At 69.5% G+C, this 114,441-nt stretch carries 99 protein-coding genes, 2 tRNA genes and 2 pseudogenes (2 of these 103 cut by a window edge); 60 read left to right on the forward strand and 43 right to left on the reverse strand.

Translation table 11 applies throughout. The features are described from left to right. On the forward strand, nt 1-607 hold the end of the coding sequence (locus ACIBVQ_RS25660; protein WP_399180481.1) for a chaplin family protein. The gene continues 1,211 nt to the left of window position 1, outside the view; 607 of the gene's 1,818 nt are visible here — the last part of the coding sequence; its start codon lies off the left edge, out of view; the stop codon is at nt 605-607. 199 nt (nt 608-806) lie between these two features. Here ACIBVQ_RS25660 and ACIBVQ_RS25665 read toward each other — a convergent pair whose 3' ends face one another. Beyond that, nucleotides 807-992 (reverse strand): DUF5703 family protein, encoded by a 186-nt coding sequence (locus ACIBVQ_RS25665; protein WP_312863762.1) that lies wholly within the window; start codon nt 990-992, stop codon nt 807-809. A 155-nt stretch (nt 993-1,147) separates the two neighbouring features. On the opposite strand from ACIBVQ_RS25665, the gene topA reads away from it, so the two are divergent. From topA to ACIBVQ_RS25730, 13 genes are all read left to right on the forward strand, one after another. Then, complete coding sequence (gene topA, locus ACIBVQ_RS25670) at nt 1,148-3,805, forward strand: type I DNA topoisomerase (protein ID WP_352012745.1); 2,658 nt, start codon at nt 1,148-1,150, stop codon at nt 3,803-3,805. Between the two features lie 144 nt (nt 3,806-3,949). Then, nucleotides 3,950-5,197 carry a metallophosphoesterase gene (locus ACIBVQ_RS25675; protein ID WP_399180713.1) on the forward strand — a complete coding sequence of 416 codons (1,248 nt, stop codon included), beginning with the start codon at nt 3,950-3,952 and terminating at the stop codon, nt 5,195-5,197. 133 nt (nt 5,198-5,330) lie between these two features. Further along, nucleotides 5,331-7,394 carry a dTMP kinase gene (gene tmk, locus ACIBVQ_RS25680; RefSeq protein ID WP_386191400.1) on the forward strand — a complete coding sequence of 688 codons (2,064 nt, stop codon included), beginning with the start codon at nt 5,331-5,333 and terminating at the stop codon, nt 7,392-7,394. A 21-nt stretch (nt 7,395-7,415) separates the two neighbouring features. Then, complete coding sequence (locus ACIBVQ_RS25685) at nt 7,416-8,597, forward strand: DNA polymerase III subunit delta' (RefSeq protein WP_399180484.1); 1,182 nt, start codon at nt 7,416-7,418, stop codon at nt 8,595-8,597. Nucleotides 8,598-9,013: 416 nt separating this feature from the next. Beyond that, nucleotides 9,014-9,715: a hypothetical protein gene (locus ACIBVQ_RS25690; RefSeq protein ID WP_399180486.1), complete on the forward strand. Its 702-nt coding sequence runs from the start codon at nt 9,014-9,016 to the stop codon at nt 9,713-9,715. Further along, the gene (locus tag ACIBVQ_RS25695; RefSeq protein ID WP_399180488.1) at nt 9,712-10,866 is read left to right on the forward strand and encodes a glycosyltransferase family 4 protein; all 1,155 of its coding nucleotides are present in this window, start codon (nt 9,712-9,714) and stop codon (nt 10,864-10,866) included. The genes ACIBVQ_RS25690 and ACIBVQ_RS25695 overlap by 4 nt, the downstream gene beginning before the upstream one ends. A gap of 72 nt (nt 10,867-10,938) precedes the next feature. Further along, the gene (locus ACIBVQ_RS25700; RefSeq protein WP_399180490.1) at nt 10,939-11,577 is read left to right on the forward strand and encodes a sigma-70 family RNA polymerase sigma factor; all 639 of its coding nucleotides are present in this window, start codon (nt 10,939-10,941) and stop codon (nt 11,575-11,577) included. Further along, the gene (locus tag ACIBVQ_RS25705; RefSeq protein WP_399180492.1) at nt 11,574-12,248 is read left to right on the forward strand and encodes a permease-like cell division protein FtsX; all 675 of its coding nucleotides are present in this window, start codon (nt 11,574-11,576) and stop codon (nt 12,246-12,248) included. The genes ACIBVQ_RS25700 and ACIBVQ_RS25705 overlap by 4 nt, the downstream gene beginning before the upstream one ends. Before the next feature lie 94 nt (nt 12,249-12,342). Continuing rightward, entirely contained in the window at nt 12,343-13,167 is an 825-nt protein-coding gene (locus ACIBVQ_RS25710) for a stage 0 sporulation family protein (protein ID WP_386191631.1), read from the forward strand. 55 nt (nt 13,168-13,222) lie between these two features. Then, on the forward strand, nt 13,223-14,746 hold the full coding sequence (locus tag ACIBVQ_RS25715; RefSeq protein ID WP_399180494.1) for an alpha/beta hydrolase: 1,524 nt from the start codon (nt 13,223-13,225) through the stop codon (nt 14,744-14,746). Between the two features lie 68 nt (nt 14,747-14,814). Next, a tRNA-Thr gene (locus tag ACIBVQ_RS25720) sits at nt 14,815-14,891 on the forward strand. A 220-nt stretch (nt 14,892-15,111) separates the two neighbouring features. Next, a complete protein-coding gene (locus tag ACIBVQ_RS25725; RefSeq protein WP_399180496.1) occupies nt 15,112-16,560 on the forward strand; it encodes an alpha/beta hydrolase in 1,449 nt (482 codons plus the stop codon). A gap of 296 nt (nt 16,561-16,856) precedes the next feature. After that, nucleotides 16,857-17,540: a hypothetical protein gene (locus tag ACIBVQ_RS25730; RefSeq protein ID WP_399180498.1), complete on the forward strand. Its 684-nt coding sequence runs from the start codon at nt 16,857-16,859 to the stop codon at nt 17,538-17,540. A 320-nt stretch (nt 17,541-17,860) separates the two neighbouring features. Here ACIBVQ_RS25730 and ACIBVQ_RS25735 read toward each other — a convergent pair whose 3' ends face one another. The 4 genes and pseudogenes from ACIBVQ_RS25735 to ACIBVQ_RS25750 form a co-directional block, all read right to left on the reverse strand. After that, a complete protein-coding gene (locus tag ACIBVQ_RS25735; protein ID WP_352012788.1) occupies nt 17,861-18,076 on the reverse strand; it encodes a hypothetical protein in 216 nt (71 codons plus the stop codon). A 230-nt stretch (nt 18,077-18,306) separates the two neighbouring features. Further along, a complete protein-coding gene (gene fmdA / locus ACIBVQ_RS25740) occupies nt 18,307-19,563 on the reverse strand; it encodes a formamidase (protein ID WP_362915374.1) in 1,257 nt (418 codons plus the stop codon). Nucleotides 19,564-19,593: 30 nt separating this feature from the next. Next, a complete protein-coding gene (locus ACIBVQ_RS25745; protein WP_352012974.1) occupies nt 19,594-19,746 on the reverse strand; it encodes a hypothetical protein in 153 nt (50 codons plus the stop codon). Nucleotides 19,747-19,758: 12 nt separating this feature from the next. After that, nucleotides 19,759-19,875 (reverse strand): annotated as a pseudogene (locus tag ACIBVQ_RS25750) (FmdB family zinc ribbon protein); the annotation flags it as partial. A 1,007-nt stretch (nt 19,876-20,882) separates the two neighbouring features. On the opposite strand from ACIBVQ_RS25750, the gene ACIBVQ_RS25755 reads away from it, so the two are divergent. Beyond that, nucleotides 20,883-21,239 (forward strand): helix-turn-helix domain-containing protein, encoded by a 357-nt coding sequence (locus ACIBVQ_RS25755; protein WP_399180500.1) that lies wholly within the window; start codon nt 20,883-20,885, stop codon nt 21,237-21,239. A gap of 8 nt (nt 21,240-21,247) precedes the next feature. On the opposite strand, the gene ACIBVQ_RS25760 is transcribed toward ACIBVQ_RS25755, so the two are convergent. The 3 genes from ACIBVQ_RS25760 to ACIBVQ_RS25770 form a co-directional block, all read right to left on the reverse strand. Beyond that, complete coding sequence (locus tag ACIBVQ_RS25760) at nt 21,248-21,850, reverse strand: ATP-dependent Clp protease proteolytic subunit (RefSeq protein WP_352012793.1); 603 nt, start codon at nt 21,848-21,850, stop codon at nt 21,248-21,250. Then, nucleotides 21,847-22,473, reverse strand: coding sequence for an ATP-dependent Clp protease proteolytic subunit (locus tag ACIBVQ_RS25765; RefSeq protein ID WP_362782274.1), 627 nt, complete (start codon nt 22,471-22,473; stop codon nt 21,847-21,849). Before ACIBVQ_RS25765 ends, ACIBVQ_RS25760 begins: the two co-directional genes overlap by 4 nt. A gap of 302 nt (nt 22,474-22,775) precedes the next feature. Then, nucleotides 22,776-23,393: a TetR/AcrR family transcriptional regulator gene (locus ACIBVQ_RS25770; RefSeq protein WP_399180503.1), complete on the reverse strand. Its 618-nt coding sequence runs from the start codon at nt 23,391-23,393 to the stop codon at nt 22,776-22,778. A gap of 73 nt (nt 23,394-23,466) precedes the next feature. Between ACIBVQ_RS25770 and ACIBVQ_RS25775 the strand changes: the two genes are divergently transcribed. Then, entirely contained in the window at nt 23,467-24,276 is an 810-nt protein-coding gene (locus ACIBVQ_RS25775; protein ID WP_399180505.1) for an alpha/beta fold hydrolase, read from the forward strand. A gap of 193 nt (nt 24,277-24,469) precedes the next feature. Next, nucleotides 24,470-24,823, forward strand: coding sequence for a hypothetical protein (locus tag ACIBVQ_RS25780; protein WP_399180507.1), 354 nt, complete (start codon nt 24,470-24,472; stop codon nt 24,821-24,823). Between the two features lie 138 nt (nt 24,824-24,961). Here the strand turns inward: ACIBVQ_RS25780 and ACIBVQ_RS25785 are convergent, their stop codons facing one another. Beyond that, nucleotides 24,962-25,450, reverse strand: a complete 489-nt coding sequence (locus ACIBVQ_RS25785) for a hypothetical protein (RefSeq protein ID WP_352012798.1) — start codon at nt 25,448-25,450, stop codon at nt 24,962-24,964. Nucleotides 25,451-25,989: 539 nt separating this feature from the next. Between ACIBVQ_RS25785 and ACIBVQ_RS25790 the strand changes: the two genes are divergently transcribed. After that, nucleotides 25,990-26,640, forward strand: coding sequence for an ester cyclase (locus ACIBVQ_RS25790; RefSeq protein ID WP_399180509.1), 651 nt, complete (start codon nt 25,990-25,992; stop codon nt 26,638-26,640). A gap of 204 nt (nt 26,641-26,844) precedes the next feature. Here the strand turns inward: ACIBVQ_RS25790 and ACIBVQ_RS25795 are convergent, their stop codons facing one another. Then, nucleotides 26,845-27,978 (reverse strand): FAD-dependent oxidoreductase, encoded by a 1,134-nt coding sequence (locus tag ACIBVQ_RS25795; protein WP_399180511.1) that lies wholly within the window; start codon nt 27,976-27,978, stop codon nt 26,845-26,847. Nucleotides 27,979-28,085: 107 nt separating this feature from the next. Between ACIBVQ_RS25795 and ACIBVQ_RS25800 the strand changes: the two genes are divergently transcribed. Beyond that, the gene (locus ACIBVQ_RS25800) at nt 28,086-28,631 is read left to right on the forward strand and encodes a TetR family transcriptional regulator (RefSeq protein WP_352012801.1); all 546 of its coding nucleotides are present in this window, start codon (nt 28,086-28,088) and stop codon (nt 28,629-28,631) included. A 164-nt stretch (nt 28,632-28,795) separates the two neighbouring features. On the opposite strand, the gene ACIBVQ_RS25805 is transcribed toward ACIBVQ_RS25800, so the two are convergent. Further along, entirely contained in the window at nt 28,796-29,068 is a 273-nt protein-coding gene (locus tag ACIBVQ_RS25805; protein WP_362915359.1) for a WGxxGxxG family protein, read from the reverse strand. Nucleotides 29,069-29,536: 468 nt separating this feature from the next. On the opposite strand from ACIBVQ_RS25805, the gene ACIBVQ_RS25810 reads away from it, so the two are divergent. The 6 genes from ACIBVQ_RS25810 to ACIBVQ_RS25835 all read left to right on the forward strand — a co-directional run bounded on the left by ACIBVQ_RS25810 (nt 29,537) and on the right by ACIBVQ_RS25835 (nt 41,366). Further along, nucleotides 29,537-30,772, forward strand: a complete 1,236-nt coding sequence (locus tag ACIBVQ_RS25810) for an MFS transporter (RefSeq protein WP_399180514.1) — start codon at nt 29,537-29,539, stop codon at nt 30,770-30,772. A gap of 92 nt (nt 30,773-30,864) precedes the next feature. Next, nucleotides 30,865-34,557 carry a nitrate reductase subunit alpha gene (locus ACIBVQ_RS25815; protein WP_399180516.1) on the forward strand — a complete coding sequence of 1,231 codons (3,693 nt, stop codon included), beginning with the start codon at nt 30,865-30,867 and terminating at the stop codon, nt 34,555-34,557. Continuing rightward, entirely contained in the window at nt 34,557-36,299 is a 1,743-nt protein-coding gene (gene narH, locus ACIBVQ_RS25820; protein WP_399180518.1) for a nitrate reductase subunit beta, read from the forward strand. The genes ACIBVQ_RS25815 and narH overlap by 1 nt, the downstream gene beginning before the upstream one ends. Then, nucleotides 36,296-37,282 (forward strand): nitrate reductase molybdenum cofactor assembly chaperone, encoded by a 987-nt coding sequence (narJ, locus tag ACIBVQ_RS25825; protein WP_399180520.1) that lies wholly within the window; start codon nt 36,296-36,298, stop codon nt 37,280-37,282. Before narH ends, narJ begins: the two co-directional genes overlap by 4 nt. Next, nucleotides 37,279-38,010 carry a respiratory nitrate reductase subunit gamma gene (gene narI / locus ACIBVQ_RS25830; RefSeq protein WP_399180522.1) on the forward strand — a complete coding sequence of 244 codons (732 nt, stop codon included), beginning with the start codon at nt 37,279-37,281 and terminating at the stop codon, nt 38,008-38,010. The genes narJ and narI overlap by 4 nt, the downstream gene beginning before the upstream one ends. 149 nt (nt 38,011-38,159) lie before the next feature. Next, nucleotides 38,160-41,366: a BTAD domain-containing putative transcriptional regulator gene (locus ACIBVQ_RS25835; RefSeq protein ID WP_399180524.1), complete on the forward strand. Its 3,207-nt coding sequence runs from the start codon at nt 38,160-38,162 to the stop codon at nt 41,364-41,366. Here ACIBVQ_RS25835 and ACIBVQ_RS25840 read toward each other — a convergent pair. Both ACIBVQ_RS25840 and ACIBVQ_RS25845 read right to left on the reverse strand, forming a co-directional pair. Further along, nucleotides 41,295-42,134, reverse strand: coding sequence for an ABC transporter permease (locus tag ACIBVQ_RS25840; RefSeq protein WP_399180526.1), 840 nt, complete (start codon nt 42,132-42,134; stop codon nt 41,295-41,297). The two genes, ACIBVQ_RS25835 and ACIBVQ_RS25840, sit on opposite strands and share 72 nt — an antisense overlap. Then, a complete protein-coding gene (locus ACIBVQ_RS25845) occupies nt 42,131-43,147 on the reverse strand; it encodes an ATP-binding cassette domain-containing protein (RefSeq protein ID WP_399180528.1) in 1,017 nt (338 codons plus the stop codon). The genes ACIBVQ_RS25840 and ACIBVQ_RS25845 overlap by 4 nt, the downstream gene beginning before the upstream one ends. Nucleotides 43,148-43,830: 683 nt before the next feature. Here ACIBVQ_RS25845 and ACIBVQ_RS25850 point away from each other — a divergent pair. Beyond that, nucleotides 43,831-46,365, forward strand: coding sequence for a GDSL-type esterase/lipase family protein (locus ACIBVQ_RS25850; protein WP_399180530.1), 2,535 nt, complete (start codon nt 43,831-43,833; stop codon nt 46,363-46,365). Nucleotides 46,366-46,577: 212 nt separating this feature from the next. On the opposite strand, the gene ACIBVQ_RS25855 is transcribed toward ACIBVQ_RS25850, so the two are convergent. Then, entirely contained in the window at nt 46,578-46,928 is a 351-nt protein-coding gene (locus ACIBVQ_RS25855) for a hypothetical protein (protein WP_399180532.1), read from the reverse strand. A gap of 256 nt (nt 46,929-47,184) precedes the next feature. Here ACIBVQ_RS25855 and ACIBVQ_RS25860 point away from each other — a divergent pair, with 256 nt between their 5' ends. Continuing rightward, nucleotides 47,185-50,271 carry a BTAD domain-containing putative transcriptional regulator gene (locus tag ACIBVQ_RS25860; RefSeq protein ID WP_399180533.1) on the forward strand — a complete coding sequence of 1,029 codons (3,087 nt, stop codon included), beginning with the start codon at nt 47,185-47,187 and terminating at the stop codon, nt 50,269-50,271. A gap of 20 nt (nt 50,272-50,291) precedes the next feature. On the opposite strand, the gene ACIBVQ_RS25865 is transcribed toward ACIBVQ_RS25860, so the two are convergent. The 4 genes from ACIBVQ_RS25865 to ACIBVQ_RS25880 all read right to left on the reverse strand — a co-directional run bounded on the left by ACIBVQ_RS25865 (nt 50,292) and on the right by ACIBVQ_RS25880 (nt 53,806). Then, nucleotides 50,292-50,894, reverse strand: a complete 603-nt coding sequence (locus ACIBVQ_RS25865) for a DUF6461 domain-containing protein (RefSeq protein ID WP_399180535.1) — start codon at nt 50,892-50,894, stop codon at nt 50,292-50,294. Between the two features lie 59 nt (nt 50,895-50,953). Next, nucleotides 50,954-52,807, reverse strand: a complete 1,854-nt coding sequence (locus ACIBVQ_RS25870) for an asparagine synthase-related protein (protein ID WP_399180537.1) — start codon at nt 52,805-52,807, stop codon at nt 50,954-50,956. Between the two features lie 73 nt (nt 52,808-52,880). After that, a complete protein-coding gene (locus ACIBVQ_RS25875; protein WP_399180539.1) occupies nt 52,881-53,513 on the reverse strand; it encodes a hypothetical protein in 633 nt (210 codons plus the stop codon). After that, complete coding sequence (locus ACIBVQ_RS25880; RefSeq protein ID WP_399180541.1) at nt 53,510-53,806, reverse strand: PadR family transcriptional regulator; 297 nt, start codon at nt 53,804-53,806, stop codon at nt 53,510-53,512. Before ACIBVQ_RS25880 ends, ACIBVQ_RS25875 begins: the two co-directional genes overlap by 4 nt. A 205-nt stretch (nt 53,807-54,011) precedes the next feature. On the opposite strand from ACIBVQ_RS25880, the gene ACIBVQ_RS25885 reads away from it, so the two are divergent. From ACIBVQ_RS25885 to ACIBVQ_RS25895, 3 genes are all read left to right on the forward strand, one after another. Continuing rightward, nucleotides 54,012-54,203, forward strand: a complete 192-nt coding sequence (locus ACIBVQ_RS25885; protein WP_386191317.1) for a hypothetical protein — start codon at nt 54,012-54,014, stop codon at nt 54,201-54,203. Nucleotides 54,204-54,841: 638 nt separating this feature from the next. Continuing rightward, nucleotides 54,842-55,147 (forward strand): hypothetical protein, encoded by a 306-nt coding sequence (locus tag ACIBVQ_RS25890; protein ID WP_399180543.1) that lies wholly within the window; start codon nt 54,842-54,844, stop codon nt 55,145-55,147. A 65-nt stretch (nt 55,148-55,212) separates the two neighbouring features. Next, on the forward strand, nt 55,213-56,724 hold the full coding sequence (locus ACIBVQ_RS25895) for a DUF2079 domain-containing protein (RefSeq protein ID WP_399180545.1): 1,512 nt from the start codon (nt 55,213-55,215) through the stop codon (nt 56,722-56,724). Between the two features lie 245 nt (nt 56,725-56,969). Here ACIBVQ_RS25895 and ACIBVQ_RS25900 read toward each other — a convergent pair whose 3' ends face one another. From ACIBVQ_RS25900 to ACIBVQ_RS25910, 3 genes are all read right to left on the reverse strand, one after another. Then, nucleotides 56,970-57,875: a phosphotransferase family protein gene (locus ACIBVQ_RS25900; protein ID WP_399180547.1), complete on the reverse strand. Its 906-nt coding sequence runs from the start codon at nt 57,873-57,875 to the stop codon at nt 56,970-56,972. 378 nt (nt 57,876-58,253) lie between these two features. After that, a complete protein-coding gene (locus ACIBVQ_RS25905; RefSeq protein ID WP_399180549.1) occupies nt 58,254-59,690 on the reverse strand; it encodes an MFS transporter in 1,437 nt (478 codons plus the stop codon). Nucleotides 59,691-60,100: 410 nt separating this feature from the next. Continuing rightward, a complete protein-coding gene (locus tag ACIBVQ_RS25910; RefSeq protein ID WP_362915303.1) occupies nt 60,101-60,727 on the reverse strand; it encodes a TetR family transcriptional regulator in 627 nt (208 codons plus the stop codon). A gap of 136 nt (nt 60,728-60,863) precedes the next feature. Between ACIBVQ_RS25910 and ACIBVQ_RS25915 the strand changes: the two genes are divergently transcribed. The 4 genes from ACIBVQ_RS25915 (at nt 60,864) to ACIBVQ_RS25930 (ending at nt 63,567) form a co-directional block, all read left to right on the forward strand. Beyond that, nucleotides 60,864-61,613, forward strand: coding sequence for an HXXEE domain-containing protein (locus ACIBVQ_RS25915; protein ID WP_399180551.1), 750 nt, complete (start codon nt 60,864-60,866; stop codon nt 61,611-61,613). Nucleotides 61,614-61,759: 146 nt separating this feature from the next. Beyond that, nucleotides 61,760-61,909 (forward strand): hypothetical protein, encoded by a 150-nt coding sequence (locus ACIBVQ_RS25920; RefSeq protein ID WP_352012827.1) that lies wholly within the window; start codon nt 61,760-61,762, stop codon nt 61,907-61,909. 247 nt (nt 61,910-62,156) lie between these two features. Next, nucleotides 62,157-62,474 carry a hypothetical protein gene (locus tag ACIBVQ_RS25925; RefSeq protein WP_352012828.1) on the forward strand — a complete coding sequence of 106 codons (318 nt, stop codon included), beginning with the start codon at nt 62,157-62,159 and terminating at the stop codon, nt 62,472-62,474. A 112-nt stretch (nt 62,475-62,586) separates the two neighbouring features. Beyond that, a complete protein-coding gene (locus tag ACIBVQ_RS25930) occupies nt 62,587-63,567 on the forward strand; it encodes a hypothetical protein (RefSeq protein WP_399180553.1) in 981 nt (326 codons plus the stop codon). Here the strand turns inward: ACIBVQ_RS25930 and ACIBVQ_RS25935 are convergent. Beyond that, nucleotides 63,552-63,947 (reverse strand): winged helix-turn-helix transcriptional regulator, encoded by a 396-nt coding sequence (locus ACIBVQ_RS25935; protein ID WP_399180555.1) that lies wholly within the window; start codon nt 63,945-63,947, stop codon nt 63,552-63,554. The two genes, ACIBVQ_RS25930 and ACIBVQ_RS25935, sit on opposite strands and share 16 nt — an antisense overlap. Nucleotides 63,948-64,119: 172 nt before the next feature. Then, nucleotides 64,120-64,407, reverse strand: coding sequence for a hypothetical protein (locus ACIBVQ_RS25940; protein ID WP_399180557.1), 288 nt, complete (start codon nt 64,405-64,407; stop codon nt 64,120-64,122). Between the two features lie 252 nt (nt 64,408-64,659). On the opposite strand from ACIBVQ_RS25940, the gene ACIBVQ_RS25945 reads away from it, so the two are divergent. The 4 genes from ACIBVQ_RS25945 to ACIBVQ_RS25960 all read left to right on the forward strand — a co-directional run bounded on the left by ACIBVQ_RS25945 (nt 64,660) and on the right by ACIBVQ_RS25960 (nt 67,102). Next, nucleotides 64,660-65,484 (forward strand): NAD(P)H-binding protein, encoded by an 825-nt coding sequence (locus tag ACIBVQ_RS25945; protein WP_399180559.1) that lies wholly within the window; start codon nt 64,660-64,662, stop codon nt 65,482-65,484. 99 nt (nt 65,485-65,583) lie between these two features. Continuing rightward, nucleotides 65,584-66,183, forward strand: coding sequence for a TetR/AcrR family transcriptional regulator (locus tag ACIBVQ_RS25950; RefSeq protein ID WP_399180561.1), 600 nt, complete (start codon nt 65,584-65,586; stop codon nt 66,181-66,183). Further along, nucleotides 66,174-66,683: a cupin domain-containing protein gene (locus ACIBVQ_RS25955; protein ID WP_362915287.1), complete on the forward strand. Its 510-nt coding sequence runs from the start codon at nt 66,174-66,176 to the stop codon at nt 66,681-66,683. The genes ACIBVQ_RS25950 and ACIBVQ_RS25955 overlap by 10 nt, the downstream gene beginning before the upstream one ends. Continuing rightward, a complete protein-coding gene (locus tag ACIBVQ_RS25960; protein WP_362915285.1) occupies nt 66,683-67,102 on the forward strand; it encodes a DUF4267 domain-containing protein in 420 nt (139 codons plus the stop codon). The genes ACIBVQ_RS25955 and ACIBVQ_RS25960 overlap by 1 nt, the downstream gene beginning before the upstream one ends. A 49-nt stretch (nt 67,103-67,151) precedes the next feature. On the opposite strand, the gene ACIBVQ_RS25965 is transcribed toward ACIBVQ_RS25960, so the two are convergent. After that, on the reverse strand, nt 67,152-67,595 hold the full coding sequence (locus tag ACIBVQ_RS25965; protein ID WP_386191285.1) for a GNAT family N-acetyltransferase: 444 nt from the start codon (nt 67,593-67,595) through the stop codon (nt 67,152-67,154). A gap of 357 nt (nt 67,596-67,952) precedes the next feature. Then, entirely contained in the window at nt 67,953-68,360 is a 408-nt protein-coding gene (locus ACIBVQ_RS25970; RefSeq protein WP_399180564.1) for a hypothetical protein, read from the reverse strand. Between the two features lie 453 nt (nt 68,361-68,813). Here ACIBVQ_RS25970 and ACIBVQ_RS25975 point away from each other — a divergent pair, with 453 nt between their 5' ends. Then, nucleotides 68,814-70,349 (forward strand): DUF2079 domain-containing protein, encoded by a 1,536-nt coding sequence (locus ACIBVQ_RS25975; protein WP_399180715.1) that lies wholly within the window; start codon nt 68,814-68,816, stop codon nt 70,347-70,349. Between the two features lie 3 nt (nt 70,350-70,352). On the opposite strand, the gene helR is transcribed toward ACIBVQ_RS25975, so the two are convergent. The 9 genes from helR to ACIBVQ_RS26020 form a co-directional block, all read right to left on the reverse strand. Next, nucleotides 70,353-72,536 (reverse strand): RNA polymerase recycling motor ATPase HelR, encoded by a 2,184-nt coding sequence (helR, locus tag ACIBVQ_RS25980; RefSeq protein WP_399180566.1) that lies wholly within the window; start codon nt 72,534-72,536, stop codon nt 70,353-70,355. Further along, the gene (locus ACIBVQ_RS25985) at nt 72,533-73,753 is read right to left on the reverse strand and encodes a glycosyltransferase (protein WP_399180568.1); all 1,221 of its coding nucleotides are present in this window, start codon (nt 73,751-73,753) and stop codon (nt 72,533-72,535) included. Before ACIBVQ_RS25985 ends, helR begins: the two co-directional genes overlap by 4 nt. 163 nt (nt 73,754-73,916) lie before the next feature. Continuing rightward, nucleotides 73,917-74,873 (reverse strand): inositol-3-phosphate synthase, encoded by a 957-nt coding sequence (locus ACIBVQ_RS25990; RefSeq protein WP_362915273.1) that lies wholly within the window; start codon nt 74,871-74,873, stop codon nt 73,917-73,919. A 4-nt stretch (nt 74,874-74,877) separates the two neighbouring features. Next, nucleotides 74,878-75,621, reverse strand: coding sequence for a hypothetical protein (locus ACIBVQ_RS25995; RefSeq protein WP_399180569.1), 744 nt, complete (start codon nt 75,619-75,621; stop codon nt 74,878-74,880). A gap of 69 nt (nt 75,622-75,690) precedes the next feature. Then, nucleotides 75,691-76,335, reverse strand: a complete 645-nt coding sequence (locus ACIBVQ_RS26000) for a response regulator transcription factor (protein WP_352012844.1) — start codon at nt 76,333-76,335, stop codon at nt 75,691-75,693. Then, the gene (locus ACIBVQ_RS26005; RefSeq protein ID WP_399180571.1) at nt 76,320-77,519 is read right to left on the reverse strand and encodes a histidine kinase; all 1,200 of its coding nucleotides are present in this window, start codon (nt 77,517-77,519) and stop codon (nt 76,320-76,322) included. The genes ACIBVQ_RS26000 and ACIBVQ_RS26005 overlap by 16 nt, the downstream gene beginning before the upstream one ends. 251 nt (nt 77,520-77,770) lie before the next feature. Further along, complete coding sequence (locus ACIBVQ_RS26010) at nt 77,771-78,886, reverse strand: CU044_5270 family protein (protein WP_399180573.1); 1,116 nt, start codon at nt 78,884-78,886, stop codon at nt 77,771-77,773. Further along, nucleotides 78,879-79,469 carry an RNA polymerase sigma factor gene (locus ACIBVQ_RS26015; RefSeq protein ID WP_352012847.1) on the reverse strand — a complete coding sequence of 197 codons (591 nt, stop codon included), beginning with the start codon at nt 79,467-79,469 and terminating at the stop codon, nt 78,879-78,881. Before ACIBVQ_RS26015 ends, ACIBVQ_RS26010 begins: the two co-directional genes overlap by 8 nt. Before the next feature lie 98 nt (nt 79,470-79,567). Continuing rightward, entirely contained in the window at nt 79,568-79,801 is a 234-nt protein-coding gene (locus ACIBVQ_RS26020) for a DUF2283 domain-containing protein (protein ID WP_352012973.1), read from the reverse strand. 130 nt (nt 79,802-79,931) lie between these two features. Here ACIBVQ_RS26020 and ACIBVQ_RS26025 point away from each other — a divergent pair, with 130 nt between their 5' ends. The 6 genes from ACIBVQ_RS26025 (at nt 79,932) to ACIBVQ_RS26050 (ending at nt 84,853) form a co-directional block, all read left to right on the forward strand. Further along, entirely contained in the window at nt 79,932-80,360 is a 429-nt protein-coding gene (locus ACIBVQ_RS26025; protein WP_352012848.1) for a hypothetical protein, read from the forward strand. Continuing rightward, a complete protein-coding gene (locus ACIBVQ_RS26030) occupies nt 80,357-80,578 on the forward strand; it encodes a helix-turn-helix transcriptional regulator (protein ID WP_399180718.1) in 222 nt (73 codons plus the stop codon). Before ACIBVQ_RS26025 ends, ACIBVQ_RS26030 begins: the two co-directional genes overlap by 4 nt. A 41-nt stretch (nt 80,579-80,619) precedes the next feature. Next, nucleotides 80,620-81,588 (forward strand): NAD(P)-dependent alcohol dehydrogenase, encoded by a 969-nt coding sequence (locus ACIBVQ_RS26035; RefSeq protein WP_352012850.1) that lies wholly within the window; start codon nt 80,620-80,622, stop codon nt 81,586-81,588. Nucleotides 81,589-81,768: 180 nt separating this feature from the next. Continuing rightward, complete coding sequence (locus ACIBVQ_RS26040; RefSeq protein WP_386191249.1) at nt 81,769-82,254, forward strand: hypothetical protein; 486 nt, start codon at nt 81,769-81,771, stop codon at nt 82,252-82,254. A gap of 3 nt (nt 82,255-82,257) precedes the next feature. Beyond that, nucleotides 82,258-84,177 (forward strand): M48 family metalloprotease, encoded by a 1,920-nt coding sequence (locus ACIBVQ_RS26045; protein ID WP_399180576.1) that lies wholly within the window; start codon nt 82,258-82,260, stop codon nt 84,175-84,177. Between the two features lie 4 nt (nt 84,178-84,181). Then, entirely contained in the window at nt 84,182-84,853 is a 672-nt protein-coding gene (locus ACIBVQ_RS26050; protein WP_399180578.1) for a hypothetical protein, read from the forward strand. Nucleotides 84,854-84,952: 99 nt separating this feature from the next. On the opposite strand, the gene ACIBVQ_RS26055 is transcribed toward ACIBVQ_RS26050, so the two are convergent. Beyond that, nucleotides 84,953-86,509 (reverse strand): alpha/beta hydrolase, encoded by a 1,557-nt coding sequence (locus ACIBVQ_RS26055; protein ID WP_399180580.1) that lies wholly within the window; start codon nt 86,507-86,509, stop codon nt 84,953-84,955. 139 nt (nt 86,510-86,648) lie between these two features. Here ACIBVQ_RS26055 and ACIBVQ_RS26060 point away from each other — a divergent pair, with 139 nt between their 5' ends. Continuing rightward, nucleotides 86,649-87,278: a histidine phosphatase family protein gene (locus ACIBVQ_RS26060; RefSeq protein ID WP_399180582.1), complete on the forward strand. Its 630-nt coding sequence runs from the start codon at nt 86,649-86,651 to the stop codon at nt 87,276-87,278. 149 nt (nt 87,279-87,427) lie between these two features. Further along, nucleotides 87,428-87,850: a YjdF family protein gene (locus ACIBVQ_RS26065; protein WP_399180584.1), complete on the forward strand. Its 423-nt coding sequence runs from the start codon at nt 87,428-87,430 to the stop codon at nt 87,848-87,850. 193 nt (nt 87,851-88,043) lie between these two features. Here ACIBVQ_RS26065 and ACIBVQ_RS26070 read toward each other — a convergent pair whose 3' ends face one another. After that, entirely contained in the window at nt 88,044-88,793 is a 750-nt protein-coding gene (locus ACIBVQ_RS26070) for an SDR family oxidoreductase (protein ID WP_352012857.1), read from the reverse strand. A 297-nt stretch (nt 88,794-89,090) separates the two neighbouring features. Between ACIBVQ_RS26070 and ACIBVQ_RS26075 the strand changes: the two genes are divergently transcribed. The 6 genes from ACIBVQ_RS26075 (at nt 89,091) to ACIBVQ_RS26100 (ending at nt 99,143) form a co-directional block, all read left to right on the forward strand. Continuing rightward, nucleotides 89,091-89,957, forward strand: coding sequence for an SseB family protein (locus ACIBVQ_RS26075; RefSeq protein ID WP_399180586.1), 867 nt, complete (start codon nt 89,091-89,093; stop codon nt 89,955-89,957). Beyond that, nucleotides 89,954-90,346, forward strand: a complete 393-nt coding sequence (locus ACIBVQ_RS26080; protein ID WP_362917318.1) for a hypothetical protein — start codon at nt 89,954-89,956, stop codon at nt 90,344-90,346. Before ACIBVQ_RS26075 ends, ACIBVQ_RS26080 begins: the two co-directional genes overlap by 4 nt. 99 nt (nt 90,347-90,445) lie before the next feature. Continuing rightward, a complete protein-coding gene (locus tag ACIBVQ_RS26085; protein ID WP_399180588.1) occupies nt 90,446-90,889 on the forward strand; it encodes a YbaB/EbfC family nucleoid-associated protein in 444 nt (147 codons plus the stop codon). Continuing rightward, nucleotides 90,876-91,238, forward strand: coding sequence for a hypothetical protein (locus ACIBVQ_RS26090; RefSeq protein WP_352012861.1), 363 nt, complete (start codon nt 90,876-90,878; stop codon nt 91,236-91,238). The genes ACIBVQ_RS26085 and ACIBVQ_RS26090 overlap by 14 nt, the downstream gene beginning before the upstream one ends. Nucleotide 91,239: 1 nt before the next feature. Then, entirely contained in the window at nt 91,240-98,865 is a 7,626-nt protein-coding gene (locus tag ACIBVQ_RS26095; RefSeq protein WP_399180590.1) for a nucleotidyl transferase AbiEii/AbiGii toxin family protein, read from the forward strand. Next, nucleotides 98,862-99,143 carry a hypothetical protein gene (locus tag ACIBVQ_RS26100; protein WP_399180592.1) on the forward strand — a complete coding sequence of 94 codons (282 nt, stop codon included), beginning with the start codon at nt 98,862-98,864 and terminating at the stop codon, nt 99,141-99,143. Before ACIBVQ_RS26095 ends, ACIBVQ_RS26100 begins: the two co-directional genes overlap by 4 nt. Here the strand turns inward: ACIBVQ_RS26100 and ACIBVQ_RS26105 are convergent. Further along, the gene (locus ACIBVQ_RS26105; RefSeq protein WP_399180594.1) at nt 99,124-99,933 is read right to left on the reverse strand and encodes a type IV toxin-antitoxin system AbiEi family antitoxin domain-containing protein; all 810 of its coding nucleotides are present in this window, start codon (nt 99,931-99,933) and stop codon (nt 99,124-99,126) included. The genes ACIBVQ_RS26100 and ACIBVQ_RS26105 overlap by 20 nt on opposite strands. 162 nt (nt 99,934-100,095) lie before the next feature. After that, nucleotides 100,096-101,274, reverse strand: a complete 1,179-nt coding sequence (locus ACIBVQ_RS26110; protein WP_352012865.1) for an esterase-like activity of phytase family protein — start codon at nt 101,272-101,274, stop codon at nt 100,096-100,098. A 106-nt stretch (nt 101,275-101,380) separates the two neighbouring features. Between ACIBVQ_RS26110 and ACIBVQ_RS26115 the strand changes: the two genes are divergently transcribed. After that, nucleotides 101,381-101,854 carry a SigE family RNA polymerase sigma factor gene (locus ACIBVQ_RS26115; RefSeq protein ID WP_352012866.1) on the forward strand — a complete coding sequence of 158 codons (474 nt, stop codon included), beginning with the start codon at nt 101,381-101,383 and terminating at the stop codon, nt 101,852-101,854. Then, the gene (locus ACIBVQ_RS26120) at nt 101,851-103,155 is read left to right on the forward strand and encodes a hypothetical protein (RefSeq protein ID WP_399180597.1); all 1,305 of its coding nucleotides are present in this window, start codon (nt 101,851-101,853) and stop codon (nt 103,153-103,155) included. Before ACIBVQ_RS26115 ends, ACIBVQ_RS26120 begins: the two co-directional genes overlap by 4 nt. 592 nt (nt 103,156-103,747) lie before the next feature. On the opposite strand, the gene ACIBVQ_RS26125 is transcribed toward ACIBVQ_RS26120, so the two are convergent. After that, the gene (locus ACIBVQ_RS26125) at nt 103,748-104,389 is read right to left on the reverse strand and encodes a response regulator transcription factor (protein ID WP_352012868.1); all 642 of its coding nucleotides are present in this window, start codon (nt 104,387-104,389) and stop codon (nt 103,748-103,750) included. A gap of 559 nt (nt 104,390-104,948) precedes the next feature. Beyond that, a complete protein-coding gene (locus tag ACIBVQ_RS26130) occupies nt 104,949-106,175 on the reverse strand; it encodes a histidine kinase (RefSeq protein ID WP_352012869.1) in 1,227 nt (408 codons plus the stop codon). Nucleotides 106,176-106,316: 141 nt separating this feature from the next. Here ACIBVQ_RS26130 and ACIBVQ_RS26135 point away from each other — a divergent pair, with 141 nt between their 5' ends. Beyond that, on the forward strand, nt 106,317-106,889 hold the full coding sequence (locus ACIBVQ_RS26135; RefSeq protein ID WP_352012870.1) for a hypothetical protein: 573 nt from the start codon (nt 106,317-106,319) through the stop codon (nt 106,887-106,889). On the opposite strand, the gene ACIBVQ_RS26140 is transcribed toward ACIBVQ_RS26135, so the two are convergent. Next, on the reverse strand, nt 106,816-107,313 hold the full coding sequence (locus ACIBVQ_RS26140; RefSeq protein ID WP_399180600.1) for a transposase: 498 nt from the start codon (nt 107,311-107,313) through the stop codon (nt 106,816-106,818). The two genes, ACIBVQ_RS26135 and ACIBVQ_RS26140, sit on opposite strands and share 74 nt — an antisense overlap. 74 nt (nt 107,314-107,387) lie before the next feature. Here ACIBVQ_RS26140 and ACIBVQ_RS26145 point away from each other — a divergent pair, with 74 nt between their 5' ends. The 3 genes and pseudogenes from ACIBVQ_RS26145 to ACIBVQ_RS26155 all read left to right on the forward strand — a co-directional run. After that, on the forward strand, nt 107,388-107,690 hold the full coding sequence (locus tag ACIBVQ_RS26145) for a metalloregulator ArsR/SmtB family transcription factor (RefSeq protein WP_352012871.1): 303 nt from the start codon (nt 107,388-107,390) through the stop codon (nt 107,688-107,690). Nucleotides 107,691-107,798: 108 nt separating this feature from the next. Further along, nucleotides 107,799-107,871: transfer RNA gene (locus ACIBVQ_RS26150), tRNA-Arg, on the forward strand. A 296-nt stretch (nt 107,872-108,167) separates the two neighbouring features. Beyond that, nucleotides 108,168-108,428: pseudogene (locus ACIBVQ_RS26155) on the forward strand (hypothetical protein); the annotation flags it as partial. A 254-nt stretch (nt 108,429-108,682) separates the two neighbouring features. Here ACIBVQ_RS26155 and ACIBVQ_RS26160 read toward each other — a convergent pair. After that, nucleotides 108,683-109,510, reverse strand: a complete 828-nt coding sequence (locus ACIBVQ_RS26160) for a hypothetical protein (protein ID WP_399180602.1) — start codon at nt 109,508-109,510, stop codon at nt 108,683-108,685. Nucleotides 109,511-111,184: 1,674 nt separating this feature from the next. Then, on the reverse strand, nt 111,185-111,556 hold the full coding sequence (locus tag ACIBVQ_RS26165) for a YciI family protein (RefSeq protein ID WP_386191147.1): 372 nt from the start codon (nt 111,554-111,556) through the stop codon (nt 111,185-111,187). Between the two features lie 1,603 nt (nt 111,557-113,159). On the opposite strand from ACIBVQ_RS26165, the gene ACIBVQ_RS26170 reads away from it, so the two are divergent. After that, nucleotides 113,160-114,441: the 5' portion of an ABC transporter substrate-binding protein gene (locus ACIBVQ_RS26170; protein ID WP_399180604.1), read on the forward strand. It continues 413 nt past the right edge of the window; the window shows 1,282 of its 1,695 coding nt (coding positions 1-1,282); its start codon is at nt 113,160-113,162; the stop codon falls past the right edge of the window.

The raw sequence follows: 114,441 nt of genomic DNA on the forward strand, positions 1-114,441 counted from the left end.
GGTCGCCGCCCTCGGTGACGCCGCCGCGGGCTGCCTCGGCGGCTCCCGGGTGGGGAACCCGGTCGGTTCCGTCGCCGGGGTGCCCGTCGGGGCGCGTCAGGTGTGGCAGGCCTACGGCAAGGTGAACCCCCCGGCTCCCGCCGCGCCCCCGGCTGTGGCCCCCAGGGTCGTCGGAGGGCTGCTGTCCGTGCTTCCCGCCCCGGTCAAGGGGCTGATCGGCCGCGTCAAGGGAGTCCTGCCCACGCTGCCCCAGACGCCGGTCGGCTCGCGCCCGCGTCCGGCCTCCGCCGGTCTCGTGGACGGCCTCCTCGGCAGGGGCGGGATCGTGGGGGTGACCCGTACCTCCCAGTCGGCGCCCCAGGCGGTGCCTCAGTCAGCGCCCCAGTCGGCGCCCCGGCCCGCGCAGGGGAAGGGCGGCGCGCTGCTCGGCGGCAAGGACCTGCCCGTCGACGCCGGGCTGCCGGTCGGCCTGATGAGCGCCGCCCAGCCGATCGGGGTGACCGGGATGAACTCGGGCTCGCTCTTCGCGCTGCTGCTCGGAGCCATGGCCGCCGCCTCCGCCGCTCTCTTCGTGACCGCGCGCCGTATCCGCTTCGCCAAGAAGTAAGGCGTTAGTAACCCTCTAGACATGTCTCCTCCGATCATCTGTGGGAGACGCCGGACGCTTCGCGGATGACGGGGGAGATCGACGATCTTCGTTCATCAAGCGGGGCACGAGAGCTTTGCCCGCTCCGGGGGCGCGGCCCGGGGCGGGCAAAGCCATGTCGAAAGCCGTCGAGGGGCATGGCCGAAAGCCATGACAGAGGTCACATTGTCCTGGTCACACGTATGATCTTGCGACGCAGGCGGATGTCACGGCGGCCGTCGGGATACAGTCGCAGACGGTCGAGTTCCCAGTCGCCGTATTCTGCATGTTCGGTCAGTATCCTCCGGGCCACGTCCCGGGAGGTGCCACGCGGAAGATGGAGAACCAAGTAGGAGTAGTCGAGCACAGCGATTAGTCTCCGAGGGTGTGCAGGGGACGTCGGCTCCCATAGGGCTTTATTGTGCGTCCTTGCGGCTTTACTTGGAGTGTGCCCGATGCGGATCGGGTAACCCGAGTGGAAGTGAACGGGGAACGAATGGGAACAGCGAGGTAGGAAGCAGCGTGCCAGCCAAGAACGGCAACGTCGGCGGAACCCGCCTGGTGATCGTCGAGTCGCCCTCCAAGGCGAAGACCATCGCTGGGTACCTCGGCCGTGGCTACGTCGTGGAGTCCAGCATCGGACACATTCGCGACCTCCCCGAGAAGGCCGACGACATCCCGGAGAAGTACAAGGGCGAGCCGTGGGCCCGTCTGGGCGTCAACGTGAACCACGAGTTCGAGCCGCTCTACGTCGTCAACCCCGACAAGAAGTCACAGGTGAGCAAGCTCAAGCAGCTGCTCAAGGACGCCGACGAGCTCTACCTCGCCACCGACGAGGACCGCGAGGGCGAGGCGATCGCCTGGCATCTGCGCGAGGTGCTCAACCCCAAGGTCCCGGTTCACCGCATGGTCTTCCACGAGATCACCCCGAGGGCGATCCAGGAGGCCGTCGCCAACCCGCGTGCCCTGAACCTGCGTCTGGTCGACGCCCAGGAGACCCGGCGCATCCTCGACCGTCTCTACGGCTACGAGGTCAGCCCGGTTCTGTGGAAGAAGGTCAAGCCCCGCCTGTCCGCCGGGCGCGTGCAGTCCGTGGCGACCCGGCTGGTCGTCGAGCGGGAGCGTGAGCGCCTGGCGTTCACCAGCGCGAGCTACTGGGACCTGCAGGCGCTGTTCGACACCGGCCGCGACGAGGTTCCCCACGAGTTCACCGCCGCGCTGACCGGCGTCGAGGGCAGGCGCGTCGCCCAGGGACGCGACTTCGCCAGCAACGGCACCCTCAAGACCGCGGGCGTCCTCCACCTGGACGAGGAGGCCGCGCGGGCACTGGCGGGCAGGCTGGCCGGTACGGCCTACACGGTCGCCTCCGTGGAGCGCAAGCCGTACACCCGCAAGCCGTACGCGCCGTTCAGGACGACGACGCTGCAGCAGGAGGCGAGCAGGAAGCTGGGCTTCTCCGCGAAGTCCACCATGCAGGTCGCCCAGCGCCTCTACGAGAACGGCTTCATCACCTACATGCGAACCGACAGCATCACGCTGTCGGAGACCGCCGTCGCCGCCGCCCGCAGCCAGGCCATCAAGCTGTACGGCTCCGCCTACGTGCCGGACAAGCCCAGGGTCTACACCAGCAAGGTGAAGAACGCCCAGGAGGCGCACGAGGCGATCCGCCCCTCGGGGGAGGAGTTCCGCACCCCCGGCGAGACCGGGCTGACCGGCGACATGTTCCGGCTGTACGAGCTGATCTGGCAGCGGACCGTCTCCTCCCAGATGAAGGACGCGGTCGGCGAGTCGATCAACGTCAAGGTGACGGGGACGTCCAGCTCGGGGGAGCAGGTCGAGTTCTCCGCCACCGGCCGGACGATCACCTTCCACGGCTTCCTGAAGGCCTACGTCGAGGGGGCCGACGACCCGGCGACCGACCGCGACGACTCCGAGAAGCGGCTGCCGACCCTGACCGAGGGCGACCGTCTCACCGCGGCCGAGCTCAACGTGCTGGCGCACGCGACCAAGCCGCCCGCGCGTTACACCGAGGCCTCGCTCGTCAAGGAGCTTGAGGACCGGGAGATCGGCCGTCCGTCGACCTACGCCTCGATCATCGGAACGATCCTGGACCGTGGCTACGTCTTCAAGAAGGGCACGGCGCTGGTGCCGTCCTTCCTGGCGTTCGCGGTGGTCAACCTGCTCGAACAGCACTTCGGGCACCTCGTCGACTACGACTTCACCGCCGACATGGAGAAGGTCCTCGACGACATCGCCAACGACCGGGCCGAGCGGGTCCCCGAGCTACGGCGCTTCTACTACGGCGCCGAGGGCGACGAGGGCCTGAAGGTCCTGGTCACCGAGCTGGGAGAGATCGACGCCAAGGAGATCAGCTCCTTCCCGATCCGGGGCACCGACATCATGATCCGGGTCGGCCGCTACGGTCCGTATCTCGACCGTGACGGCGCCAGGGTGAACGTCCCGGAGGACCTCGCCCCCGACGAGCTGACCGCGCAGATGGCCGAGGAGCTGTTCGCCCGGCCGTCCGGGGTCAGGGAACTGGGCAAGGACCCGGTCACCGGCAACGTGATCGTGGCCAAGGACGGCCGCTACGGCCCCTACGTGACCGAGATCCTCCCCGAGGTGGAGGAGCCTCCCGCCGAGGGGAAGAAGCGCACCAAGAAGGCCGACGCGCCCAAGCCGCGCATCGAGTCGCTGCTGAAGAGCATGACCCTGGACACCGTCACCCTGGACGACGCCCTGCGCCTGCTCTCGCTGCCCAGGAGCCTGGGTGAGCTCGACGGCCAGGTGGTCACGGTGCAGAACGGCAGGTTCGGGCCCTATGTGAAGAAGGGCACCGACTCCCGATCGCTGGCGTCCGAGGAGGAGATGTTCACGGTCACCCTGGAGCAGGCCGAGGCGCTGTTCGCCCAGCCCAAGGCCCGTGGCAGGGGCAGGGCCGCCGCGGCTCCCCCGCTGCGCGAGCTGGGTGAGGACCCGGTCTCCAAGAAGCCGATCGTGGTCAAGGAGGGGCGTTTCGGCCCGTACGTGACCGACGGTGAGACCAACGCCTCCCTCCGCAAGGGTGACGAGGTCGAGCAGATCACCACCGAGCGCGCCGCCGAACTGCTCGCCGACCGCCGCGCCCGTGGCCCGGCGCCGAAGAAGCGCACCACCTCCAGGGCGAAGGCCAAGGCCTGACGTTCGTTCCCGCCCGGGGCCCCGATTTCCGGGGTCCCGGGCGTTTTTTCGTGGTTTTCACGGAACGCATCCGGGGTTGTGGACGTTCTTGGAAACGAGCCGGGTACGGCGAGCGGACGCGAAAGAAAGCGAGTCGTGGCGGCGATGGGCTTCGTGGTGCTGATCGTCCTGATGACCACCCTCGTCCACTACTACCTGTGGCGCAGGCTCGTCCGGGCGACCACCGCCCCGGGGCCGCTCCGCAGGGCGCTCACCTGGGCGACGGTCGCGCTGGGAGCGCTCATCCCCGTCACGCTCGTCGGCTCCCACAGCGACTGGGGGCGTTTCCTGGCGTGGCCGGGGTTCCTGTGGCTGGCGGTGATGTACTACCTGGCCGTGTTCCTCGTGGTTCTTGAGGTGCCCAGGGCGGTCGCGCTGGCCGTACTGCGGCGGCGGGCGCCCGCGAGAACCGCCCCCGTGCTCGTCGGGGCTCCCGAACCTCCTGGCGAAGAGCCCTCCGGCGAGGAGCCCTCCGGCGAGGAGCCGAAGGGGATGGCGATGAACCGCAGGGACTTCGTCGCCCGTACGGCCGCCGCCGTCGCCGGGGCCGGGGCGCTCGTCACGGTCGGGACGGGGGTGCGCACCGCCCTCGGCGACCCGCTGATCGAGCGGGTGAGCGTGGCGCTGCCCGGCCTCGACCCGCGTCTGGGCGGGCTGCGCCTGGCCGTGGTCAGCGACATCCACCTCGGCCCGCTCACCGGCCTCGGGCACACGGAGCGCATCGTCCGCATGATCAACGGGCTCCAGGCCGACGTGGTGGCCGTCGTGGGAGACCTGGTCGACGGCACGGTCGCCGAGCTCGGCCCGCTGGCCAGGCCGCTGCGGAGCCTGGAGTCGCGCTACGGCGCCTACTTCGTCACCGGAAACCACGAGTACTACACCGCCAACGGCCCGGACGAGTGGGTCGAGGAGCTCCGTGATCTGGGGGTCCGCCCGCTGCGGAACGAGCGGGTCGAGATCGCCCACGCGGGAGCCGTACTCGACCTGGCGGGGGTCGACGACGTCACGGGGGCCTCGGGCGGGGGAGGGCCCGACTTCGAGCGGGCCTTCGGCGGGCGGGACCCGGGACGCTCGACCGTCCTGCTGGCCCACCAGCCGGTGCAGGCCGTACAGGCGGCGAAGTACGGCGTGGACCTGCAGCTTTCCGGGCACACCCACGGCGGGCAGATGGTGCCCTTCAACCTGATCGTCCCGTTCCAGCAGCCCATGGTCTCCGGCCTCGGCGAGGTCGACGGCACCCAGGTCTACGTCACCAGGGGAGCGGGTTTCTGGGGGCCGCCGGTCAGGGTCGGGGCCCCGCCGGAGATCACCCTGCTCGAACTCCGCCCGGGAGACCGGCGGAAGGCGGGGTGAACCCACCGGTTTTCCTACCGCCTCCGCTGCGCGGGCCGGGCCGTACGTACTAACCTCAGGCGACGAACGGCCTGGCACATCGCCTGGTCCCGTGTCTTCCCCCGCCCGGCGAACACCTGGATACGCTGACATCATGACCACCCCTGGCCGGAACACCGCGCGTCGCAAGCCTCCCCACGTGCTGGCCAACGCGCCGTTCCGCAAGCTGTGGACGGCCATGTCGGTGTGCAGCCTCGGCGACTGGCTCAACCTCATCGCGCTGACCGCCCTGGCGGGCAACCTCACGGCCGGGTCCGGCTACCGGATCCAGAGCTTCGCGATCGGCGGCGTCTTCGTGGCGAAGATGCTCCCGGCGATCCTGCTCGGCCCGCTCGCCGGCGCGTTCGCCGACCGGTTCGACCGCAGGCTGACGATGGTCGCGGCCGACGTGGCGCGCTTCGCGCTGGTGTTGTCGATCCCGCTGGTCGGCAACTACCAGTGGATCATCGTCGCCACGTTCCTGGTCGAGTGCGTCAACCTGTTCTGGGTCCCGGCCAAGGACGCCACGGTGCCGAACCTGGTGCCCAAGGAGCGCCTGGAGGCCGCAAACCAGCTCAACCTGCTCGTCACGTACGGCACGGCCCCGATCGCCGCGCTGCTGTTCGCGGTGCTGTCCTTCACCACCGACCTGCTGGGCGCCCTGGTGCCCTCTCTCGCGGACACCTCGCTGGCGTTGTTCGTCAACTCCCTGGCCTACCTGGCCTCGGCCGTCATCATCTTCACCCTCAGGGAGATCCCGAAGACGACCTCTCCGACCGTCAAGGTCGCCACGCCCTCGGTGCTGCGGCAGATCGTGGACGGCTGGCGCTTCGTCGGCCGGGACAGGCTGGTCCGCGGACTGATCACCGGCATGATCGGCGCGTTCGCCGCCGGGGGCGCGGTGGTCGGGGTGGCCAAGCTCTACGTGCGGGCGCTCGGCGGCGGCGACCCGGCCTACGGCGTGATGTTCGGCGCGGTCTTCCTCGGCATGGCGGCGGGCATGTTCTTCGGCCCCCGGATGCTGCGGGAGCTGTCCCGGCGCAGGCTGTTCGGACTGTCGATCATCGGGGCCGGGGCGGTGCTGGCCGCGGTCGCGCTGGTGCACAACCTGGCGATCGTCGTCATGCTCACCACATTGCTGGGGGCGTGCGCGGGAACGGCCTGGATCATCGGCTACACCATGATCGGCCTGGAGGTCGAGGACGGGCTGCGGGGCCGTACGTTCTCCTTCCTGCAGTCGCTGGCCAGGGTCACGCTGCTGCTGGTCGTCGCGGTGGTGCCGACGCTGGCCGGCCTGTTCGGCAGCCATGACTTCGTCTTCCGCCGGGAGACGGTCTACGTGTTCGACGGCTCCAACCTGGTGCTGCTGATCGGGGCGCTGCTCGCGGTGACCGTCGGCTTCCTCGCGCTGCGGCAGATGGACGACCGTCCCGGCATGTCGGTCCTGGCCGACCTGGTCGCGGCGCTGCGGGGGCACGGCAGCCCGGTGCCGGGCGGTGCCGGGCACCGCAGGGGGGTGTTCGTCGCCTTCGAGGGCGGCGAGGGGTCGGGCAAGACCACCCAGTCGCGGCTGCTGGCGATCTGGCTGCGGGACCAGGGCTTCGACGTCGTGCAGACCAGGGAGCCCGGCTCGACCAAGGTGGGGATGCGTCTGCGCGCGATCCTGCTCGACGCCGTGCACCAGGGGCTCTCGGCCAGGTCGGAGGCGCTGCTGTACGCCGCGGACCGGGCCGAGCACGTGGAGAAGGTCATCCGTCCCGCCCTCGACAGGGGCGCCCTGGTGATCTCCGACCGCTACGTCGACTCCTCGCTGGCCTACCAGGGCGCGGGGCGGGCGCTCGACCAGGCGGAGGTCGAGCGGCTCAACAGGTGGGCGACGGGCGGGCTCGTCCCCGACCTGACCGTGCTCATCGACACCCCGCCCTCGGTCGGGCTGGCCCGGCTCGGCGGGGCCGCCGACCGGATCGAGTCGGAGCCGATGGAGTTCCACGAGCGGGTGCGGCGTGAGTTCCGCGCGCTGGCCGCGGCCGAACCCGAGCGCTATCTGGTCCTCGACGGGACGCTTCCCCAGGAGCGGATCTCCCAGCTCATCCACGACCGGATGCGCGAGATGCTGCCCGACCCGGTGCCGCAGGAGGCGGAGGACGCCACGGGGACCATCCCCGTCATCCGCGACTGATCCCGGCGGTAGGTTGATGGCGTGGGTGTCTTCGATGACCTTGTGGGGCAGGAGCAGGCGGCCCTGACGCTGCGCCGCGCCGCCGTGGCGGGGGCCGAGCTCCTGGCGGGCGGGCGCGGAGCGGGGATGACCCACGCGTGGCTGTTCACCGGCCCGCCGGGGTCGGGCAGGGAGGAGGCGGCCAGGGCCTTCGCCGCCGCGCTCTTCTGCAAGGACCAGGGGTGCGGCCACTGCGACATGTGCCACCAGGTGGCCGTCGGCTCCCACCCGGACCTGGAGACGGTACGGCCTCAGGGGCTGTCGTACGGCATCAAGGACACCCGTCAGCTCATCCTGCGCGCGGCCGGGGCGCCGACCCTGGGCCGCTGGCGCGTCGTGCTGTTCGAGGACGCCGACCGTGCCACGGAGGGCGCCTCGAACGCGCTGCTCAAGGCGATCGAGGAGCCGCCGCCGAGGACCGTCTGGCTGCTGTGCGCGCCCGCTCCCGACGACATGATGATCACCATCAGGTCGCGCTGCCGTCAGGTGACGCTCGTCACCCCGCCGACCGCCGCGGTCGCACACGTGCTGGCCACCCGGGAGAACGTGCCGCCCGCCACGGCGGAGTTCGCCGCCAGGGCCGCCCAGGGGCACATCGACCGGGCCCGCAGGCTGGCGCTGGACGAGGAGGCGCGTAAGCGCCGGGACGCGGTGCTGTCCATCCCCAGGTCGCTGACCGGCGTCGCCGAGTGCGTCACGGCCGCAGAACGGCTGGTGAAGACCGCCGAGGAGGAGGCCGCCGCGGTCACCGCGACCCTGAACGAGTCCGAGGTCGCCGAGCTGCGGAAGATCTACGGTGAGGGCTCCTCGGGCAAGGGGCTCAACAAGGGGCTCATCCGGGGTGGGGCCGGCGCGCTCAAGGACCTGGAGGAGCGGCAGAAGTCCCGGGCGACCAGGACCAAGCGCGACGTCATCGACACGGCCCTGCTCGACCTGGTGGCGTTCTACCGGGACGTGCTGGCCGTACAGTTCGGGGCGCATGTCGAGCTGGCCACCGAGGACCGCAGGGACGACCTTGAGGGGCTGGCCCGCTCCTCGACGCCGGAGGACACCCTGCGCAGGATCGACGCGATCATGCGGTGCCGGGAGCGGCTGGCCGCCAACGTCAACCCGCAGATGGCCGTGGAGGCGATGACGCTCTCCCTACGGCGTCCAGTCGCCTGATTTTTCGGACTTTTCACCACCTGTAAGCAACCTTACGGGTGGGTTTCGGCGTCTCTTGGGCATGCAGGTCGGGATGAAACCCCGCCCGGGACGGCTCCGCCTCCCTGTGGCCTCGCTCACGCTCGCCGGGCGTGAGCCTGCCAAGGACGTGCGAGAACGCCCGGCGCGCGGGGAGCGGGTGCCGCCTGGTGAGGAACGGTTCTTAGATCGGATGGAACCATTCCCGGCTAATCCCCCTCAAAGTTGGGGTGTGCATCGTTAGAATTCCCAGCAAATTTCGATGCATTCGTTATAAAACTACCGAACATGTCCTGTTCGACGGGGATGGACAGGGAAGGACCGGGGGACTCTTGGTCAGCATGGGATCGCGGGGGGACGTGACGGTGCCAGGGGGCCGGCGGGCCGTCACCAGCCGCGTGAGAGACGACGACACACTGCGGATCGAGTGGCCGGGGCAGACCGCCCCGGCCGACGACGCGGAGATCGTTCTGCGGCACGCGGAGACAGGGGAGGAACGTTCCGGGACGGACCTGACAGGCCTGCGGACCGGGATATGGCTGGCCTCCCACCGGGGGGAGCCGCTGGCCACCGACGACCCTGGCTTCTCCCTCGACGACCTGGTCGCCTACGCCGGGACTCCCCGTGACCGGGAGGTCAGGGCCTTCCGTACGTCGGCGGGAATCCTCGCCCTGACCGTCCGCGAGGTCGAGCCGTACGTCGAGGTCACCGGGGTCGTCGCCGACGGCGGGGTGATCGAGGTCGAGGGCCTGGTCGCCTACGGAGAGCCGTACGAGGGGGCGGCCAGGCTCGTGGCCGTGCCGCGCAAGGGGACCGAACCGGTGAGCGGGCCCGCCTCCTTCGGCGGGCGGCGCTTCGGCGGCAGCGTCCTGATCGAACCGATGGCCGACGGCCAGGCGCGTAAGCGCGTCTTCTGGGACCTGCACGCCGAGATCGCGGGAGTACGGCTGCCGCTGGCCGCCCGGCTCGACGACGTCGCCGACAAGAAGACCAAAGTGCGCTTCCCCGCCCAGCACGTGGGCCGGATCAGGGTCAGGCCGTACTACACCGACAGCGACAGCCTGGCCGTCGCCTTCAGCGTCGAGGAGGAGGCCGCGTGAAGGTCTCCTACCTGATCCTCAACGCGTACGGCATGGGCGGCACGATCCGTGCCACCTTCGACCTGGCGACCGAGATATCCGAACGGCACGACGTCGAGGTGATCAGCGTCTTCCAGCACGCCGACCGGCCCTTCCTGCCGCTGGGGGAGAAGGTCAGGCTGCGTTCGCTGGTCGACCTGCGGCCGGGGGCACGGGTCCGCTGGCCGTACACGAAGCGGGCCGAGCGGCTGAGCGCGATGGAGAGCACGCTCGTCCACCCCGAGGAACGTGCCTACCCCTCCTTCACCGCCTGGAGCGACGAGGTGCTCAGGCGGGAACTGCGGAGGCTGCGCACCGACGTGCTCGTCACCACCAGGGCCGGGCTGAACATCATGGCCGCCAGGTTCGCCCGCAGGGGGGTCGTGAGGATCGCCCAGGAGCACCTGCACTTCGAGGCGCACAAGCCCGGGATCTTCGAGGAGATCCGGCAGTGGTACCCCAGGCTGGACGCGGTCGTCACCCTCACCGAGGCCGACGAGCGCGACTACCGCGCCATGCTCGGCCAGGCGGGGACCCGGGTCTACACCATCGGCAACGGCCTGGCCGGAGGGGCGCGCCCGCGCTCGAAGCAGGACAACCGCATCGTGCTGGCCGCGGGAAGGCTGGTGCCGGTCAAGGGCTACGACCGGCTGCTGAAGGCCTTCGCCCAGGTGATCACGAAGCGCCCCGACTGGAAGCTGCGCATCTACGGCGAGGGCCGGATCGCCGACAAGCTGATGAAGACGTCCGTCAAGCTCCGCCTGCACAACAACGTCATGTTCATGGGGCCGACGGACGACATCGAGGGAGAGCTCGCCAAGGCCTCGATCCACGCGGTCAGCTCCCGCTTCGAGGGCTTCGGCATGACGATCATCGAGGCGTTCGCCTGTGGCGTCCCGGTGGTCAGCTTCGACTGCCCCCGGGGCCCCCGGGAGATCATCACCTCCGGCCACGACGGGCTGCTGGTCCCGCCCGACGACGTGGACGCCCTCGCCGAGGGGCTGCTGGAGATGATCGACGACGAGGAGGGCAGGCTCAGGATGGCCGCCAACGCCCTGCGGACGGCGGAGAAGTACGACATCTCCACGATCTCCGCCCGCTGGGAGAGGGCCTTCGCCGACCTCACCCGCTGACGGCCACGGCCCGGGGTTTCGAGCGGCCGGTTTCGGGTGGGTCCGGGTTCGGCGGGCAGAGGTTTTCGCTGGATGAAAGCAGCAGATCCCGATCGGCGGCGTCTCTGTGATGTGAAGGCCGAACTGCTCTCCCATGGAGAGCCAACGATCAGGGACGGCACCGACGTCGCGGCGCTGTTCGCCGACCACCACCTCGGGCTGGTACGGCTCGCGTTGCTCATGGTCGGCGACCAGCCCACGGCCGAGGACGTCGTGCAGGAGGCGTTCGCCCGCACCCACGCGGGCAGACGCCGCCTGCGCGACCCCGGGCGCGCACTGGCCTACGTCCGCTCCGCGGTGCTCAACGGCTGCCGTTCCGTGCTGCGGCGCAGGGCCGTGACATGGCGGCGGGCCGTGCCGTACGAACCGCCCGTCTGGTCGGCGGAGCACGCGGCGCTGCTCGGAGAGGAACGCCGTGAGGTGCTTCTTGCCCTGCTCCGGCTGCCCAGGCGGCAGCGGGAGGCGCTCACGCTGCGCTACTACTTCGACCTGTCGGACCCCGAGATCGCCGAGACCATGGGCGTGGGCGCCAGCACGGCCAGGTCCACCATCACGCGCGGACTGGCCGCCCTCGCCAGAGCCCTCGGTGACCCCGGAGCGCCTGGAGCGTCCGGAACCCCGGCAAGTCCTGGAGGCCCTGGAGACCTTAGAGACCTTGGAGAGCAGCCATGACCGAGACGGAGAACCGTCTGCGCGACGCCCTGTCCGCCGCCGCCTCGACCGCCGTGAACGTCCGCCCGCTGACCGTGTCTTCGCGCCGTCGCAGGCGGTGGGTGATCCCGGTCGCGGTTGTCGTCGCCGCCGCGTCCGTCGCCGTGTTCCTGACGGTACGGGTCGCCGCTGTTCTGTCCTCTCCCGACCGGAGCGAGGTCGTCGCCATGTCCGTGGGGGCTACGGACGAGTCCGATACATCGAGCGTCAACGTCTTCCTGTGCCTCAGCGGTGATGCGACCGTGCACCCCGGATGTGCGGGAGGGAAGGCGACCGAGACGGAGAAGGCCGACATCCAGCGGGCGCTTCAGGGGCGGCCCGAGGTGGGGAGCGTCTCCTTCAGGGACCAACGGACGGCCTACGAGGGCTTCCAGCGGCAGTACGAGGACAAAAACCCTGCTCTTCTGAAGACCGTGAAGATCACGGATATGCCGGAAACCTTCATCGTCCAGGTCAGGCCGGGCGCGGACCGGGCGGCGCTGCTCGAAGCCGCGAGCGAACTACCCGGGGTGGCCGTCGCCGTGGACGCCGTGTGCCTCCGCGAACGCGCCTCCCTGCGGTCGGTCATCATCGACACGGTCTTCGGGGACGAGGACCGACCGTCGTGCTCGGTGAAGGGCAGGGGCAGGTAACCCGAGCTTGGGAGTCCCCAGGGACGGCCGTGACGCGTAGGGTGGCTGGCGTGGGCGCTTAGCCGTACCCCCAGCCGCTTGGAGCCATATGAGCATGATCATGGCCGTGAGCTTCACCCGATACGGCCGTCTGTACTACCTCGATCCGGGCGGCCACAGCCCCAAGATCGGCGACAAGGTGCTCGTGCCGACCGACGCCGGTCCCGAGGTCGCCGAGTGCGTCTGGGCGCCGCAGTGGACGAGTGAGGAGATCGACGGCCTGCCGGTGTGCGAGGGCCTCGCCGGGGAGGAGCACCTGACCCGCGACGAGACCAACAGACGCCGGCGGGCCGAGGCCAGGAGCGTCGCCAAACGGCTCATCAGACGGCACGAACTGCCCATGAAGGTCGTCGGGGTCGACTACCTCGACACGGACAACGTCTACACCGTCTACTTCTCGGCCCCCCACCGGGTGGACTTCCGTCTCCTCGTCCGCGACCTGGCCAGGAACCTGCGGGCCCGCGTCGAGCTGCGCCAGATCGGCCCCCGCGACGAGGCCCGGCTGCAGGGCGGAATCGGTCCCTGCGGCCGTGACCTGTGCTGCGCGACCTTCCTGAAGGACTTCGAACCGGTCTCGGTGCGGATGGCCAAGGACCAGGAGCTGCCGGTCAACCCGATGCGCATCGCCGGGGCGTGCGGGCGGCTGATGTGCTGCCTGAAATACGAACACCCCCTCTACACCGAGGCGCAGAGCAGAATGCCCAAGGTCGGGGCGAAGGTGGACACCGCGCAGGGCCCGGGAACCGTGGTCGGGCGCAACGTCCCCTCCGACTCGGTGGTCGTCCGCCTCGACGACGGCGGCCGTCGCTGCGCCTGCCCGTCCGCCTCCGTCTGCTCCCCGAGAAAACAACACGACGCCGCCTACGGCGACTCGCAGTAGGATCCGAACGTCTCGCGCGTGACCTCGCACGCCCTGACCCAGAAGGATGAGGCGAGTGGTCACACCGCACAGGTACCGCCGTACGGCCGCCGCGTTCGCGGCGCTGACGTTGTTCGCGACGGCTTGTTCGGGGGTGGACGCCCGCGACGGCCGTGACGCCGGTGCCGCTCGTGACGGTGGTGCCGCTCGTGACGGCGGGGCGGCCACCTCGCTCGCGTGGACCTCCTGTGGCGGTGGCTACGAGTGCGCCAAGCTGGGGGTTCCCCTCGACTACGCCAAGCCGGACGGCGAGAAGATCGAGATCAGCGTCATCCGGCTGCCCGCGAAGGGCAAGCGTGTCGGCTCCATCCTGATCAATCCCGGTGGTCCCGGCGCCTCGGGCGTCGAGTACGCGCGCAACGCCCAGTCGGTGCTGAGCGACGCCGTACGGGAGAGGTTCGACGTGGTGGGCTTCGACCCACGCGGGGTCGGCGGCTCCGCACCCGTGCGCTGCCTGTCGTCGAAGGAACTGGACGACTACACCGGTCTGGACGGCTCCCCCGACTCCCCGGAGGAGATCGCGGCCCTGGAGAAGGGCGCGCGTGCCTACGTCGCCGGATGCCAGGCCCGCTCGGGCAAGCTCCTGCCGTACGTCGGCACCACCAACGCGGCCAAGGACATGGACCTGCTGCGCGCCGCCCTCGGCGACGAACGCCTCACCTACCTCGGCAAGTCGTACGGCACGCAACTCGGCGCGGTCTACGCCGACCTGTTCCCCAAGCGGGTGCGCGCCCTCGTGCTGGACGGCGCCGTCGATCCCTCGCTCACCCCGGTGGAGATGAACGTCACCCAGGCCCGCGGCTTCGAGGTGGCCCTCGACGCCTTCCTGGAGAACTGCCTCACCGCGCCCGACTGCCCCTTCCAGGGCACGGTGGCCTCCGCGCGGAAGCAGATCGCCGAACTGCTGAGCCGCGCGGACCGGCAGCCGCTCACCAACAGGACCGACAGCCGCGCGATCGGCGAGTCGTGGACCGTCCTCGGCCTGGTCACCCCGCTCTACGAACGGCAGGCGTGGCCGATCCTGCGCCGTGCGCTCACCGACGCCCAACGCGGCGACGGGACCACCCTGCTGCGCCTGGCCGACCTGCTGGTCAACCGTGACCGGAACGGCGAGTACGCCAACCAGACCGAGGCGAACACCGCCATCAACTGCGTCGACTCCGCCTTCCCCCGGGGTTCGGCCGAGTTCGCCGCCGCGGCGCGCGAGTCGCTCAAGGACGCTCCCCTGTTCGGGCCGTACATCATGTGGGGAACGCTGGCCTGTGCCTACTGGCCGATCGAGTCGGCCCCCAAGGAGAAGATCGACGCCCCGGGGGCCGCGCCCATCCTGGTCGTGGGGACCGAGCGTGACCCGGCGACGCCGTACGAGTGGGCCAAGGCCCTGGCGAGCGAGCTCTCCTCGGGAGTCCTGGTCGACTTCGACGGCGACGGTCACACGGCCTACCGCAGCGGTTCGTCCTGTGTGGACCGTTTGGTTGACGACTATCTGATCAACCTGACCGTTCCCGAGGACGGTGTCCGCTGCCCGAAGATCGACTGACACGGTGGAGCGCAAACCCCCGCGAAGCCTGTAGACTGCCGTAGGTCGCGTTCACGCGGACGCGACATGCCGCCTTAGCTCAGTCGGCCAGAGCACTTCACTCGTAATGAAGGGGTCTCGGGTTCGAATCCCGAAGGCGGCTCCAGGTCAGAGGCCCTCTCTCCCTACGCCGGAGAGAGGGCCTCTGTCATTTTGGGAGAGCTTTGGGAGAACAGCGGGATCACGGCTCTTCGGTCGAAGCCCTGCAGAGCCTCATCAAGGACGCCCACCGCCGACCGAGGCGAGATCTCGAATCTCCTTTGGAGAGCGAACTATCGTCCGTTCGGCCGATGGCGGAGGCCGGTGGGCTGGGGACGATCTAGATCATGAAATGGACCCCCCTCATCACGGGCTTGGCGCTGATCGCGGTAGCGCTCCCCGCGGCACCTGCCGCCGCGACCGGCCAAGTGACCCAAGCGGTAAGTGCGACCGGTACGGACACGATCGACTGGCGAGCCTGCGGGGAGGAACCCGGGGCCGAGTGCGGCGCCCTCGCGGTGCCGGTGGACTGGGCTAAGCCGGACGGGCCTCGGATCTCGCTGAACATGACGCGTCGCAAGGCCACCGGACAACGGGTCGGGACGCTGTTCTACAACCCGGGAGGACCAGGGGCGGGTGCGGCCTATCTGGTGCGGAATTGGTCGCAGTACTACTTCTCCGAGGAGTTACGCGAGCGGTTCGACATCGTTGGGATCGATCCGCGCGGGGTCGCCGGCAGTGGGCAGATCCAGTGCGGGAAGGCGGTGCATGATCCGGCTGTCACGCAGTTCCCTGAGACGCGGTGGGAGTATGACCGCCTTGTCGCGCACAACCGGGCCGTGGGCGTGAGTTGCGGGCCGTTGATCGGTCACGTGGACACCGGGAGTGTGGCGCGAGACTTCGACGCGGTGCGGGCCGCGCTGGGCGAGGAGCAGATCAGCTACCTGGGACGCTCCTACGGGAGCATGCTGGGGACCGAGTACGCGCGACGGTTCCCCGACCGGGTACGGGCGATGGCCCTGGATGGGATCGTCGATCACGGGATGAGCTCGCGCCAGATGGTGCGGGATGCCGCGGAGGCGGTGGAGGACGGGTTCGACAGGTTCGGCGAATGGTGCGAGCGGACGGAGGAATGCGAGCTGCACGGTCGGTCCGTACCACAGGTGTGGGACGCGCTGATGCGCAAGGCGGAGAAGACGCCGATTCCGGTGACCGGCGGGCGTCCGCTGACGGCGGAAGAACTGCGCTACGCCGCGTATGTGATGCTCACGCTGGCCCCCGAGTTCAACGGCGATCTGGCCCGGGGCATCGTTCAGGCGGAGCAGGGCGATGCGGAGATCCTCGGGCAGATGCGGACTGAGGCGCTGGACAACTCCGCGATGACCTCGGCCTACCGGGCGGTCCTCTGTCAGGACATCGACCCTGGAACCAACGGATTCTCGCAGCTCAGGGCCTGGGCTCGGGACGCCGTACGGAGGGCCCCGCACATGCGCGGGACATCGGAGTTCTGGGACATGACGACCGGATGTCTGGGATGGCCCGTCCAGCCGTCCAATCCGCAGCGGCCGGTGCGCATCACCCAGGTGCCGCCCGTTCTGCTGGTCGGGAACACGCATGATCCCGCAACGCCGCTCGTCTGGGCCAAGAGCCTGGCCAGGGGTATCAAGGGGTCACAGGTGCTGACCTATGACGGCGACGGGCACACCGCGTACCTGCGTAACGCCTGCGCGACCGGGAGTGTCGACCGTTACCTGATCTCCGGGACGCTCCCTGTGCCCGGTATGGTCTGCCGCTGAATCCGGCGTGGGCACCGGTATTCAGTCGCGGCGTCCAACCTGCGGGTAGCCGGTTCGCTCCAGCTTCCCCAGGGTGTCCGGTGCCGCGTTGCTGATCGAGGGTGTGGATGCCGGCTGGGCCGGGGGAACGATGGTTCAGATCATCATGCCGAACCACTGTTCGCGCGCCTGAGGCTGGACACCGACGAGGGTCGAACGCGGATGATCATCGCCTTGGCGCGCTCGGCCCCGCCCGGGCACCCGGTTCGCGACGAGGCAGGCGCCCTGGTGGCGGCCGATGAGAGCGGCCCGCCGCGGTGGATGCCGAACAGCTTGACCGCCGTCGCCCGTGTGGCGGGCATCGGCATCCACCGCTCTCAGGCGCGCCGGATCCTGGTCACCGCATCGGATCCGGTTGCTTCAGCGGACCGCCGCGGCCAACCGGCGCGGATCGGTCATCGTCGTCACTGACGATCTGTCCGGCCGTTTCAGCTGATGGGCACGCCAACTACGGCCAGGGCGGGGCCGTCTACATGGGCATGTCAGGCCATGCCTGGCGATTGATTGTCGTTCTGTGCGAGATTGATCTCGTGAATTCCGCAGATCGGCCTTCGTCGTGGTTCAACGCGCTGTCCAAGCCGCAAAAGGTGACCGCGATCACAATGTCGCTGATCGGCTCCATAGGAGGAGCGGCCTACCTCTGGTTGGGGCCGCCAACGGATCTCGCTCCGGGCTTCCTGATCTTCGCTTACGTGATTCTCAGCCTGATGATCCTCAACGGCATTCCCCGTGTCCACCTGTGGTTCGACGGGCGAGGATTCGTGCTCTATCTGGGTGTCTTCTTCGTCCTCAAAGGGGCGTCAAGAGACCTTGAGACCCCCGCTGTCCGCGTGGGTGTCCTCGTCGTGGGGGTACTGCTGCTGACCTACCTGATCGTCCGCGCCGTACGCGTCGAACGGAGGAAACGGCAGACAGACCGTGCCGATTCGCAAATTCTCTGATGGTCCTACGGCGACGTCTCACACCGGTGTGGAGGCCTTTGCCGTACAGACGCTGTGCGTGATCAAGGCCGTCCATCCGCACCGCTGGGCCGTACCGGCCGGCATCTGGCACGCCTTCTCCGAAGCCGCCCAGACCGAGATGTCTGAAAACCGACATCTCGCTGTCGTTCCTGGAACGCTTCCCCAGCTCGCGGTCGACCGCCAAGCAGAGCGCCGTCACGATGACGGCTTTCCGCTACACCGGCGGCAGGTCCGGTGCCGAGCTTGTCGAACGACCGCGTCAGACACCCCAGCCAGTGTGAGGTGGCTGAACCCTGTGGTCAGTCGTGGGAGCGACGGCGGACGATCGCATCGCTGATCTGCTGTGCCGCGTACAGCTCGGGCGCCACCCACTGCAGGGTCGCGTCGACTGGGTTTCCGGGCTCGGCGATCACCTGCGGCAACGGGTCCTCATCCCGGCCCGGCACCCAGGTCGCAGGGTCCGGCCGCTCAGGCAGACGCTGGAACCGGCCGGTTGGCTTCTCATCGCTCGTCATGATCAGTTAACGCCGTCCACCTTCGCAGGGTTCCTCGGTCGGTGTGGGATGTGTCGTTTCAGACACCTCAATCTGGAGGCCTCATACGCAGCCGCACACCGAATCTCGGGCTTGTCTTTCACGTGGCCCGCAACCGGGCCTCGCGCTCCACGTGTTCCGGCTCACTTCGGCCACCGTCTTCGTTACCCGACCAGAGTGATCGGCCCGCCTGAAAGCGGGAGGTCGGCGGTTCAGTCGAAACTGGCGTGCGGGGCGCTGGTGCCCTGCGGTACGCGGAACGGGCCGGAGGAGCCGGGACGGACGTCGAAGTCGAAGATCGCGGTTGGCAGATAGACGGTGGCGCAGGAGTTGGGAATGTCCACCACCCCCGACAACCGGCCCTCGATCGGCGCGGCGCCGAGCAACAGATACGCCTGCTCGGGGCTGTAGCCGAACGCCGTCAGGTAGTCGATCGCGTGCAGACAGGCCCGCTGGTAGGCCAGCTGCGAGTCGAGATAGCGCTGCTCGCCGTCCAGGGTGACGGACACCCCGGAGAAGGCCAGCCACTCGCTGTACTGAGGATCCGTACGGCCCGGCATGAAGATGGCGTTCTCGCCGACGCGGTAGGTCTGCATGCCGTCCTTGATGACGTCGACCCGCAGGTCGATGAAGCCGCCCATCTCGATGGCGCCGCAGAAGGTGATCTCACCGTCGCCCTGTGAGAAGTGCAGGTCGCCGACCGACAGGTTCGCACCGGATACGTACACCGGGTAGAAGATTCGGGAGCCCCGGGTGAGGTTCTTGATGTCCTGGTTGCCGCCGTTCTCTCGCGGCGGCGCGGTACGGGCGGCCTCGGCCGCGATCCGGTCGAACTCGGACGGGGAGACGCCGCCGAGGATGGCCTCCCGGGGCTCGGGAGACAGGGCCAGCGGTGGCACCCTCTGCGGGTCTGTGGCTATCAGCGCCGACTCCCGCGCGTTCCACTTCGACAGCAGCGCCGCCGACGGCGCGGTGCCCATGAGCCCGGGGTGGGCGATGCCGGTGAACGACACCGCTGGGATATGGCGTGATGTGGCGACCTGGCCGGAGAAGTCCCAGATCGCCTTGTAGGCGTCGGGGAACTGTTCGGTGAGGAACCCCCCGCCGTTCTTGGTGGGGAAGATCCCGGTGTAACCCCAGCCCTGACCGGCCAGTGGGCCGCTGTCCTCCTGGGGAATGGGCCCCAGGTCGAGGATGTCCACGACCAGCAGGTCGCCCGGCTCGGCTCCCTCGACCGCGAACGGGCCGCTGAGCGCGTGCACCTTCATCAACGGGGCGTCACGGACATCCTCGGCGGAGTCGTCGTTGTGGATCGCGCCGTCGAACCACTCCCGGCAGTGGACCCGGAAGCTGTCGCCGGGCTTGACCCGTGCCACAGGCGGGATCGCGGGGTGCCAACGGTTGTGACCGATCTTGGCCTGGTCGGTGAACTTCTTCGTCGAGTCGAGCGGGAAAATCAACTCTGGCACGGCTGGATTCCTTTCGGCACTGCGGGACGGTCACGGCCTCGGTAGGCGGGCGGTGGCGGGATGGACGGCCACCGCGCCTCCGGTACGGCGCCGTGGCAGGGACGTGACGACTTCGGGCTCGGAGGCGCTGCGCTCCGCGCGCTGCAACTGCGCGGACACGGCGGTCGGAATGCGCGCCAGCATCGGCGCTGAGAATGTCCGAACGGAGACCGCGCCGCAGTCTGGGCACGGCACCGTAGCGGGTGCGGTGCCGATCGGAAAAACGGCCTCAATTTCGGAGCAATGCGGACATCGGTATGCATATGCCGCCATAGCATGCGCCCTTCGAGCGAATTCAATCCGGTCCACCCCGGTCGTGATCCCTCTCTACCGATGTGACCTCGGGAAACAGTCTCAGAGTCGGATGTATCCGCAATTTAATGTGTGAATTGGATGTAATCCATCTCGCTTCCGTCAACTTGCTCACGCAGTAAGGTAGATCGCTTGGTTCATGAGCGGAAATGCGGTGATATGTTCTTTCGTGCTGAATAAGTGAATTATCTCCTGTTTGCCGATCCGGCCGGGATCCGAGGGCGTTGGGGGAAAGAAGGAGCGTCGTCTCCCCCTGGTGTCGGCGCGCGTCGCAACACTCCAGGTAGGTCCGCCAGGTCGAACCGCTCGTCGAGGACGTCGAGGTCCGGGATTCGCGAGACTCGGCAGGTACGGATCCGTTCGGCGTCGCCGGCCACGAGATACCGTCCCGGTGGTCTCGCGGAGACGGTGGAAACACCTGGTTACTCTGAGGGCCGATACCTGTGCTTCAGGAGGGTGTGTGTCGCGTCGTGACCGGCGAGGTCTCCGTCGGCTGCCCGACTGGGTGGGCAGGGAGCTGTCCGAGAGGGAAGCCGCTGACCTGATCGCCTCTGGCGAGATGGTGGAGGTGCGCCATGACCCTGACTGGCTGGCTCAGGGAACGGCCGTCTTGCGAGAGCGACGGGAGAGGCGTGCCGCCGAGTGGGAGAGCGGTCAAATGGTGGACTATCAGGCAGTCGCCGCCAGGCGTGACCGTCTCAGGCCTGTCAAGACCGAGTATCGCCGTCGCCGGGGAAGCGACTGACCACCCGGCTAGAGCTTGATGACCGAGCCCTGTCCTGCCGATGAAGGACTTGGCGCTGAGACGGATGGCCAGGAGCTTCCGGGTTGACCTCCATGGCGTGGGCCCCTCGATCCAGCCATGGAGGTGTTCGTCCACGGTGATCGACGGACCAGGGAAGACGGGAACGGTTCTGCTCTGCGCGGATTGGGCTGAACTTGGGGGTGGCGTCTCCTTAAGGTGAGGTATGGCCTCTTCCGTTCCGCCGCTGCGTCCGGCGATCGTTCGGACCGACTCCAAGCCGTCTCCGGTTCGCGAGCCGTTGTGGCGGCACGCGCTCGGTGAGTGCCTCAGAGGTCTTCGTCACGGGCGGGGCGAGAAGCTGAGCGAGACGGCACGTCGTGCCGGGGTCTCGCCGCAGTATCTCTCCGAGATGGAACGGGGCGTCAAGGAGCCGTCGAGCGAGATGATCGCCGCGGTCGCCGGAGCGCTGGATGTGACCCTGATCGACCTGACCCTCGCGGTCTCCGAGAGCCTGCGGTCCGCGCAGAGCGGCGTGTCGAGAGGCGCCACCTGCTCGGCGGCGTACGCCCTGGCCGCGTAGCCGCCGGATCACCTGCGGGCGGGCGAACGCTCCTCGATGATCTGGTCGATGAGCCCGTACTCCAGGGCCGAGGCCGCGGTGAACACGCGGTCGTGGTCGGTGTCGGCGCGGAGGGTCTCGACCGTCTGACCGGTGTGCCGTGACAGGATGCGCTCGATGTCCGCTCGGACACGGACGACCTCGTCGGCCTGCAGGATGAGGTCGGGGATCGTTCCGCGCCCCTGGGCGGCGGGCTGGTGCAGGATCACCCGTGCGTGCGGCAGGGCGGCGCGCTTTCCCTCGGTGCCCGCGGCGAGAAGGACGGCGCCGACCGCCACGGCCTGTCCGACGCAGGTCGTCGAAACCCGCGGGCGGATGTAGCGCATGGTGTCGTATATCGCGAGCATCGCGCTCGGGTCCCCGCCCTCACAGTTGATGTAGAACTGTATTTCGGCCTCGGGGTTGTCCGACTCCAGGAAAATCAGCTGCGCGATGAGGGCGTTCGCGACGCCGGCGTCGATCGCGGTGCCCAGATAGACGATTCGCTCGGTGAGCAGGTGCGAGTAGACATCCATGATGCGCTCGCCACGAGGGTTCTGGGCGATGACGTTCGGGATCGTGTATGTGCTCACTGGCCGACTCCTCCGGTGATGCCGAAACCGGTTCGGGGGCGATTGTGTGGTGCGATCTCGTGGAAGTCCTGAACGATCGCGTCTATGAAGCCGTATTCCAGTGCCTCCTGCGCCGTGTACCAACGGTCGTGCAGAGAGTCCTCGAATATGCGCTCGACGGACTGCCCCGTGTCCGCGGCGATGAGACCGAGCACCGTGTCGCGAGTGTGCCGCAGGTCACCGGCCTGCAGTTCGATGTCGACCGCGGTGCCACCGATTCCCGCCGAGCCCTGGTGCATCAGGACGCGTGAATGAGGCAGGGCGCGGCGCTTTCCCCTGGCTCCCGACGAGAGCAGGAACTGTCCGGCGCTGTAGGCGATGCCCAGGACGAGGGTCGACACATCACAGGGAATGAGTCGAATGACGTCGCGAATGGCGAGCATCGAGGGAACGGAACCGCCCGGGGAGTGAATCCAGAGCGCGATGTCCGTTGACGCGTCCTGCGTGGCGAGTGCTATCAGCTGCGTGGCCAGCAGGGTCCCGTTGTCGTCATCGAGAGGGCCGTCGAGAACGAGGACACGCTGTTCGTAGAGTTCGCGCCTCACCCGCGTGTCGAAAAGCGGAGGATTCGATTTTTCGCTCATGCGTCCATCCTGTGAGGCGACCAGGACCGGCGTCGACACGATCCGCCTGGGGCAGATCTGCTCTGAGCAGCGTGGGTTCGGTTTCCGGCCCGGTGAACCACCGTCATCCCGCGGCGCCGGTGGCCTGTTCGACGAGGCGGCGGGAGCGGATGAGGGCTGCGGCGACAGCGATGAAGGAGGAGAAGCGGTCTGCCCGGCGTTCGCAGCGGCGCGGGGACGGCGGCATGCCGGCTCGACAGCCCGGAGCCGGTTGGACGCGGTGCCTCGGCGACCGGCGGTGGGTCGTCGTGGCATCCGAAGGGTCAGGGCTTCTCCGCGACCGGTTGCCCGGCATCGAAGCCGGGGGCCGGGGCGTGGAGTATCGCGGGCAGGAGGACGGAGTCGACGATCTCGGTGATCGCGTCCTCGCCCGGTGGCCGGCCGTACAGCACGATCTCGTTGCGGATCAGGTCGAGCGGGAGTGTGGTCACGCGTGAGGGCAGGAGGACGGGGAGGATCTCGTTCCGCTCGACGGCTCGCCGGACTATGGTCGCGACCTGTTGTCCTCGGGTCGTGACGGTCAGCCGGGCGCGCAGGGCGTGGGCGGCCTCCGGGTCACGGGCTGTCTCGGCCGTCATCCCGGCGAGGACCTCGCCGTGCACGGAGCCGAATCGGTGGGTGATCTGCCGCATCATGGCGAGCAGGTCGGTTCGCAGTCCGCCGGTGTCCGGTGGCTCGGCGTCGGGGGGAGCCGTGTGGTCGAGGGCCGCGAGTGCTAGTCGCGCGCGGGTGGGCCAGCGGCGGTGGATCACCGGCCGGCTGGTGCCCGCTCTGGCGGCCACGGCCTCCATGGTCAGTTTGGCGTAGCCCACTTGGGTCAGTAGGTCCCAGGTGGCGTTGAGGATGGCCTGCTCCAACCGTTCTCCGCGCCGTCGGCCCATCGCACACCCCTTGGGAACGGTTTATGTTAGATGCAGTCTGCATCTTATCCGCCGTGCGCGAAGGTGAGGCGTGATGGCTGTGCGTGAGAACCATGTCCTGGATGTGGCCGGAGCCCGCATCCACTACGAGGTTCGCGGTTCGGGGCCGGTGCTTCTGCTGATCCCCGGGAGCAATGGCGACGCCGGTTTCTTCGACGCCATGGCCGATCGGCTGGCCGATCGTCATACGGTCGTCGGCTATGACCGGCGAGGCTTCTCCCGGAGTTTCACCCAGGAGGAGCCCGCGGGGTGGATCGAGACGCACGTCGAAGACGCGCGCCGCCTGATCGGTGCCGTCTCCGGGGAACCGGTCCGCATCTTCGCCACAAGCGCGGGAGCCGTCATCGGGCTCGACCTCATCGGCCGGCATCCTCGGCTGGTCAGCAGGCTCGTGGCCCACGAACCGCCCATCTTCGAGGTTCTGCCGGACGCCCCGCGTTGGCGAGCCTTCTTCGAGGAGGTCGGCGCGACCCATCGGAGCGAGGGGCAGGAGGCGGCGATGCGGCGATTCCTGGCGGGCATCGGGGTCGCCGAGGCTCGGCGACCGGCCGATCCCGATCCGGAACTGCTCGCCCGCATGTCCGGGAACACGCTCACCATCCTGACCCAGGAGGTGCCCAACGCTCCCGGCTACCATCCGGACTTCGCCGCGCTTGACGCGTGGCGTGATCGCGTCGTCCTGGCGGGTGGCCGGGACTCCCGTGCCCACTTTCCCTACCGGCCGGCCGTCGTGCTCGCGGCCCGGTGGAATCGGCGGATCGTCGACCTTCCGGGGGACCACCTGGGTTACTGGTCTCGCCCCGATGAGTTCGCCGCCGCTCTGGAGGGTTGCATGACCGCGTGACCCGGGATTTTCGATGGCTTTTGGCGGAAACCCCGTTATGGCTTCAGGGGTGTTCGGCTCAGGATCGGAGTGCTTGGGGGTCGCCGATCTCGGTTGGAACCAAAGGTAAAGGTCCTGAGGGTCGCCGCTCGGCGATAGGTTTGTGTGGGTTCTCATTTTTGAGAAGTGAAGGCTGTGGTCAAACGGTTGGTGGATGCGCCTGCCGTACGTCTGTCCCCGTAAGTTCTCTCGATCCTCGGAGGTCAACGTGCCTGAAGTACGACGTCTCATCCTCGTGGCGGCGGTCGGTGCCGGTGCGGTCGCCATGGCTCTGACCTCGACGTCCATTGTCAGCGCGACCGGCCCGTCACCTGCGGACACCGCGACGGTCACGCCTCAGGAGAAGAAGCTTCTGCAGTCGGACAAACCGGTGACGATAACCGTGGACCCCGCCACCGGCCAGGTGCTGGGAGTTTCGGAGGGGAAGCCGTCGAATCTCGGCGGGAGGACGGTGAACGTGGATCCGCGTACCGGTCAGGTGCTGTCGCCGTCCACGAACGGGAAATAATTCCGGTGAATCCCGTCTCCGGTTTCGACGGTCCGTGAGTCGACGTTCTCCATACGCAGAGCGGGAAGGCTCGGCCTCCCCGCTCTCGATCGCTCAATGTGAGCGATGGCATCGCTCGGTCATGTGCTCACCGGTGGCTCAGTAGAGAGTGACGCTGGTGCCGGTGACGAGCGAACCGTTGAAGTTGACGTAGCTGTTGGGACCCCACGGGCCGCTGCAGGGCGACGATCCCTGATAGGTCCAGCAGGCCCGGCCCTTGTAGTTGCCGGTGTTGAAGTAGGACCGGTAGGGCCAGCTTCCGGTCTTCGTGCCCGCGCTGCCGTAGAACCCCTGGTGCGCGTACGGGACCTGGCCGGACGCGTAGCAGAAGTCACCCGAGTTGCAGATGTTGTGCTGGCTGATCGCGGGGGTGGAGATGGCTCCCTCGGTCACCGACAGCACCTTGCCGGTTCGCGGGTCCACCGAGAGCGTGTGCGGGGTGTCGGACTTGAGGAGTTCGAGCTGCTGCGGACTGAGGGCCGAGACGTCGGCGGACGCCGGAATCGGAGTGGAGTCCGCGGCCATGGCGGTGTGAGGTGAGAGCAGTGCCGTCGCGGCGGCAGCGGCGCCGACAATGGAAGCCAGCATAATTCGGCGTGACTTTAACACGTGCAACCTCCGGTGGTAGGCGATAAAGGCGGGCTGGAATTAAAAACTCGCCTTCGCACTCCTCGAACATATCTCTCCCTCCGTCGAACGCGGTGTGACGTGGATCACAATTCATATTGTGTTCCGCTCGTCGCCGCAGGTGGCAGGGGTGTTCCGTTCGGGCACCGTCGGTGAGAATTGCAGCTCATCGCAGCCGTTCTCGCGGATTTACAGCCTTCGACTGGCGGTGATTATCACGGAGGGTGTGAGTGTTAATTCCATTTCGTGATTTCCCTGGTTTCTGGCCGGTGGTTCCCGGGCGGCTCGAAAAGGCATTTCGGTCCGGCCGCGGCCGATGGCGCCTTCTGGTGTGAACCGGGGCTTTCCGCGACCGATCTCATCGCCAGGCTGGGTGACGGACTTTGGAAGCCGAAGTCGACGCCGCTCCCGTGAGGGGCGCTTGACGGGGCGGAAGACGTCCGTGAGGATCTGTGGGCTTCGGCTCTTTCGTGGTAGTCGTCCTAAATGGGGTGATTGTCTTGGCTGAAACTCCGCTGTGGCTTCAGGGGCGTTCGGCCGTGGTCGCGGCCGCGGATCCGAGTGAGTGGCGGGACGGCCTGCCCGACTACGACCTCTCGCACGAAGTCATGCCGCGGCAGCGGACGCACCACTTCGAGCCCGGTTCGCTGGAGGCCGTGGTCGAGGGGATCGTGCAGGTCTTCGAGATGGAGGTCTCGCACAAGAAGGATCCGGCGACCTGGGTGTCGATGGTCGCCGACCGTTTCCGGACCAACGTCAACGGAGGTCCGTGGGCCACCGCGGCGGACATCGCGGAGATCGGCAGCTACAACGTCCTGATCGGCGACAGCGTCTTCTACCCGACCGGGCAGGAGACCTTCGACTCCTCGCACCGGATGTTCCACAGGGCGTTTCCCGGCGGATTCTTCTGGGAGGTGCTCGAAGTTCTCACCCCGCCGCCGACCGTCACCGTCAAATGGCGCCACTGGGGCGTCTTCGAGGGTGAGTACCACGGTTTCCAGCCCACCGGGCAGACGATCGAGATGTACGGCGTCAGCATCGCCAAGCTGTCCGACGACCTCAGGCTGGTGGAGGTCGAGCACTACTACGACCCCAACGACTTCCTCGGCAGACTGACCGGTGGCTGTCCGGTGGCGCACAGGGAGTCGTGACCGGCCCGCCGCCCCGGCGGCGGCGGTGCTTTGCCCGATGAAGCCGGTCTGAGCGCGTCGGGCGCGTGCCTCCGGTGCGGCCGGTCGGGTCGCGGGGAAGCCGCCCCGGTGCGGCCGGTCGGGCCGCGGTGGGATATGCCCCGGAGTCGGTCCGGTCGCGGGGAGCCCGCTCGCGCCGCTCACGGTGCGGCCGGTCCGGTCGGGTCAGCGGCCGGCCACGGTGAAGTTCGGCAGCGCCTCCAGGCTCCGGGCGACCGCCGCGAAGCCGTAGTCGAGCATTTCGCGTTCGTAGCGTTCGACGGCGGGCAGCAGGTCGCTCTCGCCCCGGTGGACCTCGGTGAGCCGGCGGCAGAGCAGGGCCGCGTCACGGAAGGCGGTGTTCGCGCCCTGGCCGCCGCTCGGCGGCATGACGTGGACGGCGTCGCCCAGCAGGGTCACCCGGCGGGTTCCCCAGTGCGGCACCGGCCGCGCGTAGCCGACCTTCAGCGGCGAGCTGTTCACCACGTCGGACCGCTCGACCAGCTCGACCAGGTCCGGGTGCCAGCCGTCGATCAGGGGCAGCAGCAGGTCGCGGGCCGCGGCCCAGCCGTCGGGCAGCCGCTCGACGCGCTCGGGCAGGAACGCGGCCCAGCGCAGGTAGCCCTCGGTGGCGGGCAGTTCGACGTCGGGGGCGAGTTCGGCGGCGGCCAGGTGCGGCGGGCGGCGGAACTCCATCTTGCCGAGCAGCATGCTCATGTCCGGGCCGCGCACCACGGTGCCGAACCCCGGCACCAGACCGGCGAGGCGCTCGGTGAGCGGGGTGCGCCCGAGCAGGCCGTTGCCGCCCAGCGTGACGACCGAGGCGTCGGGCAGCAACCGGCGGCGGACCGCAGAGCCGACTCCGTCGGCGCCGACCAGGAGGTCACCGGTGGCCGTGCCGCCGTCGGCGAAGACCGCCCGCACGGTGTCGTCGGGCAGCTCGACGTACTCGACCAGCCGCCTGCCGTACTCGATCCGGTCGGAGAGGCCGGCCAGCAGCAGGTGCCGCAGCACGTGCCGGTCGGTGGCCATGCCGTCGTCGATCGGACCGAGTTGGCCGATCACGTTGAGGTGCTGGTCGACGACCGGCCGTTCCCCGGACAGCTCTCCTGTGGTGGCCTCCAGCAGGCCGTGCAGCCGCCGCGGCAGGCATTCGCGTAGCGCGGCGAGGCCCGCGCCGCCGATGCCGATCCGGAAACCCTGGTAGCGGCTGTGGGCGCCCGCCTCCCGCTCGTGGATCCGCACGTCGATCCCGGCCTGGACCAGCCCCTGTGCCAGGCACAGTCCGCCGATGCCCGCCCCGATCACCAGAACCCGCATGGTGGCTCCCTTGACTTGAACAGTGCTCAATTGAGCGGCGTTCAAGTTACTTGGTCGGTGTTCAAGTGGCAAGCTCTCCGTGTAGGACGAGGAGAAGGGGGAAGCGGATGCCGCTCCGGCAGGCCGATGTGCTCCGAGGCGCGATGGAGCTGCTCGACGAGGTGGGTCTCGACGAGCTGACCACCCGCAGGCTGGCGGACCGGCTCGGCGTCCGGGTGGGCGCCCTGTACTGGCACTACCCGAGCAAGACCGCTCTGCTGGACGCCCTGGTCGAGCGGATCGTCGACGAGATGCTCGCCGAGCCCATCGCGGAGCAGGACTGGGCGGGCCGGCTGCGGGAGCTGGCCGTACGGGCTCGCTCGACCATGCTGGCGCACCGGGACGGCGCCCGGCTGGTGGCCTCCTTCAGCGTGCTGCCGGCCTCGGCCGTGACCTACTTCCAGGCGCTGGTCGACTCGCTGCGTACGGCGGGCGTCCCGGAGCGGGACGCGGAGCTCGGCGCGGACCTGCTGACGAGCTTCACGAACGGTTTCACGCTTGAGGAACAGGCCCGGCAGGCCAAGATATGGCCCCGTGACCGGCGCGACGAGACCTTTCTCAGTGAGCTGGACATTCTCATCAACGGCATCCGGGTGAGCCTTCTGGAGAAATGACGGGCCCGCGGCCGGTGCCGGTCAGGTGGCCTGATCCGCGTACGGCGGCTCGGCTCGGCCGCTGTCGTACTGCGGTGGACAAAACAGGCAGATGGGCAAACGTGCGCATCGCAGAGCGCCGGAGGCCCCGGCCATGGAGCCGTGGGCCTCCCGCCTCTCGACGGCTATGGACGCGTCGGCCGATCGCCGACGTGCGCGCCGGATCCTGTTCCGGTGTACTCGCGATGCTTGCGCAGGCCGCCGAGGCCCAGGAGGCCGATCAGCCCCGCCAGGCCCCAGAGGCCGGTTTTGTCGCCGCTGTCCCTGCTGTTGTTCTGTGGCGCGGGAGTGGGCTGGCTTTGGGTGACCGGTGCGGCCAGTGAGTCGGTCGCCGCTGCGGCGGCGGGCCCAAGCGTCAGGAAGAAGGCTAGGCCCAGTCCGGTAAGCGTTTTACGCATGGAGTTCTCCCGTCTTGCTTCTGGTGAGAGTCCGGAAGTCGCCCGTCGGTCTCCTTCGTAGGAGATTCTGGCGACGCGATGTCCGTTTTCCCTCGTCAGAGGCGCCCATACCGCCCATATCAGGTGTCAAACATCCCGGCTCTCATATACCGCCTTATAGACATTTAGTGGATTTATTATCCAAGCATTGGTTTTTTGCTTATTTATCGTGAAATGGTGAGCGGGCTGGGCGTGTCATCGTAAACGGATCTTCTAGGGAGGCCGCCCCTGGACATCCACACCGAGCGGGAGGCGGAGGGGAACCCGGGTGGCCGACGCGGCAGGTGACGCGCGATCCGTACGGAGGCAGGGGACACAGGGCCCGGGGGGAGAGGTCCAAGGTCCCTGTCCCGGGGATGTACCGGCCGGAAACGCTGTGTGTCGACCACCGTGCCCTGGGCGGCACGGCGACACACAGTGGAGGAAACCATGAGTGCGGGAGGCGCGCCGGACAGGCGTCCGGCGCTGATGCTGACCCTGGCCACGGCCGGTTTCGCGATCAACTTCTGGGCGTGGGCGCTGCTCAGCCCGCTGGCGCCGAGGTTCAAGGAGGCCCTGCACCTGAGCCCCTTCCAGCAGGCGCTGGTGGTGGCGGTGCCGGTGGTCGTCGGCTCGCTCGGCCGCGTACCGGTCGGCGCGCTGACCGACCGGTACGGCGGTCGCGTCATGTTCCCGCTGGTGTCGTTGGCGACCGTCGTCCCGGTGCTCTACCTGGGGCTGGCCGGGCAGACGTCCCTGGCAGGACTGCTGGTCGGGGGCTTCTTCCTCGGCGTCGGCGGCACGACCTTCGCGATCGGTGTGCCGTTCGTCAACGCCTGGTTCCCGCCCGCGCGGCGCGGCCTGGCCGTCGGCGTGTTCGGCGCGGGCATGGGCGGCACCGCGATCAGCGCGCTGACCACGGTCAAGCTGGTCGACGTCGGCGGAAGCGCGACCCCGTTCACGGTCACCGCCGTCGTGCTCTGCGGGTACGCGGCGGTCGCGGCGCTGCTGCTGCGGGACGCGCCGGGCCGTACGGTGCCGGTCGAGTCGATGGCGCGGCGGCTGGGGGCCACGCTCCGGCTGCGGGTGACCTGGCAGGCCTCGGCGCTCTACGCGGTGGCCTTCGGAGGGTATGTGGCGTTCTCGGTCTATCTGCCGGCCTACCTCAAGACCGCCTACGCGCTGGACCAGGCCGACGCCGCCAACCGGATGGCCGGGTTCGTGCTGCTCGCGGTGCTGATGCGCCCGGTCGGCGGGTGGCTGTCGGACCGGTTCGCGCCGACCAGGGTGCTCGCCTGGACACTGGTCGTCGTCGTGTCCGGTGCCACGGTCCAGGCGTTCACCCCCGGCCTGGCACCCCTCGGGACGGTCGCGTTCCTGTCCATGGCCGCGGCGCTCGGCGCGGGCAGCGGCGCGACGTTCGCCCTGGTGGCGCTGCTCGCCCCGGCGAACAAGGTCGGCTCGGTCACCGGGATCGTGGGCGCCGCGGGCGGCCTGGGCGGGTTCGTGCCGCCGCTGCTGATGGGCGTCATCTACGGCTGGTACGGCAGCTACGCCCTCGGCCTGGGGCTGCTGGCCCTGGTCGCGCTGGCCGCCCTGCTGCTGGACACCACCGCCGTCGCCAGGACGGCCCGCCGCGCCATGCGTCCGCGCCTGGTCGAAGGGTCGGAGGCGTCCGGGACTTAGGACCCGGCTGATCGGGACCCTCGGCACCTGACGTGCGACCCGGTGCCACGGAAGCCTGAGTACGCGTCCCGCGATCGAAGGAGTGCAGCACCGTGTCACCACACCCCCAGACCCCCGCGACGGACTCGGTGCCCGGCGTGGCGCCGCTGCTGGCCGCACGTCGCTTCCTGACGAAGGAGACGGTCGGAGACGGGGGACGGACCCTGCACCAGATCGACCGCGGCTCCTGGGAGACGTTCTACCGGGACCGGTGGCGCTACGACCGGGTGGTCCGTTCGACGCACGGCGTCAACTGCACCGGCTCGTGCTCGTGGAACGTGTTCGTGAAGGACGACCTCATCACCTGGGAGCACCAGGCGACGGACTATCCGACGACGGGCCCCGACGCGCCGGACTACGAACCCCGTGGCTGCCCGCGCGGGGCGTCCTTCTCCTGGTACGAGTACTCGCCGTCCCGGGTACGGCACCCGTACGTGCGCGGGGCGCTGGCCGAGATGTTCCGCGAGTCGCTGGAGCGCCTCGGCGACCCGGTGCTCGCCTGGGCCGACATCGTCGAGAACCCCATGAAGGCGCAGGCCTACAAGAGCCGGCGGGGCCGGGGCGGCTTCGTGCGGGCCTCGTGGGAGGAGGCGATCACCATGATGGCCGCCGCCCACGTCCACACCACGAAGAAGTACGGCCCGGACCGCGTCGTGGGCTTCTCGCCGATCCCGGCGATGTCGATGGCGTCCTTCGCCGCGGGAACCCGGTACCACGCGCTGCTCGGCGGCACGCTGCTGAGCTTCTACGACTGGTACGCCGACCTGCCCGTCGCCTCCCCGCAGATCTGGGGCGACCAGACCGACGTGCCCGAGGCCGGAGACTGGTGGAACTCCACCTACCTGATGATGTGGGGCTCCAACATCCCGGTGACCAGGACCCCGGACGCGCACTTCCTGGCCGAGGCCCGCTACCGGGGCACCAAGGTCGTGGCCGTGAGCCCCGACTACGCCGACAACGTCAAGTTCGCCGACGACTGGCTCGCACCGCACCCCGGAACCGACGGCGCCCTGGCGATGGCCATGGGCCACGTCGTCCTCACCGAGTTCTTCCGCGACCGCCAGGTGCCGTACTTCACCGACTACGTCCGCCGCTACACCGACCTGCCCTTCCTCGTCACGCTCAGGAGAAGGGACAACGGCGCCTGGACCTCCGACCGTTTCCTGACCGCGAAGGACCTCGGCGACGAGGACCAGGGCGCGGCGCACCGGACGGTGTTCCTCGACGAGCGCACGGGCGAGCCGGTCGTGCCGAACGGCTCACTCGGGTTCCGGTACGGCGAGCGGGACGCGGGCCGGTGGAACCTCGACCTCGGCGAGGCCGTACCGGCGCTGGGACTGCTCGGCACGACCGAAGAGGCCGTCGAGGTCGAGCTGGCCAGGTTCGACGTCGGGGACACCGAGGGCGGCGCCGTGATGCGCAGGGGAGTGCCGGTCACCCGGATCGGCGGCCACCTCGTGACGACCGTGTTCGACCTGCTCATGGCCCAGTACGGCGTGCGCCGCGGTGACCTGCCGGGGAGCTGGCCGAGCGGCTACGACGACGCCGAGGAGCCCAACACCCCGGCCTGGCAGGAACGCGTCACCGGGGTTCCCGCGGCCCTCGCCGCCCGGATCGCCCGGGAGTTCGCACGCAACGCCGAACGCAGCAGGGGCCGTTCCCTGATCGTCCTGGGCGCCGGGGCCAACCAGTGGTTCCACTCCGACATGACCTACCGGGCGTTCATCTCGCTCGTCCTGCTGACCGGCTGCCAGGGCGTCAACGGCGGCGGCTGGGCGCACTACGTCGGCCAGGAGAAGGCCAGGCCGCTGACCGGCCAGCAGCACATGTCCTTCGCCTTCGACTGGCAGCGCCCGATGCGGCACCAGGCCGCCACGCCGTACTGGTATCTGCACACCGACCAGTGGCGCTACGAGCGGGTGCCCGCCGACGAGCTGGCCTCGCCGCTGGGCACCGGCAGGTTCGCCGGGATGACGTTCGCGGACACCGTCGCCGCGGCCCAGCGGATGGGGTGGAGCCCCGGCCACCCGGCCTTCGACCGCAACCCCCTCGACCTCACCGACGAGGCCGCGGCGGCGGGCCGTACGGTCCAGGAGCACATCGTGGAAGAGCTGAAGGCCGGGCGGCTCGGGGCGGTCGCCGACGACCCGGACGACCCGGCGAACTTCCCCCGCTGCCTCACCCTGTGGCGGGCCAACCTGCTCGGCTCCTCGGGCAAGGGCAACGAGTACTTCATGCGGCACCTGCTCGGCGTCGACTCCCTCGCCCGGGCGGGGGAGTGCGAACCCGGCGAACGGCCCCGCGACGTGGCCTGGCGCGAGGAGGCGCCGACCGGGAAGCTGGACCTGCTCACCGCGATCGACTTCCGGATGACCAACACCGGGCTGCACGCCGACCTGGTCCTGCCCGCCGCCACCTGGTACGAGAAGCACGACATCTCGACCACGGACATGCACCCGTTCGTGCACGCGTTCAGCCCGGCCGTCGAACCGCCCTCGGACGCGCACACCGACTACGACACCTTCCTCGCCCTCGCCGACCGGGTCAGTGAACTCGCCGCCGTCCACCTCGGCGTACGGCGCGACGTCCTGGCGGTGCCGTTGCAGCACGACACCCCTGACGAACTCGCCACCCCCGGCGGCCGGGCCAGGGACTGGAAGGCCGGGGAGTGCGAGCCCGTCCCCGGCGTGACCATGCCGAAGCTCGTGGAGATCGAACGCGACTACACGCTGATCGGCGCCAAGATGCGGGCGGTCGGCCCGCTGCTCGACACCCTCGGCACGACCACCAAGGCCATCACCGTGGACGTCACGCCGGAGATCGCCTACCTCGCCGAGCGCAACGGCGTCGTCGCCGACGGCCCGTTCGCCGGACGCCCGTCTCTGGCGACCGCCGACCGGATGTGCGAGGCGATCCTGGCGCTGTCGGGCACCACCAACGGGCGGGTGGCCGCCGCCGGGTTCGCCGCCCTGGAGGCGCGTACCGGGCAGCCGTTCGCCGACCTGATCGAAGGCCACGAGGACGACCACATCACCTACCCGGACACCCAGGCCGCGCCGCAGCCGGTGTTCACCAGCCCGGAGTGGTCCGGCTCGGAGAAGGGCGGCCGCCGTTACTCGCCGTTCACCCTCAACGTCGAACGGTCCAAGCCGTGGCACACCCTCACCGGCAGGCAGCACTTCTTCGTCGAGCACGACTGGGTCGCCGAACTGGGCGAACAACTGCCCGCCTTCCGGCCGCCGCTGAACATGGCGCGTCACTTCGGCAGACCCGGCGAGGTCGTCGACGGCGGCGTGACGGTACGGTTCCTCACCCCGCACGCCAAATGGTCGATCCACTCGATGTACCACGACAACGAGCTGATGCTCGCGCTGTCCCGGGGCGGGCCGGTCATCTGGATGAGCGTCGAGGACGCCGCGAAGATCGGCGTCAGGGACAACGAGTGGATCGAGGCGCACAACCGCAACGGCGTCGTCGTCGCCCGCGCCGTGGTCAGCCACCGGATGCCCGAGGGCACGGTCTTCCAGTACCACTCGCCGGAGCGGACGGTGAACGTGCCCAAGGCCGAGAGGAACGGCCGCCGCGGCGGCTACCACAACTCGATGACCCGGCTGCTGGTCAAGCCGACCCACCTCGCGGGCGGACACGCCCAGCTCACCTACGCCTTCAACTACTACGGCCCGATCGGCAGCCAGCGCGACGAGATCACGGTGATCCGCCGTCGTTCGCAGGAGGTGGAGTACTGATGAGAATCCGCGCGCAGGTCGCGATGGTGATGAACCTCGACAAGTGCATCGGCTGTCACACCTGCTCGGTGACGTGCAAGCAGACCTGGACCAACCGCGAGGGCACCGAGTACGTCTGGTTCAACAACGTCGAGACCAAGCCCGGCATCGGCTACCCCAAGCACTACGAGGACCAGGACCGCTGGCACGGCGGGTGGCGGCTCGACCGCAAGGGCAGGCTGACCCTGCGCTCCGGCGGCCGGATGAAGCGGCTGAGCCGCATCTTCGCCACCCCGGACCTGCCGTCGATCGACGACTACTACGAGCCCGCGACGTTCGACAAGGACATCCTGGTCGGCGCGCCCGCCGGCCTGAAGGACACCCCGGTCAAGAGGCCGTACTCCGCGCTGACGGGTGAGCCGATGGCCGTGGAGTGGGGGGCGAACTGGGAGGACGGCCTCGGCGGGGCGCACGAACGGGCCGACCGGGACCCGAACATCACCCGGATGCCCGCCGAGGCCGCGGCGAAGGTCAGGTTCGAGTTCGAGAAGACCTTCATGTTCCACCTGCCCCGGATCTGCGAGCACTGCCTCAACCCGGCCTGCGTTTCGGCCTGCCCGTCGGGCGCGATGTACAAGCGGGAGGAGGACGGCATCGTCCTCGTCGACCAGGACAGGTGCCGGGGCTGGCGGATGTGCGTCTCGGCGTGCCCGTACAAGAAGGTGTACGTCAACCACGCCACCGGCAAGGCCGAGAAGTGCACCTTCTGCTTCCCGAGGATCGAGGCGGGCCAGCCGACCATCTGCTCGGAGACGTGCGTGGGACGGCTCCGCTACCTCGGCATCGTCCTCTACGACGAGGACGCCGTCCTCGCCGCCGCGTCGGTGCCGGACGAGCACGACCTGCTCGACGCCCAGCGCGAGGTCTTCCTCGACCCCCACGACCCGGCGGTACAGCAGGCGGCCCGCGACGCGGGAATGCCCGAGGAGTGGGTCGAGGCCGCGAGGCTGTCGCCGGTGTGGCGGCTGATCAGCGAGTACCGGATCGCGTTGCCGTTGCACCCGGAGTACCGGACGCTGCCGATGGTCTGGTACGTCCCGCCGCTCTCCCCGGTGCTCGACGCGACCGGCGCGGCGGGCCGTGACGACACCGACGCCGACGACGTCTTCCACACCATCAGGGACCTGCGCATCCCGGTCGAGTATCTCGCCGAGCTGTTCACCGCGGGCGACGCCGACGCCGCCGCCGGGGTCCTGATGAAGCTGGCCGCGATGCGTTCGTACATGCGGGCCAGGACCCTGGACGGCACGGTCGCCGAGGAACTGCTCGACGGCATCGGGATGACGGCCGAACAGGTCGAGTCGATGTACCGGCTGCTCGCCATCGCCAAGTACGACGAGCGGTACGTCATCCCGACGGCCTACAGCAAGGACGCCGCCGCCCTTGAGGCCCAGGCCGCCGCGTCAGGCGGTTGTTCCCTGGACTGCGAGGGCGGCCCGGGCATGGGCGGTTCCGGCGCGGCCGGGTTCGGTGCGGGTGGTTCCGGGGCGGGCGGTCCTGGCGCGGGTGGTTCCGGAACGGACGGCTCTGGCGCGGGCGGTCCTGGGGCGGGTGACGTCGAGCGGGTCAGGGCCGTGACCGAGCGCTTCCACCTCGTCGAGGGCGGTGCCGACGACGTGCACGTCGGAAGACAGGGACTCACGACACGACGCCCCGACGGCCGGACGGGCCTGACCATCGACCCCCTGCGGGACCGGTCATGACCACACCCCCGACCAACACGACCTTCACGGCGACCCCTGTGACCCAGATGACCGCGACCACCAGGATCCCGGTGCCCGTGATCGACGTGACTTTGACGGCCGTCACCGATGCGGCCCCGGCCGCCATGGGCACGGCCTCGACGGCGGCGACCGATGGAGTCCCGGCCACCACGGATATGACCTCGGGGACGGTGATCGATGGGACCTCCGTGATCGACGGGGCCTCCGTGGCCGCGGCCGACCGGATACGGCTGTTCCAACTCGCCTCGGTGTTGCTCACCTATCCGGACGCGGAACTGCTCGGCGCCGCCGACGAGCTGCGCGGTGCCGCCGCCGGAATCGGGCACCCGTGGCTGCGCGGGCAGGTCGAGAGGTTCCTCACCTGGCTGACCGGCACGGCGCCGATCGACGCGCAGCGGCACTACGTGCGGACCTTCGACCTGCGCCGTAAGTCCGGCCTCTACCTGACGTACTACCTGCACGGTGACACCCGTAGGCGGGGCATGGCGCTGCTCGTCCTCAAGCGGCGTTACCATGCCCACGGTCTGCGGCTGGCCGCCGGTGAGCTGCCCGACCTGCTGCCGGTCGTCCTTGAGTTCGCCGCCGTGGTCGGTCCCGGCGAGGGGGAGGCGCCGCTGCGCCAGCACCGGCGCGGCGTCGAACTGCTCCGCGTCGCCTTGGCCGACCTCGGCACGCCGTACGGCCTGCTGCTCGACGCGATCACCGCCGTCCTGCCCGAACTGACCGACGCCGACCGGGCGGCCATCGCGGAGCTGGCCCTGGACGGCCCACCCGTCGAGTCCGTCGGCCTGGACACCCCCGGCCCGAACCCCTGCGGACCGGGTTCCCCCGGCCTGGGCTCTCTGGGGCCGGACCTCCTCAGCCCGGGCTTCCCGGGCCGGGACCTCGACCTCCACGGTGACGAGCTCGGCGGTATCGGCCTGGCACCGTACCCCACCCCCTCCTCGGAGGACCTGCGATGAACGCCGTCATCTGGATCGCCCTGCCGTACCTCTGCCTCGCGGTGTTCGTCGGCGGCCACATATGGCGGTGGCGCCACGACCAGTTCGGCTGGACCACGCACACCAGCCAGCTTCTGGAGAATCGGATCCTGCGCCTGGGGTCGCCGCTGTTCCACCTGGGCGCGTTCGGGGCCATCGGCGGGCACGCGATGGGGCTGCTGGTCCCGGCCTCGGTGACCGAGTGGCTGGGTGTCCCCGAGCACCTCTACCACCTGGTCGCGGTCTGGGCCGGTACGGTGACCGGCGTCATGCTCGTCGCCGGGTTCGTCCTGCTCGTCGCCCGTCGCGTGGTCAACCGCCGGGTCAGGCGGAAGACGACCCCCATGGACAGGGTGCTCTACGCGGCCCTGGCGGTCATGATCGGGCTCGGGATGGCCGCCACGGTCGTCGTGAACCTGTTCGGCCCGGGATACGACTACCGGGAGACGGTCGCGGTCTGGTTCCGCGGAGTGTTCCTGTTCTCCCCGCGCAGTGACCTGATGACCGGCGCCCCGCTGGTCTACCAGCTGCACGCCGTCGGCGGCTTCCTGCTCCTGGCGCTGTGGCCCTTCACCCGGCTCGTCCACGTCTGGTCGGCTCCCCTGGCCTACCTGTGGCGCCCCTACGTCGTCTACCGCACCCGCCAGGGCCCCGTCCCACCTGCCCAACCCAGCCCGGCCACCGTACGCGAACGGGGAATCTCCGCGTGATCGATGTTTTGAGATCATGAGCGGGCCCTGCCGTGCCGTACGCGGCGGGGCCGGCGGTCGAATGTCGTAAATATCGCAGGTCAGTGGCCTTTTGAGGGGGAAATATATGCATTGCTACTGGAAGGCCGATACGCCGTAAGCTGGGGTGCGTGGCTCCGGTGCTGACCCTGCTCGACGGTGTCCGCTGGGAGGGTAGGCCACTGGCGGGCGATCGCGCGCATGCCCTGCTGGCCGTGCTCGTGCTGCACGGAAAGGCCGGGGTCAGCGACGATCGCCTGGTCCGGGAGCTGTGGTGGGAGGACCCGCCCGCCAACCCCGTCAAGGCGCTACAGGTCGTGGTCTCCCGTACCCGGTCCGCGACCGGCCCCGACGTCGTGGTGCGTACGGCGCGCGGCTACCGGCTGGGCCTGTCGGCGGACCAGGTCGACGCCCACCTGCTCGCCGACCTCGTGGGGCGGGCGGTCAAGGCGCTGGGCGAGGGGGACACGGCCCTGGCCCGCCGGTGTGCCGAGCAGGCGATCAGCCTGGCGGGGAGCGGTCGTGAGCCGTCGACCGGAGCGCTGGCCGACCTGCGCGCCGTCGCCGCCGGACACCTGGCCGAGGCCTGCCGGGTGCTGGCCCTCGCACGGGGCAGGGACGGCGACCACGCGGGCGCGCTTCCCCTGCTTGAGGAGCGCGTGGCCGCCCTTCCGCACGACGAGGAACTGCTGGCCTGCCTGCTGCGCAGTGAGGCGGCGGTGCGCGGTGTCGCCGCGGCGCTGGAACGCTACGAACGCTACCGGGCCGACCTCGCCGACCGGCTCGGCACCGATCCCGGGCCTGAGCTGACGCGGGTGCACGCCGGGCTGCTGGCCGCCGACCGGCCGGTGCGCGAGGGGCTTCGCTACGACGGTTCCTCGCTGCTCGGCCGTGAGGACGACATCCGTACGGTCCACGCCCTGCTGCAGAGCGGCAGGGTCGTCTCCATCGTCGGCCCCGGCGGCCTGGGCAAGACGCGGCTGGCCCACGTGGCGGGCAGGAACGCCGTGCAGCCGGTGGCGCACTTCGTCGAACTGGTCGCCGTGTCCTCTCCCGAGGGCGTGGTGGACGAGGTGGGGTCCGCGCTCGGGGTGCGTGACTCGGTCGTCGGACGGCGGGCGCTGACCCCGCAGCAGCGCGCCGACGTGCGGACCCGCATCGCCGCCCACCTGGACCAGGTGCCCTCCCTGCTCATCCTGGACAACTGCGAGCACGTCGTCGAGGCCGTGGCCGACCTGGTGGCCTTCCTCATCGCCACCACTCGTGACCTGCGGATTCTCACCACCTCACGCGCCCCGCTGGCGATCCCCGCCGAACGGGTCCACCAGCTCGGCGAGCTGGCCACGGGTGACGCGGTCGAGCTGTTCGGCCAACGGGCCACGGCGGCCCGTCCCGGTGTGCGGCTCGACGAGGAGGTCGTGCGCGAGATCGTCACCCGGCTCGACGGTCTACCGCTGGCCATCGAGCTGGCCGCGGCCAAGACGCGGATGATGTCGGCCGAGGAGATCAGACGGCGGCTGAACGACCGGTTCGCCCTGCTGCGTGGCGGTAACCGCAGCGCCCCCGACCGGCACCAGACGTTGCTCGCGGTCATCGACTGGTCCTGGAACCTGCTGGGCGAGCGGGAGCGGCGCGCACTGAGCCGGCTGTCGCTGTTCGGTGACGGCTTCACGTTGGAGACGGCCGAGTACATGCTCGGCTCGGACGCGCTGCACGCCGTGGACGCGCTGGTCGAGCAGTCCCTGCTGAGCGTCAGGGAGACCGCGTACGGCCTGCGCTACCGCATGCTGGAGACGGTCAGGGAGTTCGGCCTGATGCGCCTGGCCGAGGCCGGTGAGGAGGAGCGGGCGCGGGCGGCGCAACGGTCCTGGGCCGTCGAGTACGGCATACGCCATATCGACTATCTGTTCAGTGTCCGCCAGTTCGAGGCCGTGGACGCGCTGCGCGCCGAGGAGGGCAACCTGGCCGACCAGCTGCGCCGGGCGCTGGGCGAGGGCGACTCCGGCACGGTGATGCAGCTGATGTCCGCCGTGGGCGCGCTGTGGTCGATCCGTGGCGACCACCCCAGGATCGTCGTGCTGCGCGAGGCGCTGGTCCAGGCGCTCGACGGCTGGGTCCCGCCCCCGGAGCTTGAGGAGGCGACCAGGGCGGCCCTGCTCATCATGCTCATGAACATGATGGGGATGACCGACCGCACGCTGCGCGACCTGCTCACCCACCTGCCCGAACGCGAAAGCCCCGTCCCCCGCCTGGCCGCGATGACGCGGGTGGTGCTGGCCAGTGACTCCCCCAACGGGAACCAGGTCATCCAGCGACTGACCGAGCTGAGCCTGAGTTCCGACCACGACCTCGCCCTGATGGCGGGGCAGGCGCTGGCCCACGCGCTGGAGAACATCGGAGCGGCGGAGGCCGCGTGCGCGGCGGCGGAGCGGGCGCTGGCCGTGGTGCGGGAGGACGACGGGCCGTGGCAGAAGGCCGTCCTGCGGGCCACACTCGCCCAGCTGACCCTGCAACAGGGAGACCACGAGCAGGCGGTCCGCCACGCCCGTGCCGCCCTTCCCGCCATGATCAGGATCGGCGCCACCGACGACGAGGTGCAACTGCGCGCCGTCATCATCCACAACGCCATCCAGACGGGTGATCTGGAGACGGCCGAGGCCGAGTTCGCCGAACTGACGCGGATCAGCGAGAGCGAGGCGGTGCAGGGCGAGATGGTGTTCATCCCGATGTGCGCGGCCGAACTGTCCCTCGCCCGCGGTGACACGGCGCACGCCCTGGCCCAGTACCGCCTGGCCGTACAGCGGGCCCGTGACATGCGGCTGACCGCAGGTCTTCCGAGCGGCAGCGAACCGTGGGTGATCGTCATCACCGCCTTCGCGCTGACGGCCCACGCCTACCACGCCGGCCCGGCCGACCTGCGTCACGGCGAGGAACTGTTCGCCGACCGGTCCTTCCTGCTGAACGGGGAGATGCTGAGCGCGCGCAGCCTCTACATCGACTACCCGGTGGTCGGGACGATGCTGTTCGCGCTCGGAGCGTGGGGCCTGCTGTGGGAGGCGCTGCCCGCGCACGAGGCGATCAGGCTGCTGGTGCTCGCCGAGCGCTTCTCCTACAGCCAGATGATGTCCAGCATGGCCTTCGACCGGATCGAACCGCACGCGGAGAGGGCCGCGCCCGGTCTGATCTCCGCGATACGGGCGGAGTACGGCGACCGGCGCGGCCCCGAGTTGCTCGACGAGGCCAGGAAGGCGCTGCGCGGCCACGGCTCAGATGTGCCGCTTGTAGGAACGCACCGCCAGCGGCGCGAAGATCAGGATGCAGATCAGGCAGGCCAGTAGCGTCCAGGCCACCTCCCCGCTCACGACACCGTTGTTGGCCAGGTCGCGGGCCGCCGTGACCAGGTGCGAGACCGGGTTGACCCGGACGAAGGCGGCCAGCCAGCCCGGCAGCGTGTCCACCGGCACGAACGCGTTGGACAGGAACGTCAGCGGGAACATGATCATCATCGAGATTCCCTGCACCGCCTGGGCGCTGCGTGCGATGGTGCCGACCCAGGTGAAGGCCCACGCCAGCGACCAGCCCGTGACGATCGACAGCGCGATCGCGCCGAGCGTCCCGAACACGCCGCCGCCCGGCCGGTAGCCCATGAGGACGCCCATGCCGAAGGTCAGCCCCGAGGCGATCGTGTAACGCACCAGGTCGGCGACCATCGGCCCGGCCAGCGGCGCGATGCGGGCGATCGGCAGCGACTTGAACCGGTCGAAGACCCCCTTCTCCATGTCCTCACGGAGCTGGATGCCGGTCGCCATACAGGTGGTCAGCACGGTCTGGGCGAGGATGCCGGGAATCATGAGTGGCAGGTAGTTGCCCACGTTCCCGGCGATGGCGCCGCCGAAGATGTAGGCGAACATCGCCGTGAACAGGATGGGCTGCATCGTCACGTCGATGAACTGCTCGGGGTTGCGGAACATCTTCTTCACCGCCCGCCAGGCCATCATCATGGTCTGGCTGAGCGTCTCGCCGACCGAGACGCGCCGCCGCGCGGACGCCACCCGGTCGGCGGCCCGTACGGGCTGGTGGGCGGCCGGTGCGGTCAGGGTGCTCATCGGTTCTCTCCGTCGTTGTCGTTCTTCTCGTCGGCCTCGTGACCGGTGAGGGCCAGGAACACCTCGTCCAGGCTGGGCTTGTCCACGCTCACCGACGCTACGGACACCCCCGCGGTGCGTAGCGCGATCAGCACGTCGGCGGCCAGGTCCGCCTGGCCGAGCGGGGCGGTGAGCCGTCCCTGCTCCGGGCTGAGCACGGGCTCGACGCCGACCACACGGCGCACGATGTCCGAGGCCTGCCGCATCTCACCGGGTACGGCGAGCACGACCTGCAGGGCGGAGTCGCCGACCGTGGTCTTCAGCTCGTCCGGGGTGCCCTCGGCCACCTTCCTGCCGTGGTCGATGACGGCGATCCGGTCGGCGAGCTGGTCGGCCTCGTCGAGGTACTGGGTGGTCAGCAGGACGGTGCAGCCGTCGGCGACCAGGTCGCGGATGGTGTCCCACATCTGTCCACGCGTACGGGGGTCGAGTCCGGTGGTCGGCTCGTCCAGGAAGATCAACGGCGGCCTGGTGATCAGGCTGGCGGCCAGGTCGAGCCGCCGCCGCATGCCCCCGGAGAACTGCGCGATCGGCTTGTTGGCGGCCTCCTCAAGCCCGAACCGCCCCAGCAGGTCGGTGGAGATCCGCTTCGCCTCCGCGGAGCCGATGCCCTGCAGCCGCCCGAACAGCCACAGGTTCTCCCGGGCGGTCAGGTTCTCGTCGACCGACGCGTACTGGCCGGTGACCCCGACCAGCTGCCTGATCACGTGCGGGTTGTCGGCCACGTCGACGCCGAAGATCTCGGCGCGTCCGGCGTCGATCTTCAGCAGCGTCGCCAGCATCCGCATCGTCGTGGTCTTGCCCGCGCCGTTGGGGCCGAGGACCCCGAAGACCTCGCCGGGCCGTACGTCCAGGTCGATCCCGTCGACGGCGCGGTACGTGCCGAACGTCTTGACCAGTCCTTCGGCCCGAACGGCGCTCACCGCCGTCTCGGCACCGGACCTCGTCTGTCTTGCCTCTTGGGTGATGCTCATGGACACAGGTTCGACGACCCGGGTTTCACCACACCTTCGCCCCGGTTTCGCGGCGCCTCCTGGGTGAAACCCGAGGAGTTCAGGCGTTTGCAGAAACCGTCAACACATTCTGCGGAAACCGTCAACGACATTCCGCCGGAGAATCAACAGACTGGCTTCAGCCTTTCGTTCGGAAAGGAGAGAAGCAGAGTCCGTGCCAGGGGTCGCCGTTTCTCCGGCGAACGTCCCCCTTCGATCCGTACCGCGTGCCCGCGCGCAGCCGAGGCACGTCCGGACCTGCGGGAACAGGGGACCGCGGTAGCGCGAGCCGTACCTCACATGGGCAGCAGGCGGGATCGATCCGGGTACGGCTGTCGCGACATGCTTGCCGGTGCGGTGTCCGATTCCGTCCAGGAGTGCCTCCCGCCGGGAGGCAGCCGTGCCGCACCCAAGCCCGTACAGGTCCGCTGGTCTGGCCGGGAGAGCCGACGCGCCCGCGTTCGCGACCGTGACCGCTCTGTCATGACACGCCGGTTCGCCGAGTCGGGCGCGACCGGAACGCCTTTTAGGAGAGCTTCTTGAGAAAGTCGTTATATACCGCGCCGGTCGCACGGCTGCGTTTGCCGGGTCCACCGTCGGCCTCGAATGTGGGAGCCGGCCGCCCCCGAGGCTGGTGGAGCCGGATCGCCGCGGTTGTGGTCTCCGTGACGCTGGTCCTGGCCGGCGCCGTCACGCCCGCGCAAGCGGGTGCACCGCTCCGGCCGTCCTCGTGCGAGGGCGCCGACCGCGCCGCCGCCCGGCTGGGGGGCATCGGGCCCGCCGGCGTCGGCCAGGCCTCGGCGATACGCCTGATGTGCGCGGGTGAGGCCCCTGCGCGCCTCGCCGCGTTGGCGGAGGACGCCGACGACGTGGTGATGAGCTTCGAGGTCTCGCAGGTCGACCGTGGTCCCCTCCAGGCCGAGGTGGACAAGATCCACAGAGCACAGGCGACGGGTCAGTCGCTGAGCGATCACATGATCACGCTCCTGAAGTCGTACGAGGTGGGCGTTTACCCGGACGCATGGGAAGGCGTCGGGTTCGAAGGCTCCATCCAGGTGATCGACACCGGGGTGGCCATCGTGATACCGGCCGACCAGGTCGGCCCGAACGCGAACTGGTGGCAGAAGTTCCTCTCCGCCACTGTGGGGACGGGCGCGATGATCCTGACCTCGGCGTTGTGCCTGGGAGCCTTCAATGTCGGCGCCCCGGCGGCCGCGCCGTTCTGCGGAGCCCTCGGTGGATTCGTGGGGGGCATGATCGGGGAGTTGTTGAACGCCTATTTCGACAACAGGCCGTTCACCGACCCGGCGGTCTGGACGGAGGCGTTGGCGGTGGGCATCCACGGAGCCATCACCGGCGCCGTGCTGGGCAAGGCGCTCGCGGTGATGGAGACGGGGGCCAACCCCCTGCTCCAGAAGATCGCGCAGGGCGTGAAGAACCTGGCGGCGAAGTTCACCGCGTTCCGGAGCCCGCTTGAGTTCGTGGCCCAATATCTTGAGGGCCTCGCTCCAGCCCTTCTCGCGAATCTCCACAGGCTCCGCAACGGCATCGGATCCGCGAGCCTGCGTCCGATGGCACTCGGGTCGTCCAGCACTTACGGGGAAGGCAGTTCGGACGGGAACGGTTACCGCGACACCGCCGATCAGGGGTTCAACGATCTCGCGGAGCGCAGGGCACAGCCCGCCGGTACCGAGGTCAGTGACGACGTCACCCCCTGGGTGGACTGGGTGGGCTCGGTCCGGGTGGGGACGATGGAGGACCGGGAGGTCGAGGGCTGGCGTGGATACACGATCGACCTGATCGCCGGGAAGGCCCAGTGCGCGGTCAAGGTGTTCAAGCCCAACGTCATCACGCTCATCGCCGGCGGCAACGATGTCCTCTACGACATCCAGATGGACGGTGCGATCGGGCGGCTCCAAAGACTGGTCGAGCAGATCGCCGGTGACTCTCCGAGGGCCGTCGTCCTGGTGGCGGGGATGCAGCCCTTGAACTCCCCGAAATTTCCCGGCGCCAACGCGCGGGGTGAGGCGTTCACCGCCCAGATCCCCGCCATGGTCGATCTGCTGGTGAAACGCGGCCTGCGTGTGGTGTACACCGACACCACCGGATTGGAGCTCTCCGACATCGGCACCGATGGCATTCACCCCACTGACCAGGGCTACGAGAAGATCGGCACGGCGTTCGTGAAGGCGGCCGGTCAGGCGAGTGACAGAGGTTGGCTCCGGCCGCCGGCCGAGCAGGATCCCGGCCAGGTGTCCGACGCCTGTGGCGGCCCGAGGGACGACGGTACCGGCACCGGTGACAACAGCTCCAAGCTCGGCCCGAACTGGGAGGACCGCGGCGTCATCCAGGACCAGCAGTACCCCAACACCAGCCGGTTCTGGATGGTCGACGTCAACAAGGACCGCAAGGCCGAGTTCGTCGCGGTCGACGAGAAGCAGAACTTCCGGTTCTGGTGGAACAGCGGGCCCTCCGGCAAGAACTGGATGCCCTTCGTCGAAGGCCAGAACTCCTACAAACCCGCGGCCGGGGCGGTGGGCAACATGCTGCGGTTCGGTGACGTGGACGGCGACGGGTTCCCCGACTGCATGGTGGTGTGGCTGACCGGCAAGGTCGAGGTCTCCACCTGGAAGGGCGACAACCCCTCCGGCCAACGCATGTGCATGAACAAATACGGCGGCATGGCCAGTGTCTTCGACGAGGGGTCGCAGGGTGAGATCCTGAACATCGACCCGGCCACGAAGATCCGGTTCGCCGACGTCACCGGGGGCGGCCGGGACGACTACCTGCTGATCAAACCGGACGGCACGACGACCGCCGCGTACAACAGGGACTTCCAGAACAAGGACGGCCGCAAGTGGCTGGACTGGACCGCTCCCCAGCAGATCAGTGGCGCCCTGGCCAACCCCCGGGAGATCCGCTACGCCGACATCAACGGTGACAAGCGGGCCGACCGCATCCTGATCACCCTCAAGGGCGGCGCCCGCGCCTGGATCAACGAGGGAGCCAAGGGCGCGGGCGGCACCTACCGCGACATCGGCAGGATCGCCGGGGACGGTGACCTGCCGCCCAAGGACATCCAGTTCGCCGACATCGACGGGGACGGCAAGGCCGACTTCCTGCGCATCGGCTGGACCGGTGTCACCCACGCCTGGCTCAACAAAATCCCCGCCGACTACTTCGACACCTTCCACCCCTGAATGAAGACTCCGGGGTGCCCGATGCGCCGGTCACACCATCGGGCACCCCAGACCCGCGGTCACCGCTGTGGAACGGGCCCGGAACAGGAGTGCGAGAAACCGTACGGTGGGCCTGGGAATGGCCGATCAAAGATTCCTCGGAGGAGGTCAGCCGGAACGCCCCCGTCCAGCCGGCCGTTCTCTTCAGCTCTTGTGAGTGGCGTATATCGCGTTCAGCACCTGCTGGAAGAACTCGCGTAGTAGACGCTCCGGCCGGTCGGCTCGGGCCAGGTGGCGTAGGAGACGGTCTTCGTCGACCGTCCGGGGACGGCGTGCGGCCCGGAGTCCTGGTTCCAGACCTTGTCGATGCAGACGTAGCGCGTGGAGGAGCACTCGTTGGAGAGGTCCACCCTCCTGGCGTACCCGACGTCGTAGAAGTGGTGCTGAACCTGGCAGGCGGCCTTGTTCACAGAGGACGTCGGCAGGCCGGCACCGGCGGAGCTGGCGTTGGAAGGGGTGGCGAAGACGGACAGGGCGAGCGTGCCGACCGCCACGGCGAACGCGAACTTTGTCGTGGTGTTCATTTTCTCGGCTTTCTCTGTAGGGAGTTCAGGTTCGCGGTCGACCGTTTCGCACAGCCCACCGTTTCGGCCTGAGATTCGTTCCGACCCTACGAACGCCCGCTTTTGTTTCGCTATCGACCCGATATGACGGCGACGCCGGTCGTGACCTCCGGAGAACGATCCCTTTTCGTGCTGGGTAACGGCCCTCGCCCCCGCGTGAAACGACCACGGTTTCTCTCCGGACGGACGGGGCGCCCGCCCTCGCTATCGTGATCACATGGGGGCTGACGTACGGTTCAACATCCTGGGGCGGCTCGAAGCGACGGTCGACGGCAGGCCGGTGCGGCTGGGCGGTCCGCGGGCCCGGGCCGTACTGGCCATGCTGGTCGTCGGCCACGGCCAGGTGCTCAGCATCGACCGGTTGGCCACCGCCTGGGGGCGGCACCCGCCGGCGACCGTACGCAACCAGGTCATGATCGCGGTGGCGGCCCTGCGCAGGGAACTACGCGGGATGGGCGCCGGACCGGAGATCATCAGGACGGAGGGGTCCGGCTACCGGCTGGCCGGTGGCCTGGTGGACACGCACCAGGCGGAGCGGTGCATCGATCGGGGCAGGCAGGCGGCTCGGGCCGGACGACAGGCCGAGGCCGCCGACCTGCTGGGGCAGGCCCTGACACTGTGGCGCGGCCCGGTGCTCGCCGACCTGGAACTGGAGGAGCTGGCGGCCTTCGCCGGACGGTGGGAGGAGCTGCGCCTGAGCGTCCTTGAGGAGCGGGCCGAACTGGGCCTGGCCCTCGGCCGGCATCGCGACCTGGTCGGTGAGCTGTCCGAACTGCTCGCCGAGCATCCGCTGAGGGAACATCTGCGGGCACTGCTCATGACGGCGCTGCACGGCTCCGGGCGGCGGTCCGACGCGCTGGAGGTGTACCGCGAGGGGCGAACCCTGCTCGCGGACGAACTCGGCCTCGACCCCGGGCCCGAGCTGCGCCGGTTGGAGGCGACCATCCTCGCCGACGCCCCCGACCCCGAGCCGTTCCACGGACGCGAGGAGGCGGGGCAGGTGCCCGCCGAGTTACCCGCCGACGTGACCGGCTTCGTGGGGCGTGAACGCGACCTGGCTCTGCTGCGCCGGAATGCCCTCGCCGTGGGTGCTCCCTCCATCGCGACCGTCACCGGCGCGGCCGGCGCAGGCAAGACCGCCCTGGCCGTACGGTTCGGCCATCTCGTGGCCGAGGAGTTCCCCGACGGCCGGCTCTACGTGAACCTGCGCGGGCACGCGGCCCGCCCGCCCATGCCGCCGCTGGAGGCCCTCGTGCGGATGCTCGGTTCGCTCGGGATACCCCCGGAGCGGATCCCCGAGCAGGAGGAGGCCGCGGCCGGTCTGTACCGCTCGCGCCTGTCGGGCCGCCGGATGCTGGTGCTGCTCGACGACGCGCGGACGGCCGAACAGGTACGGCCCCTGTTACCCGGCGATCCCGGTTGCCTGGTCGTCGTCACCAGCCGCAACGCGCTCGCCGGGCTGACCGTCTCCCACGGCGCCTGGAACCTGTCACTCGGCGTGCTCGACCGGGACAACAGCGCCCGGCTGCTGGCCTCCATGGTCGGGGAACAACGGTTGTCGGCGGAGCCGGAGGCGGCCGAGCGGATCGTACGGCTGTGCGGAGGACTCCCGCTGGCCCTGCGTGTGGCCGCCGCGACGCTGGCGACGCGTCCGCGAAGGTCGCTGGGCGAGTACGCCGCCGCGTTGTCCGCGCGAGGGCTGGACCTGCTGCGGATCGACGGCGACGTGGCGGTCCGGGCGGCGTTCGAACTGTCGTACACGGGCCTGCCGGAGGCGGAGCGGCGCCTGTTCAGGCTGCTGGGGCTGGTCCAGGGGCCCGACGTCACCGCGTCGGCCGTCGCCTCCCTGGCCGACATCGAGATCGCCGAGGCCGAACAGCTCCTGGACCGCCTCGCCGCCGCCCACCTGATCGAGGAGTACCGGCCGTACCGGTACACCTGTCACGACCTGCTCCGGCAGTACGCGGGAGAGCTCACACTCCGCGACGACGATCCCGCGACCGGCGTCCGGGCCCTCGAACGCCTCGGCGACCGGTACCTGGCCGAGGCCGTCGCGGCGGCGGAGAGCGCCTATCCCTCGATCACCCGCCTGCCGCTCCCCGTCCCGTCCGGGCTCGGGCCCCGCGCCGAGGCGATGGCCTGGTTCAGCGCCGAGCAGGCCAACCTCGTCGCCTTCGCCCTGCACGCCGCCGGCGCCGTCGACCCCTCCTCCGCCGCCCGCAGGCCTCCGGTCACCGGCCCCAGACGACACGCCTGGCTGATCGCCGACGCCCTGCGTGGTCACCTCGTCCACCACACCGCCACCAGCCTGGCCGACATCGTGGCGATCGCCGACGCCGCGACACACGCGGCCACCGTCGAGGACGACCCGCTCGGCCTGGCGGCGGCGCACCTCTGCGCGGGCACGGCCGCTCTGTGCCGCGCCGACTACTCCGCCGCCCACGCCGCCTGTGAGCTGGCCATTCGGTACAGCGAGCACGCGGGCTGGTCCGCGGGCGCCGCCGCCGCGCACAACAACGCCGCCACCGCCTGTCATGACCTGGGCAGGCTCCGCCAGGCCATCGACCACCTCGTCAGGTCCGTCGAGCTCAACCGCGAGATCGGCGACACCTACGGCGAGGCCCGCGCCATGGGCAACCTGGGTACCGTGCACCTGGAATGCGGCGACCTGGAGGCGGCGGAACGGCACCTGCGCGACGCCCTCGTCCTCCACCGTCACCTGCGCGGCAGCGAGCTGAGCCACTCCCTCAACGAGCTCGCGACCGTCCGGCGTCTCAGCGGCGACCTGGACGAGGCACTGGCCCTCGCCACCGAGGCGCTCGGCCACGACCGCGAGAGCGGCCTGCACGTGCCCGAGGCCAAGATCCTGACCACGCTGGCGGAGATCCACCGTGACCGCGGCCGTCTCGACCTCGCCCTTGAGGCCGCGGTCTCGGCCGGTGAGCGCGCGGAAGGCGCGCGCCACGTTTACGCCATGTGCCGCGCCACGCACGTCCTCGGCACCGTCCAGGCGATGACCGGACAGCACGGCGAGGCTCTCGACGCCCACCAGCGAGCACTCACGTACGCCGTCACGGCGGGCATGGTGCACCTGCAGGTCAGGCCGCTGCTCGGCCTCGCCCGCGCGCACGCCGACCTGGGCACGCACGACCGCGCGATCCGGTACGCCCGTCAAGCTCTGGACCAGGCGTCCTCGACGGGCTACCTCCTGCTGGAGGACCTGGCGCTGTCACTCCTGGCCGACCTCGAAGGGAGGCCACGGCCGGCACGCCGTGAGGAGGACGGGCACCGTACCCGGCGGTGACGCGGCGCGAGGGCCTACGGTCACCGCTGTGAGGCGGGCCTGAAACAGGAATGCGGGGCGTCGAACCAGTCGGCGGCGATGTCCGTTCCCGTCAGCCGTCCGATGAGCGTCAGCGTCGAGCTGATGCTCTCGTCCTCTTCCACGAGGTCCTCGGGGCCTCCCGGGGTCGCGGGGTCGTACGGGTCGTTGAGCTGGAAACGCAACCCCTCCATCAGATGGTCGAGCGCGTGCGGGTCGTCACCGGACCTCTCGTCGGGCGACAGGGGGTCGAAGGAGACGACCATGCGCCCGTCGCGGGCGTACGCGAACCGCTCGGTGTGGTTGACGTCCATGGTGAGGCCGACGGCCTGCCCGCCGTTGGCACTGAGAGGCGGCAAAGACCGGTCGTCGTACGTTCCGGGCACGACGCAGAGCCAGTCTCCGACCTCGGCGACCCAGACGGAACCGTCGTCGATGTTGCGGTCGAGGATCTCGCTCAGACGGCAGGGTGTGCGGGTGCTCGGGTCCAGGGAGAACTTCGCCGTGATGGCCGCGGCGTCCATTCCCTGAACCCATGTGGCACCGAATCCCAGCGCCCACAGGTCCATGTCGTGGTCGAGTCCCTCGGTGAACACGGTCGACACGAGGAGCCGATAGAGACGTGTTTCCTGCCGAAGACGCATGGGGGAAGTCAACCATTCGATCAACGCGGAATGGGGATGCGCAGGGAAGGCAGGTCAGGGGGATCGGGGGTGGCGAAGGCGTCGGTGAGCATCGTGGAGACGGTGTAGAGGTGCCACAGGACGTCCATCCGGGAGTCCGGCAGCCGTGCCACCTGGGCCGCGTCCACGACGTGTGCCAGCCCGTCCGCCCGCAGTTCCCCGCGGTCGTCGATCACGGCCGCGCGCAGCAGGCCGGTCAGCTCGGCCGAGGGCTCGGTCCGCCAGTTCCAGGGCTTCCCCGCGGAAGCCGCGGAGGCTTTCAGGAAACCGGCAGGAGAACCGGCGGAAGGCCCGGAACGCAGGGGCAGGCCACGTGAGCGGAGCCGGTCCCACAGGCTCGGGCGGCTCTCCTCGGTGAACCGCCACGGACGCCCCTCGACGGGCACGTCCCGCAGCGAGGGCGCGAAGGCGTTGATCACCCCGTGGATGAGCGCCTCCGAGCGTCGCCACAGCGGGTCGATCCCGAGCGCGGTCCTGACGACCAGGTTGTCGAGGAACGGCGGGACCGGGTTCTGGCCGCGCAGCAACGACGCCCGCGAGGCGGCGTGCCAGCGGCCCACACGGTGCGCCAGATACAGCCGGTCCAGGGCGCCGGGGCCGTCCAGGTCCCGCCAGGGGGAGGCCAGGGCCTGGGCGTGCTGTCTGCCCTGGTCGGTCAGCAGGTCGGCGTTCCTGCTGAAGAGGCCGTCGATCCGCCGCCTGACGGCCTTGGCGTCCAGACCGGTCTGGTTGTGCAGGAACCCGCCCCGCAGGACCTCCCCGCCGTGCCCGGACATCCGTGGCGTGGGGTCGAACCGTACGCCGGCCGGGATGTTCTCGTAGACCGAGATCATGCCCTCGCAGGCGAACAGGACGTTGTGGCCGCGAACGTGGGGATGGGGGACGACCAGCTCCGTGCCGTCGTCGGACCGTTTCGGCCGGGCGACGCTGTGCCGTACGCCGAGGGCCCGCGCGACACGTTCGGCGAGCACCACGTCGGGGCTGTCGTCATGCCCGGAGGTGGCCGTCACGAACGGGATGCCGGCCCTGTGCAGCAGCGCGGCGAGGAGACGGCTGTCACGGCCACCGGTGAGCGACAGCCGTACCGGCTCGGTGGTGTGGCGCAGCGGTCGTACGGCGGTGAGTAGCGCGTCGGCGAGTTCGTCGACCTGGGCGCGTGCCGCGCGTCGGGAGGCGGGGGCCTCGCGGGCCTCGGGGAACGGGGTCTCGGTGACGGTACGGCGCCCGCCCTCGACCCTGATCTCGGCGGCCGGGGGCAGCGCGCCGACCCCGTGGAACGGCGTCTCGTCGGACAGGAAGTAGCCCGCCCGCACCATCGACTCAAGGGCGGCCAGGTCCCAGACGATCGCGGGGCGGCTCGACGACGTCTCGGCGGCCCTGGCGACGAGGTGCACGAGCAGCGCGCGGCTGCCGATGACGTGGACGTCCGGGGTCTCGGCGTGGAAGACGGGACAGGCCCGGGTGAGCCCGGTGGCGGCGCTCACCTCCGTCCCGGCGACCCGGAAGATCGAGAAGACACCACCGGTGCGGGTGACGGCCTCGCCGAGCCGGGGTACGGCGAGCAGCCGGTCCACCTCGGACGGTTCGGCCAGGTGCCCGGTGAGGGCCGCGACCCGGCCGCCACCGGAGCACATGATCGGCGACCCGTGCCCCTCGGGTTCGTTCGACCAGGACAGCAGCGCCGTGTCACCGGTGGCCGAGTGCCACTCGTCCGAGGCCAGGGTCGAGGCGGGCACCGGGAAGGCACGGGCGATCCCCTGGCGTGCCGCGTCGAGGACCACGGGCGGCAGCGGGACGCCCGTACGTCTGGCGACGATCATCAGATGGACACGCAAGGCGACCTCCCGGACATCGGTGATCCACATCCCTGTTCCGCCGATGCCCGGGTTCACCTTCACGAAGGACGGGTCAGTCGCGCTTCCTGGGGATGTTCCAGCGGCGGCGAAGGTGCTCGACGCCCAGGTGGAAGGCGACGATGGTGGGCAGCGTGTAGAAGGCCGAACCCCAGCCCTGGGCGAGGTGGACGTTGACCGCGGCGAAGGCCAGCACCGAACCCAGGGGCCACCAGGTGCGGTGGTTGGAGGCGAGCACCCAGCACGCGGCCCTCAGCAGCAGGGTGCCGAGGTCGTACAGCCTCATCAACAGGGCGGCGCGGACTAGGCCGAGGCCGTACCGGACGGGGTTCGGGGAGGCCTCGACGGCGGCCTGCCAGTCTTCGGCCTGCCACCGCCGGGCGCGGCCGCCGACGCGCAGGGCGAGGCGTAGCGCGAGGAGGCCGTGTGTCCTGTTCCGGAAGGCCGGACTGTCGAGGACGTTGACCGAGACGATGGAGCCACCGACGAACAGGGCCATCCCGGCGAAGGACAGGCTGCCCGACAGGTCGCCGCTGTCCAGCCAGACGTAGACGCTGAAGGCGAGGAGAAGAAGGGTGGCGGCGACGGCGATGCCGATGATCATGAGACGTTCGTGGTCGCTGATCTCGGCGGACGCCGAGTCGTCGGAGTCGAACCAGCCCGCCGTGCCGACCGGGTCGTCGATCACCGTCCGGTCCTCCTCGGACTCCAGGACCACAGCGAGGTACGGCCCCGCCGGAGGGCGGCGTACTCCTGGCGGCCGGTGCCGGACAGGGTGTAGAGACGGCGCCGGGGCCGGCCCTCGGGGACACCCGCCTCCCAGGAGCCGGTGATCCACCCGGCCTTCTCCAGCCGTTCGAGAAAGGGATAGACCGTGCCGGGACCGAGCCCGGTCTCCTCGGTGACGCGGTATCCCCACAGCGGGTCGTCGGGATCGGTGGCCAGGAACAGATCAAGGACAAGTCGTGTGGTGGTGGTCAATCGAATCTTCGGCGGCGGATCGATCATCGGGCACCCCCATATTGATGAAGATACGTCCGCTGTGTCCCGGACGTGGAGAACGTCCGGGGCCGGGAACGGGCCGCGAAGGATTTGTCAGCGAGAGATCGGCAGAAGACCGTTCCCGTCACCTCACGTCGTCCCCGGACGTAGTTGGACTGGGGGACACGCACTCGGTGCGGTAGCCGTGGAGCCACGCGTCCGCCTGCGGGCTGGGATGTTCGACGCGGTAGGGGAAGGCGTACCGGCCGTCTCCGCCGCTGCGGTGCTACCAGGCGGTTCCACCCGTTCCGGCGCGTTCACCGCCGACGACGAACCGGTGACGCTCTCCACAAGCTGGGAACCCTTCGCCCTGGTCAAGGGGACGCCCATCGGCTGACATCGTGATCCCCGCGGGCCGGTACCAGGTGAGCTACGGCGCAGCGATCGACGAAACACCGCAGACCTGAGACATCCCACGGCGCGTTCACCGGTGCCCTCTTGTCCAAGGGCTTCCTGGGCTCCTGCGGCCCTGCCGTACGTCCACATTCACCTGTTCGCCTGTGGACAACGTGTCGGTCGAGCGACACAGGAGCGATCGGCGGTACGGCTCCGGGGTCGCCGCTCTGGCCGGTTCGTGGGGCGCCCGGCGATCCGGGGCGCAGGCCGCCGCCGTCGGGAACGGAGGCCGAATGACGGCCCATCTGAATGGCCGCCCTGACGTCCCGGCACAACGGTAATCGCATGCGGCACGTTGTCGGCAAATAGGTGAATTAGCGGTGAAAGCCGGTTCGGAGTTTCTCGACCGTAATCTGAAATAGTTGCGGACCGTATGTTATGGCCACACATGTTTTCGATATGTCGGGTTCCGATTTGTAATTGTGCACTTGGGTCGCCCTGAAGTGAAACAAAGTGGAAACAAAGACCTTGACCAAGATTCAAGTGCATAGCAGGATTGCCGTGGGCGGGAGGCCTAGGAACCACACCCGCCCACGGGACATCCGTAGATGTATTAGAGAGGTTACTATGCGGACACGTATGCGCGCAGCTCTCCTGGGCGGGATCGCCTCGGTGGCTTTTGGCGCCGCCCTGCTCGCCGCCCCCGCCGCCAACGCTGATTACAACGGCAGCTGCACCATTGCCCACTATCAGGGCTCCGGTACCGGCTATGCTACCGGCTGGTGTGACGGCACCGGGCCGCAGAAATACCAGATCGGCGTCAAGTGCGGGAACAACGTCTGGTACTGGAGCGCCGGAGCGAAGGCCTTCGGTGACCGGACCGGTCTGAGTGCCTACTGCCCGAGTGGGTACGCCTCCCTCAACCACGGCTGGCGCCGGTACTGACATTCACTTGTCGCGGTTGGTCGATACGTCGGCCAACCGCGGCGTTTTCGTTCAGTATGGAGCGCATGCGATCAAGAGCCGAAGATGAAAGCGTGCGGACAGAGCCGTCCTTGGGCCTCTCCGGCGGTTCCCCGTTTTTTCGCCACCGGGTTTTCGTGGGTTTGATGGTGGTCGTGGGGGCCGTCGTGTACGGTACGCTGGGGCTTGTCAAGTTCTACACGTTCCGCGTGGGCGTCTACGATCTGGTGATATTCGATCAGGGTGTCCGTGGCTATGCGAATTTTTCGGAACCTCTGTCGTACGTCAAGGGAAACTGGGAAACCCCGGGTGTTCCGTTCTCCCTGCTGGGGGATCATTTATCTCCGATACTGGTGCTGCTGGCGCCCTTGTACTGGATATATGACGGTCCGGAGACACTGATCGTCGCGCAGGCGATACTTTTCTCCCTGGCCGTGGTGCCCCTCTGGACGTTCGTGCGCCGGACTCTGGGAGTGCCCGCCGCCTATTTCGTGTCCGTCGCCTACCTGCTCTCGTGGCCCATCGCGGAGGCGGTTTCGTTCCACTTCCACGAGTACGCTTTCGTCCCTCTCCTGACCGCCCTGGTTTTCGAGAGGATAAGCGCCGGAAAGCTCGCTCAGACGATCCCGTTCCTGGCCCTTGTCCTTGCGGTCAAAGAGGACATGGGAATTTTCGTGGCCGGACTTGGTGTCGGGCTGGGATTGACGCGTGGAAGGCGTTTGTTCGGGGCCACGCTGTTCGTCTGTGGTGCCCTCTACATGTACCTCGCCACGCATGTGGTGATTCCGTTTTTCGGTGGCCAGGCCGATCGCTACTGGTACTACTCGTTCTGGGGGGCCGATCAGTCGGATGCGATCGTCGGTGTCATCACCCGGCCGCACGATGTGGTGACCACTCTTTTCAGCCCCGGCGTCAAGGCGTGGACCGTGCTGCTCCTCCTGGGGCCGTTGTTCTTTCTGTGCCTGGCCTCGCCGTACATGCTCGCTCCGGGAGCGGTGTTGCTGGCCAGGATGCTGGCCACCGACCCTGGCGCGTCCGGCTGGTGGAGTACCCACTACCACTACAACTCCGCCGTCGTCATGGCACTCGTCTGTGCGGCGGTCGACGGCCTGGCACGTGTTCGGCGTCGTGCGCGTAAGGAGGTGTCGCGCCCTGCCACGCTGTACCTCCCGGCGGGAATGGCGCTCATGATGGTCGGGACAGTGCCGTTCTTCGCGTTGGGGAATCTGTTCTCACCAGCGTGGTACCGAACGCCCGACCGCGTACCCGCCGCCGTCGCGGCGCTGGCCACTGTCCCGGACGGGGTACTGGTCGAGACCGCGAACAGCCTGGGACCACAGATCTCCGCGAGAACACACGTCGTGGCCTGGGCCGCGAAAACCGCCGAACGGCCCCAGAGAGCGCCGTGGGTCGTCGCCGATCTCGACGAGAGGCAACCCCATTTCGCCTCGGTCGCCGACCAGGCTTCGGATGTGGCGGCTCTGCAGAAGCGTGGTTACCGCAAGGTCTTCTCCGAAAAGGGATATGTGGTCCTGTGCGCTCCGGCGGCGTGCCGCTGACGCCACGGGTGCCGATCGCCTGCGCCACCGGGCCGGGCGTCAGCCCGAGGATGGGCGCGGCCTGGGGGAGCAGTGTCTTCAGGTCGGTGAACGAGATGCGGGTGGAGCCGACGAGGGCGAGAGCCGTACTGGGCGGCCCAGAACCGGTCCGGGGCCGCCGCCGAAGAGCGGGAAAGGGCGGTCGGCGCCCACGGTGACGGACGGCAGAAGGCCATCCGGATCGTCGGGGAGGTCCGGGCGAGGCATCAGGACAGATCGGCCCAAGGGGCCGGCGGAGCTGAGGCGAAGAAGCGGAGGAGGCCGAGAAGCCGGCTGGCCGGAGGGGCGGTCCAGTGGCGTTCGTCCGGGCGCGGGACGGGATCTTTCAGGCGTCCAAGTGCCCAGGTGAGGTGGAGCCACAGCACGCGGGCTTCCCAGGTCGGCGCGCTCGTTGGGGTTTCCTGGCCGGTTTGCTGTCGGTAGCCGTCGAGCATGGCCGGGACGCCGGCGAGGGGCATCTTGGCGAAGTCGACAGCGGGGTCTGCCCATGCGGCATCGCCCCAATCCACGATGCCGTTGAGCTGGGTCGTCTTCGGGGAGACGAGCAGGTTCTGCGGAGCGATGTCGCCGTGAACCAGGACCATGGGCGGGCTGGTGGGGAGATGGGGCGAGAGCCGGTCGAACCATCCGGTGAGCCAGCGGGCGGTCCCGGCGTCGATCCAGCCGTCCTTGAGGAGGCGGTCGGTGAGCGCCCAGGGGTCTGTGACGTCGTTGTCCACGGGAACGCCGGTAAGGGCCGGCGCGGTGGCCGGGGAGAGCCGGTGCAGTTTGCCCAGCTCTCGCCCCACGTTCCGGAAGAGATGTTCCGTGTCGGCGGCGGGTGGTTCGAGGCGTGCGAGATCTACTCCCCGCGTTCGGGTGAGCACCATGTAGGGCACGTCCACCACCGAACAGGTGTCATCGAAGGCGACGACTTCCGGAGTGCGCACGCCGACGTGCAGGGCGAGGGGAATGACCGCGGACTCCTTGACCAGGTCCGGGAGGAACCGCTCGGCCCGTGGGACGCGCAGGACCAGGTCGTCTCCGAGAAGGAAGACATGGTTGGCCACCCCCTGCGGCAGGGGCCGCACCTGCTCGGCGCTGATCCCGTGCAGGCCGGCGATGGCGGCCAAGGTCTCGTTGCTCGTCTCGTGTTCCACCATGATGGAGCATGCTGGCACAGACGGCTGGGCGCCGTTTCCCCCTTTTCGACCGCTGACGGCGGCGGGGTCTCATACAAGGTCGGGGTGATCGAAACGCCCGGAACCCTGGACCTCCTGGTCTGATCGATGCCCTGCGATGCGCCCGTTGCGCCCGCTGAGGTCACCGATCCCAAGGCGACGCGACAGCGGTGGACCAGGACGAACCTGCTGCCCGACAGGCTTTCAGGCCGCCGGCCGGCAGGTTCGCTCGACGACCCTAGATGACGGTCGACCTCGCTCCTGACGTGATCAACATGCCTGACAACCCTTGGATACCGGTCAGGCGTGTTCCCCGAACCCTCACATGCCCTACATGTCTGACCGCCGAGAGTCACTCAAGACAACGGTGCCCCCGGCACGCGAGCCGGGGAGCCTGAGGGCGGCCAGGACGGCTGTCAGCATGACGGCGCCCAGGACGTGGACGGCGACGCGCATTCCCTCGGCGGAGGTGGCGGCCAGGGCCTGCCCTTCGATGTCACGGTTGGCGACGGCCACGAGCACCGCCAGGCCCACGGCGGTTCCCACCTGCAGCGCGGTTGAGGCGACCCCGGAGGCCAGGCCCTGTTCGTCCGCCGAGACGCCGGTGCCCGCGGCGATCCACATGGCCTCGTAGGTGACGCCCATGCCCAGACCGATGACGACGACCCCGGCCAGGACGGTGAGGAAGGATCCGCCCACGTGCATGCCGGGGGCCAGGAGCACGGCGCCCACGGCGTTGAGGACGATGCCGACGACCAGCGTGTTCCGGGTGCCGAACCGGTGGATCAGCCGCTCACTGAGGAAGTTGCCCGCGGTGATCGACAGCGTCGGGCCGAGGAACGCCAGCCCGGTCTCCAGGGCGCTGAAGCCAAGGACGTTCTGGAAGTACAGCGTCAGGAAGTACGGCACGGCCTGCATCGTCAACCCGAAGACGAGGATGACCACGACTCCTCCGCTGAACGCGCGGTTGCGGAACAGCCGCAGCGGCATCAGCGGTGTCCGGCCGCGGGCCTGGACGCGCAGGAAAACGACCAGCAGGACCACCGCGAGAGCGGCCGCGGCGATCACCTCGGCCCGTCCCCAGCCGACCTCGGAGCCGTGCGCCACCGCGAAGATCAACAGCGTGACGCCCGCGGTACCGGTCAGGGTTCCCGGAACGTCGACGCCTCCTCTGGTGACACGGCCGTCGGAGGGCAGCAGGGCGAAGGCGGCGACGGCCCCCACGGCGGCCAGCGGGACGTTGACGTAGAACACGGCCTGCCAGCCCAGCGCCTGGGTGAGCACCCCGCCGACCAGCGCGCCCACGGTGAGCCCGCCTGCGCCCGCCATGGCCCAGACCGTCAGGGCGCGGTTGCGTTCCCTGCCCTCGGCGAAGGTGGTGTTGACCAGGGCCAGCACCGCGGGGAACAGCACCGCGCCGGCGAGGCCCTGCAAGGCGCGCGCGGTGAGCAGTACCGCCGGGGCCGTGGCCAGGCCGCCCAGTACGGAGGCCACGCCGTACAGCGCCATGCCGAGCACGAACATCCGCCGACGCCCGATCAGGTCGGACAGCCGGCCGCCGAACAGCAGGAAGCCTCCGTAGAGGACGGCGTACGCGGTGATCACCCATTGCAGGGTGTGCGGTGTGAAGCCGACATCGGTCGCGATGTCGGGCAGAGCCACATAGATGATGGTGAAGTCGAGACTGATGATCAGATGCCCGAGCGCGAGCAGCGCGAGGCTCCGCCCCGGCCGTCGGCTGCGGGGCGGGGACTGGGTTGTGGACATGGGTGTGCCTTTCGTCCGTGTGTGGTTCGGTGGCCTGTCATGGCTGCACCGGGACCGGCGGACACTTGTTGGCACACCCTCTGAGGGCGCTGGGGTGGGCGGCGCCCGGACTTGGCCCGTCCGGTCCGGTCATCGCCCCTCCCCTCTTGGCGTGCGCTGCGCTGTCTGGCACGACTATGCCGCTCGCCGTGTTCCACGGCATCGGACGCCCGGTCGGCGCGATCCGGGACCTTGGACCTAGGACCTGTTTGACCACCGAGGGGACCTTCCGCTCCGAACGACCCGAGCCCTGGAGGGCTTGCCTGGGTGGTCCCGTCTGCCGTCCGGTGCGGCGACGGTCGCGCGTGATGTTCCTTTGATGTTCTGGGGTGTTTGCGGCGGGGCGGGGCCTTGGGCGGTGGCTGCTCGGCTCAGGTGGTGGCGGGCTCGGGGCGGTCCAGGGGGCCGGCGAGGTAGTGCTGGACGGTGGGGGCGACGGCGGCGAGGAGGACGGGCAGGTCGCGGTCGGCCAGGGCCGGGAGCCGGAGCAGGTGGCGGCCCAGCGCGATGCCGAACAGGTGGTTGAGCGCCAGGGCCAGGCGCAGGTCCGGGTCGTCGCCGGGCAGCAGGGAGAGGACGTCTTCGGGCAGGGCGGCGGTGAGCTGCGCGCGCAGCTGCTCGCGGGCGCCTTCGTGGGCGAAGGCCGACGTCACCGTGGCGCTCAGGGACCCGGCCAGGCCGGGGTCCTCCCACAGCGACAGGTAGGCGAGGGTCAGGCGCTCGCCGAGCTCTCCGACGGGCCCGTCGAAGGCCTCCCGGACCTGCTGGACCGCCTGGCCGGGCAGCTGGAGGGTGGCGGCGAACAGGCCGTCCTTGTTGCCGAAGTAGTGGGCCAGCAGCGCGACGTCGACCCCCGCCGCCGCGGCGATCGACCGCATGGTCGCCCCGCGGAACCCCTTGGCCGCGAACTCGTGCCTGGCCGCGGCCAGGATGCGGTCCCGGTTACGGCCGTCGCCGCCAGGCGGCCGCCCGGGACGCTCGGAGTCCTTCTCGCCCATGCCAGGCACCCTATCCGATATCAACAGCTGTTGACATCAACAAGTGTTGAAATACAGTGTGGTGGTCCGGAGCCCGATGGGCGACCCGTGTCCGGCGGCGGATCCGCACCGAGAACCCCTGGAAGGCACCCCGCGCATGTTCTCCACATTCGATCTTGAATTCGCCTGGATCGGCCTCGGAGCCGCGATCGTCCTGACGGCCGCCCTCCTGACGACCGACGCGCTGCGCGGCGGCCGCGCCCTGCCCCGGTGGAAGGACCCGACCTGGCTGGGCTGGGTCGCCGTCGTCGTGTACCTGTTCCACAACATCGAGGAGTACGGCATCGCCGCCGACGGCGCCCACCACGCCTTCCCCGACTTCCTGTGCACCACGCTCAACCGGGGTGCCTATCCGGAATGCCCGATCCCGACAGAGTTCTATCTGTTCGTCAACATCGGGTTGGTCTGGGTCGTGGCGGTGATCTGCGCCCTGCTCGCCGGCAAGTACGTGATGATGGGGTTCGCGTTCTACAGCATCGTCATCGTCAACTGCTTCGTCCACATCGTCCCCGCCCTTGCCACCGGCACGTACAACCCGGGGCTGCTCACCGCGGTCGTGATGTTCCTGCCCGCCTCGGCCTGGATGATCGGCGTCTTCCTCAGGCACCAGGACCCGCCGCTCGGCAAGTGGCGCCTGCTCGGCGTCGTCGGCGTCGGTGTGGCCGCCCACGGCGCCCTGCTGGTCACGATCAACCTGTTCCTGAACGACGTCATCTCCGGGCCCGTCCTCGACCTGCTGCAGCTCCTCAACGCAGGCCTCGTCCTGCTGGTCGGCGCCCTCCTCCAAAGGTCCCTGCCCCCGGTACGCGCCGCGACGGCGAAGACCGGCACCCAAGCCGCCCGCTGAACGACGCGGGACCTTTCCGCACACGGCCGCCGGCCAGGAGCCGTCGGCGGCCGAGGTCCGCGGCACCGTGGTCGTCGATGACGGGGCACCATGAAGAACCGGCTGCGCGAACCGCGTGCGGCCCGCCGATGGGGTCAGGCAGACCGGTGCCAGGTCTCCTGGCGGCCGTCAACGTCATCGAGACCGAGCGGTACGACCCCGGCCCGCCCCTGGCCTTCGCCATCGCCGACGTCTTCGGCCTGAGCGGTCTCCTCTGCCATCGAGAATGGCAGTTTTGCCGTCTGGTGTGGCGATAATCGCGCGTGATACTTCTTTGGTTGATAAGCGACCAGGAGCTCTCCGGCCATAATGCCGAATATATGCATGGTTTCGGTTCTTCGAATGGCCGGATGTAATCAGGCGCAGAGTCGGGCCTGAAACTGGATAAGGCGGAAACAAAGGCCTTGGCCGGAATTCTGGCGCATGGCAGGACTGCCGCGGGCGGGAGGCCTGGAAAACACACCCGCCCACGGAAACATCCGTAGACGTATTAGGGAGGTTACTATGCGGACACGCATACGCGCAGCTCTCCTGGGTGGGATCGCCTCGGCGGCCTTCGGTGCCGCCCTGCTCGCCGCCCCCGCCGCCAATGCCGACTGGAACGGTACCTGTGCCATTTCCTACTACCAGCAGTCCGGAACCGGCCATGCCACCGGCTGGTGCGGCGGCACCGGACCGGAGAAATACCAGATCGGCGTCAAGTGCGCGAACGGTCTCTGGTACTGGAGCCTTTTCGCGAAGGACTTCGGCGACACCACCGGCCTGACCGCCGACTGCCCGACCGGATACGCCGCCGTCGGTTACGACTGGCGTCGTTTCTGACATTTCCGGGAACCAAGGGTCCCGGGCCGTTTCTGAGAGGAGGCTGAGACCCTCTGAGAGGAGGCTGAGAGCGACCTAAAGGTCAGTGTCCCGTCTCGTCATACTCCAGTACATGTCGATTCCAGAGGCGGCGTCCGTGGGGCCGAGGTGGCGTGCCGTACGGCAGGGCGCCGGATACTGCGCGGCCGGGACGATGTCGTTGTATCTGCTGGTCAAGGTGATCTGGGTGGCGAGGCTGCTGCTCGGCGGCGGTTCGTGGGAGGCCGAGACGCAGGTGGCCGACTGGGCGCTGCTCAACGCGTTGACCGTGGTGATGGCGGCGGCCGGGGTGGCGCTCGGGCTGTCACTGGCCCGGCCCTGGGGAATGCGGATCCCGGCGCCGTTGCTGCTGCTCCCCGCCTGGACGGCCGCCGGTTTCCTGGTGCCGATGCTGCCTTATATGGCGGTGGGCGCTCTGCTCGGCGACGGGAACACCGAGGAGGGAGCACGTGCCGTGAGCGTCGCCGAGCCTGCGGCGGCCGGATGGGAGATGGCGTTCCTGGCCATCGGTTTCGCCGGGATGGGGCTGGGCCTGGCCGTCGGCCTGCCGATCTATCTGCGGGAACGGTGGCCCTGGGCGTTCCTGGGCCGGGTCGGCGACCTCCCCCGGGTCCGTCCCACCTGGCGGGCGAACGCCGTACGGGCGGCACTTGCCGTCGCGGCGGGCTTGGGGGTGATGTGGTCGTTCTGGGCGGTCGGCGGCACCGTGGGGCTCCGCGCCGACCTCGGTCTGAACGGCCGGTTGCTCGCCGCCACCTCCGGTGTGTGGGCGTTCGCCGCGGCGGGAGGCGTCTGTGTGCTGACCGCCCGGGTGGCCAGGCGGCTGCCCGTGTGGTTCCCGATGGCGGTGGCCTTCGCCGGATCGGGCTTCCTGACCGCGTGGAGCGGCTGGAAACTGGGGATCTCCGCCTTCGGTCCCGACGGCTTCGCGCCCCGGGAACACCTTCCCGTCGCGTTCGCCGGGAACATCCTGGCGGTCGCCGCCGGGGTCGTCATGGTGGGCGCCGTGCTCCAGGTGTACCGGTCCCGGACCGGAGTTCAGCGGGCGTCGTAGTCGTCGCGGTTCGCGAGGACCTCGGCCATGTGTGTCTGCGCCCAGCTTCTGAGCCCGCGCGTCATGTGGTGGAGCGAGCGGCCGAGGTCGGTCAGCTCGTAGGAGACGGTGACGGGGACGGTCGGCGTCACGGTGCGGGTGAGCAGGCCGTCGCGCTCCAGTGACCGCAGCGTCTGGGTCAGCATCTTCTGGCTGACCCCGGCCAGAAGCCGGGCGATCTCGGAGTAACGCATCGCCCTGCCGGGGCCGTCGTCGCCGCCCAGCGCGCACAGGATCAGGACGACCCACTTGTCCGAGATCCGGGCGAGCAGTTGTCGGCTGGGGCACGCTGCCAGGAACGCGTCGTACTCCACCTTGGCCTGGGTCGCCTTCGTCGTCACTGGTCGCACCTCTCACCGGCGGACGGGTTACACGCTCCAAAGTACCTACTTCCCCATGGGAAGTTTCTCTCCGATGCCGATGCCGATGCCGATGCCGGTGCGGGCGCCGCCTTGGGCGCACGACGAGGGCGTCACCTGGCCGAACTGGACGGCGTCGGCCGCTGGACGGCCTTCAGGAGGATGCTTCGTCGCCGATGGCGCGGAGGACCTCGGAGAGCCAGACGAACCCGTATCCCACGACGCGGTCGGGATCGGAGAGCATGTCGTCCAGGTAGCCCCACGAATCGGACAGCGCGCCGATCGTGAGGTCTCGCGGCTCGTTGTAGACGTCGTAGGCCTGGTCCCGGGGCACGGACCAGAACTCCTCGGCGTCGATCTCCACCACCTGCCCACCGGCGCTGATCCGTTCCACGAGCAGGTCGAAGACACCTTTGAGCTTGTCCACGGGGATCTCGACCATCAGCGTCCTTCCTGCGGTGCCTGGCGTTTCCCTCGATTGTTCGCCGATCCGGTCTCGCCCCCTGACGGAGTCGCCGGTCGGCGGCCCCGGAAAGGTCACGCCTCCGAGCCTGGCGGTCCCGCGCGATCCGTTGTGAGTCAGTTGCCCAATTCAGGTTGGACAAGCAAGAGGCGGTCCGCTAGCGTTGATTTCAGTTAGTCAACTAACTAACAAAGCGGCGAAGCGATTCGCCATCCTGGAACGGGGAGAGTCATGATCGTTGTTACGGGTGCCACCGGGAACGTCGGCCGTGCGCTGGTGCGGGAGCTCGTCGAGGCCGGGCAGCAGGTGACGGCGGTGGCCCGCCGGATCGAGGCGGCCGACGTCCCGGCCGGGGTTCGCGCCGTGGCCGCGGACCTGGGAGACGCCGACAGTCTTTCCGGCGCGCTTGCCGGTGCCAAGGCGCTGTTCCTGCTGGTCGCCGGGGAGGACCCGGCCGGGGTGCTGGCAAGGGCGAAGGCCGCAGGGGTGGCCAGGGTGGTGCTGCTGTCCTCCCAGGGGGTGGGCACCCGGCCCGGCGGCGCCTACGCGCACGCCGCCGGTTTCGAGCAGGCCGTGGCCGCCTCCGGGCTGGAGTTCACGGTGCTGCGTTCGGGCGGAATGGCCTCCAACGCGTTCGCCTGGGCCGAGCCGATCCGCGCGCACCGGACCGCCGCCGCCCCGTTCGCCGAGGTCGGCCTGCCGTTCGTCGACCCCGACGACGTCGCGGCGGTGGCCGCCGCCGTACTGACCGGTGACGGGCACGACGGCGCGACCTACGTGCTCACCGGTCCGGCGCCGACCACGCCGAGGCAGCGGGCCGAGGCGATCGGGCGGGCGATCGGCGAGCCGGTGACGTTCGTCGAGCAGACCCGCGAGCAGGCGCACGCGCAGATGTCGGCGTTCATGCCCGCTCCGGTGGTGGAGGGCACGCTGTCCATCCTCGGCGAGCCAACCGAGGCCGAGCAGGCGGTCAGCCCCGACGTGGAGCGCGTCCTCGGCCGTCCGGCCACGCCGTTCGCCGCCTGGGCGACGCGCAACGCCGCCGCGTTCCGCTGACCGGCCCCCGCGTCGTTTACGAAACCGGAGTTGCGTAATTGGAGGGCGGAGGAGTAGCTTTTATTTCGCAACAAGGGTTTCGTAAATGAGGGGGTCGCGATGGCGCCGCGCGGACGACCGCGTGACACGCAGGTGGACGAACGGGTGCTCCGGATCGCCGCCGCGCTGATCTTCGAGCGCGGTTACGCCGGGCTGTCCGTCGACGAGGTGGCCGAGCAGGCGGGCGTGGCCAAGACCACGCTGTACCGCCGCTGGCCGACCAAGGACCACCTGGCCGTCGCGGTGGTGGCCCGGCTGCAGGCCGACGACGAGATCACCGACACCGGGGACATCCGGACCGACCTCGTCGACTACCTGGAGAAGATCGCCGCCGGGCTCAACCGGATGCGTGCCGCGGGTGGCAACAGGGGCCCGTCCGCGGGAGCCGTCGGCGAACTCGTGGGCGCCGCGGCCAGGCACGAGGACATCGGCCGGTTGGGCCGCGAGCAGTACGCCAGACGCAACGCCATCGTGCTCGCCCTGATCGAGCGCGCCCGGCTACGCGGCGAACTGCGCGCCGACCTCGACGCCGAGGCGCTGTTCGACCAGCTCGCGGGAGCCCTCTACTACCGAGTAATGATCACCGGCGCACCGATCGACCGGGCCTACGCGGAACGGCTCGTCTCCTGCGCGCTCGAAGGGAACATGACATGTCGCTGATCGCGGAAACCGCCGTCGTCCGAGAGGTCGACGCCGAGACCATCGTCTCGGCCACCGCCACCGGACGACTGCTGCTCGACTCCAGCGACACCGGCGGCGCGCTGAGCACCCTCAGGATGACCCTCACCGAGGGCGCGGACGGCGCCGTGCCCCACCACCACGCCACCTCGACCGAGCTGTTCTACATCCTGGACGGCAAGGCCCGCATCCTGGCGGGCGAGGAGATCGTGACGCTGGGGGCGGGCGACGTGGCGGCCGTGCCCCCGATGACGCCGCACGCCTTCGCCGCCGCTCCCGGCCACACCGCCGACCTCCTCATCGTCGTCGCCCCGGGCATCCAGCGCTTCGAGTACTTCCGGCTGCTCGACCGGCTGCGCAGGGGAGAGGCCACGCTTGAGGAACTGCTGGCCTCCCAGGAGCTGTACGACAACCACTTCCTCGACAGCCCGGTCTGGACCCGTGACCGCCAGGCGTCCACCAACGGTGGAGGAGAGCTCTGATGCTCACGAAGATCGGTACCGTCCTCGCCGTCGTCGGCGCCCTGTTCATCGGCTACATCGGGGTGAGCTACCTCGTCGCACCCCAGTCCATGGCGCCCAACTTCGGCCTGCCGAGCTGGCCGCAGGGCGAAGGAGCCGGCTTCCTCGCGGTCAAGGGGATCCGGGACGTGGTCTCCGGCCTGGTGATCCTCGCGATCACCCTGACCGGCAACCGCCGAGTCCTGGGGTGGGCCATGCTGGCCATCGCGCTCACCCCGGTCGGTGACATGCTCCTCGTGCTGTTCTCCGGCGGAACGCCCGCGATCGCCTTCGGCGTGCACGGCGCGACCGCGGCCATGGTCGCCCTCACCGGAGGTCTCCTGCTGAGCGGCCCCCGCCCCAGGCCCGCCACGTCCTTCACGACCCCGCTGGTCTCGTGATCCTCGCTACCGGCCGGGCGGGGTGAACGCCCCTCGTGAGTCCACGGCCTCACGAGGGGCGGGCGAGGTAGGCCGTCTTGGCGTCGGAGGAGAAACCGCACGCCCGGTAGAACGCGTGGGTGGCGGGCCTGCTCGACCCCGTCAGCAGCATCACCTTGTAACAACCCGCGTCCCAGGCGGCCCGAAGCGTACCGGCCATGACCTGTTTGCCCAGCCCCGTGCCCCGCAGGCTCTCCTCGACCACGACGTTCTCGATGACGGCGTACGGCGACGCGGAGCGGGTGAGATTCGGGATCACGTTCAGATACGCCGTGGCGACCACGGCCCCCTCGGCTTCGAGTACGAACAGATGCAGGCCGGGCGAGTCCAGGATCCGCGTGAAGGTCGCCACGTCGGACCCGTCACTCAGGACCGGGTCCTTCGGCTGCAACTGCCGATAGAGACGCATGACACCGGCGAAGTCATCGGGTACGGCCTCACGGAAGACGATCATGGCCGCAGACTAACGCCTCCATACAGGGCCTTGGGTGTCCCTGCCGGCACGTGCGAGGGGAGACCGGTCTGTACCGGCCGCCCCTCGTACGCACGTGTAGGACGGGCGCCCCGGCCCGGAACCGCCTGGCCGGATCAGGGCTTCCAGTCCGCGCAGGAGTATCCCCATCCGGGCTTCAGCTCGCAGAGCTCGATCCTCCGGATGTCCTTGGAGAGGTTCGCGCTCAGGCCGGGCCCCGGGCCGGTGGTGAGCGTTCCGCGGCCTCCGTCACCGGCGCCGAATCGGCATCGAGACCCGCTGTCCATATCCGTCTATTGCCGACGGTTGGGTGGCCGGGAGGCTCCCCAGGCGGAGCGGTCACTTCTTCCTGGGGAAGGCGGGGCCGCGGGTGATGACGGCGACGGCGACGAGGGCGAGCCCCGACAGGCCCTGGAGCACGGCGTACCACGCGGGGCAGAGGCCGGGGATCAGGTCGACGCCGATGATTGCGATCGGCATGACGACGGACAGGGTCCGTACCCGGTCGAAGGCTTTGGCGGACCCCTCCGCGGCCCGGACGACCATCCGGTGGAGCAGCGGGGCGATCGCGAGCATGACGACCGCCCGGACCCACATGAACGAGGTCGTCTCGCCGCCGATGAAGGCCATCACGGCGACCGTTCCCAGGACGACGGCGCTGATGGCACCGAAGAGCAGGACGTACTTCCTCGCCGCCGCGAAGGCCTCCTGAGCGCGGGCGTCGCCGGTGCTCGTCATCTCGTTCATGGGTCCTTCTCCTCCGTGTCGCTGTGGTGACGACGCTACGGAGATCCCAACCGGCCCAGTATGAGGGTGGCCGTACGGAAGGGTGGGGCTAGACCCACTCCCGAGCGGGCCGTCGTTCGGCCGCCCGCGTCGGTGTCCGTGTCGAAGGTTTCCACAGCCGACGCCTTGGGTCACCGGTCCTTCTCGATGAGTGCCGATCGGTCGGATCGGTTGTATCGAATGCCGGAAAGATTCAAGACATCTCGATTTCAGGGAGAAAACACGCACCGGGTCCGAGGTCGCCGAGGGCGTTGATCCTGCCGGACTTCGGCTGATAAATCACCAAAAAGTCGGCAATCCTGCCAAAAGGTAGGTAAGCTGATCATGTACCGAAGAAGCTGCCGGTCGAATCCCGTCACAGGGGGAGATCGGCAGCTTTCTTGTTTTCCCGAGGCCTCCGTACGGAGAGGACGCATGGCCGGAACTCTGAGCAGAAGGAAATCGCCGGCGGCGTTCCGGGCCCCGGAAAAGGGGCTGAGCAGGGCACCCCTCCTTGTCCTCACCGTTCTTTCCGCCGTGTTCTACTCCGCGTACTCCCTCATATCGTTCGCCAGGTTCCGGGCGAGCGCCTACGATTTGGTGATCTTCGATCAGGCGGTGCGTTCGTATTCGCACCTGGGGCCGCCGGTGGCCATGGTGAAAGGTGTCCACAACGGCTTCGGCGACCAGTTCTCGATATTGGGGGACCACTGGTCGCCCATCCTGGCCCTGCTTTCCCCGTTCTACTGGGTGCACGACGGTCCGGAGACCCTGCTCGTCCTGCAGGCGATACTTCTGGCGTCGGCGATACCGTTTCTCTGGAGATACGCCTTCAGGGCGTTCAGTGCCGGGCCTGTGGTCTCCAAGTACGGCGCCGAGCGCATGGCGTACTGCGTCGCCGTCGCCTATGCGATCTCCTGGCCCGTCGCGGAGGCCGTCGCCTTCGACTTCCACGAGGTCGCCTTCGTCCCGCTGCTGACGGCCGTTCTCCTTGAGCGCCACCAGGCGGGCAGGAGGTGGCACGTCCTGCTGGCCGCCTTCCTGATCCTGCAGGTCAAGGAGGACATGGGGCTTCTCGTGGCCGGTGTGGGACTGTTCTTCATCACCAGGAAGGGGGACCGCGCCCTCGGGGCGCTCTTCGTGCTGGTCGGCGCGGTGGCGGCCTATCTGTGCACCCAGGTCCTCATCCCGCACTTCGGCGGCCGGGCGGACTACTACTGGGCCTACTCGGGGCTGGGCCGTGATTTCAGAGAGGCCGCGCTGCGTGCTTTGACGCATCCGTTCGACGCCGTCTCCCTGCTCGCCACGCCTCCCGTCAAGATCCAGACCGTGGTTCTGCTCCTCGCCCCGCTCCTTTTCGCCTCGGTCATGTCGCCCGTCACCGTCGCCGCCGTTCCGTTGCTGATGGAGCGAATGCTCTCAAGCTCTTTCCCGAACTGGTGGGAGCCGAAATACCACTACAACGCCTTCATCGTGATGGTGGTGTTCGTCGGGGGAGTCGACGGATATCGAAGAATGGCGGCCCGCATACGATCCCGGACGTCACCGGAGCCAGACGCGAAGAACCCCGGACGGCTTCTCCGCGTCGTTCGAGGATGGCCTTCACTGGTCCTTCTGGTCAGTGTCGCGATGACTCCCTTCTTCGCGTTCGGAAGGTTCTTCGGCGTGGGTTTCCACGCCTCGACGACCCGGACGGAGGCGGCTGCCGCAGCCGTTGCCGTCGTTCCCGATAACGCCCTGGTCGAAGCCGCGAACAATGTCGCCCCCGCCCTCTCAAGCCGGACCAGGACGTTGTTGTGGGACAGAACCGTACGCTGGGCCCCCTGGGTGGTCGCGGACGTCGGAAAGCACGCCTTCCCGTTCCCGTCACTCGACGAGCAGACCGCACGGGTCGACTTCCTGCTCAGGAACGACTACCGCGTCGCCTTCTCGTCGGACGGCTACGTGGTGCTCTCCCGGGTCCGGAGCTGATGCTCAGGGGGTCGTGAGGATGACCAGGCGTTGGGTGGCCCGGGTCATGGCGACGTAGCGGTCCACGGCTCCCGCTATGCCTTCGCCGTACCTGTCGGGATCGACGAGGACGACCAGGTCGAACTCCAGGCCCTTGGCCAGTTCCGGGGTGAGGGAGCGGACGCGGGGGGTTTCCCGGAAGGCGGGGTGGCCGATGACGCAGGCGACCCCCTCGGCGTGCTCGGCGAGCCAGGTGCCGAGGATCGTGTCCAGGTCGGATACGGGGCCGTGCAGGACGGGGACGCCGACACTGCGGATGGAGACCGGCACGTTGGCGTCGGGAAGCGCGGCCCGGATGACCGGTTCGGCCTCGGCCATGACCTCCTCAGGCGTCCGGTAGTTGACGCTGAGGGAGGCCAGGGCGATCTGGTCGAGACCGACGCGTTCGAGGCGTTCCTGCCACGACTCGGTGAACCCGTGCCTGGCCTGGGCGCGGTCTCCGACGACGGTGAAACTGCGGGACGGGCAGCGGGAGAGCAGCATCTGCCATTCGGCGTCGGTCAGCTCCTGGGCCTCGTCCACGACGATGTGCGCGAACGGCCCGGCCAGCGGGTCCTTCTCGGCGCCGGGCAGTACGGTCTCGTCGTCCAGGGAGTTGCGCATGTCCTCCCCGCGCAGCATCGTCACCAGCCCCTCACCGTCGGGGTCGGCCTCGATCAGGTTGTCCACGACCCGCGACATGCGCTCACGCTGGGCGGCGAGGGCGGCGTTCTGCCGACGCCTGCGCCGGGCCGCCTCGGGGTCGCCGAGCCGCTGACGTGCCGCGTCGAGCAGCGGCAGGTCGGAGACCGTCCAGGCCTGGGCGTTCTCCCGCTGGAGCCTGCGGATCTCGTCGCGGTCGAGCCAGGGGGCGCACAGCCGCAGGTAGGCCGGCACCGTCCAGAGGTCCCCGACGAGGTCGGTCGCCTCAAGCAGCGGCCACGCGCGGTTGAAGGCCGTGACCAGCTCCCGGTTGCCCGTCAACGACCTGCGCAGCAGATGGGCGGGGGCCTCCTCGTCGCCGTGTTTGTCCACCAGGATCGTGAGCAGCTCCTCCCAGATCTGGCCGCGCGCCTCGTTGTGCGGGGTGCCGGGGTCCGGTACGGCGAACGCCTCGGCCCAGTCGTCGGCGCCCAGCCAGATGTCCGACCAGTGCGTCGTGACCGTCATCCCCTCGGTCGGCGGGTTCTCGTAGAACCTGACGGCCTTGTCGATCGCCCCCACCAGGTCGGCGGACGCCTTCAGCCGGGCCACCTCGGGATCGGCCTCGACCGCCGCGGAGCCCCCCTCGGGGACGAGGTCACGCAGGGTGCACAGCCGTACGCCCTCCTCGCCGAGGCTGGGCAGGACGTCGGCGACGTAGGCGAGGTACGGCTGGTGGGGGCCGACGAACAGCACGCCGCCCCGGTTGTGCCCGAGACGCGGGTCGGAGTAGAGGAGGTAGGCCGAACGGTGCAGGGCGACGACGGTCTTGCCGGTGCCGGGGCCGCCGTCCACGACGAGGGCACCACGGGACCCGGCGCGGATGATGGCGTCCTGGTCGGCCTGGATGGTGCCCAGCACGTCCCGCATCCTGGCCGACCGGTTGGTCCCCAGGCTGGCGATGAAGGCGGACTGGTCGTCGAGCGCGGCGTGCCCCTCGAACCCGTCCTGGGTGAACACCTCGTCCCAGTAGTCGTTGATCCGGCCCCGGGTCCAGCGGTATCTCCTGCGGCTGGCCAGTCCCATCGGGTTGGCGTGGGTGGCGCCGAAGAACGGCTCCGCCGCCGGGGAACGCCAGTCGAGCAGCAGTCTGCGGCCCTCACTGTCGGTGAGACCGAGCCGCCCGATGTAGACGGGTTCGGGGTCGTCCGTACCGACCATGTGCCCGAGGCACAGGTCCAGGCCGAAGCGGCGCAGGGTGCGCAGGCGGGCGGTCAGCCGGTGGACCTGCATGTCCCGGTCCATCGCCTGCCGTCCCGCGCCGCCGGGAGCCTTGAGTTCGGCGTCGAGCCGGTCGGACAGTTCGGCGATCGACTGTTCGAGACTCTCCGCGATGGCCGCGAAGTGCCGCTCGTCACGGGCGATCAGCGCCGGTACGGCCTTGGCGGCGAGGCCCTCGGGAAGGTCGAACGCGCTGACGGTCTTCACATCGGTTCCGATCTTGTTCGGCGGTTCTGAGCGGTTCACGGCCTCTTCTCGCCGATCATGTCGAGCAGCAGCCGCGCGGCCACCGCCGTACCGTCGGCGCGGACCGTGTCGGCCACGGCGGTCGCCCGCGCCCGGGTCTCGGGGCTCAGTATGGCCCCGAGCGCGGCCGACAGGGACTCGGCCGTCGGGGCCGGGCCGTCGTGCGCCACGCCGACGCCCAGTTCGGCCACCCTGCCCGCCCAGTACGGCTGGTCGGCGGCCTGGGGCACGACCACCTGGGGCGCGCCCGCCCGGGTGGCCGTCGTCGTGGTGCCCGCGCCGCCGTGGTGTACGACGGCGGCCACCCGGGCGAACAGCGCCTGGTGGTTGACCTCGCCGACGACGAAACAGTCGTCCCGGCCGCCGATCGGGGCCAGGTCGGCCCAGCCACGGGCGAGGACCACACGACGGCCCCGTGCCCGGACCGCCTCGACGACCGCCTCGGCTTTCACGGACCGCATGGGCATGCTGCCGAAGCCCACGTAGACCGGGGGCTCCCCGGCGTCGAGGAAGGCCGTCAGCTCGGCCGGGAGCGGCCGTTCGTCGGGCAGCGTCCACGCGCCGGTCTGCACGACGTCGAGTTCCGGCGTCTCCCGCCACGGGTCCAGGACCGGGTCCGTGGCCAGCCATGGCCGCTCGCCGACGACGTAGCCACGGACGTCGTCGACCGGCGGCAGCCCGGCCGCCGTCCGGTTGACGTTGAGCGCCTCACCGAACAGTTCGTTGATATTGCGGGCGTCCAGGTCCCACCGCGTCCGTCTGTCGGTCACCTCGGGCGGGAACGGCCTGCCCGGATAGGCCAGCGGCGCGTGGTACGGCGACGGCAGGGTGAGCTGCTGGAAGGTCACGGAGACCGAGGGGACGCCCAGCCGTTCGGCCACCGAGAGCGCGCCCGCGGCGGCGGGCATCATGCCGGTCGCCACCAGCGCGTCGCACCCCTCGGCCGCCGGGACGAGCGCCTCGAACTGGCCGGCGATCACCTCGGCCGCACGCCGGGGCAGGTCTCCCGCGGACGGCGGAGCCGCCGTCGTCAGCGCACGGGCCGACGGCCCGACCGGAACCAGCGGGACACCGACCCCGGCCAGTCGCCGGGCGAAGTCCTCGTCCGGCGGCGCGCACACCCGCACCTCCACGCCGTGTTCCCGCAGCCGCACCGCCAGCGCCACCAGTGGTTCGACGTCCCCTCGCGAGCCGTACGTCGACAACACCACACGCATTCCGCGTCCCCCGTTTTCGCAGATCCTGGCCTCGGCCGACGATTCTGCGGCATACCAGGGGCCTTGTGGCAAGTCCCCCCATGCGCTATACGTTGAGAGTGGAAAGGGGCGAACGCCCCTTTTTTCATGCCCGCTGACCGCCCTGGCAAGGCGGTGGGAAGGCCTAGACGGTGGGCGGGGACTTGAGCAGTGACGCCGTCTCGGGCGGACAGCCGCCGCGCCGCCGCCGGAGCGCGTGTGCCGCGATGCGGACCAGATCGACGATCACCCCGGCGCCGCCGCTGGGGTCGTGCACCTTCAGCTTCAGGTCCAGGCTGACCGGGGCCCCGCCCCACGCCTGCGCCTCGATGTTGATGTGCGCCACCTTGTGCGACTCCAGGTGCGGCAGGTATCCGAGCGGGGCCAGCTCAACCCGCCCGGCCGTGCCCAGGGCGTTGAGCTTGGACTCCATCTTGGTGTTGTCGTTCTCCGCCAGGTTGCGGAAGTCCTCGGTGCCGCCCAGGTTGACCTGGTAGGAGCTGACCAGGGTGAGCCCTCGCTCCTCCAGCAGCCGCAACAGGGCGTGGTGCACGATGGACGTGCCGAACTGGCTGGTCAGGTCGTCCCCCAGCAGGGGAAGCCCGGCCTCGGTGAACCGGTCAAGCCACCGTGGATCACGGGCCACCGTGTCCGAGGTGATGTTGACGAACGCCGCACCCGCCCGCAGCGCCGCTTCGGCGTAGGCCTCCGCCGTTCGCTGCCTTCCGCTGGGGGCCGCGTAGAGCACCACCTCGGCTCCGGCGAGCTCCCCGGCCACCCGCTCCACCTCGGCGGCGTCGGCGCCTGCGTCGTCGGCCGTGAGGCCACGCCGTACCGTGACACCCGACGGCGGCAGGTCGTCGACGATCCGGGGGAAGTTGTTGGGCGGTGCGAAGATCGCCTCGGCGAGGTCCTTCCCGACCTTCCCCGGGGACATGGCGAACGCCGCCACGAAGTCGATGTCACCGACGCCCATCCCCCCGAGCACCGGCCGCCGGACCCCGACCAACTCCCCCGTGGCCCGGTACAGCGCCATCCCCTGCAGAAACGCGGACACGTTGTTACCGACACCGACAACCGCGACCCCAGCCCGTTCGATCATGCTTTCAAGGTACGGCGGCGCGCCCTCCGAAGGGCTGTCCGGAGAAGCCCTTGTCCTTCAGGCGGTCGATCAGTTCGGTCATGTTTCTCGGTTCCAGCCATGGCGTACGGCCCGCGGCGTCGAGGGGTTCCTTGCCGCCGACGAGCGCGGGACGGTCGGGCTGCCGGGCGGCCAGGAACGGGTCCTCGAAGACCAGGCCCTGCGGTGGCGCGCCCATCAGGTGCGCCCGCGCGGGAAGCGGCTCGCCCGCGTCGAGGACCCGCTGCTCGTGGGGCGGCCTCTCGGCGAGGAACGCCATGGCCTTCGTCCCGGCGGGGATCGCCGTGGCGAAGTCGGCCACCGACTTCGCGGGCTTCCACTTCTCGGCGGGCAGGGAGTCGTCCCGGACGACCGCCCCCTGGTCAAGCTCCACGAAGACCACTCCGCCGGGGACCGTGCCCTTGAGGACGTCGGTGGCCCTGATCCTCAGCACCACGCGGTGGTCGAGGGGGCCGTCCTCGTAGCTCTCCAGGGCGGGTCCCCGCTGCCAGCCGTCCACCACCCCGGCCACGACGACGGGTTCCTGTCCGGCCAGGGCCTCCGGTGAGAGGGCGGGGTCGTAGTCCGCCTTGGAGATACGCAGGACGGAGACGTCCAGGGGCCTCCTGGGGGCTTCGGCCGCCCTCTCGGCGCCCTGGTCCGCGCATCCGGTGAGCAGCAGGACAGCCACCGGCAGAGCGGTGAGACCGTTGGGTCTTCTCCTCGTCATCCCCGTCCAGTCCGTGATCTTCGTGGGTGAAGATCGTACCTGCGCCCACGGCGCCCGGCGACGGAAATATCAGGCTTTGTTGAGATAGGTGAGGACGGCCAGGACGCGACGGTTGTGGTGGTCGTCGGTGATGCCGAGTTTGTCGAACATCGAGGTCGTGTACTTGCTGATGGCGCTCTCGCTGAGGAAGAGCCGCCGGCGGATGGCCTGGTTGGACAGTCCTTCGGCCATCAGGGCGAGTACGGAGTGTTCGCGTTCGGTGAGGCCTTCGAGCCGCCTGTTCGTGGAGCCGCTGGAGAGCAGCCTGGCGATGACGGCCGGGTCCATGGCGGTCCCGCCTCCGGCGACGCGTTCCATGGCGTCGACGAACTGGTCGGCGTCGAACACGCTCTCCTTGAGGAGGTAGCCGACCCCTCCGGCGCCGTCGGCCAGGAGTTCCCGGGCGTAGAGCTGTTCGACGTGCTGGGAGAGGATCAGGACCGGCAGGCCGGGCACCTCGCGGCGGGCGGCGAGCGCGGCCTTCAGGCCCTCGTCCGACTGGGTCGGCGGCATCCGGACGTCGACCACGGAGACGTCCGGCCGCCACTTCAGCAGCGCGTCGAGCGTCTCGGGGCCGGTGGTGGCCGTCGCCACGACCTCGTGCCCGTACGCCTGGAGGAGGCGGATCATCCCGTCACGCAGGAGATAGAGGTCTTCGGCTACAACGACGCGCATGGCACCATCATCCTCACGTGGGTCGGACCGCCTGCCGGGCTGGTGACCGCCAGGGTGCCGTCGAAGACGGCGAGACGGCGGCGCAGCCCGTCGAGTCCGCCGCCGGTCCGCATGTCGGCCCCGCCCCGGCCGTCGTCCTCGACGTCGACGACGACGCCGGTCTCGTCCCGGACGATGGAGACGCGCGCCAGGCTCGCGTGGGCGTGCTTGGCCGCGTTGGTCAGCAGTTCGGCGATCCCGAAGTAGAGGGCGGACTCGATCGGCAGGTCCAGGCTCAGCCGGGCGTCGGCGCTGACGGTCGTTTCGAGGGGGCTGTCCAGGGCGAGGGCGCGGACGGCGTCGAGGAGGCCCCGCTCGCTCAGCACCGGCGGGTTGATGCCCCTGACCAGGTCGCGCAGCTCGGCCAGGGAGGTGGCGGCGCCCGCCCGTGCTCCCCGCAGCAGTTCGGCGGCCTGGTCGGGGTCGGTCCTCATCAGTTTCTCCACGGTCGCCAGCGACATCCCGAGCGCGACCAGGCGTGCCTGCGCCCCGTCGTGCAGGTCCCGCTCGATCCGGCGGATCTCGGCGGCCTGCGCGACCGTGGTGTCCGCGCGCTGGGCGGTCAGTTCGTCGACCCGTTCCGCCAGCGTCATCGCGGACGACGGGCGCAGGAAGCGGACGGCCACCGGCTCGACGACCCGCCAGGCGTCCGGGGAGCGGAAGACGGCCACGGCGCCGCCGAACACGCCGAGGAGGCGCATGACGGGTGACGGCTGGGAGAGTCCGACGATCGCTCCCGCGATCCCGGCCGGTGGGATGACCGCGGACACTCCCGCGGTGAACGGCATGATGGCCACGAACCGCAGGTCACGCCAGTTCGCCGGGTCCTTCCAGCGGAGCCGCCACTTCTGGTCCATGAGGGCGTCGCGATCGCTGCGCTCGTAGGAGTGGCCGTTCCACCAGTATCCGGTGGACAGCTGTGTCACCGGTCCCGGCTGCCGGTACCCGGCGGGGATGACGGTTCCCGTCCACCTCGCGACGAGGGAGCGGACCATCCGGCAGACCGGGCGGACCAGGGCGAGGGTGCCGACGCAGGCCCACAGGAGCGGGACGATCCCCGACCACGGGTCTCCGTGCCACACCCGGATCCACAGTGCCACGGCGACCGCCCACACGGCCGGGACCAGCAGGCTGACGGCCACCACGACACATGACCGTATGAAGCCCGTCCCCGCACATGTCAGCCACGATGCCAGGCGTTTCATGTCTTTCCTCGCTTTTGTTCGGTGCCTCAACTGTGCACCGTGCGGGGCGAGCGATCACAGTGGGTCCAGCCCCACTCGTTCGTGCGTCCAGACCGATATTAGGCCCCCTGTCCGCTTTGTGAGATAGGTGGGAAGGGTCCGCCCGGCCACGCCGGATGAGGCGCGGCCGGGCGGAGCGGGCCGTACGCGGGTCAGTCGGCCGGGCGGTCCTGAGGGCTCTGCTTGGCGGGGAGGTCGGGCTCCTCGTCGGTCCAGGTGAGGGAGCTGACCGCCGCGTAGGACTCGATCAGCTCGCCACGGTAGGAGTTGGCCGACTCGGACGCGAGTGGTCGTCCCGTGGTGGTGTCCAGCACGAACCGGGTCCGCGCGGCGGCCCCCTCCTGGAAACCGACCGCCTGACCGGTACGGCCGAGCGGATCGGTGACCGTGCCGAGGGACTTCACACCGGGCAACACGGCGCACATGCGGTAGACCGCGGCCCGCACCTCGGCGGAGACGGGGAAGTCCATGACGAGCTGGGTGCCGTACTGGAAGACGTTGGCGTTCATGTTGACCGGCTCGGCGCCGTACCCGTCGGCGACGACCTTCTCCAGGTAGGCCCGCATCCCCTCGGGGGTCGTCGGCAGCGCCTTCAGCGCCTGCGGGGTCATGGGGGTGTCGAGCAGGGTCATCGGCTTACCGGTGTCGTTCCACACGGCCTGGCGTTCACCCGGTTCGGCGTGGAGCGTGACCTTCCGATCGGGGTAGGTCCAGCTCCGCGGGGAGCCCGCGGCCCGCCAGGCCTTCTCGTCCTCGGGCGTCGCCGGGACGGTTCCCTGCTCCTGCGTGATCGTCCACGCGCGTCCACCCGGTGCCCGCGGGACCCAGGACTCGACCGCGGTGGTCTTCACAAGGCGGTAGCGCTTGTCGGGAGAGTCGAGCCGGCGGCCGTTGACGGCCTTGCGCACCCAGTACTTCCCGGTCGTGGGCATCCTGACGGTCGAGTTCGCGGCGGCCAGGAAGACGTCCTTGGCGGACAGCGTCGCCACGGAGCGCGTGGGCGCGGGATCCGGGGCCCCCTGCGAGAGCACGACGGCCGTGGTGGCCGCGACGCCGAGCAGGCCCGCGCCGAGGGCGGTCCACCTGGCCGCCCGGATGGCCCTGCGGATCCGGCCGACGGTGGGCTCGGGGAGAACGGGTTCCCGGGAAACGGTTTCCCGGAGGGGCTCCTGGAAGGCGGCGGTGAGTCGTGCCCTGCCTTCGGCGACCACCTCCGGCGTGGGCGGCCGCACCGACATCAGCGCGCGGATCTGGGCGAGGTCATCCATCCGATGCTCCGATCAAGGGGTTGACGCCGCCGAGGGCGGCTCGCAGTTTTCTGCGGACGCGGTTGAGCCGCGATCCGACGGTTCCCGTGGGGACGCCGAGGGCGTGCGCGATCTCCTCGTAGCTGAGCTCGGCCAGCGCGAGGAGCAACAGCGCGTCACGGTCGGCCTCCGGCATCGCCTCCAGGGCCTCCGCGAGCGGCCCCCGCACGCCCGCGGCGGTGAGCCGTCCGGCCACCAGCTCCTCGTGTCCGGCGTCGATCCCGTCGTCGGCCGACATCCGGCGCAGGACGCTCAGGTGGTGTGCCTCCTGGCCACGGTGGCGGGCGAGGAGGTTGGTGGCGATGCCGTACAGCCAGCCGCGGACCGTTCCCCGGGCGGGGTCGAAGCCCTCACGGCCGCGGAAGGCCGCGAGGAAGACCTCCGCCGTCAGGTCGTCGGCGGTCTGGGTGCCCAGCCTGCCCGCGACGTAGCGGTGGATGTCCGGAAAATAACGGTCGTAGAGGACGGCGAACCGTTCGGGGACGTGGAGGGACTCCTCGATCGCATGGGCGTCCTCGGCCTCTCGCGATGGGGTTGTGATCATCTTCTACCGGTGGCGTCGATGGCCGTCAGGGGTGTTCTTCGTGGGTTCACACCCCTACTTACTGAAACGGGCACATCTTCTTCACGGCGACCGCCGCGTCACCCCTCGTACGGCGTGCCCTCCTGCTCGGACTCGGCCAGGGTCTCGGGGAACAGCGCGGCGGAGGCACCGGCGACCTCGACGCCCAGCAGGCGGCCGTGTTCGTCGAGGTCGAGGATCACCTCACCCCGCAGCGCCGGGTCCTCGACCACGATCCGGGTTCTCGCCGCACCCGGGGCGATCTCCTCGGCCAGGTGGACGTAGGCGACGTCGTTCTCCCCGTCGTGTTCCACGCGCAAGGTCGGCCCCCGGATGTTCGATCGTGCTGTCACTGACAGAGTGCCCCGCCTCCGTACATCCTGGCCACGATCGGCGATGTAAAGAAAAGTAGACATGATGTTTTGTTTGATTTACATTGAAGGCATGTCGGCGGAAGAGAAGCGCGCCTGGGTCATGCTGGTGGTCACGGTCGTGTCCTACGTGACCTACGTGTTGGTCGTCCTCGGACGGGTGGGAGAGGGCGCCCTGGCCGCCGTGCCGTACGTTCCGGTGCTGCTGTGGACCGTCGGCTCGGCGATCGTGGCGACGATCGTGCTCGATGTGGCGCTCGCGATAGCCTCACCCGGGGACGCCGACAGGAAGGACCAGCGCGACCGGGAGATCTACCGGTTCGGCGAGTACGTCGGCCGGTCGTTCGTCGTCGCGGGTGGCGTGGCGGCGCTCGGCATGGCCATGGCCAGGCTGGACCACTTCTGGATCGCCAACGTGATCTATCTGGCGTTCGTCCTGTCGTCGGTCCTCGGATCGGCGGCCAAGATCATCGCCTACCGCAGGGGTTTCCAGACGTGGTGAAGCCGACCAGGATCACGAACACGATCCGGTCCCTCAGATTCGCCCAGGGTGAGATGACACAGGCGGAACTCGCCGAACGCGTCGGTGTGACCCGTCAGACCGTCATCGCCATCGAGCAGGGCCGCTACTCGCCGTCCCTGGAGATGGCCTTCCGCATCGCCCGGGTCTTCGGCGTCCCGCTCGACGACGTCTTCCAGTACCCCGAAACCGAGGAGTGACCCCGCTCCTCGCGACCCCCAGTCAGTGAGGAGAGACGGTCATGCGCGCGATCACCCACGAGCGGTACGGCCCGCCCGACGAGGTGTTACGGCTCAAGGAGATCCCCAGGCCGGTCCCCCGGGACGGGGAGGTGCTGGTCAGGGTCCACGCGGCCCCCATCGGGGGAGACGACTGGCACCTCATGCGGGGCATGCCGTACGTCGCCCGGTTCGTGACCGGGCTGCGCAGGCCGAGGAACCCCGTCGCCGGGCTTGAGGTCGCCGGACGGGTCGAGGAGGTCGGCGCGAACGTCACGGAGTTCGAGCCGGGTGACGAGGTCTTCGGCTGGTGTGCCGGCTCCTTCGCCGAGTACGTCGCCGTCCCCGAGGGGCAACTCCTGCCGAAACCGGTCAATCTCTCCCTGGAGCAGGCCGCCGCCGTACCCATCTCGTCGTTCACCGCCCTGCAGGGGCTGCGCGACGGGCGGATCGGCCCGGGGCAGCGGGTCCTGGTCAACGGCGCCTCCGGTGGCGTCGGCACGTTCGCCGTGCAGATCGCCCGCTCGTACGGCGCCACCGTCACCGGTGTCTGCGGCCCGGCCAAGGCCGACCTCGTGCGTTCCCTGGGGGCCGAGGACGTCGTCGACCACACCAGGGAGAGGTTCGCCGACCGGGGGGAGCGCTACGACCTCATCCTCGACGTGCAGGGGAGCCCGTCCCTGGCCGAGTGCCGTCGCGCGCTGAAGCCGCGCGGGACCCTCGTGATCGTCGGAGGGACCGGCGGCCCCTGGTTCTGGGGGACCGACCGCTGGTTCAGGGCCTTCGCGCTGTCGCCGTTCGTCGGGCAGAGCCTGCGGGTGCGGGTGCACACCGACGACCGCGCCGACCTTCTTCTCATGAAAGAACTCATCGAGGCGGGAAAGGTCACTCCCGTCGTCGACCGTACGTATCCGCTGGAGCGGGTGGCCGAGGCCATCCGTTATGTCCAGGAGGGGAACGCGCGGGGCAAGGTGGTGGTCACCGTCCCCTGACCAGGCGTTCATCCCGCTATACAACGAAATATCGCCCTTAAGGGATATATCTTCCTTAAAGGTTAATATTCAGTTTTGGTATGGCTTTTCCGGCAGAAAGGCCATGGCGGGTGGGGCGATTCTCCGGCGGGAGGAGTACCTTCTGATACGCCTCATTCTCCCTTGGCATCGGGAGCGTCAGTGTCGCAACGGCGCACACCCTACGAAATCGTCGAGGCGGTCATCGCCGACCTCGGCCCCGAGGAACTCCCCTTCCTGCCCCGGCTCTGGGCGGTCCACGTCAGGAACCCCACGGACGGCCGGTCCCGGGAGCGGCTCATGGGCTCCGGAATCCTGGTGGAGATCACCGCCTGGACACCCGTGGTCATCTCCTTCGTCGGCGGTGCCCTCCTGGACGCCGCCAAGGACGAGATCTCCGACCAGACCCGCACCGGGATACGCGGCCTCTTCGGCCGGGTGACCCGGCGCGGCAGGAAACGGCTCATCGAGGAGCCGCTACCGCCCTTCGACGACCGGCAACGCCGCAGGATCGGGGAGGCCGTCCTGTCCAACGCCCTCGCGGCGGGCCTGGCCGAGCCCCGGGCCCGGCTCCTGGCCGACGCGGTCGTCGGCGCGCTCCACCGCGAACTCGGGCTCGACGCCCCACCCGACGCGTCCGGGGGGTGACCCGTGCGGGGGAACGGCCCCACCCTGCCCTCGACGAGCGTCGAACGCCTGCGGCTGCTGTTCCTCACCGTCGCGGCGGGGGCGCTCTTCGGCGGTTACTGGTTCCTGGTGCTCGTCCAGGACGGCTGGAGCGAACGTAACCGGGCCTGCGGCGCGCTGCCCGGGATCGAGGAGTTCCTCGACTGCTCGACCCGGATCCTGGTGCTCCAGGCGCTGGTCCCGCTGGCCGGTCCCGCGCTGGTCGCGGTCCTGACCGTGTCGGCCTACCTGGCGGCGCCCACCGTGATCACCCACCGGCACGGCGCCCGTCCGCTCGACCCCTGGCCGGCCATACGGGAGACCGTCGAGCGGGCGGGACTCGACCGGACACCGACGCTGATGCTCAGCGAACAGAGCGGGCCGCTGTGGATGTTCGTCTACGGCCGCAGGAACCGGCACCGCGTCATGCTCTCCTCCGACACCCCCCTGTGCGCCGTGACGGACACCGAGCGGGTCACCGCGACGCTCGCCCACGAGCTCGGTCACCTGCGCAACCGGGACGTCGACCGTACCTACCTGGCCGTCTTCGCCGTCGTGAGCCTGGCGCTGGTGACGATCGCGCCGGTCGGGCTCTCTGCGCTGCTGGTCACCGGCCCCACCCCGGCGCTCGCCGTCACCTGGCGCGACCTCGTGCTCGCACTGCTGGTCACGGGCACCTGGGCGGCCGTGGTCAGGGCACGCGAGCACGACGCCGACCTGTGGGGCGGCGACCTGCGGCCCGGCGGCATGCTCGCCCTGCTGACCGGCGGAAAGCAGGAACGCCGCGGCCTGCTGCGCCTGCACCCACCCCACGAACGGCGGCTGAGGGTGCTGCTCGACCCGGACCTGCTGCTGCGGCCCTCCGCCGTCGAGGCCGTCGCCACCGGGATCGCGGCGGGCGTCGTCGTCACCGAACTCGGTGTGAGCCTGCGGACGCTGCTGCCCGTGCCGCCGCTCGTCGCCTACTGGGTGGCCGGTCTCGTCGCCGCGGTGCCCGTCTCCGGGATCGTCGGCCTGGCCGTCTGGCGGGCGGGGGCGGCGCGGGTCCTCACCCGGCTCCAGGTCCTGGCCTGCGGCCTCGGGCTGGGGGCGGGACTGGTGGCCGGGCTGGTCCTGGCGCCCAGGTCGGGTGTGCGGTGGAGCCGCTGGATCCCCACGGCGCCCGACTTCACGGCCGTCGCCGAGCCGACCGAGATCCAGCCGGGCACCGCGATCTGGATGACGGTGACGCTCCTGGCGCTGACCACGGCGGTGACCGGCTGGCTCGCCCTGGCCGCCCGCGCGTGGGCGCCCAGGGCGGGGACGCGTGCCTGGCGGTACACGGCGCCCCTGGCGGCCCTGATGCTCGCCGTCGTGCTGGGCACCTGGTCCCTCGCCGCCCGCCTGGCCGCCTCCGAGCAGTGGGGTGCCGCCGACCTCGCCCGCCTGATGATCACCCCCCAGGCGGCGCTGTTCCTGCTGGTCCTTGCGCTGGTCGCGCTGCTCGCCCCGCGCCTGCCCCTCCGTACGGCTGCGCCCCTCCTCGTCCTCGTCCTCGTGCTCCCGCCAAGCCTGCTGATCCTCTCTCCCGCGCCCCCTCCGCCCGTGACGACGCGCGCGGCGGCGCTTCCCGACTCACCCCAGGCGGGCGTGATCTGCCTGGGGCTGTTCACCGTCGGTGTGTCCGGATTCGGCGCTCCCGCCGACCACGCCGCCAGGGCGCGGCTGGGGGAGACGCTGCGTGACTCGGACGACGGCCTTCTGCGCCAGGTCGGCGAACTGTTCCTGCGCGGCGCCCGCACCCGGTCCCAGGACCTGGAGGGACTGGCGTGGACCGCGTTCGTCAGACGCTGCGACCACCTCAGGCGCTACCGCGACGCACCAGTGCCGGAACCCGTCTCCCCGTTTCCCACCGAAGGGTGGTGACGCCATGTCCCGTGCCGGGACGCTTGGCCGTACTCTCCTGGCCGTCCCTCTGCTGCTCGTCCTGCTCGTGCCGTCGGCCGGACGGGCCGACGGCACCACGGGCAGGGCCGTGCCCGCGCTCGGCCGCGGGCTGCTCACCCTCGCAGACCTGCCCGCCGGTTACGCCCCCTGGAAGCCCGAGTACAGGCCCTACAGCACCAGCACCAGTCCGGAGTGCGCCGCCGTACTCGACGAACTGGAGTTCAGCAGGCCCCGATACCGTGGCGTCGACTACGCCTTCGCCGGGTTCGCCGCCAAGGGGGCCTTCGGCCCCTGGGTCGTGGAGAACCTGCGGCGCTACCCGACGGCCGTCGTCGCCGACCACGACCTCGACCGCGTCCTGAGGGTGCTGCCCCGCTGCTCGTCGTTCAGCCTCACCTACCGGGGTGAGCGCCCGGCCGTCTCCGTCGTGCGGGTCACCCCGATCAGGATGGCCGCCCTCGGCGACCGGAGCCGGGCCATGTGGATCACCGTGAACGTCAACGGCGAGTGGGCCTACGGGGAGGTGCTGGTTCTGGCCAGGGTGCGCGCCACCCTCATGGTCCTCAGCCAGCTCGCCTTCCGGCCGCCGAAGGCCGCGGCCGCCCAGGCGGTCGCCGCCAGAGCGGTCGCGAGACTCCGCGCGGCCAAGGTCTGAGACGTGTTCCGCGGGTCCTCACCATGGTGAGGACCCGCGGAACAGGTCAAGGTGCCCGCGTCCCACGAGTGCCGGACCACCGTGGGACGCGGGCACGGCTCACCGTCGCCCGCCCGGGGCACCGTCCCTGTCGCAGACGGTGTCACCGCCGGGCAGGACACCGTCGACCAGATACCGGTTGACGGTGGCGTCGACGCAGGTGTCGCCCGCCGCGAGGTAGGCGCCGTGACGGTAGGCGCCGCGCAAGGTGACCATACGGGAACCGGTCAACGCCCGGTGCATGGCCCGCTGGCCGGGGTAGGGGGTCACCGGGTCGCCGGTCGCGCCGACGACCAGCAGCGGGACGTCGTTGCCGATCGTGGTCGGCGCCTCGACCGGTGCGGTCGGCCAGAAGGAGCAGGGACTGACGTTGCGGGTCATCGGCCCGAACAGCGGCTCGTCGGCGCGGTGGGCCTGGATGTCGCGGAAGTAGGACTGCGGGTCGCGGGTGGCGGGCTTGTCGGCGCAGATGATCGGGGTCCCCGCCCGGTCCTCCGCCGACCCCGAACCGGTGAACAGGCCGTCGAGCGTCTCCTTCAACGACGCCGGGACGGTGACCGTTCTCCCCCGTGCGGCGTCGGCCAGCACCCGCACCTCGGCGGCGAGGCCGGCGTACGCCTCGGGGCGGTCGTCGTAGAGGCGGACGAACAGCAGATAGGGGACGTGCTGGAAGCCGAGCCGATACGGGCCGACCCGCAGCGGACGCCGGGTGGCGGCCTGGTTGACACGCTCCACGGTGGCCAGGACCTCGGCCTCGGTCGTGCCCAGGCCGTACTCGGCGTCGCGCGCGGCGGCCCACGACGCCCAGTTCCGCAGCGCGGCGGCGATCGCCGGGCCGTTCTCCGACAGCAGGTCGGGGCCGTAGACGTCCGGTCCGACCGCGCTGTCCAGCACGATCCGGTCGGCGCGGGCACCGAACATCTGCGTGTAGACGGCGCCCAGGTAGGTGCCGTAGGAGTAGCCGAGATAGGACAGTTTGGGTTCGCCGAGGACCTCGCGGACGACGTCCATGTCGCGGGCGGTGTTGCGGGTCGTGGCGTGGGGCAGCAGGTCACGGTCGCCCTGGGCACACCCGTCCGCCAGCTCCTTCATGAGGGTCACGCTCTCGTCGAAGGTGCGGCGGGTCGGACCGGCGGACCGGGTCGGGGTGTCGGTCGTCCACCGGCAGCGGATCTGCCTGTTGCGGCCGACGAAGCGCGGGTCCATCCCGATCAGGTCGTAACGGGCCGCGACGGCGGGCATGTACCCGGCCAGGAGCACCTGGGGCACCCCGCTTCCGCCGGGACCACCGGGGTTGATCAGCAGGGCGCCCCTGCGCCTGGCCGGGTCGGTCGCCCTGATCCGGGAGATCGCCACCGAGATGGTCCGCCCCCGGGGATCGCGGTAGTCCAGCGGGACGGTGACCTCGGCGCACTGGGCGCCCGCCGCGTCCAGCTTCTCGCCGGTCTCGTCGTCCGGCCCGGTCCTGCAGCCGTGCCAGGTGAGTGTCTGGCGGTGGAACGTTCCTGCGGCCCCTGCGAGGTCCGCGGCGTCCGCTGACGCCTGGCCGGTGACCGCCATCCCCGTCATCAGCGTCGCCCCCGCGGCGACGGCTGTGACGATCTTTCGTGCACGCACGGAAAGCCCCCTGTCGAATGTCGTCACCCCGAAGCTAGGTTCCGCGCGGTTGATCATGATCGGTCATATGGTCGATGGAACTCGACCATATGGACATTCCTCTCTCGTCTGCCCCACGAAGGCTGGCATGATCGAGATCATGCGGACCCGCGTCCTTTTCGTGCGACACGGAGACTCCCTGCACAAGTACGAGCGGGTGACAGGCGGCCCGAAGGGCTGCCGGGGGCTCACCGAGACCGGCAGGCAGCAGGCGGAACGGCTCGGGAGGCGGCTCGCCGCCGAGATCGGGGAGGCCAGGACCTCGGTCTACTCCTCGATCCTGCCCAGGGCGGTCGAGACGGCCACCGCGATCTCTGCGGCCTGCGGCCTGCCCTTCTCCCAGGACTTCCAGGACTGCGGGCTGTGCACCTGGCACATCCCGCCGGAGGCGGACGGGCTGCCGAGCGAGGAGTTCCTGCGGCGTTTCCACGCCGACGGCGGCGGTGTCCACCGGCCCTTCCAGGTGGGCAACGAGAGCTGGGCCGAGCTGGTGACGCGCGTCAGCCGTACCGTCGCCGACCTCGCCTACCGCCATCGCGGTGAGACCGTCATCGTCGTCGGCCACGCGGAGACGGTCGAGGTCTCCTTCAACGTGTTCGGGCTGCTGCCCGCCTACCGGCCCTTCGACCTGGAGGTCTCCCCGGCCTCCGTGACGGAGTGGGTCACCGACGAGGACCCGGGCCGGTGGCCGCCGCCCCGGTGGACGCTCACCCGCTTCAACGACACCTGATCCGGGGCGTACCATGGGGCCGCACACGAAAACGCGGTCCGGTTGGTAGCCCGGGCATGTCGCTCTCGTAACCGCCCTCTCCAGGGATGTCCGGTGTGCCGGAAACGGTCTCGTCAGACCGTTCGTCGGCATACACCTGGGAGGGCGTTGTGATCTCACTGGCCGTTTACTACGAGGGCCCCTTCTGGGTCGGTGTCCTGGAGATGGTCGAGGGCGACGAACTGCGGGTGACGCGGTTCGTCCTCGGCTCTGAGCCGACCGATCCGGAGCTGTACGAGTTCCTGATGCGGCACGGTAGCGCGCTGCTCGCGCGGACCGCGGAGTCGCGCGCCGTACCGGCGGGGGAGCGCGCCGAGCGGCGGGTCAACCCCAAACGCGCCGCCAAGCTCGCCGCCCGCCAGGCCGCCCGGGTCTCCACCAGGAGTACGGCCTCGCAGGAGGCGATGCGGATCGAGCTGGAGGGCCGCAAGCGTGAGGCGGCCACCGACCAGCGGGAGAGGAGGCGGGAACTGGCCGAGTACAGGCGCGAGGTCGCCAGGCGCAAGCGCGTCGAACGGCACCGGGACACCTGACCGGCGGGCCGGTTTCGGCCGCGTCACCGGTTCACCGCTCGCCCGGGAGCCGTCCGCACCGGTTCACCGCCCGCCCCGGGAGCCGCCTGCCCTGGTTCACCGCCTGCCAGGAGAGCCGCCTGTCCGGTTCGCCGCCTGTCCGAGGAACCGGCGTCCCCGGCGGGTTCGGGCGTCGCCGCCGGGGACGCGCGGGTCAGACGCCGCCGGTGACGGAGATGGTCTGGCCGGTGATGCCGGTGTTGGCGGCCGAACCGAGGTAGACGACCGCGTTGGCCACCTCACGGGCGTCGAGCAGCCGGCCGACGGCCGACAGGTTGATGTAGCGCTGACTGAACGGCTCGATCCGCTCCTCGTTGCGCGCGGTCGCGGTGAGGCCGGGCAGTACGACGTTGGACAGGATGTCGCCGTCCCGGCCGAGGCTGAAGGCCGCGGACCGGCTGAACCCGTGGACCGCGGCCTTGGCCGTCGTGTAGTACTCCGCACCGGCCATGCCCTCGTCGACGAGACCGCTGGAGATGTGCACGAGGCGTCCGAAACGGCGTTCGCGCATCCCGGGGGTGACCAGCCTGCTCAGCTCCAGGTAGCCCTCGACGTTGCGCCGCACCATCTCACGCCAGGCGTCCTCCTCGACCTTGTCGAACGACTCGCCGGGTTCCCATCCCCAGGTGAAGAGGGCGTTGTTGACCAGCACGTCGATCCGGCCGGTCCAGTCGAGGGCGGCGGAGACCACGGCGCGGGCCGAATCGAGGTCGCCGAGCTCGTAGGGGACGACCAGGGCGTGTTCCCCGATCTCCTTGGCCACCCGCCCGGCTTCCTCGGGTGAGCTGCGATAGGTGAGCACCACGTCGGCACCCTCGGCGGCGAAACCCCGCGCGACCTCCCGGCCGATGCCGCCCGACGCTCCGGTCACGATCACGGTACGGCCGTCAAGTCCCAGGTCCATGAAAACCCCTTAACCGATTGGTTTGCTTCGCAACATCGAAGCATCGGGGCAGGGGAGGAACGTCGCCAGGGTGGGTACCCCGGGTGTCCGGCATTGGTGCGGGCGGCGCCTGACCCCGCCCCTCCATACTCCGCTCCCCTCGGGCACTGTCAACGGCTGTTCGAATTAGGCTTGTAACGGACGCCCCATATATGTAATTTGCGTTTCGCACAAAGGGGCGGCGGGCATCTGGACCCCGCGGGCTCTCCCCTCCTGCCGGGGAGGGCCCGCGGACTTCCCTCGACTACGGTGTGCCGTATGTGGCGGTTCACTCCTTTCGAAGAGCGGCTCCACGCGGCGCAGACAGGAGGGGACCTCGCCCGGTGCCTGGGCCTGCTGGCCGCGGCCGACTTCGCGATGCCGATCTCCAGAGCCGCGGCGGCGGGGGACGAGCCCGTGGCCTGGCCGACCTGGACGGACGGCGAACGGACCTGGCTGATCGCCTACACCTCACAGGAGGCGCTGCTGACGGGCACCGGCGGAGCCGTCGGCGACCACCGGATCGTCCTGATGGCCGAACTCGCCGCGGGATGGCCCGACCCCCACTGGGGACTGGCGGTCAACCCGGGGCTTGGGCCCTCCTTCCTCCTTGAGTCGGGTACGGTGGCCCGGCTCGCGGCGCCCACCCTCGCGCAGGACAACGCGGTCGATCCGGGGATCCCGATCGTGCAGAAACTGGTCGGGCCGGAGGAGATCCGGGCGCTGCTCGACGACGGCGCGCCGAGTGTGTCCGGATACTGTCACCACGCCCTCGACGTGGCGCACATCGCGACGCCGGCCGTGCTCGCCGAGGCCCTGCTGCAGGAGGAGATGATCACCGATAGCGGATCGGTGAACGTCCTGCGCTGGCCCGCGATCGGATTCGACCTCTACCGGACGCCCTACGGCGGGGTGGACGAGGAGACGATGCGCGCCGTGGGCGGGTGGGTGGTCGAGGAGCCGCCCTTCGTCGGGCTGGGGCTGGTGCCGAACGTCGACCAGACGATCAGGGAGTACAAGGTGGCCGGGGTCGCGTTGCCGTACGGGGCGGAGATCGTGGAGCTGGGCGACGACGGGGTGACCCGGCGGCGCGCGGTCTACGACGGGGACCTCGGAGGATGGATTCTCCTTGAGGCGGCGCGGTGACCGGCTCCTTCTACCGGGCCCACTGGCGCGGGAGCCCCTACCGGGCCTCTCCCGAACTCCGCGGGGACGGACTGTGGCTGCGTCTGTGGAGTCCGTACGCCGTCGAGGGGGCCGAGGAGGTGGTCGCCGGGCGGTGGATCGTGGTGGTGCCCGCCGGGGAGTGCGAGCGGATCGACCTCGTGACGACGGTCTGCGAATGGCGCGGCGAACCCTTCCTGGTGGTCGGCGAGAGGGAGGACGAGGTGCTGCTGGAGTATCCCGGCGGTCTGGCGCCGGTGGCTCTCTCGCTGGGGTTCGAAAGGGTCGAGCGGGGAGTTTATCGTCGCTGGACCCCCCGCGCGGAAACGGGGAATGCGAGGGAAGAGGCGCGTTCTGTCACGATTTCGTGACTTATGTACGGCTTCTGTTGTTGTTCTGTGATTTAAATAACAGAAGCGAACTTTGTGGTGGACGTTAGGTAGCTTGATCGTGTTGTTCGAGTGAACACAGTGACAGCGTTTACCACGGGGGAGAACGTGCAGCCGGTCGAGAGAGCGGACGCGACAGGTATGCAGGCCTACGCCGACGAACTGCGTCGGACCTTCATGAGCCTGCAGGACGAGGGACTCGACCTGCTGCGGAACGCGAAGGCCGTACAGGTGACCGAGAGGTCCAAGGACGGCCTGATCACGGTCACGGTGAACTCGCGCGGCGAACTCGTCCGGCTCGACATCGACCCGAGGATCTACCGCCACCCCGACGCCAGGGCCCTGGCCGACACCATCACCGGCACCGTCCACCGCGCGGGCGAGAAGGCGCAGCAGAAGGTCGTCGAGGTGTTCGAGCCGCTGGTCCCCGCCGACCAGATGCGGGCCTACATCGAAGGCGACGTGGAGAAGATGATGGACCAGCTGGCCGGCATGATGGCGGGGAGGACCAGTGGCGACCTCTGAGCCCGTCCTCTACCTGGGCGCGGTCATCGAGAACGGGATCTCCCAGTGGGACACCATGGCCTCCGACCTCAGCGAGGCGTTGTCGCCGGTGTCCGCCGAGCTGAAGGCGCTCAACGCGACGGCGCCGTGGGGGAACGGCCCCGAAGGGCGGGCGTTCGCCGCCCAGTACCTCAAGGGGGACGGCCCCAACCGGCTGGTCGAGACGGGAGCCGAACTGGTCGGCCACATCACGGACGCCGGGACGCTGCTGCGCAAGACCATCGCCAACTCCCGGGCGGCCGACGCCAGGAACGTCGAGGACATGACCCGCCACGCGAAGGCAGTGGCCCAGGGACGTGTGACGGCCTGAGATGGCCGGTAGGGGGGACGTCAACTCACAGACGCCGGGCGGCCTGCCGTCGGAGGACGACTTCGGCGGCGTGTCCGCGACGGACGTGCGGCCGGTGTGGGAGACGGAACAGCTGCCGGACTGGGTGGTCCACTGGCTGATCCCGATGCTCATGTCGGGACAGGCCTGGCCCGAGGCCAGCGAGAGCGGGCTGTGGAAGCTGCGGGAGGTGCACCGGCGGGCCGTCGAGGTCTACGCGGCCGCCTTCGAGCCCACGAGTACGGCGGTGCGGACGATCGCGGCGGACTGGGAGGCCCCCGTCAAGCCCGTCACGTTCTCCCGAATCGGGCAGATGTACGACGAGAAGACCGGCGTGCTGTCCAAGATGGCCGGTCACCACCGGTACGCCCAGCAGACGGACGCCTTCGCACTGGAGACGCAGTACTCCAAGATCTCCATCAACGTGGCCTTCTGGGTGGCCGTCATCGCGATCGCCATCGCACTGCTCGCGGCCTTCTTCTCCGCGGGGACGACCACCCCGATGGTCGGCTCGACCGCGACGGCCCTGCGGGAGGTGATCAGGAAGATCCTCACCCGCCTCGGCATCATGGCGGCACGCCCGGCCGGGGTCGCCGCGGCGAGCAAGCTGACCACCCTGGCGGGCGGCGCGGGGGGCAAACTGCTGTCCGGCGCGCTGGCCCGCGAGCTGTTCGAGGAGATCGGTGAAGAGACCTTCATCGACGCCTACACCCAGTACAAGCAGATCCAGCTGGGCACCAGGAAGAGCTGGGACTGGAACAAGACCATGGCCGCCGTCATCGGCGCCGGCGCGGGCGCGGTCGTCGGAACCAAGATAGGCGGCTCGGTCTCCGGGCTCACCAACAGACTGCCGGGCATCCGCCAGTTGAACCGGAGCGCGGGCGACCTGCCGGGATGGGGCAACGCCTTCAAGCGCTTCCCCGGCCGGGCGTTGAACACCGGCCTGAACAACGTGGTGGCCTCGCCCGCGGGCAGCTTCGTCGCCAACGGCCTGGTGTACGGGCAGTGGGCGCCCCCGACGGCAGACTCGCTTGTCGGCGGCTTCATGGGCGGAGCCGGCCGGACGAACACGGTCAGCCCGTTCAACGCCGACGTGGTCGGGGCGTTCGTGAACCCGGCGGGCGCGTTGAACTCCGCCATCGACGCCGCCGCGGCCACCGACCTGGCGAGCGTCGGGACGGACCCGTCATCCGGGGGCGCTCCCGGGAACGACTCAGGGGGCGGCCCGGGGACCGGCCCCGGAACCGGGCCCGGGAGCGGGCCTGGGAACGGACCCGGGAGCGGGTCGCACTCCTCGCAGGGGCCGGTGCAGGGGCCGATCTCCCCCACCACGCCGAAGTCCTCCTCCACTCCCACGACCCCGCCGGGTACACACGCCTCCCCCGGTACGGCCCCGCACGTCTCCCCGGGGACGAAGACCTCCTCGACCACACACGTCTCCCCGACCACGCACACTGCCCCTGACGCTGCCTCGGACACCGCTCCGGATACGCAGGTTTCCCCGGACACGCAGGTCGCCCCGGACACGCAGCAGACGGGCGCGCAGCAGACGGGCGCGCAGCCGACGGGCGGTGTTCCGCAGGCCGGGGGGACACAGGGGAACGGCGCCACCACGGCGGAACAGCAGGGACGCCCCGACCAGGCGGCCGCACCGGACGTCACCGACCCCACCTCGACCACCCAGTCCCCCACCTCGCAGAACCCGGCGAACCCGCAGAGCCAGCAGAGCCCGGCGAGCACCGGTCACCAGGGGACCGCCGCCGTGAACCCGGCCGACATGACGGCCCCGGCGACCTCGACGGCACCGGAGGGCCCGGCGGGTCCGTCCTCCGGTGGGCAGGGGAACACGGCGCTCGCCGGACCGACCCCGTCCGCCTCCGCACCCGTGGCCGACCAGCAGGGTGACCCGGTGCCGGGCGGGACACCCGCGCGGACGGCCCCGGACGGCACGCCGGGGGCCGCCGTACCGCTCGTGGGTTCCAGGGGTGGAATCCGGCCCGCGGGGAGCATCGACGCCCTCATCAACAGGGGACGGCCCGCACCGCCCGAGGAGATCGACCACGGGGTCCGGGTACCGAAGCTCAACGTGGAGCCCGCCTCGGGACCGGAGCAGACGCTGGCCAACGCCCACGACCCCCGCGAGGTGCCTTCGGCCAGGGACTGGGAGGGGCTGCGCGGATCGGTCGCCCCGGAACCGGTCACCGTCCCGCACGCCTCGGGGGCGGTCCGCCTGGAGGCGCGCAGACTGTCCGTCCCGTGGCGGGGACAGCGGCGTCCCGTCACCGAGATCACCGTCCGGGTGAGCGTCCGCGCCGATCCCCGGATGAGTCCCGAGGAGATCGCCGCCGCCTACGCCAGGGTGCTCGAAGGGGTTGACCTCTACTGCAACCACCAGCACCGGCTGCCTGACGGTTCACAACTGCACGTGCGGATGGAGTTCGTGGTCGCGCCTGACTCGGCCCCGACCGGCGAGGTCGTCCACCTGCACCCCGGGACCGGGGTCCGCGCCTTCGACTTCGCGGACCTCCAGAGCTGGTCGGGCGAGGGCGAAGTGATCACCGCACCGCTGGACCAGCTGGCGGACTACCGTTCCCGCGCCCCCATCGACCACACGAGCTGGTACGCGGAGATGCCGCCCGTGGTCTTCGCGCACGAGACGATGCACCTGCTCGGCATGCTCGACGAGTACGTCGACGCGCGTGACGGGAACCGGGCCGACCTCGGCGCGGCGGGCGTCCGGGGCGACGCCAACCTGCTGGGGCACACGGTCCTCCTCTGGTCGGGGGGCAACCCGGTGCTCGACCGGGACGGTCACCCGGTGCCGGAGGCCGTCGGGCTCCGCGACCGTCACCTGGAGCACGTCTACGGCCTGCTGCCGGAGAGCGGAGCCTTCACCGCCCGCCCCGAGACCGCGCCCGCGACCTCGGGACCCGCGAACTCCACCTCCTCCACGGCCGAGAACTCCGAGCCCGAGGCCTCCACGTCAGAGAACCTCGCTCCTGAGAACTCCACAACCGACAACCCCGAGACCCGGCCCGGCCCCGAGGCTGAAACGCGAAACGAGACCCGGCCTGAGACCCAGGACGAGACTCAGGACGAGACGCGGCCCGAGACTCAGGACGAGACCCGGCCCGAGGAGTGGTCGCGGCCCGACTACGAGCCCGGCCGGTTGCCGGGGAACCTGCGGACGCTCCTTGAGGAGTTCCCCGCCGGAGACCGTCCGCTGCTTGAGCACCTCAGGCTCCTGGAGCGCGCCGACGCCCTCTTCGCCGACGAGGGGCCGCTGACGCCGTACCACCTGGCCTACACCGACGCGCTGGTCCGGATGGCGCAGGAGGTCTACGACACCGGACCGGAGTACTCCTTCTCCACCACCGAACTGGCCCGGCTGCGGGGCCTGTCCGAGCTGCTGCTCGGCGACGCCCCGCCACGGCTGGACGCGCTGGCCGAACAGGTCAACGAACTGCTCGGCCGGGACCGGGACACCACGGTGGAGAACCGGAAGATCCACACCCTGGCCGGCATCGTGGCCGACGTGACGCCCAGGCCGGGGGAGACGGGCAGGCAGACCGCGCGCAGGGCCGTTCTCGAACGCCGAGGTTCGCTGAGCGGTGTCCTCGAACTCCGCCGCGCCGGGATCAGGATCCCCCAGGTCGCGACGGACCCGGCCCTCGCCATGCGGTCCGCCCTCAGCCCGGACGACTCCCGTGGCGCGGACAGTGGCTCCGACAGTGATCCCAGGGTTTTCCAGAGGTTCTGGAACACCCTGATGAACCAGGTGCGGGCCGAGGCGCACCGCCGTGGGACGGGGGTGCTCGACGAGCTCCAGCAGTTCACCCTCCAGCGCGCGCTCGGCAGGATCTTCACCGCCAACCCCGACGACTGGATGCTCAAGGGCGGCCAGGCGATGCTCTCCAGGAACCCCGGGGGGCGCGCGAGCAGCGACATCGACCTCGTCAGGATCTCGGGGGACACCGACCCCGAGGTGATGGCCGCCGAGTACGAGGCCGCGCTGGCCCGTGACCACGGCGACATGCTGCGGTTCGAGCGGGTGTCGAAGGTCCCCATCCTGCACGGCAAGGCCGTCAGGATGGTGCACAGGGTCTACTGCGGCGACATGGAGATCATGCAGCTCAGCGTCGACATCGCCCCGCCGCGCACCAGGCCCGTGTGGAAGGAGCCGGACCTCATCGCCTTCCCCCCGCAGATCATGTCGACCGGCCACCCGGACGAGGCCCCCGCCATCAGGGTCATCTCCTACGAGGACACCCTGGCGCACAAGGTCTCCGGCATCTACACGCACGGCATCAGGACGCTGGAGACGCGCTGCCTCGACTGCACCGCCCGTGGGGGCGGCCTGTTCAGCTGCAAGTCGGGTGACCTGCCGTACCGGTGCCAGGACCTGGTCGACGTCCTGATGATCATCCTGAGCTCGTCGTGGGACGGGCCCGCGACGCACGCCATGCTGCACGCGGAGTTCGCCTGGCGGCTCGAACAGGGCGAGAACATGAAGGTGCCCGAGTCCTTCGAGATCCCCAACCCCGATTGGTTCAGGAAGTTCGACCAGTACGCCAGGACGACACCCGGCCTGCCGTACGGTGGGCTGGCCGAGGCCATCCCGGTCGCGCAGGCGTTCCTCGACCCCCTCCTGCGGCCGGAGGCGCCGCCGGCCAGCCGCTGGGACCCGCAGACCCGCCAGTGGGTCGAGACCGACGGGACGACCCCCGCTCCCATGACCGACGCCGGGGAGTCGACCGCCCCCACGGGAACGCCGAGGGTCCGGCAGCTGGAGGGCCCCAGCGTCGCACCGGCGTCCACGGTCCACGCCGACCCCGACATGGTCGAGCGGTGGGACCACCTGACCCGGGGAGGCCTCGACGAGGAACTGCGGCTGCTCAAGGAACGGACCGACCTCTCCCCCGAGGAGAAGGCGGAGTTCGTCAAGGGCCGGCTGATGTACGACAACGGCTACACGGAACTGACCCGTGTCCCCGGCCCGGAGAACGAGAACTACAAGCACCTGCGCTTCTACGCGCACCAGCGTGGCGAGCTGTACAGCCACGCGGCGGCGCTGATGGCGGACCCGGAGACGACGGTCGAGATCGCCTTCGAACCCGACCGGGGCTTCAAGACCTACCAGTGGGACTCCCACCAGACCCACCTGGCCTTCCTCGGCGACCTCCCGGCGGGCCTCACCGCCGACCAGGCCAACGCCGCCTTCCTGCGCGCCCTGCTCAAGACCCCGGACGTCACGGACCTCGACCCCGCCACGCTGGCCGACCACTTCGTCGACCTGCACGCCCAGCCGCTCAAGGACGCCCTGGAGCTGCGGCGGCGTCTGATCGAGGACTACGGCATCGAGCCGCACCGGGTCCGGCTGGCCTTCGCCAACACCAGTCAGAAGAGCCACTACGCCGAGACCCAGTGGATGCGGGCCCAGCTCCTCACGCTGCAGGCGATCCAGACCGACGCCGAGCAGGCCAGGCGGCGCATGGTGGACAGGATGCTCGGACCGGACGAGGAGAGCGCCGCCCGCCGTACGGCCCGCGCGCAGGCGGTGGTCGACCGGCTCGGCGCGGCCAACGGGAATCCCGAGGAGTACGCCCTGCTCTGGGTGCGCGACACCAGGGGACAGCCGGTCGGCGGCAGGCACGGCCCGCACCTGGACACCCGGCCCGAGATCCTGCGTCAGACGATCGAGACGCTGCGCGAACGGCACCCGGGGCGGCGTGTCGTCCTGCTCGGCGACGACGTCTTCGCCGGTCGTCCCGGGCTTGAGGAGGCCTGGCGGCGTGAGGGCGTGCTGGACGGCGTCGACATCCGGACGCTGGTGGAGTTCTGGAAGCCGGAGCACAACGAGGGGGTGGCCCTGAACTACGCGGAACAGGGCCTGTTCTTCGCCCGGCTGGCAGCCCAGCACGACGTGGTTCAGATCGGCATGGAGAGCGGGGCGCTGGAGATCCCCGCGATGCTCGGCGTGCCCACGGTCTACTTCGAGGCCCTGGAACACGACGGGAACAAGGGCAACCGCTGGCTGCTCTACTGGCAGGACTGGACGTTCGGCAGGCCGGAGCAGGTCCTCGACGACCAGGGCAACCCGCTCTTCGACCGGATGGGACGCCCCGTCACGAGGTTCGTCGTCGAGGAGACGAGTCCCGCCCCGCTGACCGGGATGCGGAGGGTGTCGTTCGGTCCCGACCTGTCCGACCCCACCAACCGGAGAGGGCAGCCGGTCGCCGTCTACCACTCGGCGCGGCTCGCGGTCACCGTGGACCGGATCGCCCGGCTGGTGAGCAGCGGCCAGCTCGACCAGTGGCCGCTGCGGCTCGGCCGGAGCTCCTCACTCGACGGCAAGGAGTGGATCGACTGGACCGCCGAGGACTGGAGGCGCAGCGCCTACTACGCCGACCAGCTCCGGCTGTGGCTGGGCACCGACGCCACGACGCCCGACGAGGTCGGCAGGAAGTGGCACGGCGTACGGCTCGCCCTGCTCGGCGTGCTGGAACCGCAGTTCATCGCCGACCAGGAGTACGAGGGCCTGTCCCTCGCGCACCCCTACGCGGTCCTGAGCCTGGAGACCTCCCCGGCGAACACGTCGGCGAACACTGAGACCGACCCCGCCGCCGCCCGGATCGCCCAGGCCTACGACACCGCTCAGGAGGAGCGCGGCGTCGCCGTCACCGAGGCGCTCAGGCCGCTGCTCGCCTCGCCCGACCTGGCCCGGCGGGCGCTGGAGGAGCTGCGGCTGTTCCAGCTCACCCCGGCGGAACTCCTCACCCTGGGGGAGGAGATCGACAGGGCGACCGGCAACGCCGTCCGGCCGTACGCGGAACGGCTGGAGATCCCCATCGCCGAGGGGCAGCCGACGCCACGGGAGGTGCTCGAACGCTTCGACCCGACCGTCGCGGGACTTCCCGAGGTCACGCCGGAGGAGGCCGCGCGGTACATCGCCGACAACGTCGCCACCCGGCCGTGGCTCGCCGGCGTCGCGGACCTGGACCCGGCCGTCCAGCGTGTCCTGGTCGCCGTCGACCAGGGGCAGGGACACCACCTCGCCCGGCACGAGGGCTTCGCCGCGGACGGCAGGCTGGAACGCCGCGTCACCTGGCTGGAGGACCCCGCGCAGCTCGACGAGGGGGAGCGGGCACGCTCGACCGACGCGTTCAAGCCGGGGGACAGGGAGCACGGCTGCGCCGACGCGGCCACGGCGATCAGCGACCCCGTCGCGTTCGCCGTCGCCGTCGCGCGGAGCATCGAGCACCCGGCCGTGCGGAACGCCCTGACGACGCCGTTCGACCCCGACAGGCGTCCGGACCGGGTCACCGTGCCGATCGAGGAACTGCTCGGCCCCGACGGCCACCTGTACTTCTCCGGATACAGGATCGTGCCCCTCAACGGTAGCCTTGAGGCCGCGATCTCGAACCGGGCGTCCTGGGTCATGGAGCGCCGCGACCCCGCGAACCTGCCGGAGGACCGCAGGCCGACCGGCCCCGAGCCGCAGGCCGTGCCCATCGCGAGCATGGAGGGGGGAAGCATGCAGTACTTCTTCCAGCCGAACCGTCAAGGTGACGGCTACGAGATCACCACCATGTTCGCGGACCCGGCATGACGGACTCCGTGCTGCTGCGGGTGTGCGCCACCTACTGTCACCCCGAGGCCGACCAGGACGCCTACGACAGCCTGAGACGGCTGGCCGTACGGCCCGGCGACCGGGAGATGGCGCTGTTCAAGGCGGAACTGCGCCGTGCCCTCACCGACCCGGACCAGGTGCCGCCGTCGCTGTACACGGCTGTCCGGTACGACGACGGCAGCGCCGAACGCTTCCTGCGGCGACTGTGGGGGGACCTGTATCCGGACGAGCTGGTGCCTAACCCACCCGGGAGATGATCTCCGCGGCGATGTCCCGGCTCAGGGTCTCGTCGGGTACGGCCCCGGCCTCCGTGAGCATGTGGGCCACCCTCGGTTCGACGGCGGCGATCCGCTCCGGGTGGACCAGGGCGGCGTGACCCCGCCGGTTCCGTGGGGAGAGGGCCGCCGGGTCGAGGTCCGGGATGAAGTACTCGACGAACCGCGCGCCGTCGCCGGGGAACTCGTGCCGCTCCGCCAGGGGGGCCAGGTCGGCGTGGAGCGCGCGCAGGTCGACGAGGTCCTTCAGCACGGCGTCCATGAGGACCCTGCGCAGGTCGCCGTGGTCGGTCCAGTCGGCCACCAGGTCGACGACGGTGCGGTGCGCGGTCGTCACCGGGATTCCCTCGACCACGGTCACCTCCTCCGGCGTGAGGCGCGCGAGGTGGATCTTCACCGCCCGCGGCGCCTCAAGCGTCTCGGGGGAGGTGAAGATCATCAGAGGACTGGCGACCGAGCCGAGTCCCAGCAGGCGGCAGGCCGACTCGTGGGAGAGCACGGCGTCCTCGTCGGCCGAACGCGGCCGCTCCCAGCGGTAGAGCTCGGGCAGCAGCGCCAGCCAGGCGGCGTAGGGGTAGGCGTAGCGCGGCCCCGTCGACGACCACGCGAGCTGGTACACCGACCAGTCAAGCTCGACGAGCAGCCCCGAGGCGGCGAAGTGGGCGAGTCCCCGGTCGTCGACGCCGACCCTGGCCGCCTGCGCCGCGGTGACCATCCCGTTCTGGCGCGCGGCGACGGCCGACAGCTCGGCGAACCGCTCTTCCCACATCATTCCTCCACCGTCTCCCGCCCGTCTTCGTGGTCCTCACGATGTCCACGCAGTGAACCGTCGATGGCCAACCTAACGCGCGATCCGCCGTGCGGGGCCTCGCGGAGGCCGGAGAGCCGTACGTCACACGGCCCCGCCCCCTTGGGCGAGGGGGCGGGGGCGGGATCAGGAACGGTGGACGCGCGGGTCGGCCCTCAGCGGGCGCGGCAGCCGTACGGTGATGAACTCGTCGTTGTCGGGTTCACCCGGAGTACGGCCCGCGGAGAACGGGAAGTTGTTGTCGTTCAGCACACCCAGGGTCCGGTCGTCGAGGATCACCACGTCCTCGATGGTCTGGAACGGGAAGCGGAAGGTCTCCCCGAACCCGCCGAGCCCGGCCGGGTTGGCCAGGTCGAGCAGGTCGGCGACCAGGGTCTTGCGCCCGTCGCGCAGGTCCACCTGGTAGATCCGCTTGAACGCCGCCGCGTCCCCCTGGAGGTTGTCCCGCTCGATGACCAGGAAACGGCTCCCGTCCACCGCGATCATGTCGCCGATCGCGTTGCCCGGACTCTCCAGCCGGTAGGTCCACCGCCTGCCGGTGTAGGAGCGCGAGCGCAGGTCGAACTCGTTGATCCGCAGCGTCCCCGCGGGGTCGCCCGCCACGGTCCCCTCAAGCAACGGGTAGAGGGTGCGTCCGTCGACCGAACGGGCCATGCCCTCGAAGCCCTTGCTTGAGGCGAGGTTCGGCTGCTCGCCGTTCAGGGACGGGTTCTCCGGCGCCCTGACACCGGGCAGCGGGACCGGCGTCTCAAGCAGCCTGCCGGTGGCCGAGAAGTGCAGCAGGAACGGGCCGAACTCGTCGCCGATCCAGTAGGTCCCGTCGGAGGTCCGCACGATCGACTCGACGTCGAAGTCGGCGCCGGTCAGCTTCCGGTCGGGGCGGGTCAGCGGCCAGGTCACGCGGCCGTCCGGGTCGCTCAGGTCGAACCCGCCGAGCACCCTGACCGTCCCCCGCCGGAGGTCCGGCCTGATCCGGTGGACCCGGAGCAGGAAGTCGGCGCTGTTGGCCTTGGCGCCGTAGCCGTTGTCCGACAGCACGTCGAAGGTGCCGTCGCCACGCCGTACGACCCCGCTGAAGCCCTGCACCGGCTGCCCGGGGAAGGGCGGAGTCACCCCGTTGACCGGCGCCGTGCCGAGCTGGGCGCCCGAGGGCTCGCTGCCGGGCACGAACGTCCGGGCAGGCAGCGAGGCGAACCCCGTCAGCACGGCCCTGCCGCGATCGGGCCGGTGGTCGGCCACCGCGGGGGTGGACATCGTCAGCGCCAGTACGGCGGCGCCGACCGTGATCGCCATGCGTCGTCTCATGGCGGCACGCTAGGCATCGCGTGTGAACGGGCGGTGGTGCGCCGCGGGCCGTACGGAGAAGAAATCCGGGGTGCAACAGATGGGCGGGGTCATACGTCCCTGGAGCGTGGAATTCGCCGATTTCGTCGCCGCGCGCGGGGACGCGTTGTACCGGTACGGATACGTCCTGACCGGCAACGCCGAGGACGCGGCCGACCTGACCCAGGAGGCGTTGATGCGTTTGGGGAACGCGTGGCCCCGGATCAAGAAAAAAGATGATCCGGAGGGATATGTCCGTACGACCATGGCACGGCTGCACATCAGCATCTGGCGCAGGCTGCGCAGGGAACGGCTGGTCGCGGCCGTCCCCGAGGGAGCCCACGCCGATGTCCACCCGGACGAGACCGGCCTGTGGAACGAACTGCGGGGCCTGCCGCCGAAACAACGGGCCGTGCTGGTCCTGCGGTACTACGAGGACCTCTCCGACCAGGAGATCGCCGACCTGCTCGGCATCTCCCGCGGCACGGTGCGCAGCCAGGCGTTCCGCGCCCTCGAAAAGCTCAGGGTCCGGATGACCCCCGTGAAGGCGGAGGCGTTGTGACGAACGACAGGAACGAGGCGGACCTGATTCGCGTGCTGGCCGACGCAGCCGACCACGCGCCCGCCCTCACCCGGGACCTGACCGGGGCGGTCCGGGTAAGGGTCCAGGCCAGACGGCGCACCCACAGGGCGCGGGTGGCGCTCGCCTGCGCGGCCGTGGTGGCGATCGCGACAAGCCCTTGGGTGATCAGAGGCGTCCTTCCCGGCGGGAGCGGGCCGGAAGGCGGTGTGTTCGCGGGCGCCTCCGAGGCCCCCGGCACGGTCGAGGTCTCCGGGAGGCCCGTCCCGCGTCCCGTCTCCGAGGTCTGGCCCAAGGCGGTGTCCAGGATCCCGACGAAAGCGGCGGACGGTCTGACGTACCAGCCCGCGGCGGCACTGAGCCCGACGACGCTGCTGCTGATCGCCGAGTCCTCCTTCGAGAGGGCGGCCAGGCTGGACACCTACGACACGACGACGGGCCACAGCGAGCCACTCGTCCGGCTACCCTCGCCCGAGGGCAGGCGGAACTACTACGTCCAGAGGATCGAGGTGGGGACCGACACCATCGCCTGGTGGGGCGACGTCCAGGATGACGACACGTGGGCCGACTTCTGGGTGGCCCCAAGAACAGGCGGTACGGCCAGGCAGGTCGGCGAGGTCACGGGGGCGCTCGCCAAGGTGGAGGGGTTCGGCGTCACGCGGGACTCCCTGGTGTGGTCGGTACGCGGCGGCGGGGTGTATCGCATGCCACTGGAGGGCGGCGCCCCCCAGCCGGTTCCGGGGGCGGAGGGACTCACGCTGATCTCATGGCCCTGGGCGTCCGACGTCTCCCTGCACGACGACAGGAACCAGACGAAACTGGTCAACCTCTCCACAGGGCAGACGCTCCCCGTCAACCCGCCGGAGGGAGCCAAGCAGTTCCGGTGTGGTCCCGTCTGGTGCTCCGGCCTGACGAAGGAGGGAAACATCGTGCAACGTGTCGACGGAAGCGACCGCAGAATCCCATCCGCCTTCTCCGGTCCGTCGGCGGCTCCTCTGCGCATGCTCACGACGGGTTTCCTGGGCCCCGCCCAGGGTCCGAGCCCCCGCCTGTCGGTCCTCTACGACCCGGAGACCGACAAGGCCGCGGGATTCGGTGAGCGAACCACGAAGGACCAGGGCTGGTACGGCGTCGGCAGGTCCTCCACGCTCCCTTCGGTCCTCTACACGACCCCCAAGGGGATCATCCCGAAGGGGCCGGACGCCTCGGAGCCGACGTGCGAGGAGAAGTGCACGACGGAGAAATACCTCGTCGTCAACCTCCTGGCCATCCTCACCCCCTGACTCGTCACCACGCTCTTTCCGGCCACCGACAGGACGCCGACGACCGAAGGAACCAGGCCAGACACCCCCGATGCCTCCCGAGGCCGTCCCCGACCCTTTCGGGGTTCGTCCACACGGAGGCCAGGACACAGGTTCCGGCATCGTCCGGCGCCCCGGCGTTCCGCCCACACTGAGGCCGGGGGCCGTCAGGACCGGGCGCTTCGCGTCACCCGGCCCTCCCCGCCGGGGCCGGGTGGTCGTGGATGGGGGCCGGGTGGTCATCAGGGCCGGGTGGTCGTCAGGGCCGGGTTCTCCGTGTCACCCGGCCCTCCCCATCGGGGCCGGGCGGTCACTCTGGCGGGCCGGGTGGTCGTGGTGGGGCCGGGTGGTCACTCTGGCGGGCTGGACGGTCGTGATGAGGGGAATGGGCGGTCACCATCGCGGGCCGGGCGGTTGTCACGGGTGGGGCGGGCGCGGGAGAGAGGTCAACCGGCCTGACGGGAGTATGAGGACGCGGATGGGGAGGGGCGAAGCCGTACTGAAAGGGGCGCGCCGTATTGAAAGTGGGCGGCCCCGTACGGGAGCTGTACTGGGAGGGGCGAGGCCGTAAATATCAGGAGATGTCGGGGGACAACTCCTGGGCGAGGATCGCGGCCTGGACGCGGCTGCGCAGGCCCAGTTTGTTCAGCAGCCTGCTGACGTGGGTCTTCGTGGTCGCCTCCGCCATGTCCAGTTCGACGGCGATCTCCGCGTTGGACAGGCCCCGGCCGATGCACGCCAGCACCTCGCGTTCGCGCGGCGTCAGGCCGCCGACCTCCGGGACCGGCCCGCGCGTCGGAACCGCCCCCCTGAAGGCCGCGATCAGCCGCCGGGTCACCGTCGGAGAGATCAGCCCGTCCCCCCGAGCGACCACCCGCACCGCCTCGACCAGTCCGTCGGCGTCGGTGTTCTTGAGCAGGAAACCGGCCGCCCCGGCCCGCAGCGCGCCGAAGACGTACTCGTCGAGGTCGAACGTGGTCAGGATCAGCACGTCCGTGATCCCGCTCAGCGCGCGGGTCGCGGAGATCCCGTCGAGTCTGGGCATCCTGATGTCCATCAGCACCACGTCGGGCCGCAGGTCACGGGCCATCGCCACGGCCCGCTCGCCGTCCTCGGCCTGACCGACCACCTCGATGTCGTCGTGCCCGTCGAGGATCAGCACGATCCCACTACGCACCGCCGCATGGTCGTCGGCCACCAGAACCCTGACCGTCACAACACCCTCCCCCCGGGCCCAGTACACACCCTCCGACGCTCGCACACCCCGGCCCCAAAGACCGCCACGGCACTCTTTCTCCGGGCGACATCGCCGATGGTCTGGCGTGACCCTGTGTCCTTGTCCGGGCTGGTCGTGGGGGTCGCCACGATGTTTTCCCGCCGGGTGGTTCGGCGTGGGCCCGCGCTTTTGTCCGGTTCGGCTTTGGAGGTTGTCACGGCGCTTTCCCACCGGACGGGTCGGCGTGGTCCGGTGCCCTTGTCAGGCTTGGCCTTGATGGTCGTCATGGTGCTTTTTCTTCGAACGGCATCGATGGTTCGGTGTGCTTCGTATGGCCTGGCCGTGGGAATCGTCCGGTGCTTTCTCGCCGGGCGGGCCGATGTGGCACCGGGTCCCTGTCCGGCCTGGTCCTGAAGGTTTCTTCGGGTGGCATGGTCGCCGGTTCGGTGTGCTTTGTTCGGACTGGCCTCGGAGGCCGTCACGGTGCTTTGCCGCCGGGCGGTACGGTCGCCGGTTCGGTGTGGGCTCGTTCCCCTGTCCGACTCGGTCCTGGAGGTCGTCACAACACCATCCCTCCAGGCAGTACCGAGGACTCCTCGGTCGGCAGTTCGGCGTGGACCCGCCAGCCCTCCTCGTACGGCCCGGCCTCGAAGGAGCCGCCGACCAGGCTCGCGCGCTCCCGCATCCCGACGATCCCGGCTCCGGCGCTGGGCAGGTCGGGGGAACCGTACCGCCTGGAGGCCCTCCTGGCCGCTCCCACCGGGTTGTCGGCGACCAGGGTGATCGTCCCGGCGCCGTACTCGACCACCAGATCGACCTTCTCCTCGCCGTGTTTGAGGGCGTTCGTCAGGGACTCCTGAATGATCCGGTATCCGGCGAGATCGACGGCGGCGGGCAGTTCCCTGGGCTCGCCCTCGACGCGCAGCCGTACGTCCAGGCCCGCCTCCCGGGCCCGCGTCGCCAACTCGTCCACTTCCGCCACCCGGCGCCGGATCGCCTCGGCCTTCTCCCCGTCCCCGCTCTGCCTGAGCAGCCCGATCATGGAACGCATCTCGGCCATGCCCTGGACACTGTTCTCCCGGACCGACTCAAGGATGCCCCGGACGGTCGCCATGTCGAGATCCTTGCGGGAGAGCACCGCCGTGGACTGGATGGCGATCGCGCTGAAGTGGTTGGCGATCATGTCGTGCAGCTCACGGGCCATCCTGGCTCGTTCGGCCTCCACCGCCTCCCGCCGGTCGAGCTCGGCCAGCCGCGCGACCTGCTCGGCTCTGGCCCGCTCAAGCTCGGCCTGGGTCCTGAACTGCCTGACGATGAGCGCGCTGACGACCGGCGCGGTGCCGAGCAGGCCGAACTGCGCCGCGGCGATCGCGAAGACCCTCACGTCATGGGAGAGGATCGCGATCACGCAGCCGATGAGGATCGCCAGGGCCGAGATGGTGCCGAACATCCACCTGCCCAACCTGGCCGGGCCGTACAGGGCGGCGGAGTAGAGGTTGTCGGTGAAGACGACGATCGTGCCCAGGGAGTAGCCGAAGATCAGATCCAGCGTCATCCCCGTCGTGCCCAGCGCGAGGGCGCTCACCGGGTGGCTGCGCCGTACCACGACGCCGAGACAGGTGAGCAGCAGCGGGACGGCAAGCAACTGGACGGGCACGGTCGAGGGCAGGAAGGGCACGAGGTCCGCCAGGGCGGCCGACAACGGCTGGCGGTTGTAGGCTCCGGCGGCGAGCAGGATCAGCCCCATCACCAGGGCGATCACGGCCCACAGGGCGTCCCGTCTCATGGGTTCCATCCCATCATCCCGAGGCCGGCGACTCATCCGGCGGCGGGCGGGTTCGTCGTACACACAAGGATGTAGGCGGGGCCACGGACTTCGTCAGCGCAGACGATGCCCGAACCGGGGGCACGCGCCGATCCTTGAACCATGGTTCTGGCGGTGATCATCGGTTGCGAGATCGGCTTCTGGGTTCTTCTCGGACTCGGTCTCGTCACGCGTTACCTGCTGCGCATGAGACGTCTCAGTACGGCCCTGCTGCTCGCGGTGCCGTTGCTCGACGTGATCCTGTTGGCCGCCTCGGTGGTCGACATCCGCGGCGGCGCCGAGGCGGACTGGCGCCACGGTCTGGCCGCGGGCTACCTCGCCTACTCGATCGTCTTCGGCCATCGGACCCTCAAGTGGGCCGACCAGCGCTTCGCCCACCGTTTCGCCGGAGGGCCGCCGCCCTGGAAGCCCCCACCCGGCGGCAAGGCCAGGGCCCGCTACGAATGGATGATGTGGCTGCGCACCGTCCTGGCCTGCGCCATCGCCGCCGCCGTGCTGTACGGCCTGGGCTGGCTGGTCGGCGACTGGTCGAAGGCGAGCGGCCTGCTGGAGTTCGGAAGCGTCCTCCCAAGGATCGTCCTCATCTCCCTCCTGTGGCCCCTCAGCTACACCCTTTTCCCCAAGAAGGAAGCTCCTGTGGAGAACTCCGTTCCCTCGGACCACTCCGTTCGGTAAGGACCGGGGTCGCTCCCATGGGGGCTGTTCTTTCGGGGGCGTTCTCAACGGGTGACGGGGGAGTCGTTCTCTCGGCGGGTGCCGCTGCCTGGGGCCGGGTTGTTCTCTCGAAGGGCTCCGTTCGCTGGTGGGGTACCTGGGGGTTTCCGGACAGGTGGCTTTTGCGGGTGTTGATCCAGTGGCGGTTCATGCCGAACTCCCGGGCCACCGCGGCGACGGAGCGAGGGCCGTCCAGCACCATGCGGACGGCTTCCTCTCCGAACTCGGGCGAGAACTGCCTGCGACGTCGAGTCACGTGTTTACCTCTTCCAGGCTTTCGGTCAGGACTGTCCGGAAATCGTTGAGCACCCCGGTACTCGCTGAGCACTACTCGTGTCCACAAGCCGCACAGGCCCACATGTCCGGAGAAACCCAGGCGCCCCACTGAGCCACTGGTGCATTCATACGCGTCAAAACGGCACCATGCTCGCCAAGGCCCCGCTGCGTACCATGCGGGATATGCGTCCCCTCCAGCACCCGGATGTCTCGACGATCACACTGCCCATGATGCTGAGCGCCCTGGCCGACGAGGTCCGCCTGACGGTCGTCCGTCGGCTCGCCGAGGCCGGGGGCGTGGTCTGCGGCCAGTTCGACGTCCCCGTGAGCATGTCCACGCTCTCCCATCACCTGAAGGTCCTCCGCGAGGCCGGGCTCCTACGCGTCACGCCCGAGGGGAGCTTCCGTCGTCACGAACTCCGCCTCCCCGAGATGGAGGCCCGCTTCCCCGGCGTCCTGTCCTCGATCCTCAAGACCGCCCCCTGAGGACTTTGGGGACCTCCGGTGCCACAGCCGATAATTTGGCTGAGCACCCACCCACGCCTGGTAGAGTTATCCCCGTCGCCAAGGCCACCAGGCCAAAACGACAGGCAAGCGGCCGTAGCTCAATGGATAGAGCATCTGACTACGGATCAGAAGGTTAGGGGTTCGAGTCCTCTCGGCCGCGCAGCAGGTCAGAGGCCCTCTGGGATCATCCCGGAGGGCCTCTTTCATGTCCGTACAGCTACGGGTCCAGCCGTCACCGTCCAGTTGCTGTTCAGTCGGTCGAGCGCCTTCGCGCCTTGGGCGATGGGATCCGCGTGGTCTTGCCGTAAGGCGCTGCACTGGTTCATTGAGCGGAAGACGCGCGAGGTCACCCAGCACAACGTCGTGAGGCGGACGACGTTCTCCGAGCACCTCTGGTGCGGTGGCCGGAAGGGTCATCGGGTCGCTGCTCGCGGTCGCTGAGCCTGAGCGGATTGGATGTTAGTCGTCAGCTCCGGCTCGGCGCAGGGAGTGCAGCGGCGGAACCACAAGCTGACCGACCAGGAAGGGTGGAAGCTCCAGCAGGTCGTGCGCCGGGGCAGTACCAGCTCGGTGCGCTACCGGTGGGCGATGATGCTGCCGGCCTCGGCCGGCGGCAACACCGTCTCGGTCATCGCCCGCCTGGTGGCCGCCGATGACGGCACTGTCCGCAATGTGATTCACCGCTTCAACGGGATCGGGCCGACCTGTCTGGAACCCCATGAAGAGCCTCCAGCTGTTGCCTGTCCACTCCGACCTGCTTCGACGGAATGCCCGCGTTGAGCCATGCGGAGAGGCAGGCAGTGAGGCGTGGTCCTTGGTACCCCGAGTCGTCTCGCTGACCTTCGCCGGATCCGCAGGGACTGGCTCAGCCATGGATGAGGAGGCTCAGTGCCTCTCCGAAGGGGGCGCCGCTCAGATGGGAAGGACGTACACGGGTTCGCCTGGCGACGTCGGCTCCTTCTTGGCGTAGGTCAGAAGGGGCCGTCCTCCGGGTAGCCGGCCTTTGTGACGGCCTTGCGGGTCTTCGCGTTGAGTTTCTTTTCGCTGATGACCTTGCCGGCTGCCGGTGCGGAGATCTTCACCTTGGTGCCCCAGCCCGAATACTTGGTGTCGGTGTGGAAGGCCATCTGGTCATAGGCCGAGCTGCCGCTGTCCGGGTAGGCCGTCGTGTCGACGACCGTGCGGGTGAGCAGGTTGCGTTCGTCGAAGTACAGGTGGAACTCGACGTCGCCTTCCCCGGCGGACTTGTCGTGCCGGAATTCGGTGAGTTTGGCGGTGCCCTGATATTCGCCGGTCGCCACTTCTGATGCGTTGTCCAGCATGAACTTCAATTCCGCTGGGGTGACGCCCAAATTAAGGATGGTGTTCTCACGCTCACTGGTCTTCGACTGGATCCAGGAACGACCGGAAGGCAGTGCCTTGGCGATGCCGGCGTTGGTCACGTAGGCGTTTCTGCCTTCGGTGATGACGCGGTAGGGAGGTTTGGACCCTTTCAGACGTGAGGACGTGCGGACACGGAGGTCGGCAGCGGCTATGTTGCCTTTGCCGAAAGCCACGGTGCCGGTCGAGCTGGTGTTCACCTGTACCTGCATGGCCTGGTCGTCGACGGTGAAATCGAGGGTGATGCCACCTGATTCGGTGATCTTTACGCCCTTGCCCGGGACCAATTGGGCCTTCAGGGCTTTCACCGGGTCCACCGGAGCGGCCTGCACGGTTGTGGCGGATGCCGCCTGAGCGGGTACGGCCACCGTGCCCACGGCCGCGGCTGTCGCCACGAGGCCTGCGAAGAAGAGTTTCATCAACGTCCTTGCTTAGGGGGATACAGCAGGGAAAAGAGTAGAGGGTGATGCAGATGAGACAAGGGATATGATGTAACAATCTTTGCAGGACGGTGACCACCAAGCGGTGATGGCCCTCGATGAAGGCGGTCGGGGTGGTTCTTGCGTCCGCTCTCGTGTTTTCGGTTAACCCAATCTCTCCCACGGGCTGACCTTGCCCTCCTCAGTAGGTGAAGGGGTATTTCACATCGTTGGCGGTGCTTATCGTGCGCGCGCAGTCCGATGCCTCGCGTTTTCCTGCCGAGTTCCGCCGCCCGCGCCCTCAGTTGGAGCATGCGCGCCACGATGACGGCCGCTCCCGCCGGCGCGGTTGCCAACGACGGGCCTGGAAACTGATGGACGTTCGTAGAACGTGATTGCGGCGAAGGCATCAATGAGCAGGCGTTTCTGACACTGGTAGACGCGGGCGGACGTTCTCGGACCGGCTACGGATCAGAAGGCGTTTTCTCGGCCGCGCAGCAGGTCGGAGCCCTCTGCATCCTCCCGAAAGCCTCTTTCCTGTCCGTGCGGCAGCGGGACACGGCAACGCGGTCTCATACAGAGAACCGTCCGTGGGTATCACGTGTTGAGGCTGGGGCTTTTTCAGGGCTGAGGATGTGAGGTCAGACTTCCGAGATCATCTCGGAGACGGCGGATCCACTCGATGGGGAAGGCCTGATCGAGCCGCTCCTTGCTGATCCCCGGTGTCCCCTTCTTCGCTGACGGGAGGCGCACACCGTTCTGTACCGTCAGGTGGTTTCCAGGAGCTGGGCAGGTCAGTACGGCGAGGCGTTGGCACGTCCGGTGTGGCTTCTCGGCCCCGCTCGCTGGTGTGGATCACGCCCTTGATGGGCTTCCGTACTGTTCGTACGGTGAGAGCCGCGAACGCTTCGAGAAGCGCCTCTCGCCTTTCCGGGATTCGAGGGTGACCACTGTCGCGTACTCGGGCATTCGGTCTGCGGTCTTGGAGGACCTCTCGATCAGGCCGGGCACCTCCAAGCTCGTCCGGCCGCGGCGTGGCCGGTGCGAAGACCGGCCGGATCGCCTCGTATGCGATGCCGGGGCGCGGCGGCCGGTCCTCGACGCGGTCGTTGGCCCCTTGGAGAAGATCGTGTAGGTGGCTCTGGGCACGCCGTCCACCCGCTCTCGGTGGCCGGCGGCAGCTTGGACGGCGCAACGGCCGTTCTCGTCCCGGGTGACGCGGGCCGGTGCGGGGAACGCGCGGGCGATCTCCTCGCTGGGCAGGCCACCGATCATGCGTGGGGTCGGCCCGCCCGGCCCCGGCCCGGCCCCGGGGAAGAGCACGGGGCGGTAGCCGATGAACGTCGGTGCCGACACGCCGTCATCGGTCTTGCCGGGATCGGTTCTTCGTTGACGGCTGAGTTGACCGTCGAGCCGGCCGACGGCGGGGCGCATCGATTCTGGAAGGTGATCCGGTGGTGGAGCGGGTCGATCCTTCACGGTCCAGCTGGTCGGCCGGGTTCGCCGGAGGGGCGAGCGGCCATGACGTCACCGTCTCCCGGTCGAGGCTTCGGTCGGCTCGAAGTCGCCGGTGAATCGGGCCGACTCGACGACAGCCCGTGCCGACCAACCCGTAGGACGGCCTCGGCGTCGGTCATGCCCATTGGATCCGGCCGCCGGTCCAGATCTGGGTGGTCAATCGTTGGTCTGCGGGACCTCGTCGTCCCCGGGTACCCGCCGAACCTCGATCTTGGACCCGCGAGCCACCGGGACCCGCTTGGCCCATTCGATCGCCTCCTGTTTCGAGGCGACGTCGAGCATGAAGAAGCCTCCGAACAGTTCCTTGGTCTCGCCGTACGGTCCGTCCGTGACCACCGGGGTCTCGCCGCTGAAGTCGACCACGACGCCCTGGCCCGGATCGTCCAGCCCTTCCGCCGCCAGGAGAACACCGGCCTTGACCGCGTCCTCGATGAATAGGCGGGTCGTGGCCATCATCTCGTCGATATCGGCCATCATGGCCGCGTTCGACTCGTCGGTGCCCCGCATGATCAGCAGGTACTTCGACATCGCGTTCTCCTCGTCCGTCGGGGCCGCCTCTCGGCTCCCTCATCTACACGTCGAATGAGCGGCCCGCGAATCGACATGGCCTCGGGGAAATCTCTCACCGTGACGTGGCTGATCTTTCTGGTCCGCGTTTCACCCGCCGAAGTGACCCCTGCGCGATGGCCGCGGTGATTGAGCCCCGGTTTTCGGGGTGGGAATCCGCGAGCACAGCAGGATGCGCATCACGACAGCGGGGCGGCCAGGAGCGACGTGAGGGTGGCCGAAGGCGACGCGGGGTGGCCAAGAGCGACGAAGGGACGGCCAAGGGCGATGCGTGGGAGTGGTCGGAGATGAGGCGCGGGCCGGGTGGTGTGGGGATGGCCAGGAACGACGAGAGGGCAATTAGGAATGACACGAGGATGGCGGGGGTGCATCGGATGGTATGGGTAGCCAGAGTGAGGTGCAGATGCGCCGGGTGGTGCAGGGGTGGACAGAAGCGACGCAGGGGTGACCAGGGGTGATGTGGGGGCGGTTGGGAGTGAGGCGCGGCGCGCCGGGCGGTGTGAGGGTAGCCAGGGGCGACGAGGGGACGGCCAGGGGCGATTGGTCAGAGACGAGGCGTGGGCCGGGTGGTGTGGGGATGGCCAGGAGCGACGAGAAGGCGGTCAGGAATGACATGAGGATGACCAGGGGCGCCGTGGAAGTTGCCAAGGGCGATGTGAGGGGTGAACAGGAGGGACGCGGAGGCGATCAGGGGCGATGCGGGAGTGGCTGAGGGCGAGGCGCAGACGCGCAAGGTGGTGTGAGGGTGGCTAGGAGCGATGAAGGGATGGTCAGAGACGAGGCGCGGGCCGGGTGGTGTGGGGACGGCCAGGAGCGGCGCGAGGACGATCAGGGGCGACGTGGAAGTGGCCAGGGGTGACGTGACGGTGTGTCGGGTGGCGCGGGAGTAGCCCGGGGATGAGGCGCGGGCCGGGTGGTGTGAAGGCGGTTGGGAACGGCGCCAGGGTGTGCCGGGTGGTGGGGCTTGGGTCGTTGGGCTGCTTGTCCGGGGTAGTTGATTTTGAAGTTCTGGTTAAAGTTCTGCGGTTTCATTGGCTGCTGTTCCGCTTGGTGAAGACGGTGTCGCCGCTCCTGGTGGTCCTGTGCACGGCCTGTACGTGCCTGTGGTCACTTCACGGCAGGCCTGGATTTAAATGCGGTTTTCGCCATATTGGGGCATAGTTCACTATCTGCGGTATTTAACCGCCTTATCCGGCTAATGAACGTGTCATGGGGATGAGAACGGCATGACAGAAGCCTGACAACGGTATGAAAACAGCCCAAATATCGCTACGATCAGGCGCGGTTCCATGGACCGGTGCAGGGGGCCGATGCGCGGAGGAGGGGATCCCGCCCGCGGGTGTGCGTCGTGATCTTCCAGCCACCCGGAGAGGGGGGTATCGTGGGTGTCACACGCGCAGGTCTCCGCGATCTATCAGATTTTCTTAAAGATCCCGTGTAGAACTCCTCGATGGACGGGCGCTCTCGCCCGCCAACAGACTCCCTTCCTGAGATCCAGCAGCGGACCCGAACGATTGGGACCGCCTCACAGGAAGCGCGATCTATGGCGAATCGATCCCGGAGAGTGGCGCCCGTAGGGCTCGCGCTCGTCCTGGCCCTCGTGACGGCGGGCTGCAACGCGAACTCGCAGTCCAGCTCGCAGTCCACCGGGCCGACGAAGGACAAGAACGCGACGGCGCTTGAGTCCGTGCCGAAGGGCCAGACTCTGCACTACCTCTCGCGGCGCGCGAACGAGTCCTTCGAGACAGCCAACGCGCAGATGGTGCCGACCAGCCGGTTGCGGTGGGTGCACCGCGGGCTGACGTCGTGGCAGACGTTCCCGGACAAGGACACGGTCCTCGTGCCGGACCTCGCCACCGACACCGGTACGACGGACGACGGCGGCAAGACGTGGACCTTCACGCTGAAGGAGGGCCTGAAGTTCTCCGACGGCAGCCCGATCACCGCGCAGGACGTGAAGTACGGCATCGAGCGGTCGTTCGCGCCGATGTTCCAGGGCGGCCTCGGTTACCACAAGACGCTGCTGGTCGGCGGCGCCGACTACGACGGCCCGTACGACGGCAAGAAGCTCGACTCCATCGAGGTCGTCGACGACCGCAAGATCGTCTTCCGTCTGGCGCGCCCGTTCGGCAACTGGCCGTGGATCGTCAGCATGCCGGCCTTCGCGCCGGTGCCCGCCGCGGCCGACACCAAGCCGGAGACGTACGGCGAGCGCCCGGTCGCCAGCGGCCCGTACCAGGTGACGAGCTTCCGCAAGGGCTCGCAGGCCGTACTGGAACGCAACCCGAACTGGAAGGCCGACACCGACCAGGTACGGCTCGCCGGTCCGGACAAGATCGTCCTCGACATGGGCCTGAACAACGACACGATCGTGCAGCGCCTCATCGACGACAAGGGCGCGGACAAGAACGCGATCAGCAACGCGCTCATCTCGCCGTCGCAGTTCCAGCGGATCGAGTCCGACCCGTCGATCTCCAACCGTATGGCCAACAGCCCGTCGGGCTACTTCCGCTACCTCGCCATGAACGTCAAGCGCCCGAGCCTCTCCGACGTCCGCGTCCGGAAGGCGATCAACTACGCGATCAACAAGGCCGAGCTGCAGAGCGTGTACGGCGGTCCGAAGTTCGGCGGCCAGATCACCTCGACCATCATGACGCCCGGTATCCCCGGCCGCACCGAGTACAACCTGTACGACGGCGGCGAAACCGGCAACGTCGACAAGGCGAAGGAGCTGCTCACCGAGGCCGGGGTCTCCGACCTGAAGCTCACGCTCACCTACCCGACCGACGTGAGCGCGATCGAGGAGAAGGAGGCCCAGAGCATCAAGAACTCGCTGGCGCGGATCG

Origin of the sequence: Streptosporangium sp. NPDC049376 (assembly GCF_044466505.1) — a bacterium.
Lineage (GTDB): Bacteria > Actinomycetota > Actinomycetes > Streptosporangiales > Streptosporangiaceae > Streptosporangium.

Bases quoted from the DNA above. Each gene is read 5' to 3' on its own strand.
- ACIBVQ_RS25725 (WP_399180496.1), top strand. From the start codon at position 15,112: ATGAAATGGACCCCCCTCATCACGGGCTTGGCGCTGATCGCGGTAGCG.
- ACIBVQ_RS25990 (WP_362915273.1), bottom strand. From the start codon at position 74,873: ATGATCGAACGGGCTGGGGTCGCGGTTGTCGGTGTCGGTAACAACGTG.
- ACIBVQ_RS26070 (WP_352012857.1), bottom strand. From the start codon at position 88,793: ATGGACCTGGGACTTGACGGCCGTACCGTGATCGTGACCGGAGCGTCG.
- ACIBVQ_RS25960 (WP_362915285.1), top strand. From the start codon at position 66,683: ATGCTCACGAAGATCGGTACCGTCCTCGCCGTCGTCGGCGCCCTGTTC.
- ACIBVQ_RS25735 (WP_352012788.1), bottom strand. From the start codon at position 18,076: ATGACGAGCGATGAGAAGCCAACCGGCCGGTTCCAGCGTCTGCCTGAG.
- narI (WP_399180522.1), top strand. From the start codon at position 37,279: ATGAACGCCGTCATCTGGATCGCCCTGCCGTACCTCTGCCTCGCGGTG.
- ACIBVQ_RS26100 (WP_399180592.1), top strand. From the start codon at position 98,862: ATGACGGACTCCGTGCTGCTGCGGGTGTGCGCCACCTACTGTCACCCC.
- ACIBVQ_RS25705 (WP_399180492.1), top strand. From the start codon at position 11,574: ATGACCGAGACGGAGAACCGTCTGCGCGACGCCCTGTCCGCCGCCGCC.
- ACIBVQ_RS25780 (WP_399180507.1), top strand. From the start codon at position 24,470: ATGCGCCTGCCGTACGTCTGTCCCCGTAAGTTCTCTCGATCCTCGGAG.
- ACIBVQ_RS25845 (WP_399180528.1), bottom strand. From the start codon at position 43,147: ATGAGCATCACCCAAGAGGCAAGACAGACGAGGTCCGGTGCCGAGACG.
- ACIBVQ_RS26000 (WP_352012844.1), bottom strand. From the start codon at position 76,335: ATGCGCGTCGTTGTAGCCGAAGACCTCTATCTCCTGCGTGACGGGATG.
- ACIBVQ_RS25805 (WP_362915359.1), bottom strand. From the start codon at position 29,068: ATGCGTAAAACGCTTACCGGACTGGGCCTAGCCTTCTTCCTGACGCTT.
- ACIBVQ_RS25985 (WP_399180568.1), bottom strand. From the start codon at position 73,753: ATGCGTGTGGTGTTGTCGACGTACGGCTCGCGAGGGGACGTCGAACCA.
- ACIBVQ_RS25955 (WP_362915287.1), top strand. From the start codon at position 66,174: ATGTCGCTGATCGCGGAAACCGCCGTCGTCCGAGAGGTCGACGCCGAG.
- ACIBVQ_RS25895 (WP_399180545.1), top strand. From the start codon at position 55,213: ATGCGATCAAGAGCCGAAGATGAAAGCGTGCGGACAGAGCCGTCCTTG.
- ACIBVQ_RS25970 (WP_399180564.1), bottom strand. From the start codon at position 68,360: ATGAACGAGATGACGAGCACCGGCGACGCCCGCGCTCAGGAGGCCTTC.
- ACIBVQ_RS26145 (WP_352012871.1), top strand. From the start codon at position 107,388: ATGCGTCCCCTCCAGCACCCGGATGTCTCGACGATCACACTGCCCATG.
- narH (WP_399180518.1), top strand. From the start codon at position 34,557: ATGAGAATCCGCGCGCAGGTCGCGATGGTGATGAACCTCGACAAGTGC.
- ACIBVQ_RS26095 (WP_399180590.1), top strand. From the start codon at position 91,240: ATGGCCGGTAGGGGGGACGTCAACTCACAGACGCCGGGCGGCCTGCCG.
- ACIBVQ_RS25915 (WP_399180551.1), top strand. From the start codon at position 60,864: ATGTTCTCCACATTCGATCTTGAATTCGCCTGGATCGGCCTCGGAGCC.
- ACIBVQ_RS26035 (WP_352012850.1), top strand. From the start codon at position 80,620: ATGCGCGCGATCACCCACGAGCGGTACGGCCCGCCCGACGAGGTGTTA.
- ACIBVQ_RS25975 (WP_399180715.1), top strand. From the start codon at position 68,814: ATGGCCGGAACTCTGAGCAGAAGGAAATCGCCGGCGGCGTTCCGGGCC.
- ACIBVQ_RS25745 (WP_352012974.1), bottom strand. From the start codon at position 19,746: ATGCTGGCGCGCATTCCGACCGCCGTGTCCGCGCAGTTGCAGCGCGCG.
- ACIBVQ_RS26160 (WP_399180602.1), bottom strand. From the start codon at position 109,510: ATGAAACTCTTCTTCGCAGGCCTCGTGGCGACAGCCGCGGCCGTGGGC.
- ACIBVQ_RS25765 (WP_362782274.1), bottom strand. From the start codon at position 22,473: ATGAGCGAAAAATCGAATCCTCCGCTTTTCGACACGCGGGTGAGGCGC.
- ACIBVQ_RS25855 (WP_399180532.1), bottom strand. From the start codon at position 46,928: ATGAACACCACGACAAAGTTCGCGTTCGCCGTGGCGGTCGGCACGCTC.
- ACIBVQ_RS25810 (WP_399180514.1), top strand. From the start codon at position 29,537: ATGAGTGCGGGAGGCGCGCCGGACAGGCGTCCGGCGCTGATGCTGACC.
- ACIBVQ_RS25910 (WP_362915303.1), bottom strand. From the start codon at position 60,727: ATGGGCGAGAAGGACTCCGAGCGTCCCGGGCGGCCGCCTGGCGGCGAC.
- ACIBVQ_RS25785 (WP_352012798.1), bottom strand. From the start codon at position 25,450: ATGCTGGCTTCCATTGTCGGCGCCGCTGCCGCCGCGACGGCACTGCTC.
- ACIBVQ_RS25950 (WP_399180561.1), top strand. From the start codon at position 65,584: ATGGCGCCGCGCGGACGACCGCGTGACACGCAGGTGGACGAACGGGTG.
- ACIBVQ_RS26105 (WP_399180594.1), bottom strand. From the start codon at position 99,933: ATGATGTGGGAAGAGCGGTTCGCCGAGCTGTCGGCCGTCGCCGCGCGC.
- ACIBVQ_RS26015 (WP_352012847.1), bottom strand. From the start codon at position 79,469: ATGATCACAACCCCATCGCGAGAGGCCGAGGACGCCCATGCGATCGAG.
- ACIBVQ_RS26075 (WP_399180586.1), top strand. From the start codon at position 89,091: ATGTGGCGGTTCACTCCTTTCGAAGAGCGGCTCCACGCGGCGCAGACA.
- ACIBVQ_RS25795 (WP_399180511.1), bottom strand. From the start codon at position 27,978: ATGCGGGTTCTGGTGATCGGGGCGGGCATCGGCGGACTGTGCCTGGCA.
- ACIBVQ_RS25840 (WP_399180526.1), bottom strand. From the start codon at position 42,134: ATGAGCACCCTGACCGCACCGGCCGCCCACCAGCCCGTACGGGCCGCC.
- ACIBVQ_RS25940 (WP_399180557.1), bottom strand. From the start codon at position 64,407: ATGGTCGAGATCCCCGTGGACAAGCTCAAAGGTGTCTTCGACCTGCTC.
- ACIBVQ_RS25700 (WP_399180490.1), top strand. From the start codon at position 10,939: ATGAAAGCAGCAGATCCCGATCGGCGGCGTCTCTGTGATGTGAAGGCC.
- ACIBVQ_RS25770 (WP_399180503.1), bottom strand. From the start codon at position 23,393: ATGGGCCGACGGCGCGGAGAACGGTTGGAGCAGGCCATCCTCAACGCC.
- ACIBVQ_RS25945 (WP_399180559.1), top strand. From the start codon at position 64,660: ATGATCGTTGTTACGGGTGCCACCGGGAACGTCGGCCGTGCGCTGGTG.
- ACIBVQ_RS25905 (WP_399180549.1), bottom strand. From the start codon at position 59,690: ATGTCCACAACCCAGTCCCCGCCCCGCAGCCGACGGCCGGGGCGGAGC.
- ACIBVQ_RS26130 (WP_352012869.1), bottom strand. From the start codon at position 106,175: ATGAGACGGGACGCCCTGTGGGCCGTGATCGCCCTGGTGATGGGGCTG.
- ACIBVQ_RS26110 (WP_352012865.1), bottom strand. From the start codon at position 101,274: ATGAGACGACGCATGGCGATCACGGTCGGCGCCGCCGTACTGGCGCTG.
- ACIBVQ_RS26060 (WP_399180582.1), top strand. From the start codon at position 86,649: ATGCGGACCCGCGTCCTTTTCGTGCGACACGGAGACTCCCTGCACAAG.
- narJ (WP_399180520.1), top strand. From the start codon at position 36,296: ATGACCACACCCCCGACCAACACGACCTTCACGGCGACCCCTGTGACC.
- ACIBVQ_RS26050 (WP_399180578.1), top strand. From the start codon at position 84,182: ATGTCCCGTGCCGGGACGCTTGGCCGTACTCTCCTGGCCGTCCCTCTG.
- ACIBVQ_RS25675 (WP_399180713.1), top strand. From the start codon at position 3,950: ATGGGCTTCGTGGTGCTGATCGTCCTGATGACCACCCTCGTCCACTAC.
- ACIBVQ_RS26010 (WP_399180573.1), bottom strand. From the start codon at position 78,886: ATGGATGACCTCGCCCAGATCCGCGCGCTGATGTCGGTGCGGCCGCCC.
- ACIBVQ_RS25775 (WP_399180505.1), top strand. From the start codon at position 23,467: ATGGCTGTGCGTGAGAACCATGTCCTGGATGTGGCCGGAGCCCGCATC.
- ACIBVQ_RS25965 (WP_386191285.1), bottom strand. From the start codon at position 67,595: ATGATCGTCTTCCGTGAGGCCGTACCCGATGACTTCGCCGGTGTCATG.
- ACIBVQ_RS25925 (WP_352012828.1), top strand. From the start codon at position 62,157: ATGCGGACACGCATACGCGCAGCTCTCCTGGGTGGGATCGCCTCGGCG.
- ACIBVQ_RS26025 (WP_352012848.1), top strand. From the start codon at position 79,932: ATGTCGGCGGAAGAGAAGCGCGCCTGGGTCATGCTGGTGGTCACGGTC.
- ACIBVQ_RS25860 (WP_399180533.1), top strand. From the start codon at position 47,185: ATGGGGGCTGACGTACGGTTCAACATCCTGGGGCGGCTCGAAGCGACG.
- ACIBVQ_RS25800 (WP_352012801.1), top strand. From the start codon at position 28,086: ATGCCGCTCCGGCAGGCCGATGTGCTCCGAGGCGCGATGGAGCTGCTC.
- ACIBVQ_RS25710 (WP_386191631.1), top strand. From the start codon at position 12,343: ATGATCATGGCCGTGAGCTTCACCCGATACGGCCGTCTGTACTACCTC.
- ACIBVQ_RS26165 (WP_386191147.1), bottom strand. From the start codon at position 111,556: ATGTCGAAGTACCTGCTGATCATGCGGGGCACCGACGAGTCGAACGCG.
- ACIBVQ_RS26135 (WP_352012870.1), top strand. From the start codon at position 106,317: ATGGTTCTGGCGGTGATCATCGGTTGCGAGATCGGCTTCTGGGTTCTT.
- tmk (WP_386191400.1), top strand. From the start codon at position 5,331: ATGACCACCCCTGGCCGGAACACCGCGCGTCGCAAGCCTCCCCACGTG.
- ACIBVQ_RS25930 (WP_399180553.1), top strand. From the start codon at position 62,587: ATGTCGATTCCAGAGGCGGCGTCCGTGGGGCCGAGGTGGCGTGCCGTA.
- ACIBVQ_RS25890 (WP_399180543.1), top strand. From the start codon at position 54,842: ATGCGCGCAGCTCTCCTGGGCGGGATCGCCTCGGTGGCTTTTGGCGCC.
- ACIBVQ_RS25755 (WP_399180500.1), top strand. From the start codon at position 20,883: ATGGCCTCTTCCGTTCCGCCGCTGCGTCCGGCGATCGTTCGGACCGAC.
- ACIBVQ_RS25995 (WP_399180569.1), bottom strand. From the start codon at position 75,621: ATGACGAGGAGAAGACCCAACGGTCTCACCGCTCTGCCGGTGGCTGTC.